Annotated in this window: 79 protein-coding genes and 3 pseudogenes (1 of these 82 running past the window's edge); 51 read left to right on the top strand and 31 right to left on the bottom strand. The window is 64.4% G+C overall.

What is annotated here, in order from left to right:
* Positions 1 to 1,077: 1,077 nt before the first annotated feature.
* The 6 genes and pseudogenes from ACSJJU_RS09180 to ACSJJU_RS09205 form a co-directional block, all read right to left on the bottom strand.
* On the bottom strand, positions 1,078 to 1,323 hold the full coding sequence (locus ACSJJU_RS09180) for a hypothetical protein (RefSeq protein WP_435915087.1): 246 nt from the start codon (positions 1,321 to 1,323) through the stop codon (positions 1,078 to 1,080).
* A 5-nt stretch (positions 1,324 to 1,328) separates the two neighbouring features.
* Positions 1,329 to 3,602 carry an alpha/beta hydrolase family protein gene (locus tag ACSJJU_RS09185; RefSeq protein WP_435915088.1) on the bottom strand — a complete coding sequence of 758 codons (2,274 nt, stop codon included), beginning with the start codon at positions 3,600 to 3,602 and terminating at the stop codon, positions 1,329 to 1,331.
* A gap of 23 nt (positions 3,603 to 3,625) precedes the next feature.
* Entirely contained in the window at positions 3,626 to 5,551 is a 1,926-nt protein-coding gene (locus tag ACSJJU_RS09190; RefSeq protein ID WP_435915089.1) for a TonB-dependent receptor domain-containing protein, read from the bottom strand.
* A 162-nt stretch (positions 5,552 to 5,713) separates the two neighbouring features.
* Positions 5,714 to 6,496 carry a TonB-dependent receptor plug domain-containing protein gene (locus ACSJJU_RS09195; RefSeq protein WP_435915090.1) on the bottom strand — a complete coding sequence of 261 codons (783 nt, stop codon included), beginning with the start codon at positions 6,494 to 6,496 and terminating at the stop codon, positions 5,714 to 5,716.
* A 617-nt stretch (positions 6,497 to 7,113) separates the two neighbouring features.
* Positions 7,114 to 11,862, bottom strand: coding sequence for an autotransporter outer membrane beta-barrel domain-containing protein (locus ACSJJU_RS09200; RefSeq protein WP_435915429.1), 4,749 nt, complete (start codon positions 11,860 to 11,862; stop codon positions 7,114 to 7,116).
* A 111-nt stretch (positions 11,863 to 11,973) separates the two neighbouring features.
* Positions 11,974 to 13,056 (bottom strand): annotated as a pseudogene (locus ACSJJU_RS09205) (hypothetical protein); the annotation flags it as partial.
* A 1,294-nt stretch (positions 13,057 to 14,350) separates the two neighbouring features.
* Here ACSJJU_RS09205 and ACSJJU_RS09210 point away from each other — a divergent pair.
* A pseudogene (locus ACSJJU_RS09210) lies at positions 14,351 to 14,611 on the top strand (BapA/Bap/LapF family prefix-like domain-containing protein); the annotation flags it as partial.
* A 36-nt stretch (positions 14,612 to 14,647) separates the two neighbouring features.
* On the opposite strand, the gene ACSJJU_RS09215 reads toward ACSJJU_RS09210, so the two are convergent.
* On the bottom strand, positions 14,648 to 16,417 hold the full coding sequence (locus ACSJJU_RS09215) for a hypothetical protein (protein WP_435915443.1): 1,770 nt from the start codon (positions 16,415 to 16,417) through the stop codon (positions 14,648 to 14,650).
* Positions 16,418 to 16,537: 120 nt separating this feature from the next.
* Between ACSJJU_RS09215 and ACSJJU_RS09220 the strand changes: the two genes are divergently transcribed.
* From ACSJJU_RS09220 to ACSJJU_RS09245, 6 genes are all read left to right on the top strand, one after another.
* The gene (locus ACSJJU_RS09220; RefSeq protein ID WP_435915430.1) at positions 16,538 to 19,027 is read left to right on the top strand and encodes a BapA/Bap/LapF family large adhesin; all 2,490 of its coding nucleotides are present in this window, start codon (positions 16,538 to 16,540) and stop codon (positions 19,025 to 19,027) included.
* 195 nt (positions 19,028 to 19,222) lie between these two features.
* Positions 19,223 to 20,461, top strand: coding sequence for a TolC family outer membrane protein (locus tag ACSJJU_RS09225; RefSeq protein ID WP_435915092.1), 1,239 nt, complete (start codon positions 19,223 to 19,225; stop codon positions 20,459 to 20,461).
* Entirely contained in the window at positions 20,458 to 22,656 is a 2,199-nt protein-coding gene (locus ACSJJU_RS09230) for a type I secretion system permease/ATPase (protein WP_435915093.1), read from the top strand. The genes ACSJJU_RS09225 and ACSJJU_RS09230 overlap by 4 nt, the downstream gene beginning before the upstream one ends.
* A complete protein-coding gene (locus ACSJJU_RS09235; protein ID WP_435915094.1) occupies positions 22,643 to 23,914 on the top strand; it encodes an HlyD family type I secretion periplasmic adaptor subunit in 1,272 nt (423 codons plus the stop codon). The genes ACSJJU_RS09230 and ACSJJU_RS09235 overlap by 14 nt, the downstream gene beginning before the upstream one ends.
* A 62-nt stretch (positions 23,915 to 23,976) precedes the next feature.
* Positions 23,977 to 25,665: a hypothetical protein gene (locus ACSJJU_RS09240; protein ID WP_435915095.1), complete on the top strand. Its 1,689-nt coding sequence runs from the start codon at positions 23,977 to 23,979 to the stop codon at positions 25,663 to 25,665.
* Positions 25,666 to 25,707: 42 nt separating this feature from the next.
* Positions 25,708 to 28,785: a CapA family protein gene (locus ACSJJU_RS09245; RefSeq protein ID WP_435915096.1), complete on the top strand. Its 3,078-nt coding sequence runs from the start codon at positions 25,708 to 25,710 to the stop codon at positions 28,783 to 28,785.
* A 20-nt stretch (positions 28,786 to 28,805) separates the two neighbouring features.
* On the opposite strand, the gene ACSJJU_RS09250 is transcribed toward ACSJJU_RS09245, so the two are convergent.
* Positions 28,806 to 31,985 carry a glycoside hydrolase family 2 TIM barrel-domain containing protein gene (locus tag ACSJJU_RS09250; RefSeq protein ID WP_435915097.1) on the bottom strand — a complete coding sequence of 1,060 codons (3,180 nt, stop codon included), beginning with the start codon at positions 31,983 to 31,985 and terminating at the stop codon, positions 28,806 to 28,808.
* Positions 31,986 to 32,160: 175 nt separating this feature from the next.
* On the opposite strand from ACSJJU_RS09250, the gene ACSJJU_RS09255 reads away from it, so the two are divergent.
* The 4 genes from ACSJJU_RS09255 (at position 32,161) to ACSJJU_RS09270 (ending at position 40,282) form a co-directional block, all read left to right on the top strand.
* Positions 32,161 to 34,467: a DPP IV N-terminal domain-containing protein gene (locus tag ACSJJU_RS09255; RefSeq protein WP_435915098.1), complete on the top strand. Its 2,307-nt coding sequence runs from the start codon at positions 32,161 to 32,163 to the stop codon at positions 34,465 to 34,467.
* 234 nt (positions 34,468 to 34,701) lie between these two features.
* Positions 34,702 to 37,080, top strand: coding sequence for a beta-L-arabinofuranosidase domain-containing protein (locus ACSJJU_RS09260; RefSeq protein ID WP_435915099.1), 2,379 nt, complete (start codon positions 34,702 to 34,704; stop codon positions 37,078 to 37,080).
* A gap of 69 nt (positions 37,081 to 37,149) precedes the next feature.
* Positions 37,150 to 38,721 (top strand): family 43 glycosylhydrolase, encoded by a 1,572-nt coding sequence (locus ACSJJU_RS09265; protein WP_435915100.1) that lies wholly within the window; start codon positions 37,150 to 37,152, stop codon positions 38,719 to 38,721.
* A 598-nt stretch (positions 38,722 to 39,319) separates the two neighbouring features.
* Complete coding sequence (locus tag ACSJJU_RS09270; protein ID WP_435915101.1) at positions 39,320 to 40,282, top strand: dihydrodipicolinate synthase family protein; 963 nt, start codon at positions 39,320 to 39,322, stop codon at positions 40,280 to 40,282.
* A 95-nt stretch (positions 40,283 to 40,377) separates the two neighbouring features.
* Here ACSJJU_RS09270 and ACSJJU_RS09275 read toward each other — a convergent pair whose 3' ends face one another.
* Complete coding sequence (locus ACSJJU_RS09275) at positions 40,378 to 41,679, bottom strand: saccharopine dehydrogenase family protein (RefSeq protein WP_435915102.1); 1,302 nt, start codon at positions 41,677 to 41,679, stop codon at positions 40,378 to 40,380.
* Between the two features lie 46 nt (positions 41,680 to 41,725).
* The gene (gene nspC / locus ACSJJU_RS09280) at positions 41,726 to 42,829 is read right to left on the bottom strand and encodes a carboxynorspermidine decarboxylase (RefSeq protein WP_435915103.1); all 1,104 of its coding nucleotides are present in this window, start codon (positions 42,827 to 42,829) and stop codon (positions 41,726 to 41,728) included.
* A 217-nt stretch (positions 42,830 to 43,046) separates the two neighbouring features.
* On the opposite strand from nspC, the gene ACSJJU_RS09285 reads away from it, so the two are divergent.
* The 5 genes from ACSJJU_RS09285 to ACSJJU_RS09305 all read left to right on the top strand — a co-directional run bounded on the left by ACSJJU_RS09285 (position 43,047) and on the right by ACSJJU_RS09305 (position 47,005).
* Positions 43,047 to 43,427 carry a DUF6152 family protein gene (locus tag ACSJJU_RS09285; RefSeq protein WP_435915104.1) on the top strand — a complete coding sequence of 127 codons (381 nt, stop codon included), beginning with the start codon at positions 43,047 to 43,049 and terminating at the stop codon, positions 43,425 to 43,427.
* A 3-nt stretch (positions 43,428 to 43,430) separates the two neighbouring features.
* Positions 43,431 to 43,910: a DUF6644 family protein gene (locus ACSJJU_RS09290; protein ID WP_435915105.1), complete on the top strand. Its 480-nt coding sequence runs from the start codon at positions 43,431 to 43,433 to the stop codon at positions 43,908 to 43,910.
* Between the two features lie 252 nt (positions 43,911 to 44,162).
* Positions 44,163 to 44,741 (top strand): TetR/AcrR family transcriptional regulator, encoded by a 579-nt coding sequence (locus ACSJJU_RS09295; protein ID WP_435915106.1) that lies wholly within the window; start codon positions 44,163 to 44,165, stop codon positions 44,739 to 44,741.
* Positions 44,742 to 44,873: 132 nt separating this feature from the next.
* Complete coding sequence (locus ACSJJU_RS09300) at positions 44,874 to 46,622, top strand: FAD-dependent oxidoreductase (RefSeq protein ID WP_435915107.1); 1,749 nt, start codon at positions 44,874 to 44,876, stop codon at positions 46,620 to 46,622.
* Entirely contained in the window at positions 46,622 to 47,005 is a 384-nt protein-coding gene (locus ACSJJU_RS09305) for a hypothetical protein (protein ID WP_435915108.1), read from the top strand. Before ACSJJU_RS09300 ends, ACSJJU_RS09305 begins: the two co-directional genes overlap by 1 nt.
* Before the next feature lie 21 nt (positions 47,006 to 47,026).
* Here the strand turns inward: ACSJJU_RS09305 and ACSJJU_RS09310 are convergent, their stop codons facing one another.
* Both ACSJJU_RS09310 and ACSJJU_RS09315 read right to left on the bottom strand, forming a co-directional pair.
* Complete coding sequence (locus ACSJJU_RS09310; RefSeq protein WP_435915109.1) at positions 47,027 to 48,481, bottom strand: mannitol dehydrogenase family protein; 1,455 nt, start codon at positions 48,479 to 48,481, stop codon at positions 47,027 to 47,029.
* On the bottom strand, positions 48,478 to 50,007 hold the full coding sequence (locus ACSJJU_RS09315) for a UxaA family hydrolase (protein ID WP_435915110.1): 1,530 nt from the start codon (positions 50,005 to 50,007) through the stop codon (positions 48,478 to 48,480). Before ACSJJU_RS09315 ends, ACSJJU_RS09310 begins: the two co-directional genes overlap by 4 nt.
* Positions 50,008 to 50,070: 63 nt before the next feature.
* On the opposite strand from ACSJJU_RS09315, the gene uxaC reads away from it, so the two are divergent.
* From uxaC to ACSJJU_RS09385, 14 genes are all read left to right on the top strand, one after another.
* On the top strand, positions 50,071 to 51,486 hold the full coding sequence (uxaC, locus tag ACSJJU_RS09320) for a glucuronate isomerase (RefSeq protein ID WP_435915112.1): 1,416 nt from the start codon (positions 50,071 to 50,073) through the stop codon (positions 51,484 to 51,486).
* A 120-nt stretch (positions 51,487 to 51,606) separates the two neighbouring features.
* Positions 51,607 to 52,125, top strand: coding sequence for an RNA polymerase sigma factor (locus ACSJJU_RS09325; protein WP_435915114.1), 519 nt, complete (start codon positions 51,607 to 51,609; stop codon positions 52,123 to 52,125).
* Positions 52,122 to 53,192 carry a FecR family protein gene (locus ACSJJU_RS09330; RefSeq protein ID WP_435915115.1) on the top strand — a complete coding sequence of 357 codons (1,071 nt, stop codon included), beginning with the start codon at positions 52,122 to 52,124 and terminating at the stop codon, positions 53,190 to 53,192. Before ACSJJU_RS09325 ends, ACSJJU_RS09330 begins: the two co-directional genes overlap by 4 nt.
* Before the next feature lie 216 nt (positions 53,193 to 53,408).
* Complete coding sequence (locus tag ACSJJU_RS09335) at positions 53,409 to 56,744, top strand: TonB-dependent receptor domain-containing protein (protein ID WP_435915116.1); 3,336 nt, start codon at positions 53,409 to 53,411, stop codon at positions 56,742 to 56,744.
* Between the two features lie 218 nt (positions 56,745 to 56,962).
* On the top strand, positions 56,963 to 57,388 hold the full coding sequence (locus ACSJJU_RS09340; protein WP_435915117.1) for a hypothetical protein: 426 nt from the start codon (positions 56,963 to 56,965) through the stop codon (positions 57,386 to 57,388).
* A 287-nt stretch (positions 57,389 to 57,675) separates the two neighbouring features.
* Positions 57,676 to 59,844, top strand: a complete 2,169-nt coding sequence (locus ACSJJU_RS09345; protein WP_435915118.1) for a hypothetical protein — start codon at positions 57,676 to 57,678, stop codon at positions 59,842 to 59,844.
* Positions 59,845 to 60,125: 281 nt separating this feature from the next.
* Positions 60,126 to 62,864: a hydrogen gas-evolving membrane-bound hydrogenase subunit E gene (mbhE, locus tag ACSJJU_RS09350; RefSeq protein ID WP_435915119.1), complete on the top strand. Its 2,739-nt coding sequence runs from the start codon at positions 60,126 to 60,128 to the stop codon at positions 62,862 to 62,864.
* On the top strand, positions 62,861 to 63,241 hold the full coding sequence (locus ACSJJU_RS09355) for an NADH-quinone oxidoreductase subunit K (protein ID WP_435915120.1): 381 nt from the start codon (positions 62,861 to 62,863) through the stop codon (positions 63,239 to 63,241). Before mbhE ends, ACSJJU_RS09355 begins: the two co-directional genes overlap by 4 nt.
* A 3-nt stretch (positions 63,242 to 63,244) precedes the next feature.
* Complete coding sequence (locus tag ACSJJU_RS09360) at positions 63,245 to 64,708, top strand: proton-conducting transporter transmembrane domain-containing protein (RefSeq protein ID WP_435915121.1); 1,464 nt, start codon at positions 63,245 to 63,247, stop codon at positions 64,706 to 64,708.
* Positions 64,705 to 65,040: a Na+/H+ antiporter subunit E gene (locus ACSJJU_RS09365; RefSeq protein WP_435915122.1), complete on the top strand. Its 336-nt coding sequence runs from the start codon at positions 64,705 to 64,707 to the stop codon at positions 65,038 to 65,040. The genes ACSJJU_RS09360 and ACSJJU_RS09365 overlap by 4 nt, the downstream gene beginning before the upstream one ends.
* Positions 65,037 to 65,318: a monovalent cation/H+ antiporter complex subunit F gene (locus ACSJJU_RS09370; RefSeq protein WP_435915123.1), complete on the top strand. Its 282-nt coding sequence runs from the start codon at positions 65,037 to 65,039 to the stop codon at positions 65,316 to 65,318. Before ACSJJU_RS09365 ends, ACSJJU_RS09370 begins: the two co-directional genes overlap by 4 nt.
* Positions 65,315 to 65,695 (top strand): monovalent cation/H(+) antiporter subunit G, encoded by a 381-nt coding sequence (mnhG, locus tag ACSJJU_RS09375; protein ID WP_435915124.1) that lies wholly within the window; start codon positions 65,315 to 65,317, stop codon positions 65,693 to 65,695. Before ACSJJU_RS09370 ends, mnhG begins: the two co-directional genes overlap by 4 nt.
* A 93-nt stretch (positions 65,696 to 65,788) precedes the next feature.
* On the top strand, positions 65,789 to 66,571 hold the full coding sequence (locus ACSJJU_RS09380) for a DUF4163 domain-containing protein (RefSeq protein ID WP_435915125.1): 783 nt from the start codon (positions 65,789 to 65,791) through the stop codon (positions 66,569 to 66,571).
* A gap of 115 nt (positions 66,572 to 66,686) precedes the next feature.
* Positions 66,687 to 68,447, top strand: coding sequence for a DUF885 domain-containing protein (locus ACSJJU_RS09385; protein ID WP_435915126.1), 1,761 nt, complete (start codon positions 66,687 to 66,689; stop codon positions 68,445 to 68,447).
* A gap of 121 nt (positions 68,448 to 68,568) precedes the next feature.
* Here the strand turns inward: ACSJJU_RS09385 and ACSJJU_RS09390 are convergent, their stop codons facing one another.
* Positions 68,569 to 69,582 (bottom strand): zinc-binding alcohol dehydrogenase family protein, encoded by a 1,014-nt coding sequence (locus tag ACSJJU_RS09390; protein ID WP_435915128.1) that lies wholly within the window; start codon positions 69,580 to 69,582, stop codon positions 68,569 to 68,571.
* Between the two features lie 122 nt (positions 69,583 to 69,704).
* On the opposite strand from ACSJJU_RS09390, the gene ACSJJU_RS09395 reads away from it, so the two are divergent.
* The gene (locus tag ACSJJU_RS09395; RefSeq protein WP_435915129.1) at positions 69,705 to 70,079 is read left to right on the top strand and encodes a winged helix-turn-helix transcriptional regulator; all 375 of its coding nucleotides are present in this window, start codon (positions 69,705 to 69,707) and stop codon (positions 70,077 to 70,079) included.
* A 64-nt stretch (positions 70,080 to 70,143) separates the two neighbouring features.
* On the opposite strand, the gene ACSJJU_RS09400 is transcribed toward ACSJJU_RS09395, so the two are convergent.
* A complete protein-coding gene (locus ACSJJU_RS09400; protein ID WP_435915130.1) occupies positions 70,144 to 70,890 on the bottom strand; it encodes a helix-turn-helix transcriptional regulator in 747 nt (248 codons plus the stop codon).
* Positions 70,891 to 71,060: 170 nt separating this feature from the next.
* Here ACSJJU_RS09400 and ACSJJU_RS09405 point away from each other — a divergent pair, with 170 nt between their 5' ends.
* The 4 genes from ACSJJU_RS09405 to ACSJJU_RS09420 all read left to right on the top strand — a co-directional run bounded on the left by ACSJJU_RS09405 (position 71,061) and on the right by ACSJJU_RS09420 (position 76,305).
* Entirely contained in the window at positions 71,061 to 71,525 is a 465-nt protein-coding gene (locus ACSJJU_RS09405; protein ID WP_435915131.1) for a nuclear transport factor 2 family protein, read from the top strand.
* 35 nt (positions 71,526 to 71,560) lie between these two features.
* Complete coding sequence (locus ACSJJU_RS09410; RefSeq protein WP_435915133.1) at positions 71,561 to 73,798, top strand: TonB-dependent receptor; 2,238 nt, start codon at positions 71,561 to 71,563, stop codon at positions 73,796 to 73,798.
* 68 nt (positions 73,799 to 73,866) lie between these two features.
* Positions 73,867 to 74,637, top strand: coding sequence for an SDR family NAD(P)-dependent oxidoreductase (locus ACSJJU_RS09415; protein ID WP_435915134.1), 771 nt, complete (start codon positions 73,867 to 73,869; stop codon positions 74,635 to 74,637).
* Positions 74,638 to 74,970: 333 nt separating this feature from the next.
* Positions 74,971 to 76,305 carry a dicarboxylate/amino acid:cation symporter gene (locus tag ACSJJU_RS09420; RefSeq protein ID WP_435915135.1) on the top strand — a complete coding sequence of 445 codons (1,335 nt, stop codon included), beginning with the start codon at positions 74,971 to 74,973 and terminating at the stop codon, positions 76,303 to 76,305.
* Here ACSJJU_RS09420 and ACSJJU_RS09425 read toward each other — a convergent pair.
* The 4 genes from ACSJJU_RS09425 to ACSJJU_RS09440 form a co-directional block, all read right to left on the bottom strand.
* A complete protein-coding gene (locus ACSJJU_RS09425) occupies positions 76,289 to 76,969 on the bottom strand; it encodes a dienelactone hydrolase family protein (RefSeq protein WP_435915136.1) in 681 nt (226 codons plus the stop codon). The two genes, ACSJJU_RS09420 and ACSJJU_RS09425, sit on opposite strands and share 17 nt — an antisense overlap.
* A gap of 184 nt (positions 76,970 to 77,153) precedes the next feature.
* Entirely contained in the window at positions 77,154 to 77,729 is a 576-nt protein-coding gene (locus ACSJJU_RS09430; protein WP_435915137.1) for a VOC family protein, read from the bottom strand.
* Positions 77,730 to 77,793: 64 nt separating this feature from the next.
* Complete coding sequence (locus tag ACSJJU_RS09435) at positions 77,794 to 80,070, bottom strand: TonB-dependent receptor (RefSeq protein ID WP_435915138.1); 2,277 nt, start codon at positions 80,068 to 80,070, stop codon at positions 77,794 to 77,796.
* A gap of 94 nt (positions 80,071 to 80,164) precedes the next feature.
* Positions 80,165 to 81,400, bottom strand: coding sequence for an aromatic ring-hydroxylating oxygenase subunit alpha (locus tag ACSJJU_RS09440; RefSeq protein WP_435915139.1), 1,236 nt, complete (start codon positions 81,398 to 81,400; stop codon positions 80,165 to 80,167).
* Positions 81,401 to 81,543: 143 nt separating this feature from the next.
* Here ACSJJU_RS09440 and ACSJJU_RS09445 point away from each other — a divergent pair, with 143 nt between their 5' ends.
* The 7 genes from ACSJJU_RS09445 (at position 81,544) to ACSJJU_RS09475 (ending at position 87,973) form a co-directional block, all read left to right on the top strand.
* Positions 81,544 to 82,338: an SDR family NAD(P)-dependent oxidoreductase gene (locus tag ACSJJU_RS09445; protein WP_435915140.1), complete on the top strand. Its 795-nt coding sequence runs from the start codon at positions 81,544 to 81,546 to the stop codon at positions 82,336 to 82,338.
* A complete protein-coding gene (locus ACSJJU_RS09450; protein WP_435915141.1) occupies positions 82,335 to 83,393 on the top strand; it encodes an NADP-dependent oxidoreductase in 1,059 nt (352 codons plus the stop codon). Before ACSJJU_RS09445 ends, ACSJJU_RS09450 begins: the two co-directional genes overlap by 4 nt.
* Positions 83,394 to 83,433: 40 nt before the next feature.
* Positions 83,434 to 84,120 (top strand): TetR/AcrR family transcriptional regulator, encoded by a 687-nt coding sequence (locus ACSJJU_RS09455; RefSeq protein WP_435915142.1) that lies wholly within the window; start codon positions 83,434 to 83,436, stop codon positions 84,118 to 84,120.
* A gap of 87 nt (positions 84,121 to 84,207) precedes the next feature.
* Positions 84,208 to 84,948: a glutathione S-transferase family protein gene (locus ACSJJU_RS09460; RefSeq protein ID WP_435915143.1), complete on the top strand. Its 741-nt coding sequence runs from the start codon at positions 84,208 to 84,210 to the stop codon at positions 84,946 to 84,948.
* Between the two features lie 97 nt (positions 84,949 to 85,045).
* Complete coding sequence (locus tag ACSJJU_RS09465) at positions 85,046 to 85,858, top strand: sugar phosphate isomerase/epimerase family protein (protein WP_435915144.1); 813 nt, start codon at positions 85,046 to 85,048, stop codon at positions 85,856 to 85,858.
* A 2-nt stretch (positions 85,859 to 85,860) separates the two neighbouring features.
* Positions 85,861 to 86,268, top strand: a complete 408-nt coding sequence (locus tag ACSJJU_RS09470; RefSeq protein ID WP_435915146.1) for a VOC family protein — start codon at positions 85,861 to 85,863, stop codon at positions 86,266 to 86,268.
* A 73-nt stretch (positions 86,269 to 86,341) separates the two neighbouring features.
* Entirely contained in the window at positions 86,342 to 87,973 is a 1,632-nt protein-coding gene (locus ACSJJU_RS09475; protein WP_435915147.1) for a GMC family oxidoreductase, read from the top strand.
* A gap of 44 nt (positions 87,974 to 88,017) precedes the next feature.
* On the opposite strand, the gene ACSJJU_RS09480 is transcribed toward ACSJJU_RS09475, so the two are convergent.
* Positions 88,018 to 89,754, bottom strand: coding sequence for an MFS transporter (locus ACSJJU_RS09480; protein ID WP_435915148.1), 1,737 nt, complete (start codon positions 89,752 to 89,754; stop codon positions 88,018 to 88,020).
* A 551-nt stretch (positions 89,755 to 90,305) separates the two neighbouring features.
* Here ACSJJU_RS09480 and hmgA point away from each other — a divergent pair.
* Genes hmgA through maiA form a run of 3 tightly spaced genes read left to right on the top strand, consistent with a single transcriptional unit; the run spans position 90,306 to position 93,558 of the window.
* Positions 90,306 to 91,577 (top strand): homogentisate 1,2-dioxygenase, encoded by a 1,272-nt coding sequence (gene hmgA / locus ACSJJU_RS09485; protein ID WP_435915149.1) that lies wholly within the window; start codon positions 90,306 to 90,308, stop codon positions 91,575 to 91,577.
* Between the two features lie 2 nt (positions 91,578 to 91,579).
* Positions 91,580 to 92,893: a fumarylacetoacetase gene (fahA, locus tag ACSJJU_RS09490; protein ID WP_435915150.1), complete on the top strand. Its 1,314-nt coding sequence runs from the start codon at positions 91,580 to 91,582 to the stop codon at positions 92,891 to 92,893.
* A 26-nt stretch (positions 92,894 to 92,919) separates the two neighbouring features.
* Entirely contained in the window at positions 92,920 to 93,558 is a 639-nt protein-coding gene (gene maiA, locus ACSJJU_RS09495) for a maleylacetoacetate isomerase (RefSeq protein WP_435915152.1), read from the top strand.
* Between the two features lie 3 nt (positions 93,559 to 93,561).
* Here maiA and ACSJJU_RS09500 read toward each other — a convergent pair whose 3' ends face one another.
* The 5 genes from ACSJJU_RS09500 to ACSJJU_RS09520 all read right to left on the bottom strand — a co-directional run bounded on the left by ACSJJU_RS09500 (position 93,562) and on the right by ACSJJU_RS09520 (position 98,387).
* Positions 93,562 to 95,769 (bottom strand): amylo-alpha-1,6-glucosidase, encoded by a 2,208-nt coding sequence (locus tag ACSJJU_RS09500; RefSeq protein ID WP_435915153.1) that lies wholly within the window; start codon positions 95,767 to 95,769, stop codon positions 93,562 to 93,564.
* A gap of 27 nt (positions 95,770 to 95,796) precedes the next feature.
* A complete protein-coding gene (locus ACSJJU_RS09505) occupies positions 95,797 to 96,888 on the bottom strand; it encodes a glycosyltransferase family 4 protein (RefSeq protein WP_435915154.1) in 1,092 nt (363 codons plus the stop codon).
* A 165-nt stretch (positions 96,889 to 97,053) separates the two neighbouring features.
* Entirely contained in the window at positions 97,054 to 97,548 is a 495-nt protein-coding gene (locus ACSJJU_RS09510; RefSeq protein ID WP_435915155.1) for a VOC family protein, read from the bottom strand.
* Positions 97,545 to 97,907, bottom strand: a complete 363-nt coding sequence (locus ACSJJU_RS09515) for a DUF1428 domain-containing protein (protein WP_435915156.1) — start codon at positions 97,905 to 97,907, stop codon at positions 97,545 to 97,547. The genes ACSJJU_RS09510 and ACSJJU_RS09515 overlap by 4 nt, the downstream gene beginning before the upstream one ends.
* Positions 97,908 to 97,934: 27 nt before the next feature.
* Positions 97,935 to 98,387 carry a VOC family protein gene (locus tag ACSJJU_RS09520; RefSeq protein ID WP_435915157.1) on the bottom strand — a complete coding sequence of 151 codons (453 nt, stop codon included), beginning with the start codon at positions 98,385 to 98,387 and terminating at the stop codon, positions 97,935 to 97,937.
* A gap of 60 nt (positions 98,388 to 98,447) precedes the next feature.
* Here ACSJJU_RS09520 and ACSJJU_RS09525 point away from each other — a divergent pair, with 60 nt between their 5' ends.
* Positions 98,448 to 99,146: a winged helix-turn-helix transcriptional regulator gene (locus tag ACSJJU_RS09525; protein ID WP_435915158.1), complete on the top strand. Its 699-nt coding sequence runs from the start codon at positions 98,448 to 98,450 to the stop codon at positions 99,144 to 99,146.
* Positions 99,147 to 99,251: 105 nt separating this feature from the next.
* Here ACSJJU_RS09525 and ahpF read toward each other — a convergent pair whose 3' ends face one another.
* The 4 genes from ahpF to ACSJJU_RS09545 all read right to left on the bottom strand — a co-directional run bounded on the left by ahpF (position 99,252) and on the right by ACSJJU_RS09545 (position 103,860).
* Complete coding sequence (gene ahpF / locus ACSJJU_RS09530) at positions 99,252 to 100,835, bottom strand: alkyl hydroperoxide reductase subunit F (RefSeq protein ID WP_435915159.1); 1,584 nt, start codon at positions 100,833 to 100,835, stop codon at positions 99,252 to 99,254.
* Positions 100,836 to 100,922: 87 nt separating this feature from the next.
* Positions 100,923 to 101,486 (bottom strand): alkyl hydroperoxide reductase subunit C, encoded by a 564-nt coding sequence (gene ahpC, locus ACSJJU_RS09535; RefSeq protein WP_435915160.1) that lies wholly within the window; start codon positions 101,484 to 101,486, stop codon positions 100,923 to 100,925.
* Between the two features lie 257 nt (positions 101,487 to 101,743).
* Positions 101,744 to 103,069 carry an ATP-binding protein gene (locus ACSJJU_RS09540; RefSeq protein ID WP_435915431.1) on the bottom strand — a complete coding sequence of 442 codons (1,326 nt, stop codon included), beginning with the start codon at positions 103,067 to 103,069 and terminating at the stop codon, positions 101,744 to 101,746.
* Between the two features lie 56 nt (positions 103,070 to 103,125).
* On the bottom strand, positions 103,126 to 103,860 hold the full coding sequence (locus tag ACSJJU_RS09545; RefSeq protein WP_435915432.1) for a response regulator transcription factor: 735 nt from the start codon (positions 103,858 to 103,860) through the stop codon (positions 103,126 to 103,128).
* Between the two features lie 336 nt (positions 103,861 to 104,196).
* Here ACSJJU_RS09545 and ACSJJU_RS09550 point away from each other — a divergent pair, with 336 nt between their 5' ends.
* From ACSJJU_RS09550 to ACSJJU_RS09565, 4 genes and pseudogenes are all read left to right on the top strand, one after another.
* Positions 104,197 to 105,330 (top strand): efflux RND transporter periplasmic adaptor subunit, encoded by a 1,134-nt coding sequence (locus ACSJJU_RS09550; protein WP_435915161.1) that lies wholly within the window; start codon positions 104,197 to 104,199, stop codon positions 105,328 to 105,330.
* A 10-nt stretch (positions 105,331 to 105,340) separates the two neighbouring features.
* On the top strand, positions 105,341 to 108,484 hold the full coding sequence (locus ACSJJU_RS09555; RefSeq protein ID WP_435915162.1) for an efflux RND transporter permease subunit: 3,144 nt from the start codon (positions 105,341 to 105,343) through the stop codon (positions 108,482 to 108,484).
* Positions 108,481 to 109,878, top strand: coding sequence for an efflux transporter outer membrane subunit (locus tag ACSJJU_RS09560; protein WP_435915163.1), 1,398 nt, complete (start codon positions 108,481 to 108,483; stop codon positions 109,876 to 109,878). The genes ACSJJU_RS09555 and ACSJJU_RS09560 overlap by 4 nt, the downstream gene beginning before the upstream one ends.
* A 195-nt stretch (positions 109,879 to 110,073) precedes the next feature.
* Positions 110,074 to 110,887: pseudogene (locus tag ACSJJU_RS09565) on the top strand (DODA-type extradiol aromatic ring-opening family dioxygenase).
* A gap of 280 nt (positions 110,888 to 111,167) precedes the next feature.
* Here ACSJJU_RS09565 and ACSJJU_RS09570 read toward each other — a convergent pair.
* Together ACSJJU_RS09570 and ACSJJU_RS09575 are read right to left on the bottom strand one after the other, a co-directional pair.
* Positions 111,168 to 111,713, bottom strand: a complete 546-nt coding sequence (locus ACSJJU_RS09570; RefSeq protein WP_435915164.1) for a YybH family protein — start codon at positions 111,711 to 111,713, stop codon at positions 111,168 to 111,170.
* A 148-nt stretch (positions 111,714 to 111,861) separates the two neighbouring features.
* The gene (locus ACSJJU_RS09575; protein ID WP_435915165.1) at positions 111,862 to 112,215 is read right to left on the bottom strand and encodes a copper-binding protein; all 354 of its coding nucleotides are present in this window, start codon (positions 112,213 to 112,215) and stop codon (positions 111,862 to 111,864) included.
* Positions 112,216 to 112,410: 195 nt separating this feature from the next.
* Here ACSJJU_RS09575 and ACSJJU_RS09580 point away from each other — a divergent pair, with 195 nt between their 5' ends.
* Entirely contained in the window at positions 112,411 to 114,894 is a 2,484-nt protein-coding gene (locus ACSJJU_RS09580) for an NAD-dependent epimerase/dehydratase family protein (protein WP_435915166.1), read from the top strand.
* Between the two features lie 7 nt (positions 114,895 to 114,901).
* Here the strand turns inward: ACSJJU_RS09580 and ybaL are convergent, their stop codons facing one another.
* Positions 114,902 to 115,343 carry the end of a YbaL family putative K(+) efflux transporter gene (ybaL, locus tag ACSJJU_RS09585; protein WP_435915167.1) on the bottom strand. 1,331 nt of this gene lie beyond the right edge of the window, so only the last 442 of its 1,773 coding nucleotides appear in the window; the start codon falls outside the window, past its right edge; its stop codon occupies positions 114,902 to 114,904.

A 115,343-nucleotide genomic window follows, 5' to 3' on the forward strand; every position in this document is an offset into this window, starting at 1 on the left:
GTAGCTCGTCAGGCTCATAACCTGAAGGTCGTCGGTTCAAATCCGGCCCCCGCAACCAAAACGATAAAAGCCAGCCCCAAGGGCTGGCTTTTGGCGTTTTTGGGCGTGAGGGCTCGGTGAATGAGCCAACCGGTTCGGACCAAGGCGCGTCAGCGCCGAAGGTCAACGCGAGCAAAGCGAGCGGTAAATCCGGCCCCCAGCTCAATTCCAAAAAACAGCAAATCCAGTAACCGCAACCACCGATACAAAACAGCCCCGGCGCATAAAGCCGGGGCTGTTCTTGTTTGCGGTAAAGGCGATCACACGGCCGCCCTCGGCGGACCGTCAGCGCGCCATACTGGCCGATGCTTTTGCGCGGCGACGGCGGGCAAAGGCGCACCCTGCCAAGGCAATCCCGGTCAGCGGAAGCGCGCTGCCCCTGCGTCCCTGAACACTTAAATACGGGATTGTGGGCCGGACCGGCGTAGTCAATGGGGGCGTGAAAAATTTGACGTGCACATGATGCTAGCCTCTAGTGGCTGATACTCCCCTGTCGGGCTTCAAGGGCAGCCAGTAGACCGACACCCCTCAGCGACGTGCGTGCCAGCCTACAGACAGTGACCGGCGAAAACGGCGGGAAACTGAGTTCCCCAACCATAATGCGCTGATCACGGGAACAGAAGGGTCCTTGCAAGACATCGCGCTGGGAAGGCCCATGCAGCTTGCCGTAATTGAAAGCTTCAATGGTCACCTGCGGACCGAAGTCTTAACGAAGCACGTTCATATCGTTCAACCATGCCCGCAGCGTACTTCTTTGGGGGTAGCGCGGTTGCAACATGATCGGGTTCGCTCAAAACGAGGTGGTCGCACTTCCGCTCAGTCCGTTGGGCAAAGGGCTTGGAGCTATGCCGCCGAGCCCGATGCCGTTCAAACAAACCTCCAGAAAGTCGGGTGCAGACTCTACTCCTGACCCGGTAACAATCAGGGAACACGTCAGGTGCAACTGCCTGAGTCAGATTTTATTTAGCGAACCTGCAAGCCGCGTCTAACCAGGCCTGAGTGTCGGCTTTCACGACATGTGATGGCAAACTTGCAGTCTCAATACTGAGCTGTCGCAGTTGTCGTTTGGCTGGCCTGCGCAGACTGTGCCGCCTGGTCTCGCATTTTCCGCCAGCTGATATACTGCTCCCGCTTTTTCGGGTCTGGATCCTCCTCGCCCATCAGCCAAAACCGCATCCAATCCACTGTCCCTTGGGACGAGATGTAGCGCTGGATGGGGTTTATGGGCGCGTGCGTTGTGCCATCATACACATAATATTCGACTGGCTTGTTGAGTCGTTTCATGATCGTCAACACATCATACCAAGCGATCGCACCGCCCTGTAATACGTCTCTATACGCAAGGCCGCCCGAACCTTGTCCAGAAGATAGATGCTATTGTTCTCGATCCATTGCTGCTTTCCGTCTCCCCAAGGGTATCCGCCGACGCTCTCCTCGACGATGGAAGCTTTCTCCACGGGCCAGCCCGCCGAGAGAAAATAACTGAGAGGGCCGAACGTTGCCGCATCTGCGACCACGACAGCCCCAATGTTGAGGCCTGATTTTGTGAGCACCTCCATCGCAGTGCGGCCGCCGCCGCTCCAACCCACGATTCCGATGCGCTCGGGATCCACAAGATTTTCCTCGGCAAGCTTGTCTATTGCCGATCGCAAGCCCTCGAAAATGACATGATAGCCCTGAGGGCTATCGAATCTCGTGGAACTATCCCAGGTCTCGGGTATTGCCGGGACGTGCAGGACGACAAATCCAGCGCTGGCAAGGGCTCTTCCTGCATAGGGAGCTGTTTCAGCCGGATCGCTGGCATCCCGGAAGAATTTGTTTTCGCGGAGGCAGTGGATCTGGATGACCAGAGGGTATCGGCGTGACCTGTTGAAAGTGGGGGGCAATATGAGGGCGGCCTTCCATTGCTTGCCATCGCCAGCCGTCCATTTGAAGATGCGTGCTTCTGGAATGTTTATGTTTCGCAGCTCTGGATTGAGGTCGGTCAGGCGCGCTCCACGGCCGCTCTCAGCATCTTCGACATAATAGTCGGGCGGTGTGTTCAGATCCTCCCGAACGGACACAACCAAGGGCGCTCTTCGGCCAATAGTATTTGGCACCGAACGCGACTCCCGGGATTTCCAACCATCCGCCAGCTTCTCGAAAACCCGATAGCTGTAAATTCCGTTCTCCATTACATTCTGGCCACGCTGAATGGGGTTGTTCCGAATTCTGGCGACCAGCTGACCGGCGCCGACAAGTTCGGTTGTCATCACGGATTCGTTAAGAATGCTTCTGAGTGCTATGGGATCGTCAAACGTATGGAATGGGGTCAGTTTTTTTTCGTAAACATCATATTCAACGAAATGGATCTTTTCGGGAGGTGGGGCAGAGTTTCGGTCTGGAAACACGTTGTCGGGCAGGTGCGTATGCGTCAGAATGACGGTCCGGCTATCAGGAAGCCAATGACTATCTGAAAGACGGGCACTGAATCCAGCCGGTGCATCGAAAATCGGGGCGGTGGTGCCATTCTCGACATCGACGAGAAGAAATTGGGGAGCCATGGGCAACCCCTCGCCAACCAGGTTGCTGCTTTTTCTAGATCCTCCTACCTCTGTCCACAGATCGATGCCGCTGATCATTGGGAAATATTTGCTCCAATGAGCCGGCAAGCTGCTGTCCGGCGAGGCAAGCAGAGTGGCCCATCTGCCATCCGGAGATAGTCTTAATGTGGACTGGTCGGGAGCATAGGTCAGCAACCCGGAAATGGGCACGCCGACTGGAGTTTGGGTGTCTTCGGCCTCCGAATGCAGCGGCGCCTTGAATACCTGCATTCGCTGACGTGGAAATCGCTGTGCCAGTCCTGGGTTCTCACACGCACCTGTATGTATGGGGAAAGCATACTGGCCTACCTTTTCGGGCTCCAGGAAGGCTACGTGGCAATCCTGTATGACGTTGGCCAGATAGACCACCACGCTATTTTCTTTCGAGATTGCATAGTCAACCACCTGTCCTTTAGATTTTGTGAGGCGCCGTAGGTGCCCTGAAGAAATGTCAAGAAGATAAATATCTCCAGCATCTCCTTCTTCTGCGAGAATGAAGGAGATGAGCGCGCCATGGTCCTGCCAGCGCAACTCCCTGATTGGCAAGAACGGCCCGCCCGAATAGGTGTGGGAAAAATCGTTTGTGCTTAGCTGAAAGATTGGTCGACCTTGGGGGCGTGGGAATTGTCCGCCAGAGGCGGCGAATTTGCGAAGCTCCTCAGTATCATACAGCCACAAAGTATAATGGTTCTTCCCCGATGACAGGTCGCCTCGCATCGTCAGGAGTAGGGACGATTTTCCATCAGGTGAGGTCGTCGCAAACTGTGGCTCTGGTGCGTCCGTTGAATTCAAATACCATGGTTGCTTCATTTCAATGCTTTGACGAACGCCAAAGGACTCCATTTTTCGGATGGAAGAGCTTGGCACCTCGGTTTTTGAAGGGACTGCATTTGTCAGACGGATCGTTGCGGATTCCGCATCAGAAATAACAAGAATTGCAGATGCCAGGATGGCATATGCCCGAAAAAGAAAGTTAGTCATGAGGACACCGTGTTATTATTGATTTACCATCGCTTGATAAGGGTGACGGAAGCAAACCTGCCGAGCGGCGTTGCATTGGTTGCGTCGTATCCAAAATAGGTATCGACAAATGGCGGGTTGTTGTTGAGCAGGTTGATGCACGAAAGCGTGAAAACTGTATCCTGCAGAAAGCTTATATCGGTGTAGTTGAAATCATAGCTGAGGGAGACGTCGACGGTTGTCCAGGACCCCACCTTGGGTTTGGTCGGTGAAGAGGGGTTGCGGTAATCGTCAACGTAATTGACAAATGTAGTGAAGTTGACAGGTCCCGAGTTCCACGTAGCGGATAGTCGGGAGCGGAAATCAACCGGGCGGCTGACCTCATTCAGATTTGAGACATCGGGAGAATCGGGAAGGAAGCGAAATTTGTAATCAATTAAATAGGCTGTATTGGCAGAGAGAGAAAGTTCTCCCAGATTTCCGATTGAGAAATTGTAGCTAGCCTCGAAATCAATTCCGCGCCCAATGCTTCGGGCATGATTGGTTATGCGTCCGTCTATAATGACCTTGATCAGTTCGGGGTTGGCGCAGGCGGGAAGGGCTGCGCTGTCGGTGGCGATCGCACAGATTGCGCGTATCTGGTCGAGTGATGGATTGCGTTGAAGGATCGGGCCAAACTCGTCTTCCCGGGCGAGGATGTCATCGGGCCGAGAAACTTCAACGATACGATCCTTGAACTTGATGTTGAAGAAGGTGGCATCAAGGCGCAGACCGGGAATCTGCGGCGGGGCAAGTGTAGCGCCAAGTGTCCAGGTTGTCGCCTTCTCGTTTCTGATGTCCGGAGCGATTCCCCCGATAATCATTGCAAAGCTTCGGCCGTTTGGCGAAAGAGGATCGTCGATAGGAAATCCTGTTGTTGAGGTTTCAGTAATCCGGTTCGCAAGGCTCGGAGTGGCGAAGGAAGTGCCATAGGTTCCTCTCAAGCTATAACCGGGGAAAACCTCCCACGAAACGCCGATCTTGGGATTGAAGGTCGTTTGCCGGGTTGATTCCAGTCCTTCCGAGAAGCGCGGCTTGTCCTTGTAGGAATACAGGCGGCCAGACAGGGATACCGTCAGAGATTCGGCAAGAGACGTCCGGTTTTGCGCGCTGATCAGTGAAAAGAACAGTTCGCCGAACGCCGATAACACTTCTCTATGGAGGCGTTGTTCGCCGATTGCAGCCAAGGAGGTAATACTTCGGGCCTTTTCCTTGCGATAGTTACCCCCAAACGCAAATCGGAGATCCCCACCAGGTGTCGAGAAAAGACTTCCGTCAAGCAGAGCGTTGAATTCCAGTATGGAGAATCTGGTTCGGAAAAATCGCTCGCCGGCAATATAAGCCAGGGTGTCCGGATGATTGTCGTCGCCGTTGCTGAATATATTAAAAACGCGCACTGTATCATCAAAACTCAATGCTTCAAGTAAGCGATTGTTGTCTGCAAAGTTAGATGTCTCCGTATTGGCTTTTTCCCGGCTGTAAGAGCCATATGCGCGTAACTGCAGAGTCTGGGTGATGTTGTACTCAAAACCTGCCGTTGCGTTTTGGCTTTTGACATCGGAACGGTTCTCGACGTTGCCGAGCGCACCACTGAGGTTGTAGGCGACAAGAAGTGGCTCACCTGTCCCAAAGGCATCGATATAGAACGGATAATCCTTGGTTACTGTAACGACACTGACCGAAGACCCTGTTTGCGAGAGCACATCGCGGTCGCCATAGCGTCCCTCCAGAAATATCGAGAAATCGGGCGAGAGTTCCTGCCGAGCATGGAGGTAGACGCTATGTCGTTTTAGCTTGGGGAGAAGATCATTCCCGTCAGAGAGACTGTACAGGTTAGCCTGGTCGGATGGCAGGAGGTCCGATGGCAGTAGCGGTTGCCTGGAGTGGTTTTCGGGGACTGCAAATCTGATCTGGAAAGTGGCCGGATCCATGATACTGGCTGGCTACGTAAAGAACGTTCGCCAATCGGTACCTCCAAAGGGACGGAGATCGTCGGATCGGGCGTAGCGGCGCTCGTCATGAAACAGGTTGGTTCGATCGTAGTATTCATAACCGATGAAGACGCTGCCAGTATTCCAGCTTGTGCCGAAGGACTAGCTAAAATTGAGCTCCCTCAGTCCTCCTTCGGTAACATGACCGAACCGGCCCCTCGTTTCCGCACCGTCATATGACTTCTTGAGAATGACGTTTACCACGCCTGCGACCGCATCTGCGCCGTAAACGGATGAGGCGCCATCTGGAAGAACCTCGATTCTTTCGATAAGCGACGCGGGAATGGAAGAAATGTCCAATGAGGTCGTATCCAGACCAATTGCCGGCAGGCGACGTCCGTTGACAAGGACAAGAGTGGCCTTTTGGCCCAAGCCGCGAAGGTTAGGTGAGGTCGAAGCGGTAAAGTTGGTGTTACTTTCTATCGTGCGGCCTGCATGCTCGGTATAACCGCTTATGAAATTCTGCGGCAGGATTGCCATCATCTGGCTTGCGGTCACATAGCCGCTGCGCTGGATATCTTCCTGTGTGATCGCGATTGGTTTTGTGCCGGCCGAGGCGCCGATGCCCCGGATCAATGTGCCGGTGACAATGATCGTGTTGCTTTCGTCCGGGGTTTGATCTTGGCCGGATTGCGGCCCCGAGGCTGAAATCAAAGCCGATGTCGACATGCTTGCAATTTCGGATGAACCCCTGGGTGTATCGCTTTCGTCCGTTTGTAAACCTGTCTGGCCTTCAGGCGGTGATGCCTGCGCGGCTGGTGCTGCAAGTCGTGCGTCCGGCCTGTGCTGCTGGGCGCAGGCAGGCTGGTGACCAAGGATGGCGGTGCTTAAGGTGGTCGTTGTGTAGAGGAGAAATGAAAATTTTGCAGGAGTATGTGCCCTCATTTATGCGCTCCGAGCGAATTAAATTTTAGTAGACAATGAAAGTATTTTAAATTTTGACTGTATTTGTGTCTGGAATGATTATTTGATTGGCAACGGTGGTGAGGGGGTAATTTAATGCGGGGTGTTATATTGTTTATTTTATAACTGTTAGGGGAAAGTAATGAGTTGTTATTTTAATAAATAGATTTTATTTCGATATTTAATTTTATGAAATATATATCTTGAAAAGAATTATATTAGTTATATTGTAGTTAGAGATAAAATACGAGTTCAGTATTAGTAAAATATTGACAATGTCAATAGGATGTGAATTCTGTTTGTATAAGGGAGTCTATTTTCATGCGCTTACATGTATTCATGCGTGTATTACATTGGTAGAATTGCCAAGTTTCGGCCGGACCTGCTCCGGTGTGAGGGGCCTCGGGGTAAGTGGTTTGGGCATCCTGCTCGTTGACGTTGCACGGCGGGCGACCATGAGCATCCTTTTCGTATGATGGGGCTGTGCGCCAACGCCAAGGGTGGGCGTTCAAAAAATGGGGAGTGCGGAGGTTCCTGTTCGTATCCGCAAACAGGAACCCTCACACCTTTCCCTTGAAATGCCAGCCAGCCGCCGTGGGTCAGAACGACGCCCGCAGGCCGACGGTGCCCTTGAGGCTGTAGCTGTCGCCGAAGTCGCCGAGCGCGGTCTTGCCCGAGCCCTGGGCGTAGAGGGTGACGCGGCCGTTCCAGGTGTAGCTGCCGCCAAGGCCGATCTCGCCCCACCAGGCGCGTTCGCGGTTGAGGATGTCCGTCCCGCTCACCATGACGCCCGTCTCCGCCAGCCACTCGCGGCTGATGTTGATGATGCCGTAGAGGTAGCGGCTGCGGTTGGCCCCCACGGTGGCCTGATGGTCGAGCGACAGGCCCCAGCGCGTGCGCAGGCTCTCGGCCTGATCCGCCTTCACCACCGCCCCGGCCGGATCGACAAACCGGTCGAAGTCCGCATGGGCGTAGCTCACCTGGATCTGCGGCGTGAGGCTGAGCCCGCCGCCGAGCGAGGCCCGCTTGCCCAGCTCCAGGCTGAAGCCGACGCCGGTGCCGTCGTTGTTCTTGGTGAGCGCGCCGAGCGTGCCGGAGGTGAGGTCGCTGGAGAACCAGCTGAGCTGGGCCTGACCATCGGCATAGAAGCCGGAGGGGCTGTGCCAGGTGAGCGTTGCACCAAGGCCGTGGCCTTCCGTCTTGATCGCGCCGCGGCCGAAGCGGGAGGTCACATGGCCGTTCGCCTTGCCGTAGTGGGCCGTCACCGCGCCGATCAGGGTGGAGCCGTCACTGCGCTGCGCCAGCGTCTGTTCCATCCCCAGCTGCATCTGCCAGCTGTTGATGTTCTTGTCGGTGCCGCTGGTCGAGAACGCCGCCTCCGGCCGGTGCCGCGTGCTGCGGATCCGGCCCCAGATGCCGCTGCCCCCGCGGATCGGCGACCCCGCCCACGACCGGTTGCCCACACGCTCCTGCATCGTCGGCAACTCGCTCAGCGCCAGCAGGGTCTGAACGTAGCCCTCATAGACCGGCACGCCCGGCTGGTAGAGCGGCTCGGCCTCGTGCGGCGGCACAGTCGGCGCCGTGCCGGTGCCGTCGGCCAGGGTCGAGTGCAGATACCAGTCGCCATCGTTCGGATCGGAGACCCCGCCCTTGAACAGGCGGTAGGCATAGGCGCCGCCGATCACCGCCGGGTCGCCCTCGAACACATAGTCGCCCCGGAGCACGAACGCGCCGTTCGACGCGCCCGCCACATCGATGATCTTGATGCCTTCCACCGTTAGGCCGCCTAGGCCATCGCGGTTCAGCACGTGTACCTGAGTGGTGCCTGACGTTTTGCCGAGGATCACCATCCGGTCGGTTGCCGAGTCATCGCCGCCAAGGGCGGTCTCGATTTCGAGCACACCGCCATTGCCGATATAATCACCGGCGACGGTGAGCGTGCCGAAGCTGTTGCCCGGTGCCACCGTGCCCGTGTTGAACACGCTGCCCACCCGGCCATTACCGCCGAGGCGGCCCTGTGTGGCCACCTCCACGTGGCTGCCGAGCGCGCCGTTGACGGAGAGCGTGCCCTCGCTCACGTGCGTCGGTGCCGTGTAGGCGCTGTTGTCGGCGGTGAGGACCAGCCGGCCGCCGCCCGTCTTGGTGAGGCTGCCGTTGCCGGACAGCGCGCTGCCCAGTGTCAGCGTCGTGCCCGCGTCGGTGAGCACCGCACCGTCTCCGGTGAAGACCAGGCCGCGCCCGCTCGCGAAGTCCGCTGTCGTCTGCAGCGTGCCGCCCTGGAAGGTGATCGTGCCCGCCGCGCCCAGATTGGCGTCGCGTGAGACCGCCAGCGTGCCGCCGCGGATCACCGTGCCGCCGGTGTAGCTGTTGTCGCCGGTGAGGATGAGGGTGCCCGCGTCCTCCTTGGCCAACTGCGCCGCGCCCACAAGGGAGGCGGCAATCGTCGCCGTCGGCCGCGCGCCGGTGCCGTCGCCGACGCGAATGATCGCCTGCGTGCCTGTCAACGTCAGCGGATCGCCCGTCAGCACATAACCGTCCACACCGAACTGCATGCCTGCGGCGGTCACTGCGCCATTGCTGTTGTCGATGGTGACGGTGCCCGGCTCGCCAAGGAAAATGGCGAAGCTGCCTGCGGCGTAGTCGGAGTTCACCGAACCGTCGATCGTGGTCCAGTCGTCGCGCCGTGCGCTCAGGCGCCAGACGCCATTGCCGCCCTTGATCGAGCCGTCATTCTTGCCGCCTGTACCGCCGTCCCACACGCTGAGGGCAAGACCCGCCGTGTTGACCAGGTTGACCTGCCCGGGGACCGAGGTCTGCACGGAAATCTGGTGGCCCCCGGGGATCGACCCCAGCGTCAGGCCCGGCCCGGAGAGGGTGCCGCCGTAGTTGAACAGGCGGTAGAGGCCCGGGCCAAAACTGCCGCCCGCGCTTTGGGTCACGTTCAACGTGCCCGCAAGGACGAGATCGCCGCCCACATTGATCAGATCATTGAGCGCGCCGCCCGCGACGCCCGCCTCGCCGAGCTGGAAGTCGAGCTGGGACGTGGACGCGAGCGCCAGATCCCCGTTGATGGTGAGCGTGCCGGGCAAGCCTGCCGCGCCGGGGCTGAGCCGGCCCGCAACGCTCGCGTCGCCGCCGATCGTGCCGGTGCCGCCAAGCGTTGCCCCGGCCTGGACAATGGTGATGCCCGTTGCGGCCGACTGGTTGCCATTGACCAGCAGCGTGCCCCCGCTGACCCGGGTCTCGCCCGTGTAGCTGTTGGCCCCGGTCAGGATCAGTGTGCCGAGGTCGGCTTTCTCCAGCGACGCGCTGCCGGAAAGTTCGGCCTCGATGGTCGCCACATGGCTTGCGCCACCGGCAGCGCCGGTGCCAACGCGGATGATGGCGCTTGTGCCGTCGAGGGTGAGGGCATCGCCCGCCAGCACATAGCCGCTTGTCGCGAACTGGAGGCCCGCGGCATGGACCGCGCCAGTGCTGTTGTCGATGGTGACGGTGCCCGGCTGGCCCATGAACACGGCAAAGCTGCCGTTGGTGTAGTCGTCGTTCAGGCTGCCATCGACCGTCGCCCAGTCGCGCGCGCCGCCGCCCACCTGCCAGACGCCCGGGCCGCCGGTGATCTGGCCGTCACCTCGTCCGCCCGCCGGGCCATCCCATACGTTGAGGGAAAGACCCGCCTGGTTGATGAGGTTGACCTGTCCGGCGATGTTGGTGTTGACGAAGACGTCGCTGCCTGCCGGCATGGCACCCAGCGTCAGGCCCGGCCCGGAGAGGGTGCCGTCATAGTTGAACAGGCGGTAGAGGCCAGGGCCGAAGCTGCCGCCTGCGCTTTCCGTCACGTTGAGCGTGCCGGCGAGAAAAAGATCGCCGCCCACGTTGACCAGGTCGTTGCGCGAGCCGCCTGCAACGCCCGCCTCGCCGAGCTGAAAGTTGAGAATCGAACCGGGGTCAAGCGTAAGATTACCGTTGATGGTGAGGGTGCCGGCGCCGTCACCCGGGTTCAGGCTCGAACCAATATTGATCCAGACATCACCGCCGATGACGCCGGTGCCACCGAGCGATGAGCCGGGCAGAACGAACGTTGGGCCCGTTGCCGCCGACTGGTTGCCGTTGACCAGCAGCGTACCCGCAACGACCAGAGTCTGGTCCGTATAACTGTTGGTACCGGAGAGGACGAGTGTGCCCGGGCTCTCTTTCACCAGCTTGCCGATGCCGGAGATGTTGCCATCGAGGCTGATCATGCCGCCGCGGTTGATCAAGAGGATGCTGTCGTTGACGACGTTGCCTGCAAGCGTGCCGGTCAGCCCGCCGTCGCCGATCGCCAACATGCCCGCTGCAATCGTGGTGCCGCCGGTGTGGGCCATATCGCCGGTCAGCAACAATACGCCCTCTCCGGTCTTGGTCAGTGCGCCTGTGCCCGATGCGTTGCCGCTTAATGTCACCACCGTGCCGGCAGCCGTGTTGATGATGCCGCTGCCGGTCATGAGAATGTTACGGGCCGAAACGAAATCCATCGTATTTGCGAGCCTGCCGCCGGCAAACTCGAGGGGGCCGCTTGCTGCGCCCAGATTGGCGTCTGATGAAACCAGTACCGTGCCGCCGGTTAGCCGGGTTCCGCCGCTGTAGGTGTTGACGCCAGTGAGCGCCAGCGTGCCATCCCCGGACTTGGTCAACTCACCCGAGCCGGACACCGTGCCGCTGAGCGTCAGCGTCGTCCCATCGTCCGGCTGGATGGCACCGCCGCCGCTGAGCACGATGCTGCGTGCGGTGGCAAGGGTGGTGGCGGTCTTGAGGACGCCGCCCGCGATTTCGATGCGGCCTGCGACGTCGCCAAGACTGGCGTCCGCGTGAAGCTCAAGGATGCCTTTCTTGATGACGGTGCCGCCGGAATAGTCATTGAGGCCTGCCAGCACCAGCGTCCCGGTGCCGTTCTGATGCACGGCGCCGGTGCCGGCAATGTTCTCAGCGAAGATAATGGTATCCGACCGGTTGAAGGCCAGCACGCCATCGTTCTGCACCGGCCCCTGGATCATGCCCGAGGTGCCGCCATTGCCGACCTGCAGGGTGCCTTCCTCGATGATCGTTCCAAAATAGATGTTGTTGCCCGCGAGCGTCAGCGTGCCGCTTCCGGCCTTGATTAAATTCCAGCCATTGATAACGGCGGCGGTTGTGACTTCGAATTCCTGCGTGTCGATGGTGGCATCCGAAAATTCGATGCTGCCCCAGTCGAAACCGGCGAACAGGTTGTTTTGCGTGCCGGTCAGGACCAGTCGTCCGTTTCCGTTGACTCTGAAATCGGAGTAACCGGCGCCGCCGGAAACCTGGCCGGTGACGAGCTCTGACCCTTCCACTGCGACGTAACCCATAATTCCGGCGTTTTCGGCCAGTCGGACAGAGGCGGCCCCGACATGGGCGCCATTGCGGAGGAACAGGGTGCCGTTGCCTGTCTCGCCCACATCGATCTGGCCGGACAGGTCCAGCGTCGTGCCCGCATTGAAGACGAAGACCTGGCCAGTGGCCTGGCTATCCCCGGTTGCGATTTTGAGAGTGTTGCCTGTGACCGCGGCGCGAGACTGGATGACGAGGGAGCCGTTGGCGTAGACTCCGGAACCAACGATGATGTCGGTTGCGACATCGACCGTCGCCTGGGTGACTGTCAAGGTACCGCTGCCGCCTCCCCCTGCAACCTGCAGCCTGTATGCGCTGACCGAAGCGTTGCTGTTGAAATTCCCGGTGAACTGGCCGAAGTCGAGGTTAACGGCAACGAGCTTCGCTGTGGCACCGGAAACGGTCAGATTGCCGTTTGCCATCATCCCCGAGCCAACAACGATATCGTTGGCATGCCATTCGCTGTCAAAGATCTGGACCGTACCGTAGGCGGGGGTCAATCCATCCTCTTCGACGCCAACTCGACTGACGCCGCCGGTCTCCAGAACAGCGCCGTCCTGAACAGTAACCAGGCCATTGCCATGGTCGCCAACAGTCAATCCGGACGTTGCGGAGAGGCGGGAACCTGCCCCGGTAACGTTGACGATCGCCGAGACGTATGTGCGCCTGCCTGCCGTGAACGCGTTGGTCAGAAAAGAAGCGCCACCCGAGACATTCAGGGTTCCGCCATGTTCAAGATCTGCGGTCTGCGCCAGCACCGTGGCCCCGGCACCGACGTCGACTGTCGCTGACTCCCACAGGGTGAGCGTTGTGCCGATCGTCCAGGTCGATCCGTTGATCAGGGCGCTTGCGCCGTCGTCGAGCCAGGCAGAGAGAGATGCGGCTGGCGCTGTGATTTGCACCTCGCCGAACGCAATCCGCACGTCGGTGGTGGCATCGGGAACGCCTGCCGACCAGACGGTATTGTCGAGCCAGTTGCCGAAGCCTACCCAATAGGATGATGCCGCAACGCAGGGGGTGGCGGCGGTGCTTGCAAGCAGGGCGCCGAGGAGGAGGTTTCGCGACAAGGGGCGGGCCAATTTTCGCGAGAAAGGCTTGTTGTGAACGTGCGCCAAGGCTTCAGCGGCCTTGGCCGCGTGACGACAGAAAGAATTCATAAGCCCCCCCGACTGGTACCGGATTTGCGACCGTCAGAAAATGTCCGGTCAAAGCCAAGTATCATTGGGGGAAATAGAGACAAAGTGTTTTGTTATTAGATCGGCAAGAATGCGCAAAATAAGTTCTACAATTAATGAAATTAGTGGGGTTGGGCGGAATAAATAGCAGGCCATGGAGACTAAATTGAATAGACTAGTCTTCAACAAAACGTCTGTGGTGGGCGTGCCTGTGTGAGGGGTTGCTTCTGTTATGCCGGGCGAGTGACCTCTCATCGTTTTCCGACTCAGGTCCAGACGGTTATTTATGGCAACATTTTCGGGGTTGAGCGTCTTTAATTTAAAGAGATCTGTAAAACATAGTCCTGATATACACAGCGGCGAGGGCGACAGAACTATAGTAAACGATGAATTAACGATATGAGTTGGCGCGGAAATTCAATATCTTAAGTATAGTCGTATTTATACTTATTAGCACACATTGAGATTGGGCGCCCCGATTTTAGATAGGTATTGTAATTTTCAGTTGAATCTTGGTCATCGTTAGTATCACATTATGGCGTAATGCATGGTTGTCCTGCATTCTTGATGGTAGCGATGAATAGAAGGTGATTTGTTCGGGTCGTAGTTCAGAAGTATTACGGAATTGGTCCGGTGAAGGGGCTCAGAATAAGGGCGCTATCTATTAACAAGTTTGTGTATTCGCGTTGATCTTGGGAGGGGGCGGGCTTGTGTTGTCGGGTCACTTTGCGTTGATGCCATCGGGGAAAACAGGAGGCGTCAAAAGTCATCGGGTGGCACGGAGTAATTGATTGAATGCGCCTTCATGCGGCCTCCAGAAAAGGGGAGGAGAGGGCGATTTGATCGGGGGGGGCAAATGGTCGTTTTCAATTGCTCGGTATTGGTTCGGCGGATCCGCCTGATGGCGCCGACCTGTTGACGTGGGAGAGTCCCGGGCTCGGCGTTGAAGGCTTTGGAAGATCCGCCGAACAGCCACCTCTTTGCTGCGTCTGACATTGGGCACTGGCTCGGGTCGAGCTGTTTCAGAACTGCTCCCCCGGGCTCGTAAATCAAATTCCGCCAACCGATAGGCGACGGTGATCTGCCTCTGTCCTGGGTGTCAGGACTGTCTGGTGCCATTTCATCTGCCGGCGGTTTACTCGGCGCACGGAGCATAGATGGCCATGAATGTCATGTTCCCAGATGGCTGCGAAGCGCAATCGAACGTCCAGGGGCATAGCCCTTTGTCAAGTGGTTTGGAGGAACGTGTCCAACCATGGACATAACAATAATCAACATGGCAGATGGATCATCTGCTGCTGCGGGTCTGGGAGAGGCGGCGGGCACTGTCAACCTCGCTCAAGCGAGCATCATCAAGCTGTCCTGCCATCCGCGGGATATTCTGTCTTATGCAAGGGATGGTCATGATCTTGTTCTGACATTGCAGTCAGGCAAGATCATCCGCATTCGGATTTTCTATTTGAAGGGCCCCACCAGGGGCGAAAGTGAACTTGTCCTGGAAGATGATGAGGGCAACCTGTGGTGGGGCCAGCACTCTCCCGGATATACCAACTTCCAGTTCTCCGAGATCGGCTCACTTGATTCTCTCCTGGAATCCGCGCTCGTCGCGGAAACCAGCAATATTTCCGATCACGCTGGTGCACTGTTTTCTTTCGCAACTGTTGTTGGTCTGATGCTCCAGGCGTCGGACTATGATTTCCGTCAGCGGCCAGCAAAACGCGCAGACGGCGACGCCGACGCCGATGCCGATGCCGATGCGGATGCTGATGCAGATGCCGATGCCGATGCGGACGCTGACGCCGACGCCGACGCTGACGCAGATGGCGATGCGGATGCGGATGCCGATGCGGACGCTGATGCCGACGCTGACGCCGATGCTGACGCCGACGCCGACGCCGATGCAGATGCGGATGCAGATGCAGATGCAGATGCTGATGCCGACGCCGACGCCGACGCCGACGCAGATGCAGATGCTGACGCTGACGCCGACGCTGATGCGGATGCTGACGCCGATGCTGACGCTGACGCTGACGCTGACGCCGACGCCGATGCGGATGCGGATGCGGACGCCGACGCAGATGCTGACGCTGATGCTGACGCGGATGCGGACTCCGATGCAGACGCCGACGCTGATGCGGATGCAGACGCGGACGCGGACGCTGACGCTGATGCCGACGCGGATGCAGATGCCGACGCCGATGCTGATGCGGATGCGGATGCGGACGCCGACGCAGATGCTGACGCTGATGCTGACGCGGATGCGGACTCCGATGCAGACGCCGACGCTGATGCGGATGCAGACGCGGACGCTGACGCTGACGCCGACGCCGATGCTGATGCGGATGCGGATGCGGACGCCGACGCAGATGCTGACGCTGATGCTGACGCGGATGCGGACTCCGATGCAGACGCCGACGCTGATGCGGATGCAGACGCGGACGCTGACGCTGATGCCGACGCGGATGCAGATGCCGACGCTGACGCTGACGCTGACGCTGACGCGGATGCGGACTCTGATGCCGACGCCGACGCTGATGCGGATGCAGATGCTGACGCTGACGCGGACGCGGATGCGGATGCAGATGCCGACGCGGATGCCGATGCCGATGCCGATGCGGATGCCGATGCAGATGCAGACGCTGACGCGGATGCAGATGCAGATGCGGATGCAGATGCAGATGCAGATGCTGATGCCGACGCCGACGCCGATGCGGATGCGGACGCTGACGCCGACGCCGACGCCGACGCTGACGCAGATGGCGATGCGGATGCTGATGCCGATGCGGACGCTGATGCCGACGCTGACGCCGATGCTGACGCCGACGCCGACGCCGACGCCGACGCCGATGCTGATGCCGATGCCGATGCAGACGCGGATGCTGACGCCGACGCAGACGCTGACGCTGACGCTGACTCTGATGCCGACGCCGACGCCGATGCAGATGCTGACGCGGACGCTGACGCTGACTCTGATGCCGACGCTGACGCGGATGCTGATGCGGACGCTGACGCAGACGCAGACGCAGACGCCGATGCTGACGCTGATGCGGATGCTGATGCTGACGCTGACGCGGACGCTGACGCTGACGCTGACTCTGATGCCGACGCTGACGCGGACGCTGATGCCGACGCGGATGCCGATGCGGATGCCGATGCGGATGCCGATGCAGATGCAGATGCCGACGCCGACGCGGATGCGGATGCCGATGCAGATGCAGATGCGGACGCTGATGCTGATGCTGACGCTGACGCTGACGCTGACGCGGACGCGGATGCAGATTCTGACTCTGACTCGGATGTCGGAGAATTTCCGGCCGTCTTTAATACGGCTCAGCTGAACCACACTGTCACGACGCAGTTCGAAACAACGCCGTCCACCGATTCAAAGACGGATGCATCGCTGCTGGAACTTGGTCTGCTCGGTCCGCTGCTCGATCTCGATATTGGTTCGGGCCATCCTCTGGTGCGCTTCAATGTCGATACAGACAACAATCGTGTTGTTCTCCGTCCGACCGTTGGTGGTGCGGTGGATCTGGGCGTGCTCAGCAAGTACGTGTTGGTCATCGAAACCCAGGACGAGTACGGCCGCTGGGTCCGCTATGAAGGGGATGCCCAGAACGTCGATAATGGCCTGCTGCGGCTCGACCTTCTCGGTTTGATCGGCGCAGATGGTTCCGTGACGCTGGACGACTTCCCGCAGGGAGAATACCGCGCGGCCCTCGTGCCGGATCCGGAGCTGGTCAATCTGTCCCTGATCAAGATCCGCAGCCTGTCGGTCGAAGCGAGCGACGTGGTCGAGACCCACGACGTGACGGTAACGAGCGCTGCGGAAGGCAACTTCCTTGAAGCTGCCACCGGCGGCGCAGTCGGCGACTTCAAGGTCACGTCTGTGACAATCAATGGGATCACCTATTCCGTTCCGGAATCCGGCACCACGATCAGCGGGAGTTTCGGCGTCCTGGTGATCAACGCGGCCGGTGAATATACCTACACACCCGATCCGGCAGCCGGTGTGGGCGTCGATACCTTCAGGGTGACGGTCACCAATTCCATAACCGGTGCCGAAAGGACCGGAACGCTTGGCCTCGGATCCCAGCTGGGGGGAGGGCAACCCGCAGCGGAGATCGAAGCCGGGACGAGCTATGACCAGGCTGCCGTTATCGTAAAGCCCAAGGCGACAACCACGGATTACCACGATTCCAAGACCATTCTCCTTGATCTTGGCGGGCTCGGTCAGGCGGCATTCAGCTCCTATCCCAAGTTCGACTTCACGGTGAACGAGGGGCAAACCGGTTTTGTCTCGCTGACGTCGATCTTCGGTGGCGTGGCCAGTGTTGTGGAGATCGCCCGGGTTCAGGTCCAGAAATACAACACTTCAACCCAGAAATGGGAGAACTACAGCGGTCTCGGTGATGGCGGCCTGCTGGATCTGCTTGGCGCATCGGGCACGAAATTTACGGGCACGATCAACTTCAATGATCCGGGGCAGTATCGCATCTATGCGATGTCGAACTCGGTCTTGCAGATTGGCGTCACGATCGATCTTCAGGCGAAGGTGACCATCTTCGATTCTGACAAGATCGGCGGTTATGGCGTTCAGACCGCAAGTGGAAATATCCTGGACGTGGGGGTTGTCGATCGCACGACCCTGGTCACCCATGTCAATGGTCAGGCTGTCACATCCGTCGCGGGCAAGACGATTATCGAAGGCCTGTATGGCACGCTGGCGATCGATGTGTACGGAAACTATACCTACACGCCTTATGCCGCGGGTACGGGGATCGGGCAGGTGGAAGAATTCACCTACAGGATCCGCAATGCGGCCGGAAAGACAGCCGAAGGCAAGCTGTACGTGTCGATCGACAGCCCGGGCCAGGGCCTGGTCTGGAGCGAGGATCCGGACCAGCCGGCGGAGCTTCAGACCGAGGCGCACAGTGATACGGGCACGGCCGTCATTGACAGTGCCTACAAAGTCACCACGGGCGGCGGCACAGGGCATAGCGAGTCACAGAAGCTGACGAACGGCGCCCAAATCCGTACGGCAACGTTGACCTTTGATGTTGATGCCGACACTGCCGCAAACGTTCGGATTGTGGTCGCTTCACCGGGCTCGACGTCCAACAGTGTTAAATGGTCGATCACGATTACAGGCCCTGATGGGTACTTTGCTGAATTTGGCAAGAGCGACAGCTCGGGAGGGTACCTGGCCGGATTCAAGCTGGATCAGGTGCTCGGCAGCCTTCCGCCCGGCAGGTACACCATCACGGCGACCTATGAGCAGACCAACAGCCTCAGTTTGGTGAACGGATTGGCGGCTGTGGATCGCGTGACGATCGACTACAACTTCGTTTCCGTCACGCACTTCGATGAGTTTGTCACGGATGACATTACCCCGGCGACAGGCAATGTCCTCGACGATGACACGCTGGGCTCTGTCTTTACCAAGTTTCTGGTGAAGAATGAGGCCGGCACCTTTGTCGAGGTTGTCAACGGAACAACCGTCGTTGGCGATTACGGAACACTGACGATCAATGCCAATGGATCGTACACCTATCGGCCCAATGCCGATCTTGAGGCTGTCGGCCGGGAGGATGTCTTCACCTATCGCCTCCAGCACCCCAATGGGTCGGTTGTGGATGCGAACCTCACGATCTCGATTGAACATGGGGACGGTCCATATGACCCGCCCGTCGGTGCCCGTGGCCTGAGCGCTGATCTGATCGAACTGCTCGCGTTCGCAGGCGATGAGGATGCGTTCGCGGATCAGGGCGATGATAAATTCGATGTCGCTTCCTTGCTGGAGGATGGAAGCGGCTTCGTTGATCTGGAAGAGCTGGAAATCCCGGAAAACGATGAGGCGCCTCTCGGTCCAGAGGCCGATCTGTTCGAAGACACGCTGCAAAGTTACGCGGACTTCATTTCTCCGAATAACGACTTGGAGGAGCAGTTCTAACCACAGACGTACCATCAAGGGTGCCGGGGGATGTGCGGCACCCCAGTTTATGGGGGGTAACAACCAGTGTTCGGGATGGCATGGGGGATAACCCTAAGTTCCGCTATCCAATTGGCCCGGGTGTGCCTGAGGAAGCACCTCCTGGGGGCCTTTGCTGTCGTGGGGGCATGGTCTGAGCAAGGGGCGGCGCAGACCGTGTCCTCTGACGATGCCGCACTGCGCGTCTTCTCCCTCGAGACCGCCGTGCACCATGCCGTTCGGTGGCACCCTTCCGTGGAGCGGGCAATTGCTTCCCTCTCGGCCAGCGGTCAGGAAATCCGGGAAGCCAGGAGCGGATATTATCCTCAGGTGACCGGCGGCCTTGAGCCAGGCATGACGGTCATTGGCGGACCAAGCTGGCGCCCGCGCGCGACGGTGTCGGCCTCTCAAATGATCTACGATTTTGGCAAGGTCAGCAGCACGCTCGACATGGCCAGGGCGGGGGAGAAGGTCAGCCGGGCAGAGCTGCTCATGGCTGTTGACAATCTCTCGCGGGATACATCCTACGCCGTCATTGAAGTCCAGCGCTACCGCGCCCTTCTGGCTGTGGCACAGGAACAGCTGGAAAGCCTGAAGGCGATCAATGCCCTCGTCCAGATGCGGGTGCAGCGCGGGGCGAGCGCGCGCTCCGATGGAACACAGGCAGAGGCGCGGATTCAGTCGGCAGACAACACCATTCTCCAGATCAAATCTGAACTGCAACGCTGGCAAAGCAACCTGCGGTATCTGACGGGGCATCAGGGCGACGTGGATGTGACTGCGGAGTCGCCGGCATGGCTCGGCAATGCGTGCCAGATGCCAACGCCCGAACTTGATCGGGTGCCGGCGATCCTTCAGTCGCACGCGCAGCGTGACAGGGCACAGGCCGCCTATCGCGCGGCCCAGGCAGGCGGCCTGCCGAAGGTTTCGTTCGGTGTCGATGTGGATGCCGACATGCGCGATCCCTTCAAACGGCAAAACGACGTCAGGGTTGGTTTCAAGGTTTCAAGCAGCCTCTACCAGGGCGGCGGGCAGCGGGCGCGCGAGCGGGCCTCCTTTCACGAACTCCAGGCGGCCGAGGCTGCGGTTGCGGCGACACGGGTCGAAGTTCTGCGGAGCTTTTCGGAATCGCGCGAGCAGATCAGCCACCTGAGGGAGCGCATCGGGACGCTGGGAGCGCGCAAGAAGAACATGCAGGAGACCCGCATGCTTTACCGCCTGCAACATTTTGACCTTGGTTCGCGGACGCTGCTCGACCTTCTGAATGCGGAACAGGAGCTTTTCCAGATCCAGTTCGAGGAGGTGAATGCAGAGCATGACACGCGCCGGCTGAACGTGACTTGCCTGCATCAGAGCGGGACGATGCGGGATGCCTTTTCCCTCACCGGAACAGAGCTGCAAGGAACAGCCCTATGAACAGCAGTGGCGGCACCATGGCGGCAGAGAGCAGGGAGGAAGCGCGGGGGTTCTCGAGCGGTCTCCAGATCGAGCACTGGGTGTCCTCGTTCCGGGCCATTGCTCAATACTATGGTCTGCCAATGTCCAGCCAGGCCGCTACGCTTTCGGCGCTGTGGGACCTGGAGCCGGATGAACCGAAGCGTCTGGTCAATCTTGCGCGCCGGTTGGGGTTGAGACTCCGGTTTGGCGACCCGCGCGGTTTTCAACTGGCGGACTCCACATGGCGGCTGCCCTTCGTGCTTGAACTGAAGGGCGGTCAGCTGGTGGTGGTCCGGGCGCTTGATGGGGACGGGGGCGCCCACTGCCTTCTCGCCGGGGACGACGGCCTGGAGACAAGACTTCCGGTCGAGGAACTTCAGGCCGGGCTGCAACGCATCGTCATTCTGCGCCCCGCCAAGGAGGCGCCGGACCCCCGAGTGGATGACTACATCGCCGCTTCTGAAAAGCACTGGCTGGTCAGGATGGTTCTGCGCGACCTGCGACCCTATGGGCATGTGATGCTGGCGTCGCTGGCGGCAAACACCCTGGCCCTGTCGAGCATTCTCTTCTCGATGCAGGTCTATGATCGGGTGGTGCCGTCAGGATCGATGCCGACACTGTATATCCTGTTTGGCGGCGTCCTGCTGGCGATGGCGCTGGACTTCATCCTTTGCCGGGCGCGGGCAACCATCATCGACAAGCTGGGAAAGCAGGCGGACATTCGCCTGTCGGACCATGTGTTCGGCCATGCCTTGCGCGTTCAGACCCGCTCGTTCCCCACCTCGACGGGGTCGTTTATCGCCCAGCTGCGGGAATTGGAGCATATCCGCGAAATGTTGACCTCAACAACCGTTGGGGCGCTGGTGGATATTCCGTTCTTCGCGATCTTCCTGATCGTGTTTGCCTATCTGGGCAGCAGTCTGGTTTGGGTACCGGTCAGCGCCTTCATTTTGCTGATCGTCCCCGGTCTGCTGGCGCAGGGCAAGCTGCGCGCCTGTGCACAGGAAGCCATGCGGGAGTCCTCACTGCGCAACGCCTTGCTGGTGGAGGCGGTGCAGGGCCATGAGGACATCAAACTGCTGCAGGCGGAGGAACGGTTCCAGCGGCTTTGGGGGCACTACAACGCCGTGACCGCGCAAGCCAATCTGCGGCTGCGCGAAATCTCCCACACCCTGTCGGCCTGGACGGCAAAGGTTCAGGGCGGCGTCTACGCCACGACCGTGTTTGTTGGTGCCCCCCTGGTGATCAGCGGGGACATTACGACGGGTACACTCGTGGCAATGTCCCTGCTCGGGTCGCGTATGCTGGCGCCGATGGGGCGTATTTCCCAGGTGATGACCCGCTATCAGCAGGCGCGCGTCGGCGTGGCCAGCCTCAACAATATTCTCAGGCTGCCCATTGACCACCCGGACAAGGAAAGCCGCATTCACCGTGCCGCGTTGCAGGGCAACTATCAACTCAATGCCGCCGTGTTTCGCTATGGCGACAAACAGTCGCCCGTCGCCCTTCAGATCGACAAGCTGCAGATCCGGGAGGGGGAGAGAATTGCGGTTCTTGGCCGCAATGGCGCTGGAAAGTCGACGCTGCTCATGGCGCTCTCCGGTCTGCTTGACCCGGACGAAGGAGAGGTTCTGCTCGACAATCTGGCGATACAGCATATCGACCCGGCGGACGTCCGCCGTGACATCGGCATGCTGACGCAGAATTCGCGTCTGTTTCATGGAACGGTGCGCGAGAACATCCAATTCGGGAAGCCCCAGATTTCGGAGGACGAGATCCTTCAAGCCCTGTCGATTGTCGGCGCGGACAGCTTTATCCGGCGGCTCCCCCGGGGGCTGGATCATGTGATCTTCGAAGGCGGCATGGGGCTCTCCGTCGGCCAGAAGCAGGCCCTCCTTTTGGCGCGGTTGATGGTTCGCAACCCGTCCATCGTGCTTCTCGACGAACCAACTGCCGCGATGGATGAGGCGACAGAGCGGGATTTCCTGACGAAGTTCGCGCAGTGGAGTGAGGGACGCACGCTCGTCATCGCCACCCACAGAACACGCGTGCTCGAACTGGTGGACCGTCTGCTGGTTGTTGATGGCGGAACGATCGTGCGGGATGGACCTCGCACCGAGTTGCTGAAAGGCGCCTCTGTCGTTTCCGGCCGGAATCGTCATGTCTCGGATTGAAAGCACTGCTATGGCGAACGGGGGAGCAAGTGGCGTTCAACACGCAGGGGGAAAGGTCCTTGGGCTGTTCGGTCGATCGGCCCCGAAGGACAGTGGCGCGGCCTGGAACGACGAGGACGACGTCGAATTAACCCGCTCGCGATCGATTGTCGTGACGATCTGCGTCGGTATGGCCGCATTCCTCCTGTGGGCATGGATTGCGGAACTGGCGGAGGTGTCCACGGGCGAGGGGCGGGTGGTGCCGACGTCGCGGGAGCAGGTCATCCAGTCCCTTGAAGGCGGGATTCTGGCGCAACTGATGGTCCGCCAGGATGACCTTGTCCAACCGGGGCAGATCCTGGCAGTGCTTGATCCAACCCTTGTTGAAGCCAATCTCGATGAGGCAGGCGCAAAGTATCGGGCGGCGCTGGCCAGGGCGGCCCGGTTGACCGCCGAGGTCAGTGGAGAGGACCTGTCCTTTCCGGCGGAGCTGGAGGCGTTCCCCGAGCTGATCGCACTGGAGATACGGCTTTACCGCACGCGGCGGGACAGCCTCTCCCAGTCCGTTGGCTGGCTTCAGGAAGCGCTTAACCAGGTCCGCTCCGAGCTGAAGATCAGTGAATCCCTCGTGGAGGTTGGGGCGGTCAGCACAGTCGAGATTCTGCGCCTGCGCCAGAAACTGGCGGATCTGGAGCTGCGGCGGGCGGATATCCAGTCCCAGTATCTGGTGACAGCCCGCGAAGAGCTGGCAAAGGCCAATGCAGAGGTGGAAGCGCTCGCCGCCGTCATCAAAGGGCGGAAGGACTCGCTCACCCGTTTGCAGCTGCGCTCGCCGGTGAAGGGGGTCGTCAAGAACATCGAAATCAGCACCGTGGGCGGGGTCATCCCGCCCAACGGGCGCATCATGGAAATCATTCCGCTGGAGGATCAACTGCTCATCGAGGCGCGCATGTCGCCGCGGGATATCGCCTTCATTCACCCCGGTCAGAAAGCGACGGTCAAGATAACGGCCTACGATTATGCCATCTATGGGGGGCTGGAAGGAGAAGTCTCCAGCATCTCGCCGGATACGATTCAAGACGAGGTCAGGAGAGATGAGCACTACTATCGTGTGTTCGTTCGGACCCGAACCAACGCGCTGGTGACGAAAACCGGCAAGAACCTCCCGATCGTTCCGGGCATGGTTGCCACGGTTGATATTCATACGGGCAGCAAGACGGTCCTTGATTATCTGCTCAAGCCTTTGAACCGGGCGCGTGAGGCGCTGCGAGAGAGGTGACGGGGGATGCCGGCCCCGGCGGGACGGCATCCTTTGTTTGGTCTGTGTATAGAGTTCCTGACATGAAAAATGATGTCATTCTGACAGTCTTGCCGAAGTTATATACCTGCCTCCAGAAGGTGGCCGTGCCGGCCGGGGGTGAGGGGGGCGAATACATCCTTTTCGTTTCCTGCACGGACGGCAAGGGTCGCGCGCGCGTCCAGACCTTCCGGGGCGAGACGCTGGCGGCAGCGTGGCGCCAGGCAACGGAGCGCTTGCGGCGGATCGTCCGGGAGACACCCGATCTTGCCCGCTGGCTTCGCGTCGACGTTGTGGACGCCATGCGCAAGAGCGACTGGGGAACGTTGAAAAAGCTGCTGACCCAGGTGAAGCGCAACTATTGCCGCCAGGGCCTCTCGCTGGATGCACACGGCCGGCACGCATTTCTGGAAACAGAGATCAACGCCAATGCCATGCTCTACGGCGGCCCGCGGATTTCCCACTGTGTGGTCAACGAGCAGAACTTCAAACGATATGCCCGCCTGCGCCACGGACTGGAGGACGTCAATTTTGACGACGCGGAGTCCGTCTGGATGTTTACGACCCGTGGGTTCTTCGTGAGCCGCGATGAGCCGCATCGCATTCATGAGCTGTACGGGAGTGGCCGGTCGGCAGGGCGGCGTGTCGTGGAGGAACTGGACGTCGCGACACTGGAGGCGCTGATCCAGACCAGCAGCGGTTTTCTCGCGGGGCAGGTGCGGGAGGACGGCCGGTTTATCTACGGGTGGCACCCCTGTTTCGATCGTGAAATCGGGGCGTACAACGGACTGCGCCACGCCAGCACCACCTACGCCATGATCGAGGCGTGGGAGGTGACGCAGGACGATCGCCTGAAGGCGGCGATCGACCGTGCACTTGCCTGGCTCGTCCGGGAAGCCATTCGCGACGTTTCCTTGCCCGATGGCACCACCGCCGCCTTTCTCGTCGACGTGGGCAACGAGATCAAGCTTGGCGCCAATGCCGTTGCGATCCTTGCCCTGACCCGATACGCGGCCGCCACGGGCTGTCGCGATCATCTGCCTCTGCTGGAGAAACTCGCGCTCGGCATCCAGCACATGCAACGGAGCGACGATGGCTCCTTTGTCCATGTGCTCAACTATCCAGACCTCTCGCTCAAGGAAGCCTATCGCACGATCTATTACGAAGGCGAAGCGGCCTTCGGGCTGATGCGGCTCTATCATCTGACGGGAGACGCGCGCTGGCTGCAAACGGTTGAACGGGCGTTCGAGCACTTCATCGCACAGGAGCACTGGAAGCACCACGACCACTGGCTCAGCTACTGTGTCAATGAGCTGACCCGCTACCGCCAGGACGAGCGTTATTTCCGTTTCGGCATTCTGAATGTCCGGGACTATCTGGATTTTGTGCTGGAGCGGATTACCACCTTCCCGACGCTGCTCGAATTGATGATGGCTGCTCAGTCGATGCTCGACCGTCTGGCGGAATTGCCCCATCTGCATCATCTTCTTGGGGAGGTGGATCTGCCGAAGTTCAAGCGGGCCCTTCGTTTCCGGGCAAACTATCTTCTGAACGGTTATTTCTGGCCCGAACTTGCCATGTTCTATGCAAATCCCGCCCGTATCGCCGGGTCTTTCTTCATACGGCATCACGCTTTCCGTGTGCGCATTGACGACGTGGAGCATTATCTCTCGGGCCTGGTTGCCTATCGTAACCGGCTGGTGGCGCTTGCCTCCAGGGCCGAAGCGGCATGATGCGCCAGTCTGGTCTCACCTGGCCTCTGACAAGGACGGAAAATGGTTGAACTTGCGCACCGGTCGGGCCGGCTCGTGACTGTGGCCTGGGGCGGCGATGTCAATATCGGGCGCCGGTTCCACTATGGCATCAACGATGTGGACGGCCGCAATGCGCTTGCGGCCCTTCAGCCGCTGGTGGATGCGGACATCGGGATCATCAACCTGGAATGCGTGGTCGCAACGTCAGGCGTCGCATGCGTCGACAAGGGGGAAAGGGCATCCTACTATTTCCGGGCGCGGCCGGAGATGCTCGACGTTCTGGTCCGGGGCGGCGTGGATCTGGTGGCGACCGCAAACAATCACTCCGGCGATTATGGCCCGGATGCCTTGGTTGAGCAGGCGGAATGGCTTGAGGCGGCCGGGCTCGGATACGCCGGATCGGGGCGCACTCTCGAAGAGGCCTTCCGCCCGGTTTTCCGGCGCGCTGGCGCACTCGATATTGCGCTGTTCGCGCTTGATGCGACCCAGGCGAGCTTTGCGGCTGGTGAGACGACGCCCGGAACGGCGTGGCTTGATCCCGCGAGGCCGCAGGACTGGCATGACCTCATGGCGCCGCGCATCGCCGCGGCCCGGGCGCAGGCAGATGTCATTCTCGTTGCCATCCACTGGGGCCGCAACAACGTCCATCAGCCCGATGCGCTGGAAATCGCTGGCGGTCATGCCCTGATCGATGCCGGGGCGGATGCGGTGTTGGGCTCGTCTGCCCACGTGTTGCAGGGAATCGAGGTCTACAAGGGACGGCCCATCCTGCACGATGCTGGTGATCTGCTGTTCGATGCCCTCCGGCGCACGGACCGGGACGGCGGTCTGTTCTCGCTCGACATGGACCATCGCGGGGTGCACTGCGTCCGTTTCTCACCCCTTGAGCTGGGCTTCTGCGCGGCTGCTGTGCCGGACCGCGCCCTGGCGCGTGAGATGACGCACCGGTTTGCGGCAAAATGCGCGGCCCTCGGGACCCGGCTTGAGGTCCATGAGGATGGAACCGGTCAGGTTGATCTGGCGCCGCCCGAGAGGGACGTCCGCCAGAGTGAGGGTCCAGCCGAGGCGGCAACCCCGGTGCGTCAAACTCCGGCGCCACTCGACCAGCCGCGTGCCGAGTGGCTGGCGGATGAGGTGCCCCAAGACGCGCTGCTTACCGAACCCTTGCGGATCGGGCCGATGGAGCTTCTGGGGGTGCGGACATCTCCCGAGCGGCTGGATCGGGTCGGTCTGATTGCCGTTGAATCCTGGTGGCGCCTTGTCGAGCCAGCGGACCGCGATTGGCGCATCGATTTCCGCGCGGTCCCGGACAAGCGGGGAGCGATCGGCGACTGGGGCCTCAGCTGTGATCATGATCCGTGCGACTGGATGTGGCCGCTCACCCGCTGGCAGGTGGGACAGGTCTATCGGGACTTCTATACACTCAGGCCGTCTTCCGTGCGGGACTGGCAGGATGTGGCGCTGACGCTTTCCGTCGGGCTTGTGTGCGGCAAGGAGCGGATTGCCCGTCAGATGCTGCCACGCCAGGTGCGCTTCCAGTTGTCGCCCAAGGCCGGATATGCGGTGTTCCGCGCCCATCCGCCTCGGTATCAGGTGCCCGCGCCCGACAGGATCAGTCCGACGCCGGAAATTCTCTGGACCGCCGAACAGTTGGTGGAGATCACCGGCGGGAAATGGCTTGTACCGCCACCAGAGACCTGGTTCGTCCGTTCGGTCACGCACAAGAGCAGGCAGATGGACAACTGGTACATGCCTGCGCCGAGACTGCTGGCTGTCATCGACCAGAAAATGGCGATGAAGCACGAGCTGTCGGACTTTACAGCCGGCAAGTTCTGGGATGCACACGACCGGCTGTCCGGGTTGCAGGACAGGATCTCCGGCGCAATTGTCGCCAGGCCGGTGGAGGGATTGAGGCCGGATCTGCCGCTGCTTCTGGTGCCCGATCCGCTGCATGCGTTGATCCAGCTCGGCGCGGCGGCGCGCAACCGGCTGGCGGGCCATGTGGTGGCCATAACGGGAAGTGCGGGCAAGACCTCCCAGGGGCTCATGCTGATGTCGGCTCTCGGCAGGGACCGGAAGGTGCTGGGCAATTCCAGCCTCAACTACAACTCCCGGGTCGGGATCCTGCACCTGCTGGCCAATGCCCCGGCGTCAACCGACGTTGTGGTGGTCGAGGCGGCGGTGAGCGCAATCAATGCGCCAAGGTTCCAGAATATCCATCTGGTGCGCCCGGACATTGCCATCGTGACCAATGTGGGCCCGTCACACATGCGCTCGCCTGATGAGGGCGTCGAACATGTGGCCCGCCGCAAGGCCAACATCATCAAGGGCATGGTGCCGGGCGGAACCCTGCTGCTGAACAGCGAGATCGCATGCCGGGAAATCTTCATGGAACGCGCAGCCGAGCGCGGCGTGAAGGTGATGACCTTCGGCGAGGGTGATAACGCTGATATCCGGCTGCTTGGCTACGATCAGGCAACCGGGCAGGTGAGGGCAGTGCTGCCGGATGGATCTGTGCTCGAATACCGGCTTGGTGCGCCCGGCCGGCATATGGCTCTGAACAGCCTGGCGTGTCTTGGCGTGCGCATTCTGCTGGGCGGCGATCTCGCGACTGTTCTCGACGGGCTGGCTGCCTTCCGACCGGCGGGGGGCAGGGGAGCCGTGCGTCAGGTTGCGTTCGAGGGCATGGACCTGACGATTATTGATGAGGCCTACAATGCGAACCCAATTTCCATGCGGGCGGCTCTGGAGACGTTTTCCGCACTGGATGTGAAGGGGCGCCGGGTCCTGGTTCTGGGGGACATGGCAGAACTGGGCCCGCATGCTGCGCGCTATCACCGAGAACTGGCGGCGCAGGTGCTAGCTGCCAGGGCTGGCAAAGTGCTGCTGTGCGGCCCGCTGATGGCCGATCTGTGGGAGGAGCTGAAGCGATCCACGGATGATGGCATCGACGCCACCCATTATTCCGGAGTGGATGCGCTATTGCCGGACATCGGCAACCAGCTGGAGTCCGGCGACACGGTGCTGATCAAGGCATCCAATTCTGTCGGACTGCACCGTGTTGTGGATCGGCTGACAGAAAACGGGCGACCCGGCTGAACCGGATCGCCCGTCGTTCCTCAGTTCTTTGCCGGTTGTGCCGTGATCGGCTCCAAGCGGAAGCTGAAGCTGAGCGGCTTGAGCGGGATGCGGTACGGCATGTGCGGCCGCCCCTCCAGATTCCAGCCCGTATCGCCGCCAACGCCTGCCTGCAGGGCGTCGACCAGCAGCGTGCCGTTGCCATGCGGTTCGATGTCGGAGCTGTGGCGCTCGCCGAGCGGCCGCGGCATCAGGTCCGCATACGGGAAAGCCAGCGCGTTGACGGAAAGCGGCGTAGCTCCCGTCACGCGAATGCCCCGGCCATCTTTGGCCGTCAGCGCGATCCAGCGGGTGTCGGCCTTGGCGCCGGTCTCCTGCGGGCGCACATAGTCGTGGTGCTGCTCGGCAAGTTTGCCGGACCACAGCCCGAAGGCACCGCTCGTCTTGCGATCCCAGTAGGTCTCGTGCGGGCCACGGCCGTACCAGAATACGTCCGCGAATTCGGGCGTCGTCTCGAAGGCAAAGCCGATCCGCAGCGGATCCGGCAGGTCGGGTTTCAGCGGCTCGAACTGGCCGGTGACCGTGACCGCGCCGTCGCCACCCATCTCGTAGCGGGAGACGAACCGGGCCGCGCCCGCGCCCAGCCTGTAGGTGACGGTGACAACACCGGTGCCGTTCTCGCCCTTGCCGACGGTCAGCTCGTGCATGTGCCGCCGCTCGGACATCTTGCGCCAGATCAGGTGCGACTGCTCCACGCCTGCGCCGATGTCGTTGTCGGTGAGCGCCCGGTAGAAGTTGGGCGCGCCGCCTGACAGCAGGAGCTGACCGCCGTAGCCGTAACGCTCGATGAGGCCGGTGGTGCGGTTGATCACCAGTTCGGCCCCGCCGGCCGCCATGCGGATCTGCCCGTCCTTTTCCGCCACCGATACCGCTCCGGGTTTCGCCGCCACGTCGCGCGCCGCCGGGGCCGAGAGGATAAACTGCTCCCACGCGACCACGTGGTCCGCAGGCACCAGGGGGATGGCGTTGGGCTTGGCGCGTGCGCGCACGGTCAGCACATACTCCTTCGCCGGGTCGCGCCGGACATCGGGGAGCGGAACGGTAAACGCACGGGTTTCGCCCGCAGCCGCCGCGACATTTGCAAGGGGGCCGTTCGCAACCTCGCGGCCGTCTTCCAGCAATGACCATTCGAAGCGCAGGCCGCTGAGATCGACAAAGGCGTTGCGATTGATGACCCGGAGCCGGCCCGCACCCGCATCTTCGGCTTCGAACGCCACCGGCGCATAGACCTTGGCCACTTCATGATAGTGAGGGTTGGGCGTGCGGTCCGGCTGGATCAGGCCGTCCGCCACGACGCTCGGCCCCTCGCGCGGGGACTCGCCGAAATCGAAGCCGGATGCCCAATAGTTGCGCCCCTTTGCATCCTTGCGGATCAGCGTCTGATCAACCCAGTCCCAGATGAAGCCGCCCTGGAGTTTGGGGTGGGCGTAGATGACTTTCCAGTAGTCCGCCAGGTTGCCCACGCTGTTGCCCATGGCGTGGGCATATTCGGTCTGGATCATCGGCTGGGTGAAGTGGGGATCGGTCGCATAGTCGATCATGTTCTCGATATCGTCGTACATGGGTGCGTAGATATCGACATAGTCATTGATGCCATGCTGCATGCTGGTGGTGCCCCAGCCGAGGAAGCTGAGCACCCGGCCGGGGTCGCGCGACTTCACCCATTTCCCCGCCGCCTCGAAGCTGGGGCCAACGCCCGCTTCGTTGCCGAGCGACCAGAAGATGATGGAGGGGTGGTTCTTGTCGCGCTCCACCATGCGCTGGACGCGGTCGAGAATGGCCGCGGCGAACTCGGGCTGCTTGCCGATCATGCGGTCATCGGGGCTCTCAAGGCCGCCCATGAACTCGTGCGCTTCGACATTGGCTTCGTCCATGATGTAGAAGCCATACTCGTCGGCGAGTTCGTACCAGCGCGGATCGTTTGGATAGTGAGAGGCGCGCACGGCGTTGATGTTCGCCAGCTTCATCAGCTCCATGTCGCGGCGCATGGACTCTTCGGTGATGACACGCAGGTTGTAGGGGTCGTGCTCGTGGCGGTTGACACCACGGATCATGACCCGCCTGCCGTTCACGCGGATCTCGTTGCCGAACTCTCCATTCTTCACGATCTCGACCGTGCGGAAGCCGATGCGGCGGCTGGTGGCCTCCAGCACTTCACCCTTGTCGTCGATCAGCTCGATCAGCAGCGTATAGAGGTTGGGCGTCTCGGCGGACCAGGGGCGCACCGAGGGAATGGTGCCGCCCAGCGTCACTTTCTGGCCAACGGACCGCGCGGGGATGGCCCGGGACTGCGTCAGCACCGGCTTGTCGCCGTCCAGCACCGTCGCCTTGACCCGGGTGGCGCGCTTCTTGCCGGCCAGTTCGATGTCCAGCGCAAACACGCCGTCGCGATAGGCCTTGTCGAGCCCCGCATGAACCTCGAAGTCGCGGATGTGCGTCTCGGGCGTGGCAAAGAGGTAGACGCTGCGCTCGATGCCATTGACGCGCCAGAAGTCCTGATCTTCCAGATAGCTGCCGTCGGCAAAGCGGTAGACCTCGATCGCGATGGTGTTGCGGCCCGGCCTGACATGCGGGGTCAGATCGAACTCGGAGGGCAGTTTCTGGTCTTCCGAATATCCAACCTTCCTGCCGTTCACCCAGACGTAATAGGCCGCGCCTGCCGCGCCGATGTGCAGAAACACGCGGCGGCCCTGCCAGTCCGCAGGCAGGTCGAAGTCGCGCCGGTAAGACCCGACTTCATTGAGGCTGTGGTCGATGAACGGCGGGTTGGGCTCGAAGGGGTAGTTGCTGTTGTTGAAATAGGGGCGGCCGTAGCCTTCCATCTGGATGGTGGCCGGCACGCGGATGGTGCCCCAGGTGGAGACGTCATAGTCCTCCCGCCAGAAGTCGGCGGGGCGCTCCTCCGGGGTTTTGGAATAGTGGAACTTCCAGGTGCCATCGAGCGACAGCCGGTAGCGCGCCTGGGCCGGATCTTGCGACAGGGCCGCCTCGACGCTGTGGAAGCTGGTGAAGGTGGCGCGCGCCGGTTCCTTGCCGATCTGGAAGATCTCCGGGCGCTCCCATTCGGCGCGCTCCGGTTCCCCGGCATGGGTGTTTGCCGCGCAAATGCTGAGCAGGCCAAGCGCAACGGATGCACACAAAGCCGCTTTGGCAGCTTTCATCGATACTTCTCCCTACACTACTTTTTGGCGGACGCGCCCGGCTCGCCAGCCGCGACCCTTGATTCCGCGCCATCCAAGCTGTTGTTCTGGTGACGGTATAGAAAGTACTTTAACAATCCCCGGATGGTTCGTATACGGTATAATCTTTCGATCCGTTGCAAAGGGACCTGCGCCGATGCTCGCCTTTGTTCGCCTCCTGTTTGGAAGCCTGCTTCTCGCCAGCAGCGTGACGGCCACGGCTACGGCCGCGCCGACCGCGGCGGATTACGAGCGCTCGCTGTCGCTGCGCGAAAACTGGATGTATCTCACGCGGGATGTGGTGCTGTCCGCCCAGTGGGTGCCGGGCAGCCACGATTTCGTGTACCGGACCACGGTGGAAGGCGGTTTCGCCTTCATCCGCGAGAATGCGGACACGGGCGAACGCCGCCCGGCGTTTGATCAGGCGGCCCTTGCGCAGGCGCTGGGCCGGGCGATGGGCGAGCAGATCTCTCCGCTCAACCTGCCGTTCGAGGCGTTCCGCTACGCGGAAAACGGTCAGGCGATCGACTTCTCCCTCAACTATGAACCCTGGCGTTGCAGCTTTGCGACCAACGAATGTGCGTCGCGGCCGCGCGCGGGCCGTCCGTCTGGTTTCGGCGTGGTGCGCGATCTGCGCGTCCCGGCCGACAACAGCCCGAAGGTCTCGCCGGACGGCAAGTGGGAGGCGCTGGTCGAAGGCTACAACGTTGTCGTGCGGCCGGCCGGCTCCCGGGAGGCGAAGGCGCTGAGCCAGGATGGCTCCGAGGGCAACTTCTACGATCCCCAGACGATCCAGTGGTCGCCGGATTCGAAGAAGCTCGTGGTGTTCCGCGTGCGCCCGGGCTTTGCCCGCTACGTGACCTACGTGACCGCCGCGCCGGATGATCAGTTGCAGCCGACGGTCCGCCAGGAGCTTTATCCGAAGCCCGGGGATGCGATCGACATCGAGCAGCCGGTGCTGTTTGACGTTGCCGCAGGGCGGCAGATCAATATCTCGAACGCGCTGTTCCCCAACCCCTACCAGCTGCGGAACCTCAACTGGCGGGCGGACAGTCAGACCTTCGCCTTTGAATATACCGAGCGCGGCCACCAGCGCGCCCGGCTGATCGAGGTGGATGCAAAGAGCGGTGCCGCGCGCGCCGTCATCGACGAGAAGGCCGGCACCTTCATCTACCAGGATCGCAGCTTCCGCCACGACGTGGGCAACCTCGGCGCGGAAGTGATCTGGCGCTCCGAGCGCGATGGCTGGGCGCATCTCTATCTGTACGATGGCCGCACCGGCCGGGTGAAGCGGCAGATCACCAAGGGGGACTGGGTTGTCCGCGAGGTGGTGCATGTGGATGACGGGGCCCGGCAGATCTGGTTTGCGGCCAGCGGCATGAACCCGGGCGAGGACCCGTATTTCATCCACTACTACCGGATCAACTTCGACGGGTCCGGCCTCACGCCGCTGACCAGCGTCCGGGCGAACCATCAGGTCAGCTTCTCGTCCGACATGCACTATTATGTCGACATCTACTCGCGCGTCGACATGCCGAACATCGCGGAGCTGCGCCGGGCAAAGGACGGCGCGCTGGTGCGCCGCATTGCGGAGGGCGACATCTCCCGTCTGCTGGCCGCCGGGTTCCGTGCGCCGGATGTGTTTGTCGCCAAGGGGCGGGACGGCAAGACCGACATCTGGGGCCTGATCGTGCGTCCGCGCGACTTCGACCCGAACAAGCGCTACCGGGTGATCGAGAACATCTACGCGGGCCCGCATGACAGCTTTGTGCCCAAAAGCTTCTGGCCGTTCGGTTATCATTCGGGCGGCGACAAGGTGATCGGCATGCAGGCGCTGGCGGATCTCGGCTTCATCGTCGTGCAGATCGATGGCATGGGCACCGCCAACCGCTCCAAGGCGTTCCACGATGTGGCCTGGAAGAACCTGGGCGATTCCGGGTTCCCGGACCGCATCCTCTGGCACAAGGCAGCTGCCGCCAAATACAGCTGGTACGATATCGAGGGCGGCGTCGGCATCTATGGCGCCTCCGCGGGCGGTCAGAGCACGCTGAGCGCACTGCTGTTCTTCCCGGAATTCTACACGGTGGGCGTCGCCTATGCCGGTTGCTTCGACAACCGCATGGACAAGATCAGCTGGAACGAGCAGTGGATGGGCTGGCCGGTCGATGAGAGTTACGCGCGCGCTTCCGGCGTCGACAACGCCTGGCGCCTGCAGGGCGATCTGTTCATCATCTTCGGCGAGCAGGACACCAACGTCGATCCGTCCTCGTCGCTCCAGGTGGTCGATGCGCTGATCAAGGCAGGCAAGGACTTCGACCTGCTGGAAGTGCCGGGCGGCGACCACGCGGTCGGGCGCTCCACCGGCCCGATCCGCTACGCGCACCGGCGTCAGTATGACTTCTTCGTGCGGCACCTGATGAGCGCGGAGACCCCCAAGTGGAACCGCGCCGCGGCGGCTCGCTGAGAGACCCGCGGGAGCGCAGCCGGAACGGGGAGGGCGGGCGCGTCCTCCCCGTTGCGTTTCTGGCCAAGCGGAGCGCTGGACCTGCCTTATTCCCGCCAGCAGTGCCGGCGCCCGGTCCTCGATGAGGCCCTGACCGGCAAGCCCGAGGCGACGGCCGGCGGCGGTTGCTTTCTGCATTGACCGTGCCGCGTATCCGTGCATTTTGGTATACAGTATTTTGTTTGGAGGCGTATCATGTTTTCTCCCACTCGCCGGCAGCTCTTGGTCGGCGCGGCATCGACGGCCCTGGCGCTCCAGGCAGGGCGCGCGTTTGCAGCCCAGACGTCCGGCGTGCTGCCGGCCCGTGCGCGGCCGTTGCCGCTCGACCGCATCCGCCTGCGGCCGTCGCCGTTCGCGCATGCCGTGGAGACGAACCGCAAGTATCTGCTGTCGCTGAGCGCTGACCGGCTGCTCCACAACTTCCGGGTCAATGCCGGGCTGAAGCCGAAGGCGGCAGTCTATGGCGGGTGGGAGAGCGACACCATCGCCGGGCATACGCTCGGCCATTACATGAGCGCCCTTGCGCTGACCCATGCCCAGACCGGCGACGAGGCGTGCCGCGAGCGGCTGGCCTATATCGTCGATGAGCTGGCGATCGTGCAGGCGGCCGAAGGCGACGGCTATGTGGCCGGCTTCACGCGCAAGCGCAAGGACGGCACCATTGTCGACGGCAAGGAGATCTTCCCCGAGATCATGGCCGGCAACATCCAGTCGGCGGGGTTTGACCTGAATGGCTGCTGGGTGCCGTTTTACAACTGGCACAAGCTGTTCGCCGGCCTGTTCGACGCCCAGACCTGGTGCGGCATCGACAAGGCGCTGCCCATCGCCATCGGCCTTGCGGGCTACATCGACCGGGTCTTTGCCGCGCTGAACGATGAGCAGGTGGAGCAGGTGCTGTCGTGCGAATACGGCGGTCTCAACGAGAGCTTCGCCGAACTCTATGCGCGGACCGGAAACAAGCGCTGGCTGGCGCTGGCACGGCGCATCTACGACCACCGCGTGCTTGATCCGCTGAAGCGTCAGGAGGACAAGCTCGCCAACTTCCACGCCAACACCCAGATCCCGAAGCTGGTCGGCCTGGCCCGCCTCTATGAAGTGGACGGCAAGGACGAAGACCGCGTCGCGGCGCGCTTCTTCTGGGAGCGGGTGACCAGTCAACACAGCTATGTGATCGGCGGTAATGCGGACCGCGAATATTTCTTCGAGCCGAACACCATCTCGCGCCACATCACCGAGCAGACCTGCGAGCACTGCAACAGCTACAACATGCTGAAGCTGACCCGTCAGCTCTACAGCTGGCGGCCGTCCGTGGACCTGTTCGATTACTACGAGCGCACGCACCTCAATCACATCCTGTCCCAGCAGCACCCGGTGCACGGCGGCTTCACCTATATGACGCCGCTGATGAGCGGGTCTGGACGCGAATATTCGCAGCCGGACGAGGATGCGTTCTGGTGCTGCGTCGGCAGCGGCATGGAAAGCCACGCCAAGCATGGCGAGTCGATCTTCTGGGAAGGCGACGGCATGCTGCTGGTGAACCTCTACATTCCGGCGCAGGCCCACTGGGCCGAGCGCGGCCTGGATCTGGTGCTCGACACCCGCTACCCGTTCGAGCCGGAAAGCACGCTGACGCTGTACCGGCTGCGCCGTCCGGGCCGGTTCCCGATCGCGCTGCGCGTACCGGGCTTCGCCAACGGCAAGGCCGATATCACGGTGAACGGCGAGGTGTTCCGTGCGCCCATCCACGAGGGTTACGCCATCGTTGACCGCAAGTGGGCGGAGGGCGACGTGCTGACCATCTCCATTCCGCTGGAGCTGCGCATCGAGCCGACGCCGGATGACCCCAAGACCGTGGCGATCCTGCGCGGCCCGCTGGTGCTTGCGGCCGATCTGGGCGCGGTGCAGGAGAAGTTCTCCGGCACGGCGCCGGCGCTGGTTGGCTCCAACGTGCTCGCCGGTTTCAAGGCGGTTGACCCGAAGTGGGCCATCTACGACACGCGCGGCGTGGTGCGCCCGGGGGATCTGCGCTTTGTGCCGTTCTACAGCCAGTATGAGCGCCGCAGCGCCGTCTACTTCAAGCACTTCACCGATGCCGAGTGGGCGGTCGAGGAAGCCGCATTCCTTGCCGAACAGGAGCGCCAGCGCGACCTCGCGGCCCGTTCGGTGGACGTGATGCACCTCGGCGAAATGCAGGCGGAGCGCGATCACGACCTGACGGCGGAAATCTCCTATCCGGGTGCCTACCGGGGCCGTAACGGCCGCGATGCCCGCAGCGGCGGCTTTTTCGAGTTCACGATGAAGTCCCGCGATGAGCCGCTCATCCTGGAGGCCACCTACTGGGGCGACGAGCGCCGGCGGACGTTCGACATTCTGATCGACGGGACCAGGCTGGCGACGCAGACGCTGAATGCGGAGCGCCCCGGCGAATTCTTCACGGTCGAATATCCGGTGCCTCGCGCCCTGACCAAAGGCAAGTCGCAGATCCGCGTCCGCTTCGAGCCGCATGAGCGCAGCTCGGCCGGTCCGGTGTTCGGCGTGCGCCTCTACACCGCGAAGCCGGGAGAGGCGAAGTAAACCTGCAACCGGCGGCCCGTCGTGTCCTGCGGCGGGCCGCTGTCCTGATCCGGGGGAAGGGGAGACGGGATGATGCGCAGTCTTCGGGCGGCCCTGTTGGTGGCGACCGTTCTCGCGACGGCGGGGTGTGAGGAGGCGTCGCGGCCGGAGGGCATTCCCGTCGAAGCGCCGGGCAACCCCATCCTTGCGGATGGCCGCTATTACTCGGCGGATCCGGCGCCGCTCGTCTTTGACGGCAAGCTCTGGATTCTCGCGGGCCGCGATGAAGCTCCCGCCGATGTCAACGACTTCATCATGAATGAGTGGCAGCTTCTTGCCACCGATGATCCCGCATCGGGGAAGTGGCTGCACTACCCGGCCATCCTCCGCCCGGAAAACGTCTTCAAGTGGGCGACGCCCGGCCGGGCCTACGCCGGGCAGATGGTCAAGGGGCCGGACGGGCGCGTCTACTTCTATGCGCCGGTCCATCAGGCTCATTCCACGGCCGAGGACAGGTTTGCAATCGGTGTCGCCGTTGCCGACCACCCGACCGGTCCGTGGGTGGACGCCCACCCCTCGGGGCCCATCATCTCGCAGGAACGCCCCGAGCCCAACAGGATCCAGAACATCGATCCAACCGTGCTGGTCGACGACGATGGCCGCGTCTTCCTCTACTGGGGCACGTTCGGCCAACTGCGCGGGGTCGAGCTGGAGCGGGACATGGTCACCCCCAAGGGCGATGTCGTGAAGGTCGACAGTCTGCCCGGCTTCTTCGAAGCGCCCTGGCTGATGAAGCGGGATGGAACCTACTACCTGCTGTATGCGGGAAACCGTGCCGGACCGGAGTCCGATTGCACGCCCGCCCTCTACCATGCCTGCATCGCCTACGGAACCGCGCCGACGCCGCTGGGTCCGTGGACCTATCGCGGCGTGCTGCTGAAGCCGGTTTCCTCAACGACCTCCCACCCGGGCGTGATCCAGTTCAAGGGCGAATGGTATATCGCCTATCACACTGCGGATGCGGAAGGCGGCGGCCACTTCCGCCGCAGCGTGGCGATCGACCGCCTGGCGTTCGATGACACCCAGTCACCGCCGGCGATCCGCCTGGTGACGCCGACGCGGCGTCCGCAGCCTGCGCCCGCGCCGACGCGCAACATTGCCGGGCAGGCGACGGCGGCGGCCTCCAACGAGCCGCTCCCGGTGAAGTACTGGATCAAGGCCCTCAACGACGGCATCACCCGGCCCGCGCCGCTGCCGCCCGACCTGTGGGCCGCCGTCTCGGAGACCAACCCGGCGCAGTCGTGGATCGAGTATCGCTGGGAACAGCCGGTCATCCTCAACGGCGCACGCCTGTGGTTCTGGGCCGATCAGCCGGCCGGTGCGCAGAGCGGCATCGCGCCGCCGCAGGCGTGGCATCTGCTCTATTGGGACAAGGCCTGGAAGCCGGTGCCGAATGCCGAGGGCTATGGCACCGAACCGGGTGCCTTTCAGGACGTGACCTTTTCTCCGGTGACGACGCGCTGCCTGCGCGCGGTGCTGACCGCGTCGGGGGGCAATGGCCGCTATGCAGGCCTTGCGGTTCAGGAATGGGAAGCGCTGGCGCCCGAGCCGCAGCAGCCCCGGCTGGCCGGGCCCGATCCGGCAGCGCCGTGTGACCATTAACCCGGAGAGCAGCTCGGGAGCAGCGGGAGACAGCCCGCTGCCCAAGGCGGGCCTGCGTTTTCGCTGTCGATGGGAAGAAACAGCAACGATTGCCTGAACTTGCAGCTTCTTTTAATCGCGATTAATTCACCCTCTTGACTTCCTCTCAAACCCATACAGTACATAGTATACATAATACAGATAGTGTAACGTGTGCTTGCAGGGGGTTATGTCCGAGGTGGCAACTGCCATCCTGTTGAGATGGATACCTTTTCCAGCATGACGAATGCGCTGACAGGCCAACGGTCCTGGGCGAAGGACTGCGGGTCTGGCGTTCCGCGCGGCGTTTCCGGCTCTGCCGCCTGATGTGAACGAGGACAGGACACGAGGGAATGGGGCGAGGCGATCACGTGGATAACATCTTAGTGCTAGCGGATTTATCGTATATCGAGAGAAATTGGCCTGGGTTCGGCCGCATGGATTGGAATGCAAACGGGAGCACCTTTCCTGTCGACAAATCGTATACCAAATACTATTGTGCGCCCTGAGCTCACCGTCGCACCGTTTGCGTCGTGGCCAGGAAGCCTGCCAATCCACCAGGCCTAAAGGAAGGTTAGAAATGGATACCAAGATTTTCTCGGGTGTTATCCCGGCGCTCATGACCCCTTGCAAGGAGGACCGCACCCCCGATTACGATGCGCTGGTCCGCAAGGCGAAGGAGCTGATCGCCCAGGGAATGACCGCTGTTGTCTATTGCGGCTCCATGGGTGACTGGCCGCTCCTGACGGACGAGCAGCGCATGGAAGGCGTTGAGCGCCTGGTGAAGGCTGGCGTGCCGGTGATCGTTGGCACGGGTGCCATCAACACCGCGTCGGCCGTTGCCCATGCGGCCCATGCCCAGAAGATCGGTGCCCATGGCCTGATGGTCATTCCGCGCGTTCTGTCCCGCGGCTCGTCGATCGTTGCCCAGCGCGCGCACTTCAAGGCGATCCTGTCCGCCGCGCCCGATCTGCCGGCGATCATCTACAACAGCCCCTACTACGGCTTCGCCACCCGCGCGGACCTGTTCTTCGCGCTGCGCGCCGAGCATCCGAACCTGGTCGGCTTCAAGGAATTCGGCGGCGCGGCCGACATGCGCTATGCGGCGGAATTCATCACCAGCCGCGATGACGAAGTCATCCTGATGGCGGGCGTCGACACCACCGTGTTCCACGCTTTTGTCAACTGCGGCGCGGTTGGCTGCATCACCGGCATCGGCAACGTGCTGCCGAAGGAAGTGATTCACCTCTGCAACCTGTCGCGGGCTGCCTATGCCGGCGACGTGGAAGCGCGTCAGCGCGCCCAGGAACTGGAGCAGGCTCTGGCCGTGCTGTCGTCGTTCGACGAAGGCCCGGACCTCGTCCTGTACTACAAGCACCTGATGGTGCTGCAGGGCGACAAGGAATACACCCTGCATTTCAACGAGACCGATGAACTGACGGAGAGCCAGCGCGGCTATGCCGACTCCCAGTTCAAGCTGTTCAAGACCTGGTATGCGGAGTGGAGCAAGCTCCCGGGCGCTGTCCAGAAGTACAAGCCCTGAGCCTGGGCGAACGGCAGGACCGGAAAGGGGCTTCCCGTCAGGGGAGCCCCTTTTTCATTGGGGATGTTTCATCGCGGATGCGGGGGCTGTTTGGCCTACCGGGCGGCAACCTGCCGGCGCGGCGCCTTGGGAGCTTCCTCGATCAGACGGCCGGCCGGGTCGAAGTCGAGCGCGCGGTCGCCGGTTTCATCCCGGATACGGGTGGGCAGGCCCATCCGGCCCAGCAGGTGCAGGAAGGGCTGGGGCGGAAGTTCCTCTACATTGACCATCGCCCCGGCATCCCACGTGCCCTCTGCGATCAGCAGCGCGGCCGCAACAGGCGGCACGCCGGCCGTGTAGGAAATGGCCTGGCTGCCCACCTCGGCATAGGCGTCCTGATGGTCCGCCACGTTGTAGAGGAAGACCTCCCGGGCCTTGCCGTCCTTCGTTCCGCGCACGAGCGTGCCGATGCAGGTCTTGCCGGTGTAATCGGGGGCGAGCGAGGCAGGGTCCGGCAGCACGGCTTTCACCACCTTCAGCGGCACCACTTCCACCCCTTCGGACGTACGGACCGGATGCTCGGAGAGGAGACCAAGGGTATTCAGCACCGTGAACACGTTGATGTACTGCTCGCCGAACCCCATCCAGAAGCGGATATCGGGCACACCCAGCGTATAGGCGAGGGAATGGATTTCGTCGTGCCCCGTCAAGTAGGTGGCATGGGGCCCGACGACGGGCAGATCCCATTCCTTCCTGACTTCGAACATCCTGTTCGAGACCCATTTCCCGCCCTGCCACGACCACACCGGGCCGGTGAATTCCCTTAGATTGATCTCGGGGTCGAAGTTGGTGGCGAAAAAGCGGCCATGGTTGCCGGCGTTGACATCAATGATGTCGATGGCCTCCATGGTATCGAAAAAGGCGTCGCGGGCGAGAGCGGCATAGGCATTGACGACGCCCGGATCAAAGCCCGCGCCGAGTATGGCGGTCACGCCCGCGCGCTCACATTCGTCTCGCCGCTTCCATTCGTAATTGGCGTACCAGGGCGGCCCTTCGGACGCCTTGAGCGGGTCCTCATGGACCGCTGTGTCGATATAGCTGGCCCCGGTTTCGATGCAGGCGGACAACACCGCCATGTTGATGAAGGCTGGCCCTGCATTGATGACGATGGAAGCGCCCGTCCGTTCAATCAGCGCCCGGGTGGCCGCCACATCCATGGCATCCAGCCGGTGGACATCGAAGACTCCCGGTTGCTTCAGGTTGCCTTTCGTCAGGACGGATGAGCGGATGGCTTCGCATTTCTCCGGTGTGCGGGATGCGATATGGAGATCGCCCAGGATGTCGTTGTTCTGTGCGCATTTGTGCGCGATGACATGTGCTACGCCTCCGGCGCCGACAATGAGGACATTCTTCTTCATCTCAGCAAGCAGACCCTTTCCTGTGATGTGTGTTGCGGTTGGCTCCCTACGAAAGGCTTCGCTCGAAATCGGCGAAGGTGAATTCCCGGATCAGTTTGATGCTGCCGTCGAGTTCGCGCACAGCGATTGAGGGCATCTGAACGCCGTTGAACCAGTTCATCTTGACCATGGTGTAACCGGCGGCATCCTGGATCGAGATGCGGTCACCCACCTCGAGAGGGCGGGGAAAACGAAACTCGCCGAATATGTCTCCCGCCAGGCAGGACTTGCCCGCCACCATGTAGGTGTACGGACCGTCATTGGGCTCCACGCGGGCGTGGGCGCGGTAGATCAGAAGGTCGAGCATGTGCGCCTCCACCGCGCTGTCGACGATGACGATCTCCTTTTGATTGGAGATCTTGTCGAGCACCGTCACTTCCAGCGTGGTGCAGTTGGTCACGGCCGCCTCGCCGGGCTCCAGATAGACCTGCACGCCGTATTTTTGCGAGAACGCCCTCAGCCGCGCGCAGAAGGCGTCGAGCGGATAACCGGCGCCGGTGAAATGAATGCCGCCGCCCAGGCTGACCCAGCGGACGCGGGCGAGCAGGTGCCCGAACCGCTCCTCCACCCGGGACAGGAGGGTGTCGAACAGCCCGAAGTCCTCGTTCTCGCAATTGTTGTGGATCATGAGGCCGTCGATCAGGTCGAGAACGGCCTCGACACGCGCGGGATCGGCTTCGCCCAGACGGCTGAACGGACGGGCAGGGTCCGCCAGATCGAACGTTGACGAACTGACGCCGGGGTTCAGGCGCAACCCGCGGGGAATGGCCTGTGTCCTGTCCTTGAAGCGCCGAAGCTGAGAGACGGAGTTGAAAATGATTTTGTCCGCATTTTCAACGACTTCATCAATCTCGCTCTCGGCAAAGGCGACGCTGTAGGCATGGGTTTCGCCGCCGAAGCGCGTGCGGCCGAGCTTGACCTCATAGAGGGAGGAAGACGTGGTGCCGTCCATGTATTGATTCATGAAATCAAACACGGACCATGTCGAAAAACACTTGAGAGCAAGCAAGATCTTCGCGCCAGAGTCTTGCCGGACCCGCCTGATTATTGAAAGATTGTCCAGCAGCCGTTTCTTGTCGATCAGATAATATGGTGTTCTGATTTCCGTCATTCCTCCGCCTCTTTGCCTGCGGTACAGGGTCATAATCGACATGGCGCGGAGACTCAAGTTTTGAGCAATTATGGGGTTTGAACGCCGGAGTTTCCCCTCCGTGCGGCACAGCCGCTGTTGTCGCAGATCCAAAGCGCGCTATCCTTGAAAGATCAGGGCCTTGGCCCTGCATCATGGTTGCTTCGCGTGGTCAGCCACTCTCCGGGATTGAACGGCCATGAATCGTGCAACGACCTCTGCTCTGCGCGCAGCCTTGGGCGCGCTTGCCATTGGCAGCTTCAGCGCTGCCCCGTCAGGCCTTGCCCTCGCGCATCACGGCTGGAGTTCCTACGACGCCAGCAAGACCATCACCGTCACCGGCACGCTCGAGACTGTGGTCTGGCGCAATCCGCATGCCACCGCGACCATCGACTACGAGGGCGAAACGTGGGCTGTGGTTCTGGCTCCGACCAGCCGGATGGAGGCGCGAGGTCTGACGGAGGACATGCTGAAAAGCGGCGTCACGGCCACGCTGGAAGGCTACCCGCGCAGCGACGGCACCCGCGAGATGCGGCTTGAGCGGATCACGATCGACGGCAAGACGGTCGAGCTGCGCTAGAGCATGGACCTGCTGGCAGCGGCGCAGGCCCTGGAGGCATCGGCCCTTGGAGAATGGATGCGCGGTTCGCCGGTGGCCTATCCAGCCGCCAACCTCGTGCACATTCTGGGTCTGGTGATGCTCGTTGGGGGGATCGGCATTGTCGATCTGCGGCTCGCGGGGCTGGGGCAGCGCATTCCTCTGGCACCGCTGGCGCATGTTCTGACCCCCATCGCCATCACGGGCGTCATCCTGCTGCTGGTGAGCGGATTTCTCCTGTTCGCCGCCGATGCCGGACCGCTGATGAAGTCCGCCGTGTTTCTCCGAAAGATGGTCCTCATCGCCATTGCGCTGGTCAATGCCCTTGCGTTCCAGGCGCTCTCGCGAGGAAGAATCGACGCGTGGGACGAAGGCCCGCCGATAGCGGCGCGTGTCATGGCGCTCCTGTCGCTTTTGCTGTGGCTGACCATCGCCACCTTCGGTCGATTGATCGCCTATACCTGAAGGACAGCCGCTCTCGTCGCCAGGCCGTCGGCAGGAAGCGGTGTTGCAGCCTCCGGTGCGGCCCGCCCGCTTTCGCTTTAATGTTACGGTTGTTGCAATAAAATAGACCAAAGCACATATTCCCTCTGTCTCGTTGGCCGGGGCGCCCGGTCCCGCCGTCGGGAAGACGGGGGAGGCCGGGCGGATTGTTTCAAGGCGGTCCTGGCATTAAGAGAGGCGCGGGTCGGCCAGAGAACAGGGGAACATACCTTCGTGCCTGTGATTGTGGATCATGCCAGGCGGCGGTTGGACGTCGCGGAGATCGCAGCGCGGCTCATCGTTGAATCGGGCCTGGACGCCGTGACCTTCCGCGACATCGCGCGCGAGGCGGGATACAGCACCTCGGTCGTCTCGCACTATTTTCGCAACAAGCGGGACCTGCTGCTGTTCGTGTATCGCATGGTGACCGAGCGGGCCGTCGAGGACGTGAAGGCCGCGCTCGCCAGCGGCGCCGATCTCCAGACCTGTCTTGAAGCGCTGTTGCCGGTGAACGAGGGGCGGCGGGCGAACTGGAGAATCTGGTTTGCCTTCTGGAGCATGACCAGCACGGACGAGGAACTTCTGGCCGAACAGCAGCGGCGCGGCCGGGAAGCCCGGCAGTTGATCGAGCGGGTGCTGCGCATGACCTCGGCCTCCCGCCGCAAGCACCTGACGGACGAGGATCTCGAAATGCAGTCCCGGCGGTTGCTGGCAACCGTGGTGGGCCTTGCAACCCAAGGCGTGCACGACCCTGAGGATTGGCCCGCCGAGCGGCTGCGCGCCGTTCTCCTGCGCGAAATCGCGACACTCTAGCACCAGGCGCGATCCGCCGCTGCGGGGCCATTCTCGCAAACGCCCCGTTCTTCCTCCCTTGACTTTGTTTTATGACAACAGTCACAATACAAAAAACGGGGGCAAAGACCTCCGGGCGAGGGGAGGATAGCCATGGACGAGAAGCGCACATCAGGGCTGGGACGTCGCGAGCTGCTGGCCGGTGTTGGCGTCGCCGCAGCGGGTCTGGCGATCGGAGGGCGTGCCGACGCGGCCCAGAACAGCGTGAATGAACCCTGGGACCATGAGGCTGACGTCGTTTGCGTCGGGAGCGGCGCGGCCGCCGGTGCCGCGGCCGTCACCGCGGCGTCCCACGGGGCGAAGGTGATTGTCGTTGAGAAAATGCCGCTTCTGGGCGGGACGACCGCCAAGTCGGGCGGCGTGGCCTGGATTCCGAACAATCCCGCCTTGCGGGCCAAGGGCATCGAGGACCGGAAGGAAGACTGCCTGCGCTATCTGGCGCGGTTTGCCTATCCGCGGCAGTACACGCCCAACAGCCCCACGCTCGGCCTGCCCGAGCTGCAATACCGCCTGCTTGAGGCGTTTTACGACAACGGCTCGCCCATGCTCGAGCACATGGAGCGCGTCGGCGCCGTGCGTTTCAAGGAATACCGCCTGTTCCATCTGGACAGGCCGGCGCCGGACTATGCGGATCATCTGCCGGAGAACAAGGTGCCGACGGGCCGTGCGCTGGAGCCGGCAGAGGGTGCCGGGCCAAGCAGCGGCGGCAGCAGCCTGGCCTCCTATCTGGAGGAATGGCTGCGCAAGCACGATGTGCCCATTCTGACCGAGCACCGGGTCACGCGCGTCATCAAGGATCAGGGGCGCGTCATCGGCGTCGAAGCGCAGACGGGCGACCGTGTGGTGCGCATCCGGGCCCGCAAGGCGGTGATCTTCGGGACCGGCGGCTACGCCCATAACCCGACGCTGGTCCAGCTCCACCAGCCGGGCCTATACGGCGCGTGCGCCATGCCGGGCTCCACGGGCGATTTTCTGGGCATCGCGGCGGAGGCCGGCGCCAGCATGGGCAGCCTCCACACGGCCTGGCGGACGCAGGTGCTGCTGGAAGAGGCCCTGGAAAATCCGGCGCTGGGCCTTGGCGCCTTCGTCCTGCCCGGCGATTCCATGATCGTTGTGAACAAGTACGGTCAGCGCGTCGTCAATGAAAAGCGCGACTACAACGACCGGACCCGGGTCCACTTCACCTTCGACCCGACCAGGGAAGAATATCCCAACCATCTGCTCTTCATGATCTTTGACGAGCGGTCCCTCGATGCCTTCGGCGGCGCCTATCCGTTCCCGCTCGACAAGCGCGAGAGCCCCTATCTGATCGAGGGCGCGACCATCGAGGATCTGGGCGCAAAGATTGATGCGCGATTGCAGGCTGTGGCCGACCGCACCGGCGGCGTTCGCCTTGAGTCCGGTTTTGCGCAGGCGACAAAAGCAGCGATCGAGCGGTTCAACGGCTATGCGAAGGCCGGGCGCGACCCCGAATTCGATCGCGGCCTCCATGCCTACGACCGCGAATGGCACCTGCTGTTCTCGGCCCGGCGCGAGGGGACCCGCTATCCGGTCAATCCCATGCCCAACATCACCATGCATCCGTTCACCAGGAGCGGGCCCTATTACGCCTTCATCCTGGCGCCGGGTGCGCTGGACACCAACGGCGGGCCTCAGATCAACGAGAAGGCGCAGGTTCTGGCAGCCGACGGAACGCCCATCCCCGGGCTGTACGGCGCGGGCAACTGCATCGCGTCGCCCTCGCATCAGGCCTATTACGGCGCGGGCGGCACGATCGGTCTCGCCATGACCTTCGGCTACATCGCTGCCTTGAATGCTGTGCGGGAGGCGGTGAACGCGTGATGCTGAAGCGTCTGTTGCCCCTTGGTTTGCTGGTGCCGTCCGTGGCGTTGGCGGGCGAGCCCGTCAGTTTCCAGCGCGATATCGTCCCGGTGCTGCGAACCCGCTGCGCCACCTGCCACATGACGGGACGGGAGGCGGGCAATATCGCCCTCCATCCCGGGGCGGCCTATGCGAGCCTCGTCAATGTCAGCTCGGTCAGCAGCAAGCACCTTCGCGTCAAACCTGGCGCGCCGGAGGACAGCTACCTGATGATGAAGCTGGACGGCACGCACCTGGATGCGGGCGGAAAGGGCGCCCGCATGCCAATGGGCGCGCCCCCGCTCGACGAGAAGACGCGGGAGAAGATCCGCAACTGGATTGCCGAGGGCGCGCAGGACAACTGAGGAGATGCCGCCCCGCAGGGCTCACAGGCTGCCCAGCACGGCCTGAGGCACTTCGAGGGCGGCATATCCCCATGTCAGCGCGGCGCGGAACCGGGTATTGGAAACAAGCCCCGGCGGAAAGACCGCATCCAGTGCCAGGAAGCGATCCACATCCTCGCGTGCGGTACCGGTGCAGGCGCGGCCGATCCCGGCGAGGCGCTCGGCCAGCGGATCGACGATCGTTGCATTCTCCCGGCTGCGGCGGCGGATGAAGTGCATCCAGGCGGCGATCGGCAGAACCAGCCGATCGATGAGTGTGCCGGCTGCCAGCCGGTCCTGAATGGTGCCGAGGAAGCGGTACGGCAGCTTCTGCGAGCCATCCCAGGCGATCTGGGACAGCATATGACGGATCGCGGGGTTGCGGAAGCGTCTGCGAACCGCCTCGCCATAGGCTTCCAGGTCGAGGCCGGGCGTTGGCGTCAGTGTCGGGGCAATATCCTCCCGCATCAGGCGGGTGACAAACCCGCTCACCATCGGGTCCGCCATCGCATCGGCAACGGTCTCGTGGCCGATGAGCAAGCCGATGTACGCCAATGCGGAATGGGGGCCGTTGAGCAGCCGCAGCTTGGCGCGTTCGTAGGCGCCCACATCGGCGGTAAAGGTGACGCCAACCTGGTCTAGCGGCGGCCGGGGACCGGCAAAGCAGTCCTCGATCACCCACTGGCTGAAGGCCTCGCGCTGAACCGGCCACGCGTCCTCGAGACCCAGCGCATTGGTAACGCGGGCGCGCAGCGCGTCATCCGTTGCGGGCGTGATGGAGTCGACCATGGTGCAGGGAAAGCGGGCCTCGCCCTCGATCCAGTCGGCGAGGGCAGGGTCTTTCGCCCGCGCCAGTTCAACCACGGCGCGCCGGAGTTTGTGGCCGTTCGCCACCAGATTGTCACAGCTGATGACCGTGAAGGCGGGCAGGCCCGCTGCGCGGCGGAGACGAAACCCTTCCACGAGCCAGCCGATAACGCTGACTGGCTCGGCCGTGGATTGCAGATCGTGCTCAATGTCCGGGTGGCGCGTGTCGAGCCCGCCATCGGGCGCAAGGCAATAGCCTTTCTCGGTGACGGTCAGGGTGACGACATGGGTTGTCGGGGCGGCCAGCAGGGCGCGCACCGTGGCGGCATCGTCGCGGGCGGAGGTCACGCCGGCAAGCGCGCCGATCACCCGGGTCTGCGGCTGTTCGTCCATCAGCGCGAGCGTGTAGAGCCAGTCCTGCGCGGCGAGGGCGTCGCGCACGCCCGAGCTTCTGAGCGCCACAGCGGCAATGCCCCAGCGCGGGTCGTGGGCGAGCAGATCATCAACGTAGGCCGCCTGATGCGCCCGGAAGAACGCGCCGGGGCCGAAGTGGACAAGGCCCGGGGCATGGCGACCGTGGTCATGGTGCGGGCGCCGTACAGAAGCGGGCAGCAGGCTGAGGTTCTGGCGGGACAGTTGCGACCTGTTCATAGGGTGACGCCGTTCTTCCACAGGGCGATTTCGCGCTCGCCGTTCTGTTCGTTTTTGCTTGGCTTGCCGGAGGCGACATCGACCATGAGCCGCAGCAGATCGGCGGCCATGGCGTCCATGCTTGCGCCCGCCGCAATTGGCCCGGCATCGAAGTCGATCCAGTGGGGCTTGTGCTCGGCAAGCGCGGTGTTGGTGGCGATCTTGAGGGTTGGCGCCGGAAACCCGAGCGGCGTGCCGCGGCCGGTCGTAAACAGCAGAAGGGTCGCGCCCGCCGCCACCAGCGCGGTTGAGGACACCGCATCGTTGCCCGGCGCTTCCAGCAGGGCCAGCCCCTTCCTCAGGGCGCGTTCACCGTACCGCAGGACCTGGGTTACGGTTGCGTGCCCGGCCTTCTGGACCGCGCCCAGCGATTTCTCCTCCAGCGTGGTGATGCCGCCCGCGATGTTGCCGGGGGAAGGGTTCTCGTGGACCGGCTGGTGGTGATCGAGAAAATAGCGTTTGAACCCATTGAGCAGCGCCGCCATGTCCTGAAACACCTCCGCATTGGCGGCGCGGGCCATCAGCAGTCGCTCGGCCCCGAATACTTCCGGGATTTCGGTGAGGATCGGGGTGCCGCCTGCGCCCGCGACGTAATCCGCGATCCGCCCGACGAGCGGGTTGGTCGTCAGCCCGCTGAAGCCGTCTGACCCGCCGCACTTGAGGCCGATCGTCAGGGCGGAGAGGGGGCATGGCTCCCTCCGGTCGAGGCTGGCGATGGCAACCAGGTCCTCAAGGGCCTGGAGGCCCGCGTCCGTCTCGTCCTCGGTCATCTGGGCGGCAAAGGCGCGGATGCGGCTGCGGTCGGGCACTTCGGCCAGCAGGGCGTCGAGCTGATTGTTCTCGCACCCCAGCCCGACGATCAGCACGCCTCCTGCGTTCGGGTGAGACGCCAGGCTGGCCAGAACCTTTCGTGTGCGGGAGAGGTCATCCCCCAATTGCGAGCAGCCGAAGGGGTGGGTCAGGGCATGAATGCCATCCACCTGACCGCCAAGGCGCTGGCTGCCGAGGCGGGCGATCCGCTCCGCCGTGCGCGCAACACAGCCGACGGTTGGCAGGATCCAGATCTCGTTGCGGGTGCCAACGGCGCCATTGGCGCGTCGATAGCCCTGAAACGTGTCCGGCAGGCCGGGCGGCAGCGGACGGAGGCGGGTGCCGGACGCTGGCCGGTAAGTGTAGTCCTCCACATCCGCGAGCCGCGTCGCCAGGTTGTGGGTGTGCACATGATCGCCCGGCGCAATGGCCGCTTTGGCCCGGCCGATCGGCCAGCCGTATTTGAGGACATTGGAGCCGCGCGGGATGGGGCGCAGCGCAAACTTGTGCCCCTTGGGGATATCCGCCGCGACAGTGATGGGGTGACCACTGACCAGAACCGTCTCCCCGCCTGTCAGGGGGCGCAGGGCAACGGCGACGTCATCGCGCGGGTCAATGCAATGGGCGGCGGGCAAGGAGGCTGCGAACGGGTTGTCGACGCTTGACATGTCTGTCATGGTAACCGGTGTCATCTGGAACGCAAGTGGCAACAGAACCTGTCGTCTGTTCGGGGAAGGGTCATGGCACATCGGCTTGTCTTGCATGAGGATCGGCTGTTCCCGGCCGAGCCGCGGATCCGGGCGATTGCGCGGCGGCTTTATCGGGAGGTGGCGGGGCTTCCGATCATCAGCCCGCACGGCCACACCGACCCCCGCTGGTTCGCCGCAGACGAGCCATGGACCAATCCCACCGAGCTGTTGCTTGCGCCGGACCATTACCTTTACCGGATGCTTTACAGCCAGGGCGTCTCGCTCGAGGCGCTCGGTGTGGCGTCACGGCGGGGGCCAAGCCAGGCCGACCCGCGCGACGCGTGGCGGCTGTTCGCCCGCCATTTCCACCTGTTCCGGGGAACGCCGTCCGCGCTGTGGCTCAACCATGTGTTCGCAACGGTCTTTGACATCGATGTGGCGCTGACCGCCGAGACGGCGGACCACTATTACGATGTGATCGAGGCGGTGCTGGCAACGCCGGCGTTCCGTCCCCGCGCCCTGTTCGAGCGGTTCAACATCGAGGTGCTTGCCACCACGGAAAGCCCCACTGACAGTCTGGAACATCATGAAGCCATCCGGGCGAGCGGCTGGCCGGGGCGGGTCATCACCGCCTACCGGCCCGATCCGGTGGTCGACCCGGAGCACGAGCAGTTCCAGGCGGCCCTTGCCCGTTTTGCCGAACTGACCGGCGAGGACGTCTATGACTGGAAGGGGTATCTGCGGGCCCACCGCAAGCGCCGCGCCGAGTTCAGCGCCCTTGGCGCCACCTCGACCGACCATGGCCACCCGACGGCGGCAACGGCGGACCTGCCGCAGAGCGAGGCGGAGGCGCTGTTCCGCAGGGTTACGCAGGGGCCATGCAGCCCGGAGGACGCCGAGCTGTTCCGGGCGCAGATGCTCACCGAAATGGCGCGGATGAGCCTGGAGGACGGACTGGTGATGCAGATCCACCCCGGCTCCTTCCGAAACCACAATCGCTGGCTGTTTGACGCCTATGGCCGGGACAAGGGCGCGGATATCCCGACGCGGACCGATTATGTCCGCGCCCTGAAGCCGCTGCTGGACGCCTTCGGCAATGACACCCGGCTGTCGGTGATTGTGTTCACGCTCGACGAGAGCAGCTACAGCCGCGAGCTGGCGCCGTTGGCGGGGCACTATCCCGTTTTGAAGCTCGGCCCGGCCTGGTGGTTTCATGATTCCCCGGAGGGCATGCGCCGGTTCCGTGAACAGACGACGGAGACGGCGGGTTTCTACAACACGGTGGGCTTCAACGATGACACCAGGGCCTTCCTGTCGATCCCCGCGCGCCATGATGTGGCCCGCCGCATCGATTGCGTGTTTCTCGCCCGGCTGGTGGCCGAGCATCGCATGGAGGAAGAGGAGGCGCGCGAGGTCGCGATCGACCTCGCCTACACCCTGCCGAAACGCGCCTATCGCCTTGATTAGGCGAGGCGCAACCGAACCGCGGATTTATGCGGACAATTTCGTTCCCAGGCCCCACGTCTCCCCCGGGTGTGCATCGGACTAGTTCATGCGTATTATACTGTCGGGGGGACAGTTCAGGACATGCATCTTCAGGTTGAACGAGAGACCGAGCTGACGCGGCGTTACCGGCGCTGGCGTCCGGCTCTGATGTCATTCTTTCTGAAACGCGTTCAGAACCATGCCGAGGCGGAGGATCTCACGCAGGATGTCTTCGCCCGCGTCTTTGGCCGGAGTCCTGGCGATCCCGAGCTGCACGCCGGTTATATTTTTCAGGTCGCCTCCAACCTGCTGCGCGACCGCGCCCGCCGCTCGAGTGTGCGGACCGATTCCCGCGAAACCGTCGGCGCACTCTACGGTCAGGAGATCGACTGGATCGATCCGGAGAAGATTACGGCCGCGCGCGGTGCGCTTGCCAGCCTGACGGCCGGGCTGGCCGAACTTCCCGAGAAAACGCGCACCATCTTTGTGCTGTACCGCGTCGAGAACATCGAGAAGCGCCTGATCGCGGAGAGCTTCGGCATTTCGTGCAGTGCGGTTGAGAAGCATGTGGCCCGGGCCATGGTCCATCTGATGGGTTGCGTCAGGAAAGACGACGAATGATCGAGCTGCTTCCCCTCCCATCGGACCAAAGGGATGAGCGTGCCGCCATGTGGTGCATCCGCCTCGCCGATGCGCCGCTTGATGCGGAAGAGCGGGCGGCGTTTGAGTCCTGGCGGGCGGCGGACCCCGCAAACGCCCGTGCCTTTGAGGAGGCAGTGGGGATCTGGCAGGGCATCGAGGCCATCACCAGCACGCCCGAGATGATCCGCCACCGTGCCCAGGCGGTGGAAAGGCTGCGGCATCTGAATTCGAGGCGCTGGTCCCGCGTCACGGCCGTGCGCTGGCCGACGGCCATGACCGCCTGTGTTCTGCTGTTGATCATGCTGACGTTCGTCTTCCTCAACGGGCGGCCAACCCGGTACGAGACGGCCATTGGCGAGCGGCGTGTCGTCTTGCTCGAGGATGGGTCCCGGATGACGCTCGACGGCGCAAGCGCCATCACGGTTCGCATGGACGACAAGAGCCGGAGCCTCGAACTCCTGTCAGGCCGCGCCCGGTTCGATGTGGCGCATGATCCCCTGCGTCCGTTCAGCGTTCGGGCGCGCAATCGTGTGACGGTGGCAACGGGCACATCCTTCAGCGTCGAGTTGTTGCCCGAGCAGGTGCGGGTCGTCCTCTTTGAGGGCCGGGTCGAGGTCATCGGCCAGCCGGCCCAAAATCCAGCCCCGGTTTCCCGCCGCTCACCCGTGGCGCGGACAGTGCATGTGCCGCCGGAGCCCGCTGTTGTTCTGAACCCGGGCAAGGAATTGATCGCCTCGACCAGCGATATCGCGGCGCGGATTGTGGACGCTGATTTGCGACACGCCCTGTCCTGGGAATCCGGTCTTCTCAGCTTCGAGGGCGAGCCTTTGCGGCTCGCGGCCGAGCGGATGAACCGCTACGCCAAGTCCCGCATTGTTGTGCAGGACGAGCGTGCGGGACTGTATCAGATCAGCGGCGTCTTCGAGGCCGGGGATACGGACGCCTTTGTCGAGGGTGTGACCGCCCTCTATCCGATCACGGTCACGCACAGGCCCGGCGAGATCGTGCTGGCCAGCCGCCGGGAGACAGTCCGGGCCGAGAATTAAAGGCGCTGCGGAAATAATAACAATAATATTGAAACCAATAACCAATGCATTTCCAATGCGTCGCGCGGCCGTATGCCGGTCATAAGACAAATGATATCCGTAATATAACTAAACTATATTGTCATATTTATATCTGGGGTCGCCAATTTCGTGCGTCCTATAGTGTGGCCGCGGCGACTATGAACCGCGGAAATATTAATGGGGGGAGTCGTTCCTATGCGTCGTTCTCTGCGGGGGATTCTTGTTTCCGCTACGGCCCTCAGCGTCCTTGCCATCGCCGCGAGGCCGGTGGCGGCGGAGGAGCGCGAACAGGTCTACGAATTCAACATACCGGCCCAGGATCTTGGCGCTGCGCTCAACGCCTTTGCGCGTGCGGCAAACCAGCAGGTCACCTTCGATCCGGCCGCGGTTCGCGGCAAGACCAGCGCGCCGCTTTCGGGGCACTACACGGCCCGCGCGGGCATCGAGAGGTTGCTGGAAAATTCGGGACTGACCGTGCGCGTCGGCCGCTCGGGTGTGTTCATTGTCCAGGGCAATGCGGCGCCCGGTCAGGGTGACACGGGCCCGGCCGAGCGGGCAGGCCCGCAGGCGGCCGCCAGCGACAGGGAAATGAGCTTCAGCGAAATCATCGTGACGGCGCAGAAGCGCGAGGAGCGCATCAGCGAAGTGCCCATCGCCATCACCGCGTTGACGGCGGAAGGGCTGGACGCGCGCAAGATCGAAGGGGGCTCGGAGCTGTTGCGGGCGATTCCGAACGTCAACTTCTCCAAAAACAATTTCAGCATGTACAACTTCTCGATCCGCGGCGTCGGAACCAAGTCGATCTCGGCGTCGAGCGATCCGGCCGTTGCGGTCAGCTTCAACAACACGCCACTGGTGCGCAACCGCCTGTTCGAATCCGAATTTTTCGACATGGCGCGGGTGGAGGTTCTGCGCGGACCCCAAGGCACACTTTACGGCCGCAACGCAACGGCCGGTGTGGTCAACATGATCCCGGCCATGCCGGAGCCGGACTTCGGCGGCGAGATCAAGGGGGAGCTGGGCAACCACAGCTCCAAGCGGCTGAGCGGTATGCTCAATGTGCCGATCACGGAGACGCTGGGGTTCCGGGTGGCGGGTGCCTGGACCAAGCGCGACGGCTTCGACTACAACGAATTTACGGATAACCGCGTCAATGGCCGCGATCTGTGGTCAACGCGCGCCACCGTGCAGTGGGAGCCGAGCGACCGCTTCCGCGCCAGCGTCATCTGGCAGCATTTCGAGGAAAACGACAACCGTTCCCGTACCGGCAAGCAGCTGTGCACCACCGACCCCGGACTGGACAAGGTGGGGGATGTCGCTGTCACCGACCCCTTGATGCGCGGGAAACTGAGCCAGGGGTGCCGGCCGGGGTCGCTCTACGATGATGCCGCCTATGGTGCGCCCAACGGTTACAGCCTGGTGTTTCTGACCACACCTGCCGATATCAGCCTGGGGTTCCTGCCCGATCCGTCCATTCCCTTCGGACATGGCGACGAGGTCAAGGTCATAAAACCCGGGGATCCGTTTGCAGGTGTCAAGCAATCGCGCAACCTGCGGGAAATTTCGGCCAACATCGATCCTGTGTTCCGGGCCAAGAATGACGTCGTTCAGTTCAACATGGATTTTGACGTTGCCGACGGGTTGAAGCTGGTCTCGCAAACGGCCTACGCGCGCGACCGCTTCTATTCGATGCAGGACTACAACCGCTTCGTCACCAATCCTCTCTTCAATGACAGTACGCAGGAACTGGTGAACGTCATCGGATTTCCGATGGATACGGTGAATTTCCCCGGGCCGACTCCCGGGGGAATCTATTGCGACCCCCAGCTTGGCTGTTCCGACCGCATGGTGTCCGCGGACATCAGCCGGTCCCGCAATCGCCAATGGTCGCAGGAGCTGCGTCTGCAATCCAGTTTCGATGGTCCTGTGAATTTCAGCGTCGGCGCCAACTACCTCGATTTCAAGTCGCAGGACGACTATTACGTCTTCAACAACATGTTCACGATGATCGCGGACTGGTTCTATAGCAAAGCCTTCGATTTCTTTGCCAACCGGCCCGAACCCTGCGACCTGGGGGATGAGACGCGCGAGTGCCCCTACGTCGAGCGGAATCCGATCGATGCTCTGGAAAACATCGGGCACAACTATTTCCTCAGCCAGAACGGCGTGCGGATCAAAAGCTGGGCTGCCTTTGGCGAACTGTACTGGGGAATCACCGATAACCTGAACCTGACACTCGGGGCCCGCTACACCCGCGACAAGAAGAATTCGGACCAGATCCCCAGCCAGCTGCTTCTGGCCGGCGGCGTTGACAATCCGTACGGGCCTGATTTTGTGGGTGACACCACCGGTGGTCGGGTCAACAGCGGCTACCCGGCACTTGAGAATATCCGGCAGGAATGGGGCAAATTCACCGGCCGTGCCGTCCTCGACTGGAAACCCGAGCTGAACTTCACCGATGACACGCTTGTCTATTTCTCGGTTGCCCACGGTTACAAGGGAGGGGGCGCCAACCCGCCGCGCGTCGATTTCAACCCCAATATCGTGCAATACCAGTTCCTGCCGCAAACCTACAAACCGGAGTATGTGACCTCGTTCGAAATCGGCACGAAGAACAGCTTTGATGGCGGGCGGCTGACGCTGAACTTCAACGCCTTCCTTTACGATTACAAGAACTACCAGATTTCCCAGATCGTTGACCGCATTGCCTACAACGAAAACTTCGATGCGCGAAATTGGGGGCTGGAGCTGGAAGCGGCCTGGCGCCCGACCCGCGCCTTCCGCCTCGACGGAAATCTGGGTTACCTGCGGACCCGGCTGAAAAAGGGTTCGCGATCGATCGACGTGATGGACCGTACCCAGGGCAATCCGGACTGGGTGGTCATTCGGCCGTGGATTCAGGTGCCGTCCAATTGCGTCGCACCGCGGGTCTATGTCGAGAAAATTCTGGCCAAGGGTTCGAACGTCAGGGATCTGGCAGCGCTGTGCCCGGGGGCGACCCGAATTGGTGACTACAACCCCGATGTGGACAGCAAATTCCCGCTCGACGAGAAATACGGGTTCACCTACGATCCACTCCGGCCCTACAACCCGGATACGGTTGGCCTCGATATCGCGGATGGCGGCAGCGGCGCGCCCAACGGAGGTCGTGGGTTCAGTGCCGACCTGACCGGCAACGAGTTGCCGAACGCCCCGCACTGGACGCTGAACATTGGCGCTCAGTACAGCTTCTTCTCGGACAGTGACGACTGGGATCTGACCTTCCGCGCCGATTACTACTGGCAGGCAAAGAGCTATGCGCGCATCTACAACACCGCGTTCGATCGGCTGAAGGCCTGGGACAATCTCAACCTTTCGATGACCTATACGCATCTCAAATCGGAATTGACCCTCCAGGTCTACGTCAAGAACGTCTTCAACAGCTCGCCGATCACGGATGCTTTCATCAACAGCGACGATACCGGTCTGACCACAAACGTGTTCACGCTTGATCCGCGTATTATCGCATTCAGCATCAGCAAGAAATTTTGAATAAAAGCGAGAGAGTCAAAATCTCTCGTTGATCTGGTAAAAATTTACACACATCCAGATGCGGCGGCCGGTAATAAAACCGGCCGCCGCAGACCCCTTTTTCAATGATTTGTCACAAATATTTCGCGAAGCATTTTTAATATAAAGAATTCTTCGACGAAGTAATTTTGTATGTTTGTTTTGCACAATGCTGTGCGGTCAAAATGAAAAAGGGGAGAATGATGACCATGAAGCGGTTTCTGCCGATTGCCGTGATCGCGTCTGCTTTGCTTGTTCCGCACATTGCGCATGCCAGCCCGCCGACCGGAACCCTGACGGGCACGGTTGTCGTCCACAAGGGGATCACCCTGACCTGCACCCTGACGTTGACCATCAGCAGCGGCGGCACGGCGACGATTGCCCTGACCCCGGGCGATTCAAACTGCGCTGCGTTGTCGTTCAACAATCAACCCTACGCGACGTCCTACTCTGGCGGTTCGACAGGGACCTTTACGGTGAAAGACGTTGACGTCAGCACGATCACCCTCGGGGACTGCAAAGGCGATATCAGCGGAACCTGGACGGGTTCGACCTTGGTGATCAATGCGACCCTTCCGCCGAAGACGGGCGGCCCGAGCTGCTCTGTCGTCGGCACTGCCAGCTAAGGCGCCGGCCTCGCGCAGCCAATCTGTGCAGGAGGCGATGTCGCAAGCGGGCGCACGGTGGCGTGCGCCCGTCTTTTCCTGCCAGGGGAGGGAGCGTTCGCGCCTTGCCGAGAGTGGGACAGTTCGGTTCAACATGGTTTGCTCTCTGGAGTTCTCCTGTCCTGGCGGTGATCTGCGCTGTTCCGGGCCGGGTCGCCAAGGCGGAAACGGAGACGGCCTCTGCGGAGGCCGCGCCGAGGGCATCTCCCGCGAACGGAAGCGCCGGCGCCTCACGTTCTGATGACATCGTGGTGACTGCCGCCCGCTACGGCGAGGCCCGGGTCAGGGCGGAGACGGAATTTAGCGCAGCGGAGATTGCACCGTTCGGCGCGGACAGTATCCAGGCCCTGCTCGGCCAGCTTGAGCCGTTCATCGATGCCGGGGAGGAGGGGCCGGTCCTCCTGATCAACGGCAAGCCCGCGGGGCTGGATGCGTCGATCCTGTCCTATCCGGCGGAAGCGCTGGACCGCCTTGCCATCCTGCCGCCGGAGGCGGCAGCGCAATATGGCCATCCGTCCGGCAGACGGGTGGTCAATCTGGTTCTGAAGCAGCAGTTCTCAAGCGTCCATGGTGATGCAGGGCGAACGTGGGCCACCCGAGGCGGGTACCATGGCATCGACCTGACGGCCGGGCAGGTGGCCATCAGCGGGCCCGCCCGCTGGAATGTGCAGGCAAGTATCACTTCCACGAGCGCCTTGCGCAGGAGCGCACGCAGCCTTGCGCCGCGTGCGGGCGAGCCCGAACACATTGGCTCCGAAGATCCGGACGATCATGAAACCCTGCTGCCATCCCGGCGCGCCATGTCCTTCACCCTTGGGGTGACCCGCCCGCTGGGAGATTTCTCCGCATCGCTCGGTCTGGCAGCTAACAGCAGCGAGAGTGATGGCGAGCGCGGGCAGTTGTTCGCGGGAGGGCGATCCCTGCGCGACGACAACGACACCCAAATGATCGATGTTTCACTGACGCTTTCCGGCCGCATCGCCGGCTGGCAAACCGACCTCACGGCCCGATACGGGCGCACGTGGAGCAGGAGCTTGCTTGAGTTGGGTAAGGATTCCCCCCCGTTTCCGGCGCTCGCTGTCGACGACGACCCTGACAGTTCGGGGGACGGGCCCGCGCTGTCGGGCAGCCGCAACCGCACGCGCGGCGAAAATCTCGGCGCTCGCCTCGACATCTCCCGAAGCATTGTCGAACTGCCGACCGGGCCCCTGGGTGTCAGCCTGTCCCTGAATGTCAGCCGGGACCGGACCAGCGGTTGGCAGAGTGATTTTGATCATGGCGCGGCCGTGCCCCTCCGCATGGCGCGCACCTGGGCTGACGGGCAGGTCACCTTCACTCTGCCGGTGTCACGGCGGAGGGAAGGGGTTGCCAATGGTCTGGGGGACCTCACCGTCAACCTGGTTCTGGGCGGACGGACGGAATCCCGAAGTCCCCTTCAAAAACGCTACGGCGGTGGTGTCGCCTGGTCGCCCGGGCCGATCCTGCACCTGCGCGCGTCTTTCGATCAGATGGAACTGGTCCCGACGTTCGAGCAGCTTGGCGGACCCGTCATCACCAGCATCAACCGCCTTTACGACTACACCCGGCAGGAGATGGCCGAGCCGGTGTGGATCATCGGCGGCAACCCGGATCTTGGCCGAGGCCGCGTGCGAAAGCTTTTTGTGGGCGCGATGGTGCGCCCCTTCAGAACCCAGGTGCTCACGCTGAATGTCGGCTACCGGCGGCAGACAGCAAGGGGCGGCGTGTCGGGGTTCCCCGAGTTGACACCCGCCATCGAGGCAGCCTTTCAGGACAGAATTGTGCGGGATGCGGACGGGCGGCTGATCTCGGTCGATGCCCGCGCGATCAACATCGCGCGCGAGACCAGCGCCGCCCTCACGTCAGGCATTGCGGTGCGCTGGCAGTCGGGAGGGGGTGCGCGCGAAGGCGCGAGCGTGGGCACGCCCGCCAGCCCCTGGTTTGTCACGGCCTCGCTCAACCACACCTGGCGGTTGGAGAGCGAACTGCTGACCCGGCCCGGCGTGCCGGCGATTGACCGGCTGGGGCCGGAGAGCGGGCAGGCCCGTCATACGGTTGCGTTTCAGGCCGTTGTCGGGCAGCGGGGGCTGGGCGCGACCCTGAACGGCACGTGGACTGGCCCGGCCCGATTGCGCGGCGTCGCGCCGGCGGGCGACTTTCGATTCAAGCCGTCGATACTCTGGACGGCGTCGCTGCACATGGAGCCTGATGCGATTTTTCAGCCGCAGGGCGGCCCGTCGTGGGCCAGGGGGCTGCGGATCGCGCTTGATGTGCGGAACGTGTTTGATGCCTACCGCCGGGTCACCCTTGGCGGCAAGAAAGCCCCGCCGGGGTATGACAGGGACGAAATGGACCCGCTGGGCCGGACGGTGCGCCTCAGCGTGCGCGCGAGATTGTAATAATACTTTCGTTATCGGCTTCCTCTCGGGGCAAACGGGTTTCGGCCATGAAGGTGAACCATCGAGAGTAATTTTATTTGTTTTGGTATAATTGCCGGAATTTTTTCCTGTCGGCCGACGTTTTTCAAATCATTCCCATCTTTTTCAACGGTTCATTCTGGATCGGCAATCGATATCCTTGCTCCGGTCCGCTTCTTACTGTTACCAAGGGAGGGGCGGGAGCCCGGACCTTTCCGGGCTCCCGCGCCGTTTGATCTGGGCGGACGCTAAGCTGAGGTGAGATGCTGATCTGGCTGATCCTGATCTCGTTCCTGGGGAGCTGCCTTGCCGGACCGGTCGCGCGGCTTGCCGGGCGCTCGGCGGGATGGCTGCTGGCGTTGTTGCCGGCCGGGCTGTTCATCGCTCTCATCGAGATTGCGCCCTTCATGGAAAGGGGCTGGGTGCTGGGCGACGGCCGCAACTGGGCGCCCCATCTCGGCCTCTACCTGACGTTCCGGCTGGACGGATTCTCCTTCCTCATGGCGCTGCTCATCACCGGCATTGGCGCGCTGGTGGTCGTCTATTCAGGCGCTTACCTCTCCGAGCGGTCAGCACGGGACCGGGGGCGGTTCTTCACGCTCATCCTCCTGTTCATGACCGCCATGCTGGGCGCGGTGCTGGCCGACAATCTTGTCGTCATGCTTGTCTTCTGGGAGGCGACCAGCATCCTGTCCTTCCTTCTCATCGGCTTCGAGGGGCGCAGCGGCCGCGCGCGCCGCTCGGCGTTGATGTCGCTCTACGTCACGGCGACGGGCGGTCTCTCCATGCTGGCGGCCATCCTCCTCATCGGCGAGGTGCTTGGCACCTATTCCCTGGGGGAGGTGCGGCTGCGGGCCGAGGAACTGGCGGCGAGCCCGCTCATCCTGCCCATCCTCGCCGGGGTGATGATTGGCGCCTTCACCAAATCCGCCCAGTTTCCCTTCCATTTCTGGCTGCCCAACGCCATGCAGGCGCCCACGCCCGCCTCGGCCTATCTGCACTCGGCGACCATGGTGAAGCTGGGCATCTATCTGCTCTCCCGCTTCGAGCCGGTCATCGCGGCTGTCCCGGGCGGGCGCTGGACGCTGGTGACGGTGGGCGGGGCGACCATGGTCACGGCGGCGGTTCAGGTGCTGCGCGCGGAGGGTTTCAAGACAGCGCTCGCCTATTCCACCATCGCCTCGCTTGGCATTCTGGTGACCCTGATCGGGCTGACGGGACCGGCGGCGAGCGTGGCGATCGTCGGCTTCCTGCTGGCCCACGCGCTCTACAAGGCCGCCTTGTTTTTCTGTGCCGGTTCGGTTCTGCACGCCACGGGCCTTCAGAACCTGCGCGCGATGGGGGACCTGTTCCGTTTTCTGCCCGTCACCGGCTTTGCGACCCTGCTCGCCAGTCTGTCGATGGCGGGCCTGCCGCCGTTCTTCGGCTTCATCTCCAAGGAATTCCTGTTCCAGGCGCAGCTTGAGAGCACCTCGGCGCTGGTCTCGCTGACCATCATCGTGCTGGTGAACGCGGTCATGGTCGGCGTGGCGGCGGTCATTACCCTGCGGCCGTTCTTCCTGGGGCGGGGCAAGATCTCGGAGGTGCAGCACGGCGAGACCCCCGGCCTCGTGATGCCGCCGCTGGTGCTGGCGCTGGCGGGCCTGTTCCTCAGCCTCGACCCGGCCTGGATGTCCAACAATGTGCTGCGTCCGGCAGCGGTTGCTGTCTATGGCGAGGCCATCGAGGTCAAGGTGCAGCTGTGGCATGGCATCACCCCCATGCTGCTGCTCAGCTTCGTTGTGGTCCTGATCGGCGCGCTCATCGCCTTTTACTGGCGCGCCATACACACGCAGCTCCGCAAGAGTCCGTTTTTCTCCGTCATCGATTTCGACCGGTTCTTCGAGCAGAGCCTCGACCTCCTCAATCGCTTCTCCGCCGCCACCACACGCCTGATCCAGCATGGTGATCTGCGCGGCTACATGGCGGTGGTGGTGATCGCGGTGGTGGCGTTCGTGCTTTACACCTGGGGCGCGGCCGGTCTGTTGCCGCGCCTGCCCCATGTCGAGGCGCCAGAACCCGCTGCCGCGGTGGTCGCGATGACAGGCATGGCGGGCGCCATCGCTGCCACACGGGCGCGCGGCCTGATCACATCCATGATCGCGGTCGGCCTTGCGGGTTTCGCGGTGGCGGTCGGCTTCCTGCTGAACGGCGCGCCTGATCTGGCGCTTACCCAGTTCACGGTCGAAGCGCTCATCGTCGTGCTGCTCACGGCCCTGCTGCTGGCGGTGCCGCTGGCCGCACCGTCCATGCGCGGGCGGGGGGAGCGGCGGCGGGACGCCCTTGTCGCGGTGGGTGTCGGCGTGGTGCTGTTCGTTGCGCTCGTTGACATGACATCCGCCACCCATCCCGGCTTCATCAGCCAGTTCTTTGGCGACCACAGCTACCTGAGCGCCAAGGGCCATAACGTGGTGAACGTCATTCTGGTGGATTTTCGCGGCTTCGATACCATGGGCGAGACGGTGGTGATCGCCATGGCCGCAATACTCGCCTGGTCGCTGCTCGGTATTCGGGTGCCGCCGCCGCAGGGACTGCGCGAACGGGAGTCTCCCTTCATTCTGCGCAAGACCGCGCCCATGTTCTTCTGGCTGCTCCTGGCGACCTCGCTCTGGATTTTCCTGCGCGGGCACGATGCGCCGGGCGGCGGTTTCATCGGCGGGCTGGTGGCGGCGCTGGCCTTTGCCATGATCGCGCTTGCCCATGGTGTCGAGCGGGCACAGCGCGCGCTGCGCCTGCATCCCGTGGTGCTGGTTGGTATCGGTATCGTGCTGGTCCTGCTCGCTGGCCTTTCCGGCATGGCGGCGGGGGGCGCCTTCCTCCAGCATCTCTGGTATGAGGGCAACCTTGCCGGGCTCCCGGTCAAGGTGAGCACGACCCTGGTGTTCGATCTCGGGGTCTATGTCGTCGTGCTGGGAAGCGTTCTGGCCTTCCTGTTCGGCCTGCAACGGGGAGCCGAGCGATGAGCCTGCTCTATGCCCTCATGGCCTCGGTGATCGTCGCCAGCGCCGTCTACATGATCCTGTCGCGCAATCTGGTGCGGCTTCTCCTTGGCATGTCCATGCTCTCGACCGGGGTGAACATCGTCCTGTTCCTCGCGGGCACGCATCTCAGCCCGCAGCCGCCGCTCATCGAGGAAGGAGAGCGGATTCTGGGCCCAAGCGCGGACCCGCTGCCACAGGCGCTCATCCTGACCGCCATCGTCATCGGGTTCGCGCTCACGCTGGTGCTGGCAACGCTGACGCTGCGCGCCTGGCGCGCCGAGCGCACGCTGAACACCGGGGAAATGCGCGCAGCAGGTGACCTGGGCGACCCACGCCTGCCGGGCAAGCGGGAGGGCTGAGGCGTGTACGGGCTTGTCCTCATCTTCCCGGTGATCGCGCCGCTGCTCGGGGCAGGGCTTGCCGCCATCCTGCGGAATCGCCCGCTGGCGCAGCGCACGGTCATGGAAATCAGCGTGATCGTCATGGCGCTCGCCTCGCTGCTCCTGTTCCTCAGAGTGCGCGGCGGCTATGAGCTCATCATGGCCTTTGGCGGCTGGGTGCGCCCCATCGCCATCAGCTTCCGCGCCGATGCGCTGGGCGGCACGCTGTCGCTGGTCACGGGTCTCATCGGCATCGCGGGCATGATCTACGCCCGCGCCGATGTGGCCGCGCGGCGCCGGCGGGCCGGGTTCGACTCCCTGTTTCTTGCGCTGCTGGCCGCGGTCAATGGCGCGTTTCTCACCGGTGATCTGTTCAACCTCTATGTCTGGTTCGAGCTGATGCTGGTGTGCGCCCTCGGCCTCATCACGCTCGACCGGCGCAAGGCGCAGATCGACGGCGCGGTGCGCTATGCCGTGCTCAGCATGTTGGGTGCCACCTTCATCCTCACCGGCATTGCCTTCGTTGTTGCCGAGGCGGGCACGCTGGAACTCCATGACCTGCGCCACACGCTGGCGGAGCGGGAGCTGACGCTCTCCCTTGCCACCGGCGGCGCGCTCCTGCTGGCGGGCTTCGCGCTGAAGGCGGGGCTGTTCCCACTGCACTTCTGGTTGCCGGCGTCCTATCACACCGCGCCGCTCACCGCGTCGGCGGTGTTCGCCGGGCTGCTTACCAAGGCCGGACTCTATGCCTGCCTGCGCGTGATGGTCACGCTGTTCGGTGTGGAACTGCTTCCCGGCTTTCCGCCGGTGCTCGGCATCGTCGCGGCGCTCACCATGCTGGTCTTTGCGGTCAGCGCGCTGGCGCAGCAGGACCTGCGGCGGCTGTTCGCTTTCCACATCATCGCGCAGGTGGGCTACATGGCGATGGGGCTCTCGATCGCCACCATGGCGGGCTTGCAGGCGGCGATTTTTTACATGGTTCACTCGATCATCGTGCAGACCAACCTGTTCTTCGCGGCGGGTGCCATTGCCCGGGCCGATGGCAGTTTTGACCTGCGCACCGCGGGGGGCATTGCCCGCTCCCAGCCGCTGCTCGCGGGGATGGTGGCCGTGCCCATGCTCTCGCTCGCCGGCATTCCGCCTTTCTCCGGCTTCTGGGCCAAGTTCATCGTCATCCGCGCGGGCTTCGAGGAGGGCATGATCGGGCTGCCGCTCGCCGCGTTGCTGGCCGGGCTGCTCACCATCGTCTCCATGGGCAGCGTCTGGGCCAACGGCTTCTGGAAGTCCCGCGCGGCAGGACGCATTGCCCGGCCGGTGCCGACGGCCATGTTCTGGGCCATCGCCACCCTGTCGGGCGCGACGGTTCTCATCGGCCTGTTCCCCGGTTTCCTGTGGGAGGTGGCGGGCTATGCCGCCTACGCGCTGGCGATGGGAGGCACCCGATGAAGCTTCTGCGTCGCCTGCGCGCCGTCACGGTGTTGTTCGCCACGTTCCTCTACGATCTTGTGTCGTCCTCGCTGGCCGTGGCCCGGTTTGTCGTGAACCCGAGCCTGCACCCGTCAACGGCGATTGTCGTTTATCCGCTGGAGGCCCGCACCGAATGGGGTGCGGCGCTCATGGCCTATTTTATCTCGCTGACGCCGGGGTCCACCGCCATCCATGTGACGGAAGACCACAGCCGGATTTACATCCACATGTTGAACGCGCCCTCCGACGAGGCGGTGGTCGCGCGGTTCAAGCAGTATTACGAGCGCTGGGTGCTGGAGCTGGAGCCATGAACGGCCTCGACCTTTCCCTCATCGGAGCCATCCTGGGCGTGGCGCTCATGGTGCCGCTGGCGCTGGCGGCATGGCGCATGATCAAGGGGCCGGGCATTGCCGACCGGTTCGTGGCGCTCGATATGCTGACGGCGGTGGTCGTTGCCCTGTCGGCCGCCGTGTCGCTGGCAACGGGACGCGGGGTGTTCCTCGACATCGGCCTGGGCGTTGCCCTCATCAATTTTGTGGCAACCGTGGCCGTGTCCGCCTTTCTGGAGCGCAAAGGGGACGGGCGATGATCGCTGCCATCGGCATTCTGTGCCTCCTCGCCGGCCTTGCCTTCATCACGTTGGCAGGGTTGGGGGTCGCCCGCCTGCCCGATGCGTTCCAGCGGATGCATGCATCCACCAAGGCGGGGACGCTTGGCGCATCGCTCACGGTTATCGGGGCGGCCCTGCTGCTGCCGTCCATCCGCTTGGCCAGCGTCGGCCTCACCATTCTGTTTCTGCTGCTCACCCTGCCGGTGGCGTCGCAGCTGCTGGCGCGGGCGGCCTACAAGTCGGGCGCGCGGCTGACCGGCCTCACGCGGGGAGACCCGCTTGCGTCCATCCTCCGGCGGCAGGATCTGCCTCTGGAAGAGCGCGTGAAAACCACGGAGACGCCGCGCCCGGATTGACGGGCCCAATCCTGGCGCTTGTGCCTGCGCGGCCGGGCTGGCAGGATTCCGCGACCTTGGAGGCACGGCCTCATGACTTCAGGATGCCAGACAATGATCCGTAAAGCCCCGTTTCTCGCCCTGCTCCTGCTTCAGGCCTGTGCCCCCTCGGGCCCGCAAGAGGAGGCTCGGGGCACGGACGAGACTGCGGCGCAGGCCGGGGCGGTGGTGCTGGACGAGGAGGGCGGTGCCCTCAATTATCATTATTCCTGGCCCGCCGAAGCCGTTGCCATTCCTGCCCTCCATGCGCAACTCCAGGCGGATGCGGAGGCCCTGAAGCATGAAGCGCTGACGGCGGCGCAGCACGATCAGGAGGGCAGGGCGGAGGCCGGCTTTCCGTTCCATCCGCACGAACTGACCAAGTCCTGGAAGGTGGAAGGCGAGGGCAAGCGCCTGCTCGCGTTCCGGGGCGAGTTCTATGAATTCACCGGCGGCGCGCATGGCTTGTCGGGCTTCCAGGCCATTCTCTGGGACAAGGCGAACAATCGCGCCATCGAGGCCCTCGACCTGTTCGCGGACAAGCCGCAGGCGACGGCGCTGCTGGAGCAGGCCTTCTGCCCGGCGTTGAACGCCGAGCGCGCCGAGCGGCGGGGCGAAGCGGTGCCGCCCCCCTCCGGGCCGGACGACTGGATGAACGGTTGCCCCGCGCTTGCCGAACAGGTGCTCATCCCCGGCGCGGTCAGGGACGGGGCGTTCACGGCCCTGCACGTGCTGATCGGTCCCTACACGGCCGGCCCCTATGCGGAGGGCACCTACGAGATCGCCCTGCCGCTGATGCCCGCACTGGTCGGCCTCGTGCGCCCCGAATATGCGCAGGAGGTGGCGGCGGGCCAATGAGGCCTCCCCCGGCCCGCTCTTGCTTGTCCTGCTTCCGAATATCGTATACGAAATAGGCAATGGACAGCGCGTCAGCGCTTCCGGCAGGGGCAACGGCACAGGGGGAGACGTCGATATGGGCAAGGCTGCGGGGCAGGGGGTACGGCGTCTTTGTCTGGCCCTTCTCGTATCGGCTACTGCGTTTTCCGGCGCGCCGGCACTGGCGGCGGAGCCCGCCGGTGATCTCCATGCCGTTGTCAGCGAATACGAGGCGCTGTCGGGATCGGGAGGCGGGAACACCGCCTGGCCGGACGTCAGCGCCGCGGCGGCCGAGCGGCGGGTCAAGGCCTATGGCGCGCTGCGGGAGCGTCTGGCCGCGCTGCCGGCCGATGCGCTCAATGAACAGGACCGCCTGACAAGGGAACTGCTCGACGATCAGCTCGCCCTCCTCATCGAGGAGGCGCGGTTCGATGAGGCGCGCATTCCCTTCAACAATGGCGACGGCTTTTTCAACACGGCCAACTATGCCGCCCAGACCACGGTGATCCGCAACGAAGCGGACGCGCGGGCCTGGATCGCGCGCCTCAAGGCGCTGCCTGCCTACTATGACGCCCAGATCGCCAACATGCGGCGGGGCATCAAGACCGGTTTCACCCAACCGCGCCCCACGGTTGAGTCCGTGCTCCAGATCGTGCGCATCGCGGCGGAGCAGCCGGTGGCGGAAAGCCCGCTCCTGAAGCCGCTCGCGGCCATGCCGGCGACGATCCCGGCACCGGTGCGCGAGGCGCTTTCGGCCGAAGCGCATGCCGCCGTGCGGGATGCGGTCAAACCGGCGCAGCGCGCGCTCGTGACCTTCGTCGAGAAGGAATATCTGCCCAAGGCGCGGCCTGCGCTTGGCGCCTCCACCCTGCCGGATGGCAAGGCCTATTATGCCTTTGCCGTCCGCCGCTCCACCACAACCACGCTGACGCCCGATGAGGTGTTCGCCCTGGGTGAGGCGGAGATCGCCCGCATCCGCACGGAGATGGAAGCGGCGATGCGGGAGACCGGGTTCCAAGGCGATCTCAAGTCTTTCCTCGAATATCTTCGGACGGCGCCTGAATTCTATGTGCCGGATCTGCAGACCTATCTCGAGAAGGCAAGCGAGATCGGCAAACGCGTCGATTACCTGCTGCCCCAGTGGTTCCGAACCCTGCCGCGCCTGCCGTGGGGCATTCGCGTCAAGCCGCCGGAGATGGAAGCGTCTTCGGGAGGCTACAACCTCGGCGATCCGGTTGCGGGCATTTCCGGCGCGGTCGTGGTCAGCCGCAATTCCTACCAGGGGCCGCTGTTCAGCCTGCCGGCCTGGATGATCCATGAGGGCGTGCCCGGGCATCATCTCCAGATCGCGCTTGGGCAGGAGCGGCTGGACCTGCCGGAATTCCGGCGCCGTGACGACATCACCGCGTTTGTCGAGGGATGGGCGCTCTATGCGGAGCGGCTCGGCGGGGAGATGGGTCTCTACCGCACGCCCTATGAGCGCTTCGGCCAGCTCTCCTTCGAGATGTGGCGCGCCTGCCGTCTGGTGATGGATGTGGGATTGCACTGGAAGGGCTGGACGGCGGAGCAGGCGGAAAGCTGCCTGCGCGACAATACGGCGTTGCCGGAACGCGTCGTCCGGGGCGAGACGCAGCGTTACATTTCCTGGCCGGGCCAGGCGCTCGCCTACAAGGTGGGCGAGATCAAGATCGTCGAACTTCGCAAGCGCGCCGAGGCCGCGCTCGGGCAGGATTTCGATATCCGGGAGTTCCACGACCTGCTGCTGGTAGACGGCCCGATGCCGCTCTCGGTGGTCGAGCGGCGCGTGGACACGTGGATTCAGCAAAAACAGGGAAAAGCCGGGAGGGTTTCCCGATAGGCGCGGGAGGCGCGCTTTCCTGAGCACGCCGATTTGGGCCTGGGGAGTGGGGGGAGGGGAACTCCCCAGGCCCGCTCGGGCGGCGCCGCGCGACCTGCGCTACGGCGCCACGGGGGGGCTCTTAGAACCCTTCGAGCACGATCTTGCCGCGCGCCTTGCCGGTTTCGATCAGGGCATGCGCCTCCTTGAGATTCGCGGCATTGATCGGGGAGAGCACCTTGGTCAGCGTGGTGCGGATCTTGCCCGCATCCACCAGCCGTGAGACCTCGTTCAGCAGCTTGCCCTGCTCGGCGATGTCGGCCGTCTCAAAAATCGCGCGGGTGAACATCAACTCCCAGTGGATCGAGACCGACTTGCGCTTGAAGCCCAGCACGTCCAGCGTCTCGGGATCATCGATCAGACCGAAACGACCCTGCGGCGCGATCAGGGCCTGAATCGCCGCGATGTGGCGGTCGGTGTTGGTGGTCGAGAACACGAACGCCGGGGCGCCGATGCCAAGCGCTTCGATTTGCGCGGCCAGATCGCGGTTATGGTCGATCACATGATGCGCGCCGAGTTCGCGGACCCACTCCTGCGTTTCCGGACGCGACGCCGTGGCGATCACCGTCAGGTCGGTGAGGGCCCGGACAAGCTGGATGGTGATGGAGCCCACGCCGCCCGCGCCGCCAATGATCAGCACCGCGTTTGCCGCGCCCGGCACCGGGCGGCGGATGTCGAGCCGGTCGAACAGCATCTCCCATGCGGTGATGGCGGTCAGCGGCAGGGCTGCGGCCTCCGCGTTCGACAGGGATTTCGGCTTGTGCCCGACGATCCGGGCATCAACCAGATGGTACTGGCTGTTGGCGCCAGGACGGGTGATCGAGCCCGCATAGAAAACCTCGTCGCCCACCGCAAAGCCCTCGGCCGCCGGGCCGACCTCGACAACGCGGCCGACAGCATCCCAGCCGAGCACTTTCCATCCGTCCCCTTCGGGCGCGGCGGCCTTGCGGACCTTGGTGTCGACGGGGTTCACGGAAATCGCGGCGACCTCAACGAGCAGGTCATGACCCGTGGCGCTGGGGCGCGGCAGATCGATGTCCTGCAGGGAGTCGGGGCGCCCGATGGGTCCGGGAACCTTGTAGCCGATGGCTTTCATGATCGTGCTCCGTATCGTGGTTGTGGTGGAGCAGATTTGCGACTACATTCAGTCAGGCGCAATACGCACAAAGAACGCATATAGTATCAAGATATGTACTTAGTATCAAAAAGGATACTGTCATGGCCAAACCCCATCATTCCCGATTTGATTGCACGCCTGGATGCTCGGTCGAGGCGGCGATCGGACTGATCGAGGGCAAGTGGAAGTCGATCATCCTGTGGCATCTGCTGTCCGGCACGCTGCGGTTCAACGAGATCCGCCGGCACGTGAAGAACTGCACGCCCCGGATGCTGACGAACCAGCTGCGCGAGATGGAGGCGGACGGGCTGATCATCCGCACGGTCTATGCCGAGGTGCCGCCGAGGGTGGAATATTCCCTCTCCGACCTGGGCCGCACGATGGAGCCGATCCTGCGGGCCCTCAAGGAGTGGGGAGACGCCCATATCGGGCTTTATGGCAAGCCGGTGGGGTATGATCCCCGCGAGGCGGCCTGACGGAATCGCGCGTCCGGTTCAGCGCGCCAAAACGCGGGCGGGGAGGGGCCTTGAAAAAAAGGCCTTACCCCTGATGCCTGGCCCTCGGCCCGATTTCGGAAATCGTTCCGTTGCAGCACGCAATGGCCACCGCGTGCGAGACGTTCCGCGCGCCCAGCCGGTCGCACGCCTCCTTCAGGTACTGGCGCACGGTATAGGGGGAAAGGCCCAGCGACGTTGCGGTTTCCTCGGCGGTTGCGCCTTGTGCGGCATGGTACAGGCAATCGATCTGGCGGGTGGTCAGCAGCGGCATGGGCTCGGGGTTCTTGGTTGAGTTGACACGGTCCAGCCGGTCAATGAACTGGTTGGCCAGCGCTTGCAGGGCCGGCCCGTAACGCTTGATGCTCTCGGAGCATTTCTCTGAATTGTCCGCCGCCCAGACGAGGGCCGCCACGCGCCCCCGGGAGCGATGAAGCGGGATGCACGCGAAGGCTTCGACGTGCATCTCCAGCATTGCTTCCCGCAACAATCTTTGCTCGCTCGCAAGGCGCGTCCAGATTCGCCAGCTATCCCTTTCATCGATCGCGAAGGGGCCATCGCGGCTCTGGCAGATCGTGTACATGGGGTGGCGATGGGTGAAGGGCAGATCCGCCAGCTGATCCATCAGCCCGGCCGGCCAGCCGACGTGCTCCAGCAGGCGGCGGCCATCGCCACCGGTCGCGCAGCGGTTATCCGCCACGTCCTCGGCAAACGCCGGCCGACCGAAACCGGCGCTGGCGCCCGCCTCCATCAAGAGCTGCAACGCGTCGTCCAGGCCATCGACCTTGCTCATCCGGTCGACGCTTTGCCAGATCACTGCCTCAGCCACTGGGCCGGGCATGGCCGGACGAGAGCGAGAGGCGGTTTCGCCACCTGCGTTCATTATCCTTCTCCCCAATTTGAGGGATAGTTGATCCGCGGCGTCGTGGTTAGCTCAACAAAAGAACAGAAATGGGGGCCACGATGCTGGACGAGTTGATCGCTCGCGAGCGAATTCGTCAACTGAGACTTGACTACTCTGCCTGCTACGACAGTTGGGATTTTGACGCCCTGGCGGACCTGTTCTGCGAGGATGCCGTGTGCAGCTATCCGGCTGCCTTCGGCGGCTCGGTCCGGGGGCGCGAGGCCATTGTGGCCTACATGAAGCGCTGGGCGGACGAGAGCCGGGCGCCGTTCGATGCCATCCATCTGGTCGCCAACCACAGTGTGACCTTCGAGAGTCCGACCAAAGCCAGCGGCCAGTGTTATCTGCTCGACTGGCTCACCCGCCAGTTCGAGGGCTCGCAACTTCAGACCATTGGCGGACACGGCAACCCCCTTTTGCTCATTGGACGATACCGCGACCAATACGTCCTCGAAGAAGACGGAAAATGGCGCTTCGCAAGCGTCGCATTAGATGCCTTTTGGCCAGTTCGGGAGATGATGTAGTGCTGCGCCTCAACAATAAAAATCTGGAAAATTCGGTGTTTGCGTCCCCAATTTCGTTCAAGGCGTTTCTGCTGGTCAGCGCATTGGCTGTGCCCAATGCCGCTCTGGCTCAAACCGGCAGCGCGTCCGGGCAGGACCAGGGCGCGCAGGTGGAGATGATCGGCGATATCGTCGTGACGGCCCAGCGCCGCAGCGAGCGTCTGCGTGATGTGCCGCTGACGATCAGCGCCCAGAATGCGGAGATGCTGCTGAACGCGGGCGTCAGCAACCTGCGCGAGCTTGGCGTTGCCGTCCCCGGTCTGAACTTCACCACCAACGGCACCTTTGCCCAGCCGACGATCCGCGGCGTGCAGACCACCGTCAGCCAGGCCGGTGCGGACTCGCCGGTGGCGATCTATGTGGATGGTCTCTACCAGTCCAACCAGCTCGGCAATCTTTTTGACCTGCCGGATATCGAGCGCGTCGAAGTGCTGAAGGGCCCGCAGGGAACCCTGTTCGGCCGCAACGCAACGGCGGGCGCGGTCGTCATTCACACGCGCGACCCGGAATTCAAGACCTCCGGTTACGTTGAAGCCACCGGCGCCCGCTACATCAGCAAGGAAGCCAATGACTCCAATGCCTTTGGCGTGCGCGGCTTCCTGACGACGCCGCTCAGCGACACGCTGGCGGTGAGTGTGTCCGGCTTCTACGAACACGTTGACGGCTATCTCAACAATCTGGTGACGGGCGAGGGGACCGGCCGGATCAACAAGTGGGATCTGCGCGGCAAGGTGCTCTGGCAACCGTCGTCCGTGACCCGGCTGATCTTCACCGCCTCCTACGGCAAGCGCAGGGATGATGCCGCTGCGGCGACCACGCCGCTCAACGGCAACAGCTCCGCCCGGTTCTACCCCGATGCGATCGTGCCGAACGGCCCCTATGACGTGGCGAGCGAACTTGCCCATGGCGTGTCGCCCGCGCGCGACAGCCACCTGATGCTCTCGCTGCGCACCGAGTTCGAGATCGAAGGCGCCGGTACGCTCAGCACGACAACCGGTTACACCCGCACCAACGCCCGCACCACGGCTGACGTCGAGGCGGCCTATTCGCCCTCCTGCCTCGCGGCCTTCGGGTGCATTCTCTACGATCTGGGCTACCCGAGCCGGACCTGGCAGCATGAAATGATCTTTGCGTCAGAGCCGTTCGGCCCTGTCAGCTTCACGACCGGTCTGTTCCTGTATCACGACCGCGCCTTCCAGATCTCGAACATCAACCCGCCCCTGCGGCCGGATGGCTCGATTGACCGCTCGGTCTTCAGCCCGGTTTATATCGAAGGGCGCATCCGCACCCAGGCGCTCGCCGCCTTTGGCGAGGCCAACCTTCAGGTCACGGACCGCCTGAAGCTGATCGGCGGCGTGCGCTACAGCTGGGAAGAAAAGGAAGGCATGGGCCGCTTCGCGCCGACCGGTGACCTGTTCCGCTACCCGACGACCGGGGTTCCCAGCTGGACTTCCTGGACGCCGCGCTTCAGCGTCCTGTTCGAGGCGACGCCCGAAATCAACCTTTATGCGACCTATTCGAAGGGCTTCAAGAGCGGCGTGCTTGACGCAACCGCTCTGACCGACGACGTTGCCGATCCCGAGAACCTGTCCTCGATCGAAGCCGGTCTCAAATTCGCGAAGTCGGGCCTGCGCTTCAATCTCTCGGCCTTCCACTACGACTACAAGAACCTGCAACAGCAGTTCTTCAATGGCCAGCGGACCATTCTGGCCAATGCCGCCAACGCGAAGCTCTACGGCCTCGAGTTCGATGGCAACGTGGTGCTGGGTGGGGGCCTCGACCTGTCGGTTTCCGGCTCGTGGCTGCCGCACGCCAAGTTCAAGGATTTCGTGGGCGCGACGGCGTTTGCGCTCCCGAATTCGGCCTTCGGCATGCCGCAGATCGTCATCGACGCCTCCGACTCCCGGATGCTCAAGGCACCGAAGTTTACGGGCACCGTGGCGCTGCACTGGGCAGGGACCATCGGCGGCGGGGAGGCGGACGTCAACCTCAACGCCTACTACTCCTCCAAGCTGGACTGGGATCTTCTGCGTCGCGTGCAGACGAAGGAGTATGTCCTGCTGAACGCCTCGATCGGCTACCGGCCTGCCGGCGGACCGCTGCGCTTCGAGGTCTACGGCAAGAACCTGACCGACGTGCAGTACATCGGCGGCACCGTTCTCGCCGCCAACGCAGACGCCGTGGTGTACGCGCCGCCGCGTCAGATCGGCCTGCGTGGTCGCTACGAGTTCTGATGTCGCGTTCCGGCGTCACCGCTTTTGACGGTGGTGACGCCGGGCGATGCTCTGGAAGGAGGGCGCTTGTGATCAGACTGGATGGCAATGTTGCAATCATAACCGGTGCCGCGCGGGGCCAGGGTGCCGCAACGGCGCGGCTCTTCGCCGAGGCCGGTGCGCGGGTCGTGTTGTGCGATGTGCTGGAGGAGGAGGGGCGCGCGACGGCCGCCGCAATTGGCGCTGCCGCTGAATTCCGCCGGCTCGATGTGAGCGATTCCGCTGGCTGGGCCGCTGTTGTCAGCGATGTGGAAGCGCGTCACGGCGGACTGGATATTCTGGTGAACAACGCGGCGGTGACCGATGCCACGCCGTTTCTCGACGTGGCGCCGGACCATATCGAGCGGCTGATGGCGATCAACGCGCTTGGCGCCTACAAGGGCATGCAGGCGGTGATCCCTGCGATGATCCGGCGCGGTGGCGGCGCGATCGTCAACATCTCGTCGGTCAGCGGTTTGCGCGGCACCGGCGGCACCTCCGCCTATGATGCCACCAAATGGGCGATGCGCGGCTTCACCAAGTCGGCGGCACTGGAGTTCGCGGACAAGGGCATCCGGGTCAATTCGGTGCACCCGGGCGCGATTGATACGCCCATGCTCAATCCCTCCGGCGGCGATACGTCGGACATCGCCCGGGATTTCAACATCCCCATGGGCCGTGTCGGCCGTCCCGAGGAAGTTGCCTACGCGTCGCTGTTTCTGGCAAGTGACGCCGCTTCCTACATTTCGGGTGCGGAACTCGCCGTTGACGGGGCCTGGACAGCCGGGGTCTATCTGGGCGGAATCGAGAAGTTCCGGTAAGCTTCGGTGCGGCAGGGGTCGGAGGCAACGGTCTCCGGCCTCTGCCTCCGAAGATTGGGAAAGACCGTATTTTACATAATCAGCATTACACGTTTTAAGGCACTACTGCATTAAGTCGCTATTGCAAAGCTTAACATTTCTTTCCGACCCCAAAGGAAAACTAATTTTATTGCGCCCTGTCGACACATTAAATCTCAGGCGGCATGGCAGGTACGAAACCACTCCGGATATGCCAGACGGCCAGGCACGGCTCTTGCCGCCGGGTGGACGATGCGCCCCGTCCGGGCGCTTGCCGTGCGCCTCGAAAACAGTGGCCGGCAGGGCAATTGGGATATGAGTGAGCAGATCCGGACGCAGGCCGGCAGCCTGCGGAAGCGCCATTGGCCGTCGTTCGGCGTTCAGGTTGCCATTGGCATGGCGACGGGCCTGGGCCTTGGGTTGCTGGTCCGGGCTGCGGGGGCCGAGAGCGGAGCCGTCCAGGGGCTGGCACGCACACTGGAGACCATCGGCGCCATCTATATCCAGCTGCTCAAGGTGCTGGTTGGCCCGCTTGTGTTCGGGGCGATCGTCGCCAGCATCGCCGCATTGCGCGAGGTGGCGGATGCGGCGCGGCTGGCCTGGCGCACCCTTGCCTGGTTCGCCATCACCTCCATGATTGCGGTGACGATCGGCCTGGCGCTGGGTCTTCTGCTCGAACCCGGCGCGCGGACGACCGTTGCCGCCAGCGCCGCCGCCGCGCCCGGCACGGTCGGCAGCTGGCTGGACTTCCTCAAGGGCCTGATCCCCGCCAATTTCCTCGGGCTCTCTGCCGCGACCAAACAGGCGGGCGAGACCCTCTCGACCTCCCTCTCCTTCAACGTGCTCCAGATCATCGTGCTCGCCATCACGGTGGGGGCAGCCGCCGTGCGTGTCGGCGAGGCCGCCGAGCCGTTCCTGCGCTTCAACGCCTCGTTTCTGGCCATTACCCGGCGCATCCTGCGGTGGGTCATCCGTCTGGCGCCGATCGGCACCGCCGGCCTCATTGGTGACGCCGTGGCGCGCTATGGCTGGGAGTCCCTGGCGGCGCTGGGCTGGTTCGCGGCCGCCGTCTACATCGGGCTGCTGCTGGTTCTGCTCGTGGTCTATCCGGCGCTGCTGGCGATCAATGGCCTCAGCCCGCTTCGCTTCTTCCGCATCAGCTGGCCCGCGATCCAGCTCGGCTTCGTCTCGCGCTCGTCCGTCGGCACTCTGCCCGTGACGGAAACCGTCGTCGAGCGCCTGGGCGTCCCGCGCTCCTATGCGGCCTTTGCCGTCCCGCTCGGCTCGACAACCAAGATGGACGGCTGCGCGGCAATCTACCCGGCAATCGCGGCGCTGTTCGTCGCCCAGTATTACGGGATTCCGCTGGGCCTTGGAGATCTTGTGCTGATCGCTCTGGTCTCGGTGCTGGGCTCGGCCGCCACGGCGGGTCTGACGGGCGCTGTCGTCATGCTGACCCTTACCCTCTCGACACTCGGCTTGCCGCTGGAGGGCGCGGGGCTGCTGCTCGCCATCGATCCCATTCTCGACATGGGACGGACGGCGGTCAACGTGGCAGGCCAGGCGCTCGTGCCGACGATCGTCGCCCGGCGGGCGGGCCTCCTTGAGGACGATGGCGCCCCTGCCCTCGAAGTCAACGAGGTGCTCTAGCCGCTCCTTCGAAGTGCTGGCGAAACCACGCGGCAGCAAGGTCGATGACCCGGTCCAGCGTACCCGGTTCCTCGAACAGATGCCCCGCCCCCGGCACGATCACCAGGTCCACCGCGCCGCGCATGTGTTTCATGGCGGCCCGGTTCAGTTCGATGACCGGTTCGTCCCGGCCGCCGACGATTAGCAAGGTGGGCGCCCGCACGCGCTCCAGCGCGTCCGCGCCGGCGAGATCGGGACGCCCGCCCCGCGAGACAACCGCCGCGACGGGCGGATCCGGCGACGCAGCCGCCAGCAGCGCCGCCCCTGCCCCCGTGCTGGCGCCGAAATACCCGAGCGTCAGTCCCCGCGTGTCCGGGTGCTGCCCTGCCCAGCGGGCCGCCGCGATCAGGCGCGATGACAGCAGGGCGATATCGAACACGTTGGCGCGCACTTTCTCCTCATCGACCGTCAACAGGTCGATGAGGAGCGTCGCCAGTCCTTCCCGTCTCAGGCCTTCGGCGACGTGCGTGTTGCGCGGGCTGTGCCGCCCGCTCCCACTTCCATGGGCGAAGATGACGAGCCCCCGGGCGCCCTCGGGCACGCCGAGGAGGCCCTTCAGTTCGAATGGCGCATCCAATGGCGCGATGGTGACGGCCTCGGAGCCGTTCGCAACCGGTCTCGACATTCTATCGCCTCGCATGGCGCTGGGTCCCGGAAAGGCGTGTGCCGCGCGCCTCCCTTGAGGACGCACGGCACCACTCTCCCGCCTGTCGAACCGGCAATTGCCGCGCGGGTTCCGGCCGCCATGGTCTGAGCCAGCCGTGGTTCTGGCCAGGCGGCCGGAGGCCCGTTGTCTCCTCAGCGCCCGATCAGGTGACGGACGTGAGCAGCGGCAGCAACGGCGCGCGGCTGTAGGTCCTGATATCCTCGATCTCGATGGTGGGACTGGTTGTGCCGTCCCAGGCTTCATGCGCCCGCTTCCAGACCGCGAACAACCCCATGATATGGGGCGGGTCGCCATGGATTTCGGTAAACCCGCCGTTGAGGGAGCGGGTGTCGAAATAGGCGGCATTCACCTCATCCGCATAGAGTTCGGTTGCCAGTTCGAACCCCATGTCGAGCCAGCGCTGGCGCTCGGCGGCGAAGTCCGAGACCAGATAGGCGATGTGGTGGAAGCCCTCCTCCCCTGCCGCATACATGTCGCGGTAGATGGACGGCTTGTCGTCGTGCTGCTCGATGAACTGGATCATCGTGTCCCCGAGGTAGCCAAAGGCATAGGAGACATCCGCCTCGATGTGCCGTCCGCGATAGGAGAACTCGTCCGTCTTGTGATGCCGGACCATGAAGAACGGCCCTGCCCCGAAGGCCTTTGCCCATTGCCGCGCAGCCTCATCGATGCTGGAGACAAAATAGGCCTGCTGGAACAGTGTACGTTTCTGAATCATGCAACATGTCCTTCTGGTCTTGCCTGCCTGCTGGCAGGACAAGGGGTTGGCTGCCTTTCCTCAATCAGTACTCAAAGCCCAGCTGCACACCGAACACGCGGGGTTCGCGCGGCGTTGCATAGGCCCACAGCGGCGGGAAGGTCGCCACGGTGAAGGCGAAGCTGGGACCACGGTCGTCCAGAACGTTCCGCACGAAGCCGGTCAGGCGTCCCCGACTCTTGCCGTTGCCCACGGGGAAGGCCAGCGACACGCTGAGATCGAGCAGGTTCTGCGGGTCGGAGCGGACGCGCGGATCGTTGCGCGGCACCGGAACCACGCTGGTGCCGTTCGGATCGGCCAGCAGCCCTGGATAGAGCGACGGGTCCGGCGCGATCTGCTGATCGTAGGGCGAGAGATAGCGGTAACCGGCGGTGAAGGTCAGCGTCGTCTCGCCTTCCAGACGCACCACATATTCGCCGTTCAGCGAGAGGGTCCACTTGGGCGCAAAGATGGGATTGACCTTCGAGAAGTCGAATACCCGCGTGATGATGCTGGCATCGGCGAGCGTGACCGGCTGCTCGACCAGGAAGCCGCGGAAGCTGGCGTCCGTATAGCCAACGGAAGCCCGGAAGGTGAGGTCATCGATCGGCTGGACGGTCAGGTCCGCCTCGATGCCCTTGATCTTGGCGCCCGCCGCGTTGGTGACGATGGTCTCGTTGCCCTGCCCGCCCGCAAGGGTGATGGTGGAGGACTGCTGGATGTCCTTGTAGTCGGTATAGAAGCCGGCGATGTTCAGCGACACGGCCCGGTCGAGGAAGGTGCTCTTGAGGCCCAGCTCGTAGCTGTCCACCGTCTCGGGATCATAGGGCGTGCTGGCCGAATAGACGGTCAGGCCGCGACCATTGAAGCCGCCCGATCGATAGCCCCGCGACCAGGTGCCGTAGACCATCATGTCGTCGTTCGGTCGGTAGTCGAGGGTGACCTTCGGCGTGAACTTGCTCCAGGATTCCTTGGCCGCACCGGAATAGAGGAACGGGTTGCGATAGGCCTTCTTGTCGTGGGTGAAGCGGCCACCGCCGGAGAGGCGCAGCTGCGGGGCGAACTCCCAGTTCATGTCGAGGAACGCCGCGTAGGACTCTGATTTGCCGCGCGTATCCTGTGCACCCGCGAAGGCGCCGAAGACCGTGGTCTCCTGATACAGCCGGTATTTGCTGACGAAATAGTAGAGACCGGAGACAAAGTCGAACGTGTCCGTCAACTGGCCGCTGGCGCGGAATTCCTGGCTGAACTGGTGGTATTTCTGGTCGCGGTCCGCAATGTAGAGGCCGGGCTCGCCCAGATCGAAGATCTGACGTTCCTTGCTCTCGCGATAGGAGGAGACGGAGTCGAACCGGAGCGGGTCCGTATCCAGGCTCATTTCCAGCGTCGCCGCCTTGGCGCGGTATTTGCCGCGGGAGTCGATTGCGCGGAACACCTCGTAGATGTCGTCGGTCTTGTTGCGATTGCAGGCTTCGGCCGGCACGAAGCTGCAGAACACGTCGCCCGTCTGCATCAGGGAGCCGAAGTAGGAGTCAAAGCGCTGATCCTGTTCTTCGAGGGTCAGGATCGCCTCGAAGTTGTCCGTCGGCGTCAGCAGGAAGGTTGCGCCGAAGTTTTCGCTGTTGTTCCGGCCGAGCCGTTCGCGGGTGAAGGCGTCGCGCATGTAGCCGTCGGTTTGCTGGTGGAACTCGAACAGCTTCACCGCCAGAACGTCCTCGACCAGCGGAATGTTCAGCACGCCGCGCAGGCCGATGGTGTCATAGGAGCCATAGCTGGCCTCGAGCTTGGCGCCCCACTCTCCGGTCGGACGGGTTCTGCGGATGTTGATCACGCCGGCGATGGTGTTGCGGCCGAACAGCGTGCCCTGCGGACCGCGGAGAATTTCGATCGATTCAATGTCGAAGAAGTCGAGGAACTGGCCCGTCGAGGTGCCGATATAGACGCCGTCCACGTTCACGCCGACGGCCGGGTCGAAGCTCTTTTCCACGTCGGCGAAGGCGATGCCGCGGATGGCGATGTTGGCGGTCGAGGCGCCGGTCGGCTGCTGGGTGATGAGAACGTTGGGTGCCGCGCCTTGCAGGTCGCCGATGTTCATCGTCGCCTTGGCTTCCAGCATGCTCGGCTGCAAGGCCGTCACGGCGACCGGCGTTGTTTGCAGCGTCTCATCGCGCCGGCGCGCCGTGACGATGATTTCATTGGCGGTCAGTTCACTGACGGTGGGCGCGGAGTCCGTCGGAGCGGGCTGTTGCGCGAGGACGGCAAGTGGCCACGCGGCCATGCACGCGTGGCCGACAAGGCCACACGACAACACCTTCAACCTCATTGGCATTTCCTCCCATGTGAATTTGGCTCCGATTCGTGCCGGATGCCTTTTTTTGTTTATTGAAAGCGGTGTCCGAGCCGTCGCCAGGCCGCATTTATGCATCGGCCCCCTGCGCAGCGGGTGTCTCGACGTAATCGGAGAGCACCTGCTTGACCGCGAGCTCGGGCGGAACGTTGTCCGCGCCGATGCAGCGGTCGATTTCCTCATGAAGCCAGTAGATGCGCCGCTCCTGATAATTGATCATCATGCCGGTGAAGGCACCGGAATCCAGCGATGCCTGGATGGGCGCCAGGTTCATCATGTCTTCCTGGAGCACCGCATCGAAGATCGGGAGAAAACGGTCCCAGAATGCGGGACGGGGGCCGTCCTGCCAGTCCGGTCCAAGATAGATGGCCTCCATTTCCGTCTGCCGCAGGCCGCGCGGCCAGAACAGCAGGATCGGGAAGCCGGTCGGCTCCACCGGAGACACGAAGTTCGGGAAGATGTTGTAGGCGACGTTGTTGCGCCGGTAGAAATCCGGCATGGACGCAATGTCCGGCGCGCCTTCGAATTCCACGAAGTTCAGGCCCTTGTTCAGGTTCTTGCGGGTTGCCATGCGCGAATGGCCGCGCGGCATCAGCCCCATGGCGGATGCACGGCTGTTCAGCATGATGCCCGCATTGGTCGGATGGATGGTGTTGAGGTGGTAGACCTCAAGGAAGGCATCCACCGCTGCCTTCCAGTTGCAATCGATCAGGTAGGACTGGGTGTGGACGACCCGCAGGCCCTGAATGTCCACACAGGCCAGCTCGTCCACCAGAGGCCCCAGATATTCGCGCAAGGGTTCCGCATCGGGGTTCTGGTTGATGAAGACGAGGCCGTTCCAGACCTCGCAGCGGACTTCCACAAGCCCGCGCTCCCCCTTGTCGAGGCAAGCGAAATCGCGCTCGTCGGGCACGCCGATCAGATGGCCGTCCAGCCCGTAGGTCCAGCTGTGATACTGGCAGCGCAGCAGCGTGGTGCGGCCTTCCCGCTCGCGCACGACCGGCGCGCCCCGGTGCCGGCAGGTATTATAAAAGGCACGCAGCTTTCCGTCCTTGCCCCGGACGATCAGGATCGGCGCGCCGAGCTTGTCGAAAAGGCGGTACTGACCGACGGTGGTGAGCCCCTCCTCCGGCCCGGCGCAGATCCACGACCGCTTCCACACGTGGGCCTGTTCAAGGTCGTAGAAGTCCTCGCGCGTATACCGGCCTCCGGGAATCTCCGGCAGCGGCGGAAAACCCTCGGGAGGTTCCGTCCTGGCGCTTTCCCAGTCGATCCGCTGTTCAACGGTGGTGAACACATCGGTCATCAGGCCGCTCCTCGAGGTGTGGAACGTTTGAAACGTTCGAAAGTATCGGTGGCGCCATGAAAACTGTAACCTATTACAAATTCTAGCTGGCGAGTGGGCCTGAAACCCCATCTCATCACGGGGAAAACGGGGAGGAAAAAAAGATGCAGACACGCATCCTTGAAGGAAAAGTGGCCATCGTGACCGGCGCCGGGCGCGGGATCGGCCGCGCGATCGCGGAGGCCTATGGCCGGGAGGGCGCAAAGGTGGTGGTGTCCTCGCGCACGCCCTCGACGGTGGAGGAAGTCGTCGAGGCCATCCGCCGGGACGGCGGCGAGGCGATCGGCGCCCCGTGCGATGTCGGCAAGCTGGACGACATCAACCGGACCGTCAAACAGGCGGTCGATGCCTTTGGCACCGTTCACATTCTCGTGAACAACGCCCAGGGGTTCGGCACCGAGGCCAACCCGCGGGCCTCCACCGTGTTCATGGCCTGCGAGGATACGGACGAGGAGGAATGGGAATACACCCTGCGCACCGGGCCAACCGCGACGCTCCGGTTCATGAAGGCCGTGTTCCCGTACATGAAGGCGCAGAACTACGGCAAGATCATCAACTTTGCCTCCAGCTCCGGTCAGATCGGCTTTGAGGGGAACACCTGCTACAACGCCGCCAAGGAGGCGATCCGGGCTCTCACCCGCACGGCGGCCCGGGAATGGGGCCAGTACGGCATCAACGTGAATGTGATCAACCCGGCGCTGGAGACCCGCGCGTTCGACGCCTGGAAGGCCGCCCGGCCCGATTTCGTGGAAGCGCTCAAACAGAAGATTCCGATGCGCCGCCTTGGCGACCCGGATCGGGATGCGGCGCCGCTGGCCGTGTTCCTCGCCAGCCCGGGGTCGGACTACATGACGGGCAGCACCTTCATGCTCGAAGGCGGGATGCATACGCTGCCATGACCGGGGCCATCAATCGACAGTGGTGCGTGGCCCGCCAGCCGGATGCTGGCGGCCTCACCTCCAGCGGCAGCCTCAAGCTCACGGCCGATGTGTTCGGCCGGGGGCAGGCTGACGTGCCGGAGCCGGGCCCGGGCCAGGTTCTCATCCGGGCGGTGTGGTTCTCGCCGGACCCGATGAACCACGCCTGGGTGCGCGGCATTCCGGGCAAGTTCGATCCCATTCCCGTGGGGTCGCCCATGCGCGGCGGCGTTGCCGGCCGCATCGTTGCATCGAACCACCCCGACTGGCAGGTGGGCGATGGCGTCACCGGTTTTCTCGAGTGGCAGGACTACACCCTCTCCGACGGCACGGATTGTCTGGGTGTTCCCCTGCAACGGGTGCCTGCCGGCGTCCCCCTCGAGAGCGGCCTTGCGACGCTCGGCATGACCGGCCTGTGCGCGTGGCTGGGCATGACGGATATCGGCAAGCCGAAACCCGGCGATACGGTGCTGGTCTCCGGCGCATCGGGCGCCATCGGCTCGATCGCGGGTCAGATCGCGCGGCTGGCGGGCGCGCGCGTCATCGGCATTGCGCGCGGACCGGCCAAGTGCGACCTCGTCCGCAGCCTCGGTTTCGATGCGGTCATCGATGCGCTGTCGGGCGACCTGGCGGCGCTGATCGCGCAGGAAGCGCCCAACGGTGTTGATGTGTTTTTCGACAACGTGGGCGGCCCGCAGCTGGATGCGGCGCTCCTCAATCTGGCGCATGGCGCGCGGATCGTCATTTGCGGGGCAACTGCCCACTACAATGGCCCCACGCCTGTGACCAACCATCTGATGCTGGCGATGCGCGGGGCCAGCATGAGCGGCTTTTTCTATTTCGACCATGTGGCGCGCTGGCCGGAGGGCCGCCGCCGGCTTGCTGACTGGCTCAGGAATGGCTTAATCAGGGAAGCGCTCGACATCTCGGAAGGGTTTGACTCCGTGCCGGATGCGGCGCTTGCTCAGTTTGAGGGACGAAGTGCCGGACGCAAGCTCGTCCGCATCGCAGAGGATCCGTGTGCCCAATCAGCGTAAGCCATCTCTGGAAGCTGCCCGCACAAGCAGGAAACGGACTATGGCAGAGACGGTCCGGCCGCGCGCCGCTGCTCAACCGCGAAAGTATTCCACGCCGCTGATTGCGGAGCGGCGCAAACGCATTCTGGATGAAACCAAGAAGCTGATCGGCGAGGCCGGCATTGACGGCTTCACGCTGCGTGAGCTTGGGCAGCGTGCGGGTGTGTCCGTCACCACCGTCTACAACATCTTTGGCGACAAGGAGGGCGTCGTTGCCCATGCCCTGCGCGAGTTTCATGCGGGCATCAAGCTGAACCTGCCGAGCCAGGGAGCCAACCTCGCCGGCTATTGCCGCACCATTTGCGACACGACCGAGGTGGTGCTCGAAAATCGTGCCTATGCTCTTGCTCTGGCCGATCTCTATTTTTCGCGGTCCCTCTCGCCGACGCTGTTCGAAGTCATCCGCAGCATGCCGCTTCAGGTTTTCGTCCACTGGCTGTGGATGGCGGAGCGGGACGGACTGCTGACCGGCGTGATCCGCCCCGCCGATGCCGAGACCGCCTTTGCCAATCTGGAATGGGCCAGTGTCAAGGATTGGGGCGCGGGCCGCATTGCCGACGCCGAACTGGCCGAGGTGCGCCAGCGCAGTTTCCTTGTCATCGTCAAGGCGATGGCGATCCGCCCGATCGCCGAGGCCGCGGATGCCCTGCTCGCCGCCCTCTCCTCCCCCGCCGGCAACACCGCCTGAGCCGCGCCGCGCTGGCAAAAGCGCCAGTTAACCGGCCAGTGCAGGGTGCAATACCTTGTCTAATCTCAAAATCATGGATCTGGCCTGATGATCGAACTCTACGGCTGCGGCAGCCCCAATGTCCGCAAGGTCGTTATCATGCTGGAGGAGCTGGGGCTGCAATATCAGTCCCGCTATGTCTCGGTTCTGACCGGGGCCCAGTTCGAGCCCTCCTTCCTCGCACTCAATCCGCTGGGCCGGGTGCCGGTGCTTGTCGATCCAAGCGGCCCTGCCGACGAGCCCATTTTCGAGAGCGGCGCCATTCTCATCTATCTGGCGGAGGCCTACAACCGGCCGGACCTGCTGCCCGCGAGCGGCCCGAAGCGTCCTGCGGTCATGAAATGGCTCATGCTCCAGATGGCGAATGTGGGGCCGATGTTCGGCCAGTACAATCATTTCCTCATCACGCCGGATGAGGCGGAAAGCTACGCCACCCGCCGCTATCGCGAACAATCGCGGCGGCTGTATTTCTTCCTCGACGAGCGGCTGTCGCACGTGCCCTGGCTGGCGGGGGACGACTATTCCATTGCGGACATCGCCACCTATCCGTGGATTCTCTACGCCGAGCGTCACCGCATGAACTGGAACGAGCTGCCCCACCTGCGCGCGTGGCGCGAGCGCATCGAAGCGCGCCCGGCCGTGGTGCGCGCCGACGCGGCCATGCGCCACTTTGTGGAGGAGGACGCCCGGGCCGTGCCAAAGGCGACCCAGGAGACGTTCGATCGCTTTTTCTGGCGCGAAGGCAGCAACGGGCCGCGCGTTGACCTCTCCCCCATGCGGGTGGTCTGACGCGCCGCGCGGACCTGTTGATTAGGATAGGCACCAGTCCCCGGCAATTATGCCAGTCTCTCAACCCGCAGAGATAAAAAATTCCATGGGGTTGAGAATGAGCGGACGCAGTCGTCTCCTTGGCATGGCCTCCGGCGTGGTTCCCGAATGCAGCCCGCCAGACACGGTCGAGGCGGCGGCACGCGGCGGATTTGATGCGGTGGGCCTGTGGGTGGAGCCCGACATCTGGACGGATGAAACCACCCGTCAGGTGCGCCGCCGTCTGGCGGATACGGGGCTGACCGCCATCGACGTCGAGGTGGTCTGGATCAAGCCGGGGCCGCTCGACCCTGCGCACAAGCGCATTCTCGACATCGGTGCGGAAGTGGGCGCGCGCAACGCCCTTGCCGTCAGCTCCGACCCGGACCTTGGCGCAACCATCGAAAAATATGCGGCGCTGTGCGAGCACGCGGGGTCCGTCGGCATTCGTCTGGCGCTGGAGTTTGGCCTCTTCACCGAGGTCAAGACCATCAACGCGGCGCGCCATATTCTCGATACGGTCAATCACCCCGCCTCGTCCTTGCTGGTTGACCCCCTGCACCTGATCCGCTCGGGCGGATCGGCGGCGGATGTGGGCGCGGTGCCGGCCCACCTTTTCTCCTATGCCCAGTTCTGTGACGCCCCGGGCAATGGCCCGACGGCCGATGATCCCGAGGGCATCCTGCGGGAAGCGCTGGACGAACGGCTTCAGCTTGGCGACGGCGGGTTGCCGCTGCGCGATATTCTGGCGGCCCTGCCCGCCGATCTGCCGCTCAGCATCGAATTGCGCTCCAAGCCCTTGCGGGACGCCTATCCCGATCCGGCCGAACGGGCCCGTGCCACGGCGGACGCGTCGCGCCGTTTTCTGGACGCCTGCGCCCGCGAGGCCTGAGCATGTTCGTGCGGCGTCTCGACCACGTGAACATCCGTACCGACGACTTGCCTGCGACCATCCGCTTCTACACCGAGGTTCTGGGCATGACCTGCACGCCGGTGCCGGGAGACGCAGACACACGCCATCGCGCCTGGATCTACAGCAGCGACAATCTGCCGGTCGTGCATGTCGGGGTTGAGGATCTGCGCGGCCTGCGCGGCGAGGCGGCAAACCCCGACGAACCGCCCGCCTTCGGCTCCGGCTCGGTGGACCATGTCGCCTTTGAATGCACCGGTCGCGAAGGGCTGGTCGCGCGGCTGGAGGCGGCGCAGGTGCCTTACCACCACAATTATGTGGCGGCGGTCGATCTCCACCAAATCTTCGTCAAGGACCCGAACGGAGTGACGCTGGAACTCAACTTCCGATAATTTCAACATGCTTGCGCCATCGGCACACCGGCCGACAGAGCCGGTGCACAAAAAAACATGGGGAGGCGATAACATGGCTCAGCAAGACGTGTGGGACTACATCATCATCGGCGCAGGCTCCGCCGGCTCGGTGCTCGCCGAGCGGCTGTCGCGGGACCCCGGCACGCGGGTGCTGCTGGTGGAGGCGGGCGGTGAGAACGACCATCCCCTCGTCCACATGCCCAAGGGCATTGCCCGGCTGGTGCTCAAGCCGGAGTTCATCTGGGCCTATCAGGTGGATCAGCCGCGCGGCCCCGGGATCAACACGCCCGAGGTGTGGGTCCGCGGCCGTGGTCTTGGCGGGTCCTCCGCCATCAACGGCATGATCTGGAGCCGGGGCGAACCGGCGGATTATGATGACTGGGAAGCGCAGGGGTGCACCGGCTGGAACGGCGCGAGCATGACGGCCGCCTTCCGCGCGCTCGAGGATCACGAGCTGGGCGAGAGCGACACGCGCGGCGTCGGCGGCCCGGTGCATATCACCCCCGGTACCTTCCGCTATCCCCTCACCCGGGCGATGATCGAGGCGGGCAAGCAGCTCGGGCTGACCGAGACCGATGATCTCAACAGCATCACCGGCAACCGGGTTGGCTATTACAGCCACAACATCCGCCGGGGACGGCGCGACGGCGGCGCGGCCGCCTTTATCGCCAAGGCGCGCCGGCGTCCCAATTTCCATGTGCACACGCATACGCTCGCCCGCCGCATCCTCGTGAAAGACGGCCGCGCCACAGGTGTCGAGCTGTTCAGGAGCGAAAGGGGCTTCTGGCAGGAGTCCGTGCGCGGCGAGATCATCGTCTGCTGCGGGACCATGGAAAGCCCGCAATTGCTGGAGCGCTCAGGCATCGGCGATGGCGCCGTGCTGCAAGCAGCGGGTGTCGAGACGGTGGTGCACAGCCCCGGCGTCGGCAACCACATGCTGGAGCATCTCTCCCTGTCCATGCCGTATCGCCTCAAGGAGAAGGTCGGCATCAACCACCATTACTACGGCGCCGGGCTGATCTTCTCCGTCCTGCGCTATTACCTCACCCGCTCGGGCCCCATGGCCACCGGGCCGTTTGAGGTGGGGGCCTTCGTCAATGTGGCCCACCCGGACGGACGGCCGGACCTCCAGTTGTATCTGGGCGGCTTCACCTTCGCCCTCAGCGACGACAATCACCCGGTCCCCCTCTCCGCCGTCGACAAGAAACCGGGCATCACCATCTACGGGCAGCTGGTGCGCCTCACCAGCCAGGGCTCGGTCCACATCCGCTCGGGCAATCTGGACGACCGGCCCGAAATCGCTCCCAACTGGCTCACCACCCCGAGCGACCAGGACGCGGCGATCCGTGCGGTGCGCTACATGCGGCAGTACATGGACCAGCCGGCGCTCGCCCCGCTGATTGCCGCCGAGTTGCTGCCGGGCGATCATGTGCAGACCGACGACGCCATTCTGGAAAGTTTCCGCAAGCTTGCCATGTGCGGACTCCATGGCACAAGCACCTGCCGCATGGGCGTGGACGAGCGGGCGGTGGTGGACCCGGAGCTGCGCGTGCGGGGCGTGGCCGGGTTGCGCGTTGCCGATTGCTCCGTCATGCCCGGCCTCGTCACCGGCAACACCAATGCCCCCGCCATGGCGGTCGGCTGGCGCGCGGCGGACCTGATCCTGTCCCGGTCCGCCGCCTGAGCCGCACGCGGCGCGCCTGAAAACTGTAGCGCGTTTCAAATTTTTCAGGCGCGCGCCTGACCGCTGCCGGCCTTGCCGGTTTCCGCCAGCGGAGCGGCCTGGGGCGGGAGGGTCGGATCGACAACCGCGCCCCGCTCCGAGGTGCGCGGCTCATGGCGGCTGCCCGCAGGCAGGGCGCCCGCCGGCCGTTCGAGGAAGCGGCGAATGCGCGGCGGCGCATCGCCCCGGTGGAAGGCGAGCACGCGCCGGTCCACTTCCTGGTCCGCCACGGTAATGCGGGCGCGCTGGTGCAGGTGCTCGCCCCAGGTGGCGCTGTGGTAGCGCTCGATCCAGAGCTCAGGGTGGGCCAGATCCTGCATCAGCGTCCAGTTCCGTGCGCCGTTGCGCTGCCGGATCCGCCGGCGCTCGTCCATCGCGGCAAGAAACGCCAGGGCGTCCTTGGGATCGACCGTATATTCCACCTGAAGCACCACCGGGCCGCTTCTGAGATCCAGCTCCACCTTCGGCATCGGCAGCGCATCGCGGTAGACGGGGGTCAGGTCGAGCTTCTCCATCTGCGGCAGGTCGCGCCAGAAGCCGATGGCGGCGCTCGCCAGCACGGCGATGCCCGAGAGGATCATGGCGTCCCGCAGGCCGATGCCCTCGGCCACATGCCCCCACAGCCAGCTGCCGATCGCCATGCCGCCGAAGGTCACGGTCTGGTAGACAGCCAGCGCCCGGGCCACCACCCAGCGCGGCGCGGACATCTGCACAGAGACGTTGAAGGTGGAGAGGGCCAGCACCCACCCTGCCCCGGTCAGCAGAAGCCCCGCCATGGTGAGCGGCAAGGTCTGGCTCAAACCGGCAATGGCCGTGCCCGCGCCGTAACTGACCAGTGACCAGCGCACCAGTGCCTCGTTGCTGAGCCTGCGCCGCAGGTGGGAGGAGATGAAGGCGCCCAGAACCGCGCCAATGCCGAAGGCGCCGAGGATAAGCCCGTAGGTGAGCGGTCCGCCCCGCAGCCTGTCGCGAGCGATCAGCGCCATCAGCGCCCAGACTGCGCTGCCCGTGAGGCCGAAGCTGAGGCCGCGCAGCAGCACCCGGTTGATGGCGGGCGCCATGGCGGAATAGCGCAGCCCCGCCATCATGGCGGAGACCAGCGGCTCGCGCGGCAGCTGACGCTCGGGCGGCTGGCGCTTCCAGCGCGCAAGCACGAGGATCAGCCCCACATAGCTGAGGGCGTTGGCGAGGAACGCGGCGGCGGCACCGGCAGCGGCCACCAGGGCACCGCCAACGGCCGGGCCGAGGCTGCGCGCGATGTTGAAGCTGATGCTGTTGAGGGTGACGGCACCCGGCAGGTCTTCCCGCGGCACCTGCTCGCCGACGGACGCCTGCCAGGCCGGGCCGTTCAGGGCCGTGCCGCAGCCCACCAGAAACGTGAAGGTCAGCAGCAGCCAAGGGGTGATGAGGCCAAGGTAGGTGAGCGCGGCCAGCCCGATCGAAACCGTCAGCAGCAGGGCCTGGGCGGCGATCATCACCTTGCGCCGGTCGAAGTTGTCGGCGATGGCGCCAGCCGCCAGCGAGAACAGCATGATCGGCAGGGTGGTCGAGGCCTGCACCAGCGCCACCATGTCCGCCGACCCGGCGATGGAGGTCATCATCCACGAAGCGCCAACGGACTGGATGAGGCTGCCGAAGTTCGAGACGAGCGTTGCGATCCAGATGGCCCGGAAGACGGGGTGCCGTAGCGGCGCGAAAGGCGAGGAGCGTGCCGCCGCACCTGAAGCCTGACGTGTCGTCATGAGATCGCGTGGTCCTCGGAGGGCATGGGGCACATCGACGGCATCCATCCTAAACAGCACTGCATGGCGAAAGCAACCGCCGGGGTCCGCCCTGCCCGGGGGCGAAGGCCAGCGGTCTTGTTCTGAGGGAAAAACGAGATCATCGAGGCCCGGTTGCGCCTTCTCCCGGCAAAGTGTCAGCCCGGGGTTTCCGCCCGGCAAATCAGACTGGCAAATTCCCAGACCGGACGGTAAGTCTTTGAATCACGCAAAGAGTTGGCAGGCAATGCCACCGGTTGGGGAGAATCGGACGGCCCTCGTTCGCTCAATCAATGGCATTAACGGCGCACCCGATGCCGCCGGATGCCATGGCCTTCGACGTCGGAAGCATTGCGACAGACCGCGCCGCCGCGCACAACACACACAAGCAAAGCGCGGCGCGGGCCAGAAGACATGGGGAGACCAAGATGGTAACAGCGACGGCTGGAAACACAGCTACGGCCGGGAATGCAGCTACGGCCGGGAATGCAGCGATCACCGCCGCCCGGGCAGCGGGCGAGCCCGGTCGCGGCATGCCCGGGTTCGGCAACCACTTCGCCACCGAGGCGGTGCCGGGTGCGCTGCCGGTTGGCCAGAATTCACCGCAGCAGACGCCCTTCGGCCTCTATGCCGAACTGATCTCGGGCACCGCCTTCACCGCCCCCCGCGCCGAGAACCGCCGCACCTGGATGTATCGTCTGCGCCCCACGGCCAGCCATCCGGCCTATCGCCCCTACGAGCGCCAGACGCTGCTCCGCGCGGCCCCGTTCGACGAGGTGCCGCCGCCGCCCAACCGGCTGCGCTGGAACCCGCTGCCCCTGCCCGAGGCGCCCACGGACTTCGTGGACGGTCTCATCACCTATGGCGGCAATGGCGATGTGGGCGCGGGCACCGGGGTGGCCATTCACCTCTACGCGGCCAACCAGTCGATGGAGAGCCGCGTGTTCTTTTCGGCCGATGGCGAGCTGCTCATCGTGCCCCAGGCGGGCCGCTTGCGGCTGGAGACGGAGCTGGGCGTGATGCTGGTCGAGCCCCAGCAGATCGCGGTGGTGCCGCGCGGCGTGCGCTTCCGCGTGAAGCTGCCGGACGGCACGGCGACGGGCTATGTCTGCGAGAACTACGGCGCGCCGTTCCGCCTGCCCGAGCTGGGGCCGATCGGCTCCAATGGCCTTGCCAATCCGCGCGACTTCGAGACACCGCATGCCTGGTTCGAGGACCGGGACGAGCCGACCGAGGTGGTGCAGAAATTCCAGGGCCGGTTGTGGACCATGGTGCTGGACCACTCGCCGCTCGACGTGGTGGCCTGGCACGGCAACCTTGCGCCCTACCGCTATGACCTCCGGCGCTTCAACACCATCAACACGGTGAGCTTCGACCACCCGGACCCGTCCATCTTCACCGTGCTCACCTCGCCCTCGGACACGCCGGGGACGGCCAACTGCGATTTCGTCATCTTCCCGCCGCGCTGGATGGTGGCGGAACATACCTTCCGTCCGCCGTGGTTCCACCGCAACGTGATGAACGAGTTCATGGGGCTGATCCACGGCGCGTATGACGCCAAGGCGGGCGGGTTTCTGCCCGGCGGCGCGTCGCTGCACAACCAGATGTCCGGCCACGGCCCGGACAAGGCGAGCTACGACAAGGCGGTTGCCGCTGAGCTTGTGCCGCACAAGATCGAGAACACCATGGCGTTCATGTTCGAAAGCCGTGCCGTGATCCGGCCCACCCGCTGGGCCCTGGAGACGCCCCTGCTGCAGCAGGATTACGACGCGTGCTGGAGCGGATTTGAAAAGGCGAAACTGTAATCATGACGCTTCTTGACGAAACCCACGATCCGGCGCTCAGGAGCTGGGTCGCCTCGGCCAACGGTCATCCCGATTTTCCGATTCAGAACCTGCCGTTCGGCATTTTCAGCCCGCCGGGGCAACCGCCGCGCGGGGGCGTCGCCATCGGCGACCGGATCCTCGATCTGGCGGGCGCGGTGGATGCCGGGCTGTTCGAAGGCGCGGCGCTGCTGGCGGCGCACGCGGCGGCGGGCGAGACGCTCAACCCGCTGCTGGCGCTGGAGGCGGAGCCGCGCCGGGCGCTGCGCCGCCGCCTCTCGGCCCTGCTGGCCGAGGGCAGCCCGGAGCGGGCGACAGTGGAGCCGCTCCTTCATCCGGCGGAGGTCTGCACCCTGCACCTGCCCGCCCGCATCGGCGATTACACGGACTTCTACGTGGGCATTCACCACGCCACCAACGTGGGCAAGGTGTTCCGGCCGGACAATCCGCTCCTGCCCAACTACAAGTATGTCCCCATCGGCTACCACGGGCGGGCGTCGTCCGTCCGCCCCTCCGGCGCGGTGGTGCGCCGCCCCAATGGCCAGCGCAAGGCGCCCGATGCGGAGGCCCCCACCTTCGGCCCCTGCCAGCGGCTCGATTACGAGCTGGAAATGGGCGTGTGGATCGCCAGGGGCAACGCGCTGGGCGAGCCCATTCCCATCGAGGAGGCGGACCAGCACATCGCGGGGTTGTGCCTGCTCAACGACTGGTCGGCGCGCGACCTTCAGGCGTGGGAATATCAGCCGCTCGGGCCGTTTCTCGCCAAGAATTTCCTGACGACCATCTCGCCGTGGATCGTGACCGCCGAAGCGCTGGCGCCGTTCCGCATCCCCCAGCCGCCCCGGCCCGAGGGCGACCCCAAACCCCTGCCCTATCTCTGGAGCGAGAAGGATCAGGCCAGCGGCGCGTTCGCCATCGAACTGGAAGTGCACATCGCCTCCGCCCGTATGCGGGCGGAAGGCATGGCGCCGCTGCGGCTGAGCCGGGGGCCGGCCAGCAACATGTACTGGACGGCGGCGCAGATCGTCACCCACCACGCCTCCAACGGCTGCAACCTGCAACCGGGCGACCTGCTCGGCACGGGCACCATCTCGGCACCCACGGAAGATGGCTTCGGCAGCCTGCTGGAGATCACCCGCGGCGGCAAGCAGCCGATCACCCTGCCGACGGGCGAGACCCGCACCTTCCTCGCCGACGGGGACGAGCTTGTCCTCAGCGGGCGGGCGCACCGGGAAGGCTATGTGTCCATCGGCTTCGGCCCCTGCCGGGGGATCATCGCCCCGGCCCCGGCGGCATGAGCCACAGCAGCGCAAGGGGAAAACGCATGGCCATCGTGCTGCACAACTACTGGCGCTCCGGCACCTCCTACCGCACCCGCATCGCCCTCAACCTCAAGGGGCTGGACTACCGGCAGGTAACGCTCGACCTGCGCACGGGCGCGCAAGGCAGCCCGGCGTTCCGGGCGCTGAGCCCGCAAGGGCTGGTGCCCGCGCTGGAGGTGGACGGCACCGTGCTCACCCAGAGCCCGGCCATTCTGGAATGGCTGGAGGAGCGCTATCCCGAGCCGCCGCTGCTGCCCAAGGAGCCGACCGAACGGGCGATCGTGCGGGCCATGGCGGCCATCATCGGCTGCGACATTCACCCGCTCAACAACCTGCGGGTGCTGAAGGCCCTGAAGGGCGATCTCAGCGCCAGCCAGGAGCAGGTGAACGCCTGGATCGCCCGCTGGATCGGCGACGGCTTCGCGGCGCTGGAGCAGTACATCGCCCGCCATGGCCATGGTTTCGCCTATGGCGACGCGCCCACGCTGGTGGACTGCTATCTGGTGCCGCAGGTCTATTCGGCCGAGCGCTTCGGCGTCGATCTTGCGCCCTACCCGCGCGTCGTGGCGGCGGCCGAGCAGGCGCGCCGCCTGCCCGCCTTCATCGCCGCCCACCCGGACAACCAGCCGGACGCGGACTGAGCCTCAGGCTGTGGTGATGACCTGAATATTGCCCTCCCGCGCCAGGACATTGACGGCCACCTCCTGACCCGCCCGGCGCAGGGCGATATCGACGCGCCCGCCCGCCACGCGCAGGCCGCGCAGCTCCACCTCGTCGAGGAAGGCGGGGAGCACCGGCTCGTCGAGCGTCACCTTCTTCGCCGCCGGGCTGAAGCCGATGCCAAGGCAGGATTGCAGCAGGGAGAGCGGCGCGGCCGCTGCCCAGGCCTGGGGCACGCAGGCCACCGGATAGAAGGTCGGCCCGTGGCTGCGCTGGCGGCGGAAGCCGCAGAACAGCTCGGGCAGGCGGCGCAGATCGATGTACATGGAGGCCGCGAACAGCCCCTCGAAAATCAGGGCAGCCTCGCGCCGAAAGCCGTAGCGGGCAAAGCCCGCCGCCACCAGCGCGTTGTCGTGCGGCCAGACCGAGCCGTTGTGATAGCTCATGGGATTGTAGCGCGCCTGATTGCCGGCAACGGTGCGGATGCCCCAGCCACAATAGGACTGCGGGTTCATCAGCGTCTCGACCACCAGCGGCGCGCGCTCCGGCAGGGCGATGCCGGTCAGCAGCGCATGGCCCGCATTGGATGTGCGGATGCGGCACGGCCGCTTCTCCCCATCCAGCGCCAGCACATAGGTGCCGAGTTTTTCGTCAAAAAAGGCCGCATCGAACCGGGTGCGCAGATCGGCGGCGCGGTGTTCCAGGGCGTCCGCCCGGCAGTGGTGTTCCAGCGCACGGGCGAGCCTCGCGGCGGCGATCCAGGCCCCGTAGACGTAGGCCTGCACCTCGACAAGCGCGATCGGCCCGCGCGCCAGGGTCCCGTCCGCATGGAACACGGAATCCTGGCTGTCCTTCCAGCCCTGATTGATGAGGCCATCTTCCGTCTGGCGGGCGTATTCCACGAAACCGTCGCCATCCAGATCGCCATGCGTGTCGATCCAGCCGAGGGCCGCCTCCACGTGGGGCCAGAGGGCGCGCACGGTCTCCAGATCCCCGGTGCGCTCGTAGTAAGCGCCCGCCAGCATGATGAACAGCGGCGTTGCATCGACGCTGCCGTAATAGCGGCGGAACGGCACCTCGCCGAGCCGCGCCATCTCCCCGTAACGGGCTTCGTGCAGAATCTTGCCGGGCTGGGCGTCGGCCTTGGGGTCGAACTCCGTCGCCTGATTGGCGGCGAGAAACCGCAGCACGCCGCGCGCGATCTCGGGGTCGATCCACAGCGTCTCCAGCGCCGTGATGATCGCATCCCGCCCGAAGGTGGTGCTGAACCACGGAATGCCCGCGTAAGGGTAGGCCCCCTCGGGCATGTCCGTCACCAGCATGTAAAGGTCTGAAATCGAGCGGCGCACCGCCTCGTTGAAAATTTCGTGGGAGGTGACAATGGCCGTGGCGCGGGCGCTGGCCGTGCGCAGCGCGCGGCGCGAGTCCCGGAGAGCGGTGTAGAAACTCTGGCGCACCGGCCGCCCGGAATTGCCGTTGCACCGGATCTCGATGAACAGCGAGCGGCATTCGCGCGGGCCCAGCGCCAGGTCGAACACCGCCTGCCCCCGGCGGATGGAGACCGGCGCCGGTTCGAAGCGCAGATGGGTGGTGCGCTCGACGCCGTCCAGCCCCGTGTAGCCGAGGCGCACCCAGTCCCGCCCGGTCATCGGCCGGTGCACCGTGCCCCGCTGCGCCCGGCGGGTGCCGCGTACCTCGAACAGGTCGGCAAAGTCGGCGGCGAAATCGGCCGCCAGACGCACCCGCCGGGCGGCCGTGTCGTAATTGCGGATCGCCAGACGTTCGTAGGCCGCCCCGTTCCACAGGAACCGCGACCGCCGGATGTGGACGAGGCCTTGGGCGAGCGTGATCCGCCCCTCCCCGTCCAGCAGGTCCGGGTTGGTGAGGTCGCAGGTGAGCATGGCGTTGTCATCCCGCAGGGTGGAGCTGAGCAGCAGCAGCCCGCGCCCCTCCAGACTCATCCTGAGGTGGGAGAGATGCCGGGTGTCCTGATAATACAACCCCTCCGGGCTGTCCGGCCCGGCAATGGCATCACCGCTCTGATTGAACACGCCGAAGGCGTCGCCGTGCTTGAGCGTGCGGGATCGCAACTCCTGAATGGAGGCGGTGGTGCCGGTGCCACCCGGGGCGCCATTCTCCTGGCCAGCCCCGGCCGATGCCGGGGCTGCCTGCTCCGCAGGACTGGACTGCATGCGCCACTCCATCGCCGCCCTCGCCCGCTACGCCACAACCTGCAGGTTCATCTCCTCCCCCATGCGGCGGCGCAGGTGCGCGGCGTTGGCCCGGACGCCCGCCAGATTGCGGTAGATCTCCAGATAGTCGCGGGCCATGCGCTCCACCGTGAAACGCTCCTCGAACGCGGCGCGAACGGCGGCGCGGTCCAGCTGATCGATCTTGCCCACGGCCTCGACCGCCTCATCGACGGAGTCGACGATCCAGCCCGAGACGCCGTGCTCGATCACCTCGGGCACCGACCCGCAGCGGAAGGCGATGACGGGGGTGCCGCACGACATGGCTTCAATCATGACAAGGCCGAACGGTTCCGGCCAATCGATGGGGAACAGCAGCGCGCGGGCATTGCCGAGGAAGTCCGCCTTCTGCTGTTCGTTGATCTCGCCGATATATTCGACGTTGGAATAGACCCGCACCATGGGCGCGATGATGTCGTCCCAGTAAGCCTTGTCGGCTGCGTCCACCTTGGCCGCGATCTTGAGCGGGATGCCGGTGCGTGCGGCGATCTCGATGGCGCGGTCCGGCCGCTTCTCCGGCGAGATGCGCCCGAGAAACGCCAGATACCCCTCGGGCTTCGGATTGAACGGCAGAAGGTCCGCGGGCAGGCCGTGATAAACGGTGCCGACCCAGTTGACCGGCGGCATGGGCCGGCGCTGGTGGTCGCTGATCGACACCAGCGGCGCATCGGGGAAGGTGCGATAGAAGGGCGCAAGGTCCGGCAGATCAAGCCGCCCGTGCAGGGTGGTGACCGTGCGGCTGGCATAGTCGCCGGTTATGGGGAAATGAAACAGGTCGGTGTGGAAATGCAGCACGTCGAATTCATCGGCGCGGCGGCGCACCTCCTCCATCATGGCGATGTGATAAGGCAGTTGCGACTGAACCGCCGGGTTGAGGCGCAAGGCGCGGTCAACGCAGGGTACGAGCCGTGCCGACGTGACGGAATCGCCGCTGGCGAACAGGGTTACATCATGGCCCTGCCGGACCAGCTCCTCGGTGAGATAGGAGACGACGCGCTCGGTGCCGCCGTAGAGTTGGGGGGGAACGCTTTCCACGAGTGGCGCGATCTGGGCGATTTTCATCGACAAAACCTCCTCCTGAGAGTGAAGAATCGGCAATGAAAAGCACGCACGGCCGCCGCCACGGCGGCCCCGCGCCGGAATGATTTAAGTCCGGACTCGGCAATAACAAGAGGCGCAAGGCGCGCACGCCCGCGCGCCCCGCTCCACACCGGTTTTCGGCTGAAATCAGCCCTCGGCCGCGCCTTGTCCCTCGTAGGCCGCGACCAGAGCCGCCAGATCGAACTTGGTCATGTCGAGCATCGCCCGGGTCACGCGGGCGACACGGGCCGTATCCCGGTCCCGCATCATCTCCATGAGCTGCCGGGGCACGATCTGCCAGGAAAGGCCATAGCGATCGGTCAGCCAGCCGCACTGGCCGGGCGCGCCGCCGTCGCTGATGAGCGCGTCCCACAGCCGGTCGATTTCCGCCTGGCAATCCACCGTGAGGAACAGGGAAATGGCCGGCGTGAACGTCTGGTAGGGGCCACCGTTGAGCGCGATGCAGCGGTGGCCCGCCAGCGTGAACTCCACCACCATGACATCGCCGGGTTTGCCGCCCGGCGTCTCGAGCGTGTAGCGGAGAATGGCATCGATGCGGGAGTCCGGCACCACGGAGGTGTAGAACCGCGCGGCCTCCTCCGCCTTGCCGTCGAACCACAGGAAGGTGGAGGCTGTCGTCATGGCTGCCCTTCAGCGGTGTCCATCAACACGGTGAAGCCGCCGTAGATCATGCGCTTGCCATCAAACGGCATGGTCCCGCCGTCCAGCCGGGGGTCCGCCATGATTTTCGGGTAGGCCTCGTCCCGCACCTGCCTGGACGGCCAGACGATCCAGGAGAACACCACGTTCTCCCCGGTGCTGGCCTTGACCGCCATCCGGAAGTCCGTCTCCTTGCCGTCGGGGATGTCCTCGCCCGAGCACTCCACCACGCGCAGGGCACCATACTCCCGGAACACCCCCGCCGCCTTGAGGGCCATGTCCCGATACAGCTCCTTGTTGCCGTGCGGCACAGGCACGACAAATCCGTCGATGTAGGTCATTGCTCCTCTCCCCCCGGTGGCCACGCCTCAAGCGGTGACCGTCCGGGACTGGGCATCCGTGTTGCCCGCGTTGCTCTCCGCCACGGCGGCCGGGTCCATCCACACCACTTCCCAGATATGGCCGTCGGGGTCCTCGTAGCTGCGGCCATACATGAAGCCGTGGTCCTGAACCGGGCATGGATCGACCCCGCCACCGGCGGTTCCCGCCTTCTGCACAAGCGCATCGACCGCCTCGCGGGTTTCCGCCGAGAGGCAGAGCAGCACTTCGCACGCCTTGGTGGCGTCGGAGACCGGCCGGGGGCTGAACCGCAGGAAGTGCTCATGCGTATGCAGCATGACGACAATGACCTCCGACCACATCATGCAGGAGGCATCGTCGTTGCTGAACTGCGGGTTTTTGGCGAATCCCAGAGCTTCGTAAAATGCCGTGGACCGGGCAAGATCCCGGACAGGCAGGTTGACAAAGATCATGCGTTGCATGGCATTTCCTCCCTCATTGTTTGTTGCTCGCTGTAGCAGAGAAAGTTATATATAACAAGTATGAAGTTAGAAAAGATAACTAACTGCGGGCCCGGCCCGCGCCGCCGGTACAACGACGCCTGCGGTGCAGCCCACGGCCTCGAACTTGTGGGAGACCGCTGGGCGTTGTTGGTGGTGCGGGAGCTCATGCTCGGCCCGAAGCGGTTCTGTGACCTCAAGGCCGATCTGCCGGGCATCAGCGCCAATGTGCTGACGCAGCGTCTCGAAGAGCTGGAGGCGGTTGGCATTCTCACCCGCTGCAAGCTGCCGCCGCCCGCGTCGGTGCAGGTGTACGAGCTGACGCCGTGGGGCTATGAGGCCGAGCCGATCCTGCAGGTGCTGGGCCGCTGGGCCGCGCGCTCGCCCTATCACGACCCGACGCTGCCGCTGACGGAGACATCCTTTCTCCTGTCGCTGCGGACCATGCTCGACCCTGCCCGGGCGGAGGGCCTGCGCCTCACGGTCGGCTTCCGCTTCGGTGCGCAGGCCTATACCGGCTGCCTCGGGGACGGGCAGCTGGCGATCCGGCGGGGCGAAGCGGAAAACCCGGACATTGCGTTCGAGGGGGCGGTGCCGGCGCTGGTGGCGGCGGTCTATGGCGGCCAGCCGCTTTCGGAGCTGGAGGCCAGCGGCGCGCTGACCGTGACGGGGGACCGCGCACTGGCGGCCCGGTTCGTCACTCTGTTCCCGTTGCCGCCCAAGGTGGGCGAGGAAGGCTGAGGCCCGAAACAGGACCGCCCTGCCCCCGGGGTGCGGGGACAGGGCGGTTCCGAAAGAGCCTCAAAAAGGCTGAAAAGGCTGAAAAAGTCCGTGCGGAGGGGCCCGTCAGGCCGCCTGCACTTCCTTTTCCTCCGGCGCGAGGCGGATCAGGTAATCGAACGCCGACAGCGCGGCGGTTGCCCCCTGACCCATGGCGATGACGATCTGCTTGTAGGGCACGGTCGTCGCGTCGCCCGCCGCGAACACGCCTTCCACCGACGTCTCGCCGCGATGATCGATCTGGATCTCGCCGCGCGGGGTGAGCGCGACGGTGCCCGCCAGCCACTCGGTGTTGGGCACCAGGCCGATCTGGACGAAAATGCCCTCCAGATCCAGCTTGTGCTCGGTGTCGCTGTTGCGGTCCTTGTAGGTGAGGCCCACCACCTTCGAGCCGTCGCCCAGCACCTCCGTCGTCAGCGCCGAGGTGATGATGGTGACGTTGGGCAGGCTGCGCAGCTTGCGCTGCAACACCTCGTCGGCCCGCAGCTTGCTGTCGAACTCGATGAGCGTCACATGGCTGGCCAGGCCCGCCAGGTCGATCGCCGCCTCGACACCCGAGTTGCCGCCGCCGATGACCGCCACGCGCTTGCCCTTGAACAGCGGGCCGTCGCAGTGCGGGCAGTAGGCCACGCCCTTGTTGCGGTACTCGTTCTCGCCGGGGACGTTCATCTGCCGCCAGCGCGCGCCGGTGGAGAGGATGATCGCCTTGGCCTTGACGCTGGCACCGCTTTCCAGCTGCACCTCCGTCAGCCCGCCGGGCGCGGACGCCGGGATGAGCTTGACGGCGCGCTGGAGATTCATGACGTCGACGTCATACTCCTTCACATGCTGCTCCAGCGCCGCGCCCAGCTTCGGGCCTTCGGTGTAGGGCACGGAGATGAAGTTCTCGATCGCCATGGTGTCCAGCACCTGGCCGCCGAACCGCTCGGCCACCACGCCGGTGCGGATGCCCTTGCGGGCGGCGTAGATCGCCGCGGCAGCACCGGCCGGGCCACCGCCCACCACCAGCACGTCGAACGGCTCCTTGGCCTTGATCTTCTCGGCGGCACGGGCCACGGCGCCCGTGTCCAGCTTGGCCAGAATCTGCTCCACGTCCATGCGGCCCTGGCCGAATTCCTGACCGTTCAGGAAAATGGTGGGCACGGCCATCACCTTGCGGGCCTCCACTTCCTCGCGGAACAGGGCGCCGTCGATGGAGGTGCTGCGGATGCGCGGGTTGATGACGCTCATCAGGTTGAGCGCCTGCACCACGTCCGGGCAGTTCTGGCACGACAGGGAGAAGAAGGTCTCGAAGTGGTAGTCGCCCTCCAGCGCCTTGATCTGGTCGATCACCTCCTGGCTCACCTTGGGCGGGTGGCCGCCCACCTGGAGCAGGGCCAGCACCAGCGAGGTGAATTCATGGCCGAGCGGGATGCCGGCGAAGCGCACGCCGATGTCCGTGCCCGCACGGCGGATCAGGAAGGAGGGACGGCGCGCGTCGTCGTCGGCGCGCACGTAGGAAATCTTGTCGCTGAGACCGGCGATGGTCTCCAGCAGCTGCTGCATTTCCTGGGACTTGGCCCCGTCATCCTGTGACGCAACCAGCTCGACGGGCTCGGTGATGTTCGCAAGGTAGGCCTTGAGTTGTTCCTGGAGCTTCGCATCCAACATGATCGGGGTTCCAACGTCCAAAACGATACGGGGGGAAAGCTCCCCGACGCCGGAGTGTTCCGGCGCCGGGGCAATCAACCTTACGGCTTAGATCTTGCCGACGAGGTCGAGCGACGGAGCGAGGGTCTTCTCACCCTCTTCCCACTTCGCCGGGCAGACCTCGCCCGGGTGGTTGCGCACGTACTGAGCCGCCTTGATCTTGCGGATCAGCTCGGCCGCGTTGCGGCCCACGCCTTCCGAGGTGATTTCCATCACCTGGATCACGCCGTCCGGATCGACAACGAAGGTGCCGCGGTCGGCCAGGCCGACGCCCGGGCGCATCACGTCGAAGTTGTTGGTCAGCGTGCCGGCCTGGTCGCCCACCATGTAGAACTTGATCTTGCCGATGGCCGGCGAGGTGTCGTGCCAGGCCTTGTGGCTGAAGTGGGTGTCGGTCGACACGGCGAAGATCTCAACGCCCAGCTTCTGGAAGGTTTCGTAGTTGTCGGCCAGGTCTTCCAGCTCGGTCGGGCAGACAAAGGTGAAGTCGGCCGGATAGAAGAAGAAGACAGCCCACTTGCCGCGAACGTCGGCGTCGGTGATGTCGACGAACTTGCCATCCTTGTAGGCGGTGGCAGAAAACGGCTTAATCTCGGTGTTGATGAGCGCCATGTGAGCTCCCTTTGCTTAATGGGGTTGGTTGAACGGGTGATTGTGTAGCAGACCCGCACTCAATATGAAAATTGATATAAATGGACGCTAACATCGATTGAATCGATCAAGCGAGGTTGCAGCGCCACCGGGATCTGCCGGGCGCAGACCTTACCATATCAACGCCCTGTGTCTGCTCCGGATTGGTCGGCCCCGAAAGATTTGCGCAGGCCCCGGCCCGCCCGAGACGGCCCATCGCCTTGAATTCCCGGGCGGTCCTACAGCGGGATATCGACCTCGGCGAGAATGCCGCCGCCGGGGGCGTTGGTGAGGCGCACCGTCGCGCTGAAGGTCATGGCCTGGGAGCGGGCGATGGTGAGGCCGATTCCCGTGCCCGCGCGCCCGCCCGGCTGGCCGGGGTCGCCCCGGGTGAAGGGCTCGAAGATCTTCTCCAGCAGCTCCGGGGCGATTCCCGGGCCGTAGTCGCGCACGCTGATGACGAGGCGGCCCTGGTCGCGGCGGCAGCCGATCTCGGCGGAGCCCGCGTATTTGACCGCATTGTCGATGAGGTTGGAGAGGCAGCGCGTCAGCGCGTTGGGCTTGATGCGGACCACCGCGCCGCAGCCGCCGACGAACCGCACGTCATTGCCGAACTCCTCGGCGTCCTCGGCGAGGCTGATGAGCAGCGAGTCGATGTCCACCATCGACCACTCCTCGCCGGAGTCGGCGCTGCTGGCCAGATCGAGTCCCTCGCGCACCAGCGTCTGCATGGCGGCCAGATCCTGGATGAGGCGCTGGCGCAGCGCCTCGTCGGCCACCTGCTCCAGCCGCAGGCGCAGGCGGGTGATGGGGGTCTGGAGGTCGTGGCTGATGGCGGCGAGCAGCTGGGTCCGCTCGCGGAAGCCGTCCCGCACCCGCCGCTGCATCAGGTTGAAGGTGGCCAGCGCCGCCCGCACCTCCTCCGGCCCCTTTTCGGGGATGGGATCGGGATCGAGGGAGACGGAGAAGGCCTTGGCTGCCCGTTCGAGCCGCCGCAGTGGCGCGGCGGCGAAGCGGGCGACCAGAATGGCCAGCACCGTGCTCGAGGCGAGGATGAGCAGCAGGAACAGCGGGCTGAGCAGGGAGCTGGGCGGCAGCTTGAGGGTGGGCATGTGGATGGCGATGGCCCGCCGCGCGCCGCTCCGGTCGGTGAAGCGCACCACCCAGCAGTCGGGAATCGGCGGCTCGACGATGCCCGCCGCGCGCCGGGCGAGACTGGCCGACCACTCGGCGAAGCACAGGCCCGAGGGCACCTGCCCCGCCTCGGGCCGGGCATTCGCCCCCAGCCGCTCGACGAGCAGCGTCTCCAGCTCGGGGTCCGGCCGGGTGATGGCGATACCGTCGGGCGCGGCGGAGGCGCCCATGATGCGGAAGGAGCGCAGCATCTCCCGCGTCTCCTCCGGGTTGTGGTGGAGACGCCCGGCGATATCGACGGTGCTGGCGACAACGCGCTCCAGCCGCAGGCGCTCGAAGTCCCGCTGGCGCACCTGCTCGGCGACGAACAGCGACAGCATGGCCGCCGCCGACATCCCCACCGTCAGCAGGAGAATGATGTGCCCCGCCATGGAGCCAAGGAAGTCCCGGAGTCGGGCAGAGAGAACCGGTTTCACGGGCGCCGGCCTCACTGGTAGCGCACGATGCAGGCGAGCACGTATCCCTCGCTGCGCACGGTCAGGATCAGCCCCTCCCCGCCCTTGACCGTGGCCAGCTTCTGGCGCAGGCGGCTGATCTGAAGGTCGATGGAGCGGTCATGGGCGACGGTGGCCCGCCGCTCCGGCAGCAGCGCCTCGCGGGAGAGCACCACATTGGGCTCCTGAATGAAGCGGCTGAGCAGGCGGAACTCGGCGGAGGAGAGCATCACCAGCCCGCCGTCGGGCTTCACCAGGCGGCGCTGGAGCAGGTCCAGCTTCCAGGGGCCAAACAGGGCGAAGCGGTACTGGCGCGCGGGCGCATGCGGCCCGCCCCGGGTGCGGCGCAGCAGGTTGCGGACGCGGGCCAGCAACTCGCGCGGCTCGAACGGCTTGGTGAGATAGTCGTCCGCCCCCAGCTCCAGCCCCAGCACCCGGTCAACCGCGCTGCTCCGCGCCGTCACCATGATGATGGGCGTCTCCACCCCTTCCGCCCGCAGCTCCCGGCACAGGGACAGGCCGTCGCCGTCCGGCAGGTTGAGGTCGAGGATGACAAGATCCGCCGGGTCGGCCGTCAGCCGCGCCCGCATGTCCGCGATGCCCGAGGCCGTCGAGACGTCATAGTGCTCCATGCGGAGCTGTCCCGCGATCAGGTCGCGGATGTCCGCATCGTCCTCGACGACCAGAATGCGCTCCTGCGCCTGTTGCTGCGTCTGCTGCGCTGTCATCATGGCCGCACTTTAGCCCACGGCTTCCCGGAAAACCCCCGCTTTGGTTGCAGTTGATACATTCTGATACACAAGCTTACCAATTCAAACACACACACCCCTGTTTTTATCAGCAAAAATGCCCGAAACCCCGCACGGCCTGAAGCAGGAACGCGCACCGAAGGATCGGTGCGCCGTGAAGCGTAATGTTGCCGTGTGTTTGTAGCGGGGGGTTTGTCATGCGTCATTTCACAGCCGGACGTCCGGTTTGCCGTGCCGCAGCGGGGTCGCCCGCCTGACGAGGCCGCTCAGCATCCGCCGTTGTTCCGCGCTTCTATGAACTAAAGAGATTATTCCATGCCGAGTTTTTCTTCCTGGCGAACCCTGGCGCTCGCGCCGCTGGCGCTTGCCGCCCTTCTGGCTGGTTGCAAGGAACAGGCCATGCCGACACCGGGGACCCCGGAGGTGGGTGTTGTCGCGCTCAAGACCGAGAACGTGACGGTGGCGAATGAGTTGCCGGGCCGCACGGCCGCCTTTCTGGTGGCCGAGGTGCGGCCGCAGGTCAGCGGCATCATCCAGAAGCGCCTGTTCGAGGAAGGCAGCATGGTGAAGGCGGGCGAGCCGCTGTACCAGATCGACCCCAGCCTTTACGAGGCCGCCCGCAACGAGGCGGAAGCGCAGCTGGCGAGCGCCCGCGCCAATCTGGCCGCCGCCCGGGCGCGTGCGGCCCGCTACGACACGCTGAAGGACAGCGAGGCGGTGAGCCGGCAGGACATCGACGACGCGCTGGCCGCGGCGCGGCAGGCGGAGGCCGCCGTCAAACAGGCCGAGGCCCGGCTGGCGACCGCGAAGATCAACCTGGCCTACACCCAGGTGGCCGCCCCGATCAGCGGGCGGATCGGCCGCTCCTCCGTTACGGCAGGCGCGCTGGTGACGGCGAGCCAGGCCAATCCGCTCGCCATCGTGCAGCAGCTGGACCCCATCTACGTGGACATCACCCAGTCGAGCGCCCAGCTCCTGCAGCTGCGCCGGTCGCTCGCCAAGGGCGATGTGCTGCCCGCCAGCACCAAACTGCGGTTGAAGCTGGAGGACGGCACCGACTATCCGCTCGAGGGCAAGCTGGAATTCGCCGAGACCATCGTTGACGAGAACACCGGCACCGTGACCCTGCGCGCCCGCTTCCCCAACCCGGACGGCGTCCTGCTGCCTGGCATGTTCGTGCGCGTGGTCGCCCCGCAGGCGGTGGTGCCCAACGCCATCCTCGCGCCGCAGCAGGGCGTGACCCGCGACGCCAAGGGCGATGCGACGGCCCTCGTCGTCACCAGCGACGGCAAGGTGGAGCAGCGCACCATCACCGCGGAGCGGGCCATCGGCGACAAGTGGCTTGTCACCTCGGGGCTGAAGGCCGGCGACCGGCTGATCGTGGAAGGCACCGACAAGGTTCGCGCCGGACAGCCGGTCAAACCGGTTCTGATCGAAGCCGGCAAGTAAGGCGCGCGCCATGTCAATCAGCAAGTTCTTCATCGACCGGCCGATCTTCGCGTGGGTCATCGCCATCGGCATCATGCTGGCCGGCATCGGCTCGATCATGATCCTGCCGATCGCCCAGTATCCCAACATCGCGCCGCCCTCGGTCAACATCAGCGCCACCTACCCGGGCGCGGACGCCGAGACCGTGGAGACCAGCGTCACGCAGGTGCTGGAGCAGCAGCTCACCGGCATCGACGGCCTGATGTATTTCACCTCCTCCTCCAACAACCGGGGCCAGGCGCAGATCACGGTGACCTTCGTCAAGGGCACCGACCCGGACACCGCCCAGGTGCAGGTGCAGAACAAGGTGCAGCAGGCCATCAGCCGCCTGCCGAACGCCGTGCAGCAGCAGGGCGTGGTGGTGACGAAGTCGCAGGACGACTTCCTGATGATCGTCGGCCTCTATGACAAGTCGGGCCGGGCCGACCGCACCGACATCGCCGACTTCCTGGTCAACAAGTTCCAGGACCCGCTGGCCCGTATCGAGGGCGTGGGATCGTCCCGCGTGTTCGGTGCCCAGTACGCCATGCGCATCTGGCTCGACCCGCACAAGCTGGCCGCGCGCAAGCTGATGCCGTCGGACGTGCGCGCCGCCATCCAGGCGCAGAACGTGGAAATCTCCGCCGGTCAGATCGGCGAGCAGCCGGCGCCTCCGGGCCACCAGCTGAACGCCACCGTCACCGCCAAGGCGCGGTTCCAGACCGTGGAGCAGTTCCGCAACGTCTTCGTCAAGACCGAGAGCGACGGCTCGGTCGTCCGCCTCTCGGACGTGGCGCGGGTGGAGCTGGGCAGCGAAAGCTATGCCGCCAACGGCCGCATGAACGGATATCCGGCCTCGGGCATCGCCCTCCAGCTTGCCCCGGGCGCGGACGCGCTGAAGACCGCCGATCTGGTCAAGGCCAAGGTGGCGGAGCTGGCCGTTGACATGCCGGAGGGCTACACCATCGCCTTCCCGCGCGACACGACCCCGTTCATCAAGCTCTCCGTCAAGGAGGTGGTCAAGACGCTGATCGAGGCCGTGGTGCTGGTGGTCGTCGTCATGTTCCTGTTCCTCCAGAACCTGCGGGCGACGCTCATCCCGGCGCTGGCGGTGCCGGTGGTGCTACTCGGCACCTTCGGCGTGCTGGCCGCGTTCGGCTATTCCATCAACACCCTGACCCTGTTCGGCATGGTGCTCTCCATCGGCCTGCTCGTCGACGACGCGATCGTGGTCGTCGAGAACGTGGAGCGCATCATGGAGGAGGAAGGCCTGTCGCCGCGCGAGGCGACGATCAAGTCCATGGGCGAGATCGGCAGCGCGCTTGTCGGCATCGGCATCGTGCTCTCGGCCGTGCTGCTGCCCATGGCCTTCTTCGGCGGCTCGACCGGCGTCATCTATCGCCAGTTCTCCATCACCATCGTCTCCTCGATGGTGCTGTCGGTGATCGTGGCGCTGATCTTCTCCCCCGCCCTGTGCGCCACCCTGCTCAAGCGCAAGAAGCACACCGACGACGAGCGCGACTTCGGCGTGCGCTTCAACCGCTGGTTCGAGCGCGTGACCACCAGGTATCTGGGCGGCGTCAAGCAGGTGCTCAACCGGCGCGTGCTGTACCTTGGCGTCTACGGCGTGACGCTGGTGCTGATGTGGGTGCTTTTCGTGCGCCTGCCCACCAGCTTCCTGCCCGTCGAGGATCAGGGCCAGGTGATGGTGCAGTTCACCCTGCCGCCGGGCGCCACCCTCTCGCGCACGGCCGAGGTGGAGCAGCGGGTCACCGACTACTTCCTCAACGACGAGAAGGACAACGTCTCCTTCTTCTTCACCGTGACCGGCTTCAGCTTCTCCGGCTCCGGCCAGAACGCGGGCATGGGCTTCATCAATCTCGTGGACTGGAAGGACCGCAAGGGCCAGGAGAACAGCGCCGCCGCCATTGCGGGCCGGGCGATGCAGAGCCTCTCGGCCATCCGCGATGCCAAGATCTTCTCCATGACGCCGCCCGCGATCATGGGTCTTGGCCAGACCAACGGCTTCACCTTCCAGCTTCTCAACACCGGCGGCCTCAGCCGCGAGCGGTTCAAGGAACTGCGCGACCAGCTGATCCAGGCCGCCAACCAGGACCCCAAGCTGGCCGCCGTGCGCGCCTCGACGCTGGAGGACACGCCCCAGCTGCATATCGACATCGACGAGGAAAAGCTGGCGGTGCTGGGCCTCAACCAGGCGGACGTGAACAACACCCTGTCGGCCGCCTGGGGCTCCAACTACATCAACGACTTCGTGGACCGGGGCCGGGTGAAGCGCGTCTACATGCAGGCGGATGCGCCCTTCCGCGCCCTGCCCAGCGACCTCGACCAGTGGCACGTACGCTCCGCCAAGACCGGCGAGATGGTGCCCTTCTCCGCCTTCGCCACCACCCGGTGGAAGAAGGGCCCGAGCAGCGTTGCCCGCTTCAACGGCGAGTCGTCCTATGAAATCCAGGGTCAGGCGGCGCCGGGCGTCAGCTCGGGCGAGGCCATGGCCCGCATGGTCGAGCTGCAGCGCCAGCTGCCGGCCGGCACCAGCTACGCCTGGAGCGGCCTGTCCTATCAGGAGCAGCTGGCGGGCGGACAGGCGCCGCTGCTCTATGCCCTGTCGCTGCTGGTGGTGTTTCTCAGCCTCGCCGCGCTCTACGAAAGCTGGTCGGTGCCGCTGGCGGTGCTGCTGGTCATCCCGCTCGGCATTGTGGGCGCGGTGCTCGCCGTGACGCTGCGGGGGCTGGAGAACAACATCTACTTCCAGGTCGGCCTGCTCACCACCATGGGCCTGACGGCGAAGAACGCCATCCTGATCGTCGAGTTCGCGGAAATGGCCTATCGCGGCGGCAAGGATGCCGTCTCCGCCGCCCTCGAGGCCGCGCGTCTGCGCTTCCGCCCGATCCTGATGACCTCCATCGCCTTCGCGGCGGGCGTCGTCCCGCTCGCCCTTGCCTCCGGCGCGGGCGCACAGAGCCGCATCGCCATCGGCACCGCCGTGCTCGGCGGCATGCTGACGGCAACGGTGCTGGCCATCTTCTTCGTGCCGCTGTTCTTCGTCCTCGTGACCCGCCTGTTCAGCGGCAAGAGCAGCCAGGCCCCGGCGGCCGTACAGGAGTCCCAGGCATGAGACACGCCCCCCTCTTTCTCCTGCCGCTGATGCTGGGCGCGTGCAGCCTGGCGCCGGATTACCAGCGTCCCGCCGCCCCGGTGCCCGCCGCGTGGCCGGAGGGCGTGGCCTATGCCGAACAGGCGGAGGCCGCTCCCCCGGGCCTGTCGTGGCGGGAGCTGATCGCCCACGAGAAACTGCGCACCGTGATCGGCCAGATGCTGGAGAACAACCGCGACCTGCGGGCGGCGCTGGCCAATGTGGAGGTGGCCCGGGCGCAGTACCGCGTCCAGCGCTCCGCCCGCCTGCCGACGATCGCGGCGAACGGCGGCGTGACCGTGAGCGACAGCAACAACGGTTCGCGCATCGAGGGCGGCCGCGGCAACCGGGATACATGGTATTCCGCCAACCTTGGCGTCAGCGCGTTCGAGATCGACCTGTTCGGGCGGGTGCGGAACCTGAGCCAGGCGGCGCTGGAGAGCTATCTCGCCACCGAGGAAGGCGCGCGCGCCACCCGCATCGCGCTCATCGCCGAGACCGCCAGCGCCTATGCGACGCTTGCGGCGGACATGGAGCTGCTGCGCGTGGCGCAGGAGACCCTGGCCAACGCCGAGCGCGCCCTCAAGCTGACGCAGGATCTGAACCGGGCGGGCCTTGCGGGCAAGCTGGATGTGCATCAGGCCGAAACCGTGGTGCAGCAGGCCCGGGCGGACGTGGAGAACTACCTGACCCAGGTGGCGCAGGACCGAAACGCCCTGAACCTGCTGGCCGGTGCGACCGTGGACGAGGCGCTGTTGCCCGAGACCCTTGCCGAGCTGGCCGAGACCATCAACCCGGTGCCGGCGGGCCTGTCCTCCGAGGTGCTGCTCAACCGCCCGGACGTGCTGGCGGCGGAGCACACCCTGAAGGCGGCCAACGCCAACATCGGCGCGGCGCGGGCGGCCTTCTTCCCGCGCATCAGCCTGACGGCGGCGGCGGGCTTCGCCAGCGGGGCGCTCGACAGCCTGTTCGATGGCGACAACTTCACCTGGCAGGTGAACCCTGCGGCCAGCATGGCCCTGCTGGGCGGCCCCAACTGGGCCAACCTCGCGGCCTCCAAGGCGCAGCGCGACCGCGCCATCGCCCAATACGAGGGGGCGATCCAGACGGCCTTCCGCGAGGTGGCGGACGCGCTCGCCCGCGCCGGCACCATCGTGCGCCAGCAGGAAGCGCAGCGCGCCCTGCTCCGCGCCAGCGAGCAGAGCTACGCGCTTGCCGAACAGCGCTACAAGGCGGGCATCGACCCGTTCCTGAACACGCTGGACGCCCAGCGCATGCTCTATGCGGCCCGGCGATCGGTCATCGCCACGGACCTGGCGTTCATCGCCAACCGCATCGAGATGTACCGCGCCATCGGGGCCGAACCGGCGTCGTAAGGCAGGACAGCACGGCGTGGCGGCACGGTGGGGCGGCCGGATTGTCCCGGAAACGGGGAAACAGTGTTGCCGCCGCCGATGCTTCGGCACAGGGTGCGCCGCCCCTATGCTGCGGACCGGACGCAAGCCGCGTGCGGCTGATCCGGCGGCTGATCCGATGCCGGGTCCGGCGTCCAAGGCGATGGAGCGTTTGCCATGTCCCGCACCAACCGGCTCCCGACCCTGTTCATTCCCCATGGCGGCGGCCCGTGCTTCTTCATGGAGACGCCGCCGGGCTGGCAGCGCGACACCTGGGACCGGATGGAAGCCTACCTGCGAGGCATCCCCGCCACCCTGCCGCAGCCGCCGCGCGCGCTGCTGGTGATCTCCGGCCACTGGCTGACGGAGCGGCCGACGGTGAACGTCGCCGCCCGCCCTACCCTGCTCTATGACTATTACGGCTTCCCCGAGCACACCTACCGGCTGACCTGGCCGGCTCCGGGCGCGCCGGCGCTGGCGGCGCGGGTGCAGGCGCTGCTGGCGGCCGAGGGCATCCCGACCGACACGGAAGACGCACGCGGGCTCGACCACGGCGTGTTCATCCCGCTCAAGGTGATGTACCCCGAGGCCCGGATCCCCGTCCTCCAGCTCTCCCTTCAGGAGAGGCTGGACCCGGCGGAGCATCTGGCCATCGGCCGGGCGCTCGCCCCCTTGCGGGAGGAGGGCGTGCTCCTCATCGGCTCGGGGATGAGCTACCACCATGTGCCCAACATGATGACGGGCCGGGACAACGCCTCATCCGAGCTGTTCGATGCCTGGCTGAACGAGGCCGTGACCCGGCCGGACCCGGCCGAGCGCAACCGCCGCCTGCTGGACTGGGCAGCCGCGCCCGGCGCGCGCGTCCCACCCGACGCCCGAGCATCTGCTGCCGCTGATGGTGGCGGCGGGCGCGGCGCTCGAGGACGCAGCCGTGCGGGACTACAACGACCGCGTCCTCGGCAAGGCGGTCTCCGGCTTCCGGTTCGGCTGATTCCGCCAATGCATTGCATCATGAAGATGATGCATGATTCGGAAATTTCTGAATATTTCTTGCCTGCAGGGGGATCCTGGATCCCCCTGCGACCCCCGTTTCGTTTTTCGGGCCGCGTTTCCGGAGCACACTGAAAACACGGCCGTAACAGCCTGATTTTCTTGGGTCGTACCCTTTGTCACTCGCACGTCCCCGTAGAGAAAAGGCCTGTAAAGAAAAGGGAGGTGCAGGAGGGTCCGCGACCCTCCTGCAAAATGGAAATCCTTCTCCCGACAAACCGTCAGGATGCGCTCTTGCTCTTGTCGGCGGCGGGTGCCGGCCGGGGATCGTGGCTCAGATGCTCGTAGGCCAGCCGCCAGCCCGCGGGCGTGCGCTTGTAGAGGTTGGTGCCGTGGCCGCCGCCGGTGAGTGTCTGGCCGTTCTTGAGGGTGCCCCGGTAGCCGTAGCGGAACACCACAAGGGCGGTGTTCTCGTCCCGCGCCAGCCATTCGGCGTCGGTCATGGTGTAGACCTCGTCCGGCAGGATGGACCAGGTGTGAAGGAAGGCAGCCCGCACCGCCTCCAGCCCCCGGTGGCTCTTGTCGGTGAAGACGAACAGGGCGTCGGGCGCGATCACCTCCTCCGCCAGCCGGTCGAAATCATGGGTGTTGATCAGCGTGCGATACCGCTCGAAGGCGGCCTCGGGCGTATCCTGGGCAACCGGCGCTGTCTCCGCTGCGGCATGGGCCGCTGCCGCCCCCGCCGCTATCCCGCTGGTCACAGGCGCCGCGCACACCAGACACAGCGATACATGCACGACACCCTTCAATCGCTTGAACTGTATCATGAAATCCCCCTCGCATGACACGCGCCGGAGCGGCGCGCCGACGGTTTTTCCGCTTCCCTAGCGGAGCGCGAGGCAGCCCGCCCAGCCGGATGATGCGACCCGTGCTGCCGGTGCGGGCAATCGTTACGGACCCGTCAAACGGGCGCGGTCAGCCGCTGCGCTTGTGGATGGAGACGAGCACATACTGCCCGCCCGCCTGGCTGAAGGAGAAGGACACCTTGTCGCCGGGGCGCAGGTCGATGATCTGGTCGAGGCTCTGGGCCTGAAAGTCGGCCGTCTGGGCGGGCCAGTCCAGATCCTTCACCGCGTCGTGGGCGATGGTCACCTGGTTGCCCGCAATCGCCGTCACCGTTCCAGCCGCCGTGTAGGTGGCGTCGTCTTGGGGCGCCTCCGCGCCGGAGGGTGTGGAGGCAGCGTCCTGTGCCTCCTGCCCGTTGCCGCAGGCTCCGGCCCCGAGGCCAAGCCCGGCCGCCAGAGCGCCTATCAGGATGGATCGCTTCATGCCATCGGTCCTCCGCAAGGTTTCTCAACCGGCACGTCAGCCGCCGCCTGCAGCCTCCGCGGCCCACCGCAGTGAGATACGCATTGCGGCGGGCTTGGATGCCAGATCGGGGGCGCCGATCACGGCCACCACGGCGGAACGCGGGACCAGCAGCCCGCGTTGACCGCTTGCCGCCGGAACCCTGGGATCATGGTCGTGGACACCACTGCACCGCCGACAGACAAGCCCATCATCCTCATCACCGGCGCGACCGGAAATCTGGGCCGCTCGCTGGCGGCCGCTCTGGGCGACGCCTACCGCATCATCGGCCTCGACGTTCAGGAAAAGGATGTTGGTTTTCCGGTGCTTGCAGCGGATTTCTCAGATGATGCCTCCGTCCGGCAGGCTCTGGCGCTGGTGCGGGCGCGCCACGGCAGCCGCATCGCCAGCGTGATCCATCTGGTGGCGTTTTTCGACTTCACCGGCGAGGACAACCCGCTCTACCAGGCGGTCAATGTGGAGGGCACGCGGCGGCTGCTCGGCGCCCTGCGGGACTTCACGGTGGAGCAGTTCGTCTATGCCAGCACCATGCTGGTGCACGCCCCCTGCCGCCCCGGCGAGCGCATCGATGAAAGCCAGCCGATCGACCCGCGCTGGGCCTACCCCCGCTCCAAGGCGGCGGCGGAGGCGGTCATCCAGGCCGAGCATGGAACCATCCCCTACGTGCTCCTGCGGCTGGCGGGCGTCTATGACGAGGTGACCACCGTCCCCACCATGGCCCGGCAGATGGCCCGCATCTACGAGCGCGATCTGGAGAGCCACTTCTATTCCGGCTCCACGCTGGTGGGCCAGTCCATGGTCCACCGCGACGACATGCTGGATGCCTTCCGCCGCACGGTCGATCGCCGGGCCGACCTGCCGGCGGAGACGGCGATCCTCATCGGCGAGCCGGACGCCCTCGGCTACGACGCGCTCCAGGATGCGCTGGGCTCCCTCATCCATGGCGAGAAGGACTGGCCGACCCTGCGGCTGCCCAAGGCCCTCGCCGCCGCTGGTGCCTGGGCGCAGGACAAGCTGGAGCCGGTGATCCCCGACATGATCGACCAGGGGGAGAAGCCGTTCATCCGGCCGTTCATGGTGGGCATGGCGGACGATCACTACGCACTCGATATCACCCGCGCCCGCCAGTTGCTGGGCTGGGAGCCGAAGCACCGGCTGAGGAACGAGCTGCCCGCCATGGTGGCGGCGCTGAAGCGGGACCCCCTTGGCTGGTACAAGGCCAACAAGATCACGCCGCCCGAAAGCCTGGCAGCAGCGGCCGACGCCACGGACACACCCGACGCCCTCACCCGGCAGCGGCACGCGCAGGTGGCGCGGGAGCACAGCGCCAACCGCTGGGCCCATTTCCTCAACGTGGGACTGGGGGTCTGGCTGCTCACCCAGCCGTTCGCCATCACCGTGCCGGAGCGGGGGCTGGCCATGGCCGAAATGGCGCTGGGCGCGGCGCTCATCCTGTTTGCGGGCCTGGCCCTGTCGTGGCGGGCGCAATGGGCGCGCTGGGCGTGCGCGGCCATCGGCGCGCTGGTCATGGCCGCCCCTTTCCTGTTCTGGACCGAAAGCAGTGCCGATTACCTCTCCGACACGCTGGCCGGCATGTTCATCTTCGGCTTTGCCGTGTGCACCCGGCCCGAGCCGGGGCCGTCCGCCGCCGCCGCGCTCACCGGGCCGGACGTGCCGCCGGGGTGGGACTACAACCCCTCCCAATGGTCGCAGCGCCTGCCCATCGTGGCGCTGGCCCTCGTCGGGCTCGTCATCTCGCGGCATCTGGCGGCCTACCAGCTGGGCCACAGCCCGGCAGCGTGGGACCCGGTGTTCGAGGGCAACCCTCTCGATCCGCGCAACGGCACCGAGGAAATCATCACCTCCTGGGTCTCGGAGGCCTGGCCGGTCTCCGACGCCGCCGTCGGTGCCTTCACCTACGCGCTCGAAATCCTGACCGGCATCGTCGGCTCCCGCCAGCGCTGGCGCACCATGCCGTGGCTGGTGCTGATCTTCGGCCTGATGATCGCGCCGCTCGGCGTGACCTCCATCTTTTTCATCATCATCCAGCCGATCCTGCTCGGCACCTGGAGCCTGCCCGCGCTGATCGCGGCGGCGGTGATGCTGGTGCAGATCCCCTACTCGCTCGACGAGCTGCTGGCGACGATCCAGTTCCTGCGGCGGCGGATCAAGGCGGGGCGCAACTGGCTGTACGTGCTGCTGTTCGGCGATACGGACGACGGCGAAGCGCCCCGGCCGGTCGCGGACGAATTCGCCCGCACCCCCGGCGCGGTGCTGCGGGACATGGTGAGCGGCGGCGTCAGCCTGCCGTGGCCGCTGGCGGTCTCGGCCCTGATCGGCCTGTGGCTGCTGTTCACCCGCGTCACGCTCGGCAGCACGGGCGGCATGGCCAACGCCGACCACCTGATCGGATCGCTGGCGCTGACGGTGATCTCCATCGCCGCGGCGGAGGTGGCGCGCGCGGCCCGCTTTCTCAATATCCCCCTGGGTGCAGCGCTTTGCGTGACGCCCTTCATCCATGACGCCAGCACGGCGGCCACGGTCGCCAGCCTCCTGTGCGGGCTGGCGCTCATCGCCCTCAGCGTGCCGAGGGGCCGGATCCGCAACCACTATGGCCGCTGGGACCGCCTGATCTTGTGAGGCGGCCTCAGGCCGCGCCTGCGCTGGAGCCGGGCACTTCTTCCTCGGCGACCGGGGTTTGCAACGCCACCCGCTCCAGAATGCCCTTGGCGATTTCGCGCTCGCCCATGATCACCAGATCCGCCCCGAGGTTGGTGAGATACTCCACCTCCGCGTCGGAGTGGGCGCGGGCGATGATCTCCACATCGGGGTTGGCGGCCTTGGCCTGCTGGGTGATCTGGCCCGCCTCGAAGGCGTTGGGAATGGCGATGATAACCCGCCGCGCCCCGGCCAGATTGGCCGAGCGCAGGATGTCCGCCTTGGCCGCGTTGCCGGCGATGGTCTCGAAGCCCTTCTCGCGCAGGGCGAACACGGTCTTCTCGCCATCCTCGATGACAAGGAACGGCATACCCGACTCGTGCAGGCTCGCGCCGACCAGACTGCCGACCCGCCCGAAGCCGACAAGGATG

The organism is Pedomonas sp. V897, assembly GCF_051304405.1.
GTDB lineage: Bacteria > Pseudomonadota > Alphaproteobacteria > Sphingomonadales > Sphingomonadaceae > Pedomonas.

Bases quoted from the DNA above. Each gene is read 5' to 3' on its own strand.
- ACSJJU_RS09180 (WP_435915087.1), bottom strand. From the start codon at position 1,323: ATGAAACGACTCAACAAGCCAGTCGAATATTATGTGTATGATGGCACA.
- ACSJJU_RS09185 (WP_435915088.1), bottom strand. From the start codon at position 3,602: ATGACTAACTTTCTTTTTCGGGCATATGCCATCCTGGCATCTGCAATT.
- ACSJJU_RS09190 (WP_435915089.1), bottom strand. From the start codon at position 5,551: ATGGATCCGGCCACTTTCCAGATCAGATTTGCAGTCCCCGAAAACCAC.
- ACSJJU_RS09195 (WP_435915090.1), bottom strand. From the start codon at position 6,496: ATGAGGGCACATACTCCTGCAAAATTTTCATTTCTCCTCTACACAACG.
- ACSJJU_RS09230 (WP_435915093.1), top strand. From the start codon at position 20,458: ATGAACAGCAGTGGCGGCACCATGGCGGCAGAGAGCAGGGAGGAAGCG.
- ACSJJU_RS09235 (WP_435915094.1), top strand. From the start codon at position 22,643: ATGTCTCGGATTGAAAGCACTGCTATGGCGAACGGGGGAGCAAGTGGC.
- ACSJJU_RS09240 (WP_435915095.1), top strand. From the start codon at position 23,977: ATGAAAAATGATGTCATTCTGACAGTCTTGCCGAAGTTATATACCTGC.
- ACSJJU_RS09245 (WP_435915096.1), top strand. From the start codon at position 25,708: ATGGTTGAACTTGCGCACCGGTCGGGCCGGCTCGTGACTGTGGCCTGG.
- ACSJJU_RS09250 (WP_435915097.1), bottom strand. From the start codon at position 31,985: ATGAAAGCTGCCAAAGCGGCTTTGTGTGCATCCGTTGCGCTTGGCCTG.
- ACSJJU_RS09255 (WP_435915098.1), top strand. From the start codon at position 32,161: ATGCTCGCCTTTGTTCGCCTCCTGTTTGGAAGCCTGCTTCTCGCCAGC.
- ACSJJU_RS09260 (WP_435915099.1), top strand. From the start codon at position 34,702: ATGTTTTCTCCCACTCGCCGGCAGCTCTTGGTCGGCGCGGCATCGACG.
- ACSJJU_RS09265 (WP_435915100.1), top strand. From the start codon at position 37,150: ATGATGCGCAGTCTTCGGGCGGCCCTGTTGGTGGCGACCGTTCTCGCG.
- ACSJJU_RS09270 (WP_435915101.1), top strand. From the start codon at position 39,320: ATGGATACCAAGATTTTCTCGGGTGTTATCCCGGCGCTCATGACCCCT.
- ACSJJU_RS09275 (WP_435915102.1), bottom strand. From the start codon at position 41,679: ATGAAGAAGAATGTCCTCATTGTCGGCGCCGGAGGCGTAGCACATGTC.
- nspC (WP_435915103.1), bottom strand. From the start codon at position 42,829: ATGACGGAAATCAGAACACCATATTATCTGATCGACAAGAAACGGCTG.
- ACSJJU_RS09285 (WP_435915104.1), top strand. From the start codon at position 43,047: ATGAATCGTGCAACGACCTCTGCTCTGCGCGCAGCCTTGGGCGCGCTT.
- ACSJJU_RS09290 (WP_435915105.1), top strand. From the start codon at position 43,431: ATGGACCTGCTGGCAGCGGCGCAGGCCCTGGAGGCATCGGCCCTTGGA.
- ACSJJU_RS09300 (WP_435915107.1), top strand. From the start codon at position 44,874: ATGGACGAGAAGCGCACATCAGGGCTGGGACGTCGCGAGCTGCTGGCC.
- ACSJJU_RS09305 (WP_435915108.1), top strand. From the start codon at position 46,622: ATGCTGAAGCGTCTGTTGCCCCTTGGTTTGCTGGTGCCGTCCGTGGCG.
- ACSJJU_RS09310 (WP_435915109.1), bottom strand. From the start codon at position 48,481: ATGAACAGGTCGCAACTGTCCCGCCAGAACCTCAGCCTGCTGCCCGCT.
- ACSJJU_RS09315 (WP_435915110.1), bottom strand. From the start codon at position 50,007: ATGACAGACATGTCAAGCGTCGACAACCCGTTCGCAGCCTCCTTGCCC.
- uxaC (WP_435915112.1), top strand. From the start codon at position 50,071: ATGGCACATCGGCTTGTCTTGCATGAGGATCGGCTGTTCCCGGCCGAG.
- ACSJJU_RS09325 (WP_435915114.1), top strand. From the start codon at position 51,607: ATGCATCTTCAGGTTGAACGAGAGACCGAGCTGACGCGGCGTTACCGG.
- ACSJJU_RS09330 (WP_435915115.1), top strand. From the start codon at position 52,122: ATGATCGAGCTGCTTCCCCTCCCATCGGACCAAAGGGATGAGCGTGCC.
- ACSJJU_RS09335 (WP_435915116.1), top strand. From the start codon at position 53,409: ATGCGTCGTTCTCTGCGGGGGATTCTTGTTTCCGCTACGGCCCTCAGC.
- ACSJJU_RS09340 (WP_435915117.1), top strand. From the start codon at position 56,963: ATGATGACCATGAAGCGGTTTCTGCCGATTGCCGTGATCGCGTCTGCT.
- mbhE (WP_435915119.1), top strand. From the start codon at position 60,126: ATGCTGATCTGGCTGATCCTGATCTCGTTCCTGGGGAGCTGCCTTGCC.
- ACSJJU_RS09355 (WP_435915120.1), top strand. From the start codon at position 62,861: ATGAGCCTGCTCTATGCCCTCATGGCCTCGGTGATCGTCGCCAGCGCC.
- ACSJJU_RS09365 (WP_435915122.1), top strand. From the start codon at position 64,705: ATGAAGCTTCTGCGTCGCCTGCGCGCCGTCACGGTGTTGTTCGCCACG.
- ACSJJU_RS09370 (WP_435915123.1), top strand. From the start codon at position 65,037: ATGAACGGCCTCGACCTTTCCCTCATCGGAGCCATCCTGGGCGTGGCG.
- mnhG (WP_435915124.1), top strand. From the start codon at position 65,315: ATGATCGCTGCCATCGGCATTCTGTGCCTCCTCGCCGGCCTTGCCTTC.
- ACSJJU_RS09380 (WP_435915125.1), top strand. From the start codon at position 65,789: ATGATCCGTAAAGCCCCGTTTCTCGCCCTGCTCCTGCTTCAGGCCTGT.
- ACSJJU_RS09385 (WP_435915126.1), top strand. From the start codon at position 66,687: ATGGGCAAGGCTGCGGGGCAGGGGGTACGGCGTCTTTGTCTGGCCCTT.
- ACSJJU_RS09390 (WP_435915128.1), bottom strand. From the start codon at position 69,582: ATGAAAGCCATCGGCTACAAGGTTCCCGGACCCATCGGGCGCCCCGAC.
- ACSJJU_RS09395 (WP_435915129.1), top strand. From the start codon at position 69,705: ATGGCCAAACCCCATCATTCCCGATTTGATTGCACGCCTGGATGCTCG.
- ACSJJU_RS09400 (WP_435915130.1), bottom strand. From the start codon at position 70,890: ATGAGCAAGGTCGATGGCCTGGACGACGCGTTGCAGCTCTTGATGGAG.
- ACSJJU_RS09405 (WP_435915131.1), top strand. From the start codon at position 71,061: ATGCTGGACGAGTTGATCGCTCGCGAGCGAATTCGTCAACTGAGACTT.
- ACSJJU_RS09420 (WP_435915135.1), top strand. From the start codon at position 74,971: ATGAGTGAGCAGATCCGGACGCAGGCCGGCAGCCTGCGGAAGCGCCAT.
- ACSJJU_RS09425 (WP_435915136.1), bottom strand. From the start codon at position 76,969: ATGTCGAGACCGGTTGCGAACGGCTCCGAGGCCGTCACCATCGCGCCA.
- ACSJJU_RS09430 (WP_435915137.1), bottom strand. From the start codon at position 77,729: ATGATTCAGAAACGTACACTGTTCCAGCAGGCCTATTTTGTCTCCAGC.
- ACSJJU_RS09435 (WP_435915138.1), bottom strand. From the start codon at position 80,070: ATGAGGTTGAAGGTGTTGTCGTGTGGCCTTGTCGGCCACGCGTGCATG.
- ACSJJU_RS09440 (WP_435915139.1), bottom strand. From the start codon at position 81,400: ATGACCGATGTGTTCACCACCGTTGAACAGCGGATCGACTGGGAAAGC.
- ACSJJU_RS09445 (WP_435915140.1), top strand. From the start codon at position 81,544: ATGCAGACACGCATCCTTGAAGGAAAAGTGGCCATCGTGACCGGCGCC.
- ACSJJU_RS09450 (WP_435915141.1), top strand. From the start codon at position 82,335: ATGACCGGGGCCATCAATCGACAGTGGTGCGTGGCCCGCCAGCCGGAT.
- ACSJJU_RS09455 (WP_435915142.1), top strand. From the start codon at position 83,434: ATGGCAGAGACGGTCCGGCCGCGCGCCGCTGCTCAACCGCGAAAGTAT.
- ACSJJU_RS09460 (WP_435915143.1), top strand. From the start codon at position 84,208: ATGATCGAACTCTACGGCTGCGGCAGCCCCAATGTCCGCAAGGTCGTT.
- ACSJJU_RS09465 (WP_435915144.1), top strand. From the start codon at position 85,046: ATGAGCGGACGCAGTCGTCTCCTTGGCATGGCCTCCGGCGTGGTTCCC.
- ACSJJU_RS09470 (WP_435915146.1), top strand. From the start codon at position 85,861: ATGTTCGTGCGGCGTCTCGACCACGTGAACATCCGTACCGACGACTTG.
- ACSJJU_RS09475 (WP_435915147.1), top strand. From the start codon at position 86,342: ATGGCTCAGCAAGACGTGTGGGACTACATCATCATCGGCGCAGGCTCC.
- ACSJJU_RS09480 (WP_435915148.1), bottom strand. From the start codon at position 89,754: ATGACGACACGTCAGGCTTCAGGTGCGGCGGCACGCTCCTCGCCTTTC.
- hmgA (WP_435915149.1), top strand. From the start codon at position 90,306: ATGCCCGGGTTCGGCAACCACTTCGCCACCGAGGCGGTGCCGGGTGCG.
- fahA (WP_435915150.1), top strand. From the start codon at position 91,580: ATGACGCTTCTTGACGAAACCCACGATCCGGCGCTCAGGAGCTGGGTC.
- maiA (WP_435915152.1), top strand. From the start codon at position 92,920: ATGGCCATCGTGCTGCACAACTACTGGCGCTCCGGCACCTCCTACCGC.
- ACSJJU_RS09500 (WP_435915153.1), bottom strand. From the start codon at position 95,769: ATGCAGTCCAGTCCTGCGGAGCAGGCAGCCCCGGCATCGGCCGGGGCT.
- ACSJJU_RS09505 (WP_435915154.1), bottom strand. From the start codon at position 96,888: ATGAAAATCGCCCAGATCGCGCCACTCGTGGAAAGCGTTCCCCCCCAA.
- ACSJJU_RS09510 (WP_435915155.1), bottom strand. From the start codon at position 97,548: ATGACGACAGCCTCCACCTTCCTGTGGTTCGACGGCAAGGCGGAGGAG.
- ACSJJU_RS09515 (WP_435915156.1), bottom strand. From the start codon at position 97,907: ATGACCTACATCGACGGATTTGTCGTGCCTGTGCCGCACGGCAACAAG.
- ACSJJU_RS09520 (WP_435915157.1), bottom strand. From the start codon at position 98,387: ATGCAACGCATGATCTTTGTCAACCTGCCTGTCCGGGATCTTGCCCGG.
- ACSJJU_RS09525 (WP_435915158.1), top strand. From the start codon at position 98,448: ATGAAGTTAGAAAAGATAACTAACTGCGGGCCCGGCCCGCGCCGCCGG.
- ahpF (WP_435915159.1), bottom strand. From the start codon at position 100,835: ATGTTGGATGCGAAGCTCCAGGAACAACTCAAGGCCTACCTTGCGAAC.
- ahpC (WP_435915160.1), bottom strand. From the start codon at position 101,486: ATGGCGCTCATCAACACCGAGATTAAGCCGTTTTCTGCCACCGCCTAC.
- ACSJJU_RS09540 (WP_435915431.1), bottom strand. From the start codon at position 103,069: ATGGCGGGGCACATCATTCTCCTGCTGACGGTGGGGATGTCGGCGGCG.
- ACSJJU_RS09545 (WP_435915432.1), bottom strand. From the start codon at position 103,860: ATGACAGCGCAGCAGACGCAGCAACAGGCGCAGGAGCGCATTCTGGTC.
- ACSJJU_RS09550 (WP_435915161.1), top strand. From the start codon at position 104,197: ATGCCGAGTTTTTCTTCCTGGCGAACCCTGGCGCTCGCGCCGCTGGCG.
- ACSJJU_RS09555 (WP_435915162.1), top strand. From the start codon at position 105,341: ATGTCAATCAGCAAGTTCTTCATCGACCGGCCGATCTTCGCGTGGGTC.
- ACSJJU_RS09560 (WP_435915163.1), top strand. From the start codon at position 108,481: ATGAGACACGCCCCCCTCTTTCTCCTGCCGCTGATGCTGGGCGCGTGC.
- ACSJJU_RS09570 (WP_435915164.1), bottom strand. From the start codon at position 111,713: ATGATACAGTTCAAGCGATTGAAGGGTGTCGTGCATGTATCGCTGTGT.
- ACSJJU_RS09575 (WP_435915165.1), bottom strand. From the start codon at position 112,215: ATGAAGCGATCCATCCTGATAGGCGCTCTGGCGGCCGGGCTTGGCCTC.